111 protein-coding genes, 1 tRNA gene and 1 pseudogene (2 of these 113 cut by a window edge) are annotated in these 113,408 nt (G+C 62.6%); 47 read left to right on the top strand and 66 right to left on the bottom strand.

All coding sequences use genetic code 11. The features are described from left to right. From ACIPZF_RS07690 to ACIPZF_RS07705, 4 genes are all read right to left on the bottom strand, one after another. Positions 1 to 159: the 5' portion of a GIY-YIG nuclease family protein gene (locus ACIPZF_RS07690; RefSeq protein ID WP_400797275.1), read on the bottom strand. The gene continues 126 nt to the left of window position 1, outside the view; the window shows 159 of its 285 coding nt (coding positions 1–159); its start codon is at positions 157 to 159; the stop codon falls past the left edge of the window. A 5-nt stretch (positions 160 to 164) separates the two neighbouring features. Continuing rightward, positions 165 to 635 (bottom strand): nuclear transport factor 2 family protein, encoded by a 471-nt coding sequence (locus ACIPZF_RS07695; protein WP_400797278.1) that lies wholly within the window; start codon positions 633 to 635, stop codon positions 165 to 167. 163 nt (positions 636 to 798) lie between these two features. Further along, on the bottom strand, positions 799 to 2,079 hold the full coding sequence (locus tag ACIPZF_RS07700; RefSeq protein ID WP_400797281.1) for a CynX/NimT family MFS transporter: 1,281 nt from the start codon (positions 2,077 to 2,079) through the stop codon (positions 799 to 801). A 13-nt stretch (positions 2,080 to 2,092) separates the two neighbouring features. Further along, positions 2,093 to 2,743 carry a FadR/GntR family transcriptional regulator gene (locus ACIPZF_RS07705; protein ID WP_400797284.1) on the bottom strand — a complete coding sequence of 217 codons (651 nt, stop codon included), beginning with the start codon at positions 2,741 to 2,743 and terminating at the stop codon, positions 2,093 to 2,095. Positions 2,744 to 2,883: 140 nt separating this feature from the next. Here ACIPZF_RS07705 and ACIPZF_RS07710 point away from each other — a divergent pair. Then, positions 2,884 to 3,705, top strand: a pseudogene (locus tag ACIPZF_RS07710) (alkaline phosphatase family protein); the annotation flags it as partial. A gap of 45 nt (positions 3,706 to 3,750) precedes the next feature. Here ACIPZF_RS07710 and hisC read toward each other — a convergent pair. The 10 genes from hisC to ACIPZF_RS07760 all read right to left on the bottom strand — a co-directional run bounded on the left by hisC (position 3,751) and on the right by ACIPZF_RS07760 (position 11,738). Further along, positions 3,751 to 4,800, bottom strand: coding sequence for a histidinol-phosphate transaminase (hisC, locus tag ACIPZF_RS07715; protein ID WP_400797287.1), 1,050 nt, complete (start codon positions 4,798 to 4,800; stop codon positions 3,751 to 3,753). A 2-nt stretch (positions 4,801 to 4,802) separates the two neighbouring features. Beyond that, on the bottom strand, positions 4,803 to 6,128 hold the full coding sequence (hisD, locus tag ACIPZF_RS07720; RefSeq protein ID WP_400797290.1) for a histidinol dehydrogenase: 1,326 nt from the start codon (positions 6,126 to 6,128) through the stop codon (positions 4,803 to 4,805). Between the two features lie 126 nt (positions 6,129 to 6,254). Beyond that, complete coding sequence (gene hisG / locus ACIPZF_RS07725; RefSeq protein WP_400797293.1) at positions 6,255 to 6,890, bottom strand: ATP phosphoribosyltransferase; 636 nt, start codon at positions 6,888 to 6,890, stop codon at positions 6,255 to 6,257. A gap of 153 nt (positions 6,891 to 7,043) precedes the next feature. Continuing rightward, on the bottom strand, positions 7,044 to 8,309 hold the full coding sequence (gene murA / locus ACIPZF_RS07730) for a UDP-N-acetylglucosamine 1-carboxyvinyltransferase (RefSeq protein ID WP_400797296.1): 1,266 nt from the start codon (positions 8,307 to 8,309) through the stop codon (positions 7,044 to 7,046). 23 nt (positions 8,310 to 8,332) lie between these two features. Then, the gene (locus tag ACIPZF_RS07735) at positions 8,333 to 8,572 is read right to left on the bottom strand and encodes a BolA family protein (RefSeq protein ID WP_003255121.1); all 240 of its coding nucleotides are present in this window, start codon (positions 8,570 to 8,572) and stop codon (positions 8,333 to 8,335) included. Positions 8,573 to 8,690: 118 nt separating this feature from the next. Continuing rightward, complete coding sequence (locus ACIPZF_RS07740; RefSeq protein WP_400797298.1) at positions 8,691 to 8,993, bottom strand: lipid asymmetry maintenance protein MlaB; 303 nt, start codon at positions 8,991 to 8,993, stop codon at positions 8,691 to 8,693. Then, on the bottom strand, positions 8,990 to 9,637 hold the full coding sequence (locus ACIPZF_RS07745) for a phospholipid-binding protein MlaC (RefSeq protein ID WP_400797301.1): 648 nt from the start codon (positions 9,635 to 9,637) through the stop codon (positions 8,990 to 8,992). Before ACIPZF_RS07745 ends, ACIPZF_RS07740 begins: the two co-directional genes overlap by 4 nt. Positions 9,638 to 9,646: 9 nt before the next feature. Further along, a complete protein-coding gene (gene mlaD, locus ACIPZF_RS07750) occupies positions 9,647 to 10,132 on the bottom strand; it encodes an outer membrane lipid asymmetry maintenance protein MlaD (RefSeq protein ID WP_400797304.1) in 486 nt (161 codons plus the stop codon). Beyond that, positions 10,132 to 10,929 carry a lipid asymmetry maintenance ABC transporter permease subunit MlaE gene (gene mlaE, locus ACIPZF_RS07755; RefSeq protein WP_400797305.1) on the bottom strand — a complete coding sequence of 266 codons (798 nt, stop codon included), beginning with the start codon at positions 10,927 to 10,929 and terminating at the stop codon, positions 10,132 to 10,134. The genes mlaD and mlaE overlap by 1 nt, the downstream gene beginning before the upstream one ends. Next, on the bottom strand, positions 10,929 to 11,738 hold the full coding sequence (locus ACIPZF_RS07760; protein ID WP_043213285.1) for an ATP-binding cassette domain-containing protein: 810 nt from the start codon (positions 11,736 to 11,738) through the stop codon (positions 10,929 to 10,931). Before ACIPZF_RS07760 ends, mlaE begins: the two co-directional genes overlap by 1 nt. Positions 11,739 to 11,985: 247 nt before the next feature. Here ACIPZF_RS07760 and ACIPZF_RS07765 point away from each other — a divergent pair, with 247 nt between their 5' ends. The 10 genes from ACIPZF_RS07765 to ACIPZF_RS07810 all read left to right on the top strand — a co-directional run bounded on the left by ACIPZF_RS07765 (position 11,986) and on the right by ACIPZF_RS07810 (position 19,000). After that, on the top strand, positions 11,986 to 12,960 hold the full coding sequence (locus tag ACIPZF_RS07765; protein WP_400797308.1) for an SIS domain-containing protein: 975 nt from the start codon (positions 11,986 to 11,988) through the stop codon (positions 12,958 to 12,960). Between the two features lie 14 nt (positions 12,961 to 12,974). Then, positions 12,975 to 13,499, top strand: a complete 525-nt coding sequence (locus ACIPZF_RS07770; RefSeq protein WP_400797309.1) for a KdsC family phosphatase — start codon at positions 12,975 to 12,977, stop codon at positions 13,497 to 13,499. Positions 13,500 to 13,507: 8 nt separating this feature from the next. Beyond that, positions 13,508 to 14,080: an LPS export ABC transporter periplasmic protein LptC gene (lptC, locus tag ACIPZF_RS07775; RefSeq protein WP_400797311.1), complete on the top strand. Its 573-nt coding sequence runs from the start codon at positions 13,508 to 13,510 to the stop codon at positions 14,078 to 14,080. After that, a complete protein-coding gene (gene lptA / locus ACIPZF_RS07780) occupies positions 14,067 to 14,591 on the top strand; it encodes a lipopolysaccharide transport periplasmic protein LptA (protein WP_400797314.1) in 525 nt (174 codons plus the stop codon). The genes lptC and lptA overlap by 14 nt, the downstream gene beginning before the upstream one ends. Further along, positions 14,592 to 15,317, top strand: a complete 726-nt coding sequence (gene lptB, locus ACIPZF_RS07785) for an LPS export ABC transporter ATP-binding protein (RefSeq protein ID WP_400797316.1) — start codon at positions 14,592 to 14,594, stop codon at positions 15,315 to 15,317. 175 nt (positions 15,318 to 15,492) lie between these two features. Beyond that, positions 15,493 to 16,986: an RNA polymerase factor sigma-54 gene (locus tag ACIPZF_RS07790; protein ID WP_400797319.1), complete on the top strand. Its 1,494-nt coding sequence runs from the start codon at positions 15,493 to 15,495 to the stop codon at positions 16,984 to 16,986. Between the two features lie 79 nt (positions 16,987 to 17,065). Next, positions 17,066 to 17,374: a ribosome hibernation-promoting factor, HPF/YfiA family gene (gene hpf / locus ACIPZF_RS07795; RefSeq protein ID WP_003255135.1), complete on the top strand. Its 309-nt coding sequence runs from the start codon at positions 17,066 to 17,068 to the stop codon at positions 17,372 to 17,374. 12 nt (positions 17,375 to 17,386) lie between these two features. Continuing rightward, entirely contained in the window at positions 17,387 to 17,851 is a 465-nt protein-coding gene (gene ptsN / locus ACIPZF_RS07800) for a PTS IIA-like nitrogen regulatory protein PtsN (RefSeq protein WP_400797321.1), read from the top strand. Between the two features lie 2 nt (positions 17,852 to 17,853). Beyond that, complete coding sequence (gene rapZ, locus ACIPZF_RS07805; protein WP_400797324.1) at positions 17,854 to 18,708, top strand: RNase adapter RapZ; 855 nt, start codon at positions 17,854 to 17,856, stop codon at positions 18,706 to 18,708. Between the two features lie 19 nt (positions 18,709 to 18,727). After that, entirely contained in the window at positions 18,728 to 19,000 is a 273-nt protein-coding gene (locus ACIPZF_RS07810) for an HPr family phosphocarrier protein (RefSeq protein ID WP_400797327.1), read from the top strand. Positions 19,001 to 19,106: 106 nt separating this feature from the next. On the opposite strand, the gene ACIPZF_RS07815 is transcribed toward ACIPZF_RS07810, so the two are convergent. The 6 genes from ACIPZF_RS07815 to pmbA all read right to left on the bottom strand — a co-directional run bounded on the left by ACIPZF_RS07815 (position 19,107) and on the right by pmbA (position 24,361). Continuing rightward, positions 19,107 to 20,000, bottom strand: a complete 894-nt coding sequence (locus tag ACIPZF_RS07815; protein WP_400798066.1) for a ZIP family metal transporter — start codon at positions 19,998 to 20,000, stop codon at positions 19,107 to 19,109. An 11-nt stretch (positions 20,001 to 20,011) separates the two neighbouring features. Then, positions 20,012 to 20,623, bottom strand: a complete 612-nt coding sequence (locus ACIPZF_RS07820; protein WP_400797329.1) for a superoxide dismutase — start codon at positions 20,621 to 20,623, stop codon at positions 20,012 to 20,014. A gap of 1 nt (position 20,624) precedes the next feature. Beyond that, on the bottom strand, positions 20,625 to 21,086 hold the full coding sequence (locus ACIPZF_RS07825; protein WP_400797332.1) for a hypothetical protein: 462 nt from the start codon (positions 21,084 to 21,086) through the stop codon (positions 20,625 to 20,627). Positions 21,087 to 21,114: 28 nt separating this feature from the next. Next, positions 21,115 to 22,491, bottom strand: a complete 1,377-nt coding sequence (locus ACIPZF_RS07830) for a class II fumarate hydratase (protein ID WP_400797333.1) — start codon at positions 22,489 to 22,491, stop codon at positions 21,115 to 21,117. Then, entirely contained in the window at positions 22,484 to 22,885 is a 402-nt protein-coding gene (locus ACIPZF_RS07835; RefSeq protein ID WP_400797335.1) for a FagA protein, read from the bottom strand. Before ACIPZF_RS07835 ends, ACIPZF_RS07830 begins: the two co-directional genes overlap by 8 nt. Before the next feature lie 129 nt (positions 22,886 to 23,014). Continuing rightward, complete coding sequence (gene pmbA, locus ACIPZF_RS07840) at positions 23,015 to 24,361, bottom strand: metalloprotease PmbA (protein WP_400797337.1); 1,347 nt, start codon at positions 24,359 to 24,361, stop codon at positions 23,015 to 23,017. A 108-nt stretch (positions 24,362 to 24,469) separates the two neighbouring features. Between pmbA and yjgA the strand changes: the two genes are divergently transcribed. Next, positions 24,470 to 24,991: a ribosome biogenesis factor YjgA gene (gene yjgA / locus ACIPZF_RS07845; protein WP_400797340.1), complete on the top strand. Its 522-nt coding sequence runs from the start codon at positions 24,470 to 24,472 to the stop codon at positions 24,989 to 24,991. A gap of 125 nt (positions 24,992 to 25,116) precedes the next feature. Here the strand turns inward: yjgA and tldD are convergent, their stop codons facing one another. The 8 genes from tldD to mreB form a co-directional block, all read right to left on the bottom strand. Next, a complete protein-coding gene (tldD, locus tag ACIPZF_RS07850) occupies positions 25,117 to 26,556 on the bottom strand; it encodes a metalloprotease TldD (protein WP_400797343.1) in 1,440 nt (479 codons plus the stop codon). Between the two features lie 2 nt (positions 26,557 to 26,558). After that, on the bottom strand, positions 26,559 to 27,410 hold the full coding sequence (locus tag ACIPZF_RS07855; protein ID WP_400797346.1) for a carbon-nitrogen hydrolase family protein: 852 nt from the start codon (positions 27,408 to 27,410) through the stop codon (positions 26,559 to 26,561). A 12-nt stretch (positions 27,411 to 27,422) separates the two neighbouring features. After that, on the bottom strand, positions 27,423 to 31,238 hold the full coding sequence (locus ACIPZF_RS07860; protein WP_400797349.1) for a YhdP family protein: 3,816 nt from the start codon (positions 31,236 to 31,238) through the stop codon (positions 27,423 to 27,425). Between the two features lie 82 nt (positions 31,239 to 31,320). Further along, positions 31,321 to 32,778, bottom strand: a complete 1,458-nt coding sequence (gene rng, locus ACIPZF_RS07865) for a ribonuclease G (RefSeq protein WP_400797352.1) — start codon at positions 32,776 to 32,778, stop codon at positions 31,321 to 31,323. Between the two features lie 54 nt (positions 32,779 to 32,832). Continuing rightward, positions 32,833 to 33,444: a Maf family protein gene (locus tag ACIPZF_RS07870; protein ID WP_400797355.1), complete on the bottom strand. Its 612-nt coding sequence runs from the start codon at positions 33,442 to 33,444 to the stop codon at positions 32,833 to 32,835. Positions 33,445 to 33,477: 33 nt separating this feature from the next. Further along, on the bottom strand, positions 33,478 to 33,966 hold the full coding sequence (mreD, locus tag ACIPZF_RS07875) for a rod shape-determining protein MreD (protein WP_400797358.1): 489 nt from the start codon (positions 33,964 to 33,966) through the stop codon (positions 33,478 to 33,480). Further along, positions 33,966 to 34,925, bottom strand: coding sequence for a rod shape-determining protein MreC (mreC, locus tag ACIPZF_RS07880; RefSeq protein ID WP_400797360.1), 960 nt, complete (start codon positions 34,923 to 34,925; stop codon positions 33,966 to 33,968). The genes mreD and mreC overlap by 1 nt, the downstream gene beginning before the upstream one ends. Positions 34,926 to 35,147: 222 nt before the next feature. After that, on the bottom strand, positions 35,148 to 36,185 hold the full coding sequence (gene mreB / locus ACIPZF_RS07885) for a rod shape-determining protein MreB (RefSeq protein ID WP_400797363.1): 1,038 nt from the start codon (positions 36,183 to 36,185) through the stop codon (positions 35,148 to 35,150). Positions 36,186 to 36,389: 204 nt separating this feature from the next. On the opposite strand from mreB, the gene gatC reads away from it, so the two are divergent. The 5 genes from gatC (at position 36,390) to ACIPZF_RS07910 (ending at position 41,212) form a co-directional block, all read left to right on the top strand. Beyond that, positions 36,390 to 36,677 (top strand): Asp-tRNA(Asn)/Glu-tRNA(Gln) amidotransferase subunit GatC, encoded by a 288-nt coding sequence (gene gatC / locus ACIPZF_RS07890; RefSeq protein WP_054901051.1) that lies wholly within the window; start codon positions 36,390 to 36,392, stop codon positions 36,675 to 36,677. Between the two features lie 15 nt (positions 36,678 to 36,692). After that, complete coding sequence (gene gatA, locus ACIPZF_RS07895; RefSeq protein ID WP_400797365.1) at positions 36,693 to 38,144, top strand: Asp-tRNA(Asn)/Glu-tRNA(Gln) amidotransferase subunit GatA; 1,452 nt, start codon at positions 36,693 to 36,695, stop codon at positions 38,142 to 38,144. A gap of 11 nt (positions 38,145 to 38,155) precedes the next feature. Beyond that, entirely contained in the window at positions 38,156 to 39,601 is a 1,446-nt protein-coding gene (gene gatB, locus ACIPZF_RS07900) for an Asp-tRNA(Asn)/Glu-tRNA(Gln) amidotransferase subunit GatB (RefSeq protein WP_400797368.1), read from the top strand. A 131-nt stretch (positions 39,602 to 39,732) separates the two neighbouring features. Further along, positions 39,733 to 40,107: a septal ring lytic transglycosylase RlpA family protein gene (locus ACIPZF_RS07905; protein WP_400797370.1), complete on the top strand. Its 375-nt coding sequence runs from the start codon at positions 39,733 to 39,735 to the stop codon at positions 40,105 to 40,107. Positions 40,108 to 40,168: 61 nt separating this feature from the next. After that, a complete protein-coding gene (locus ACIPZF_RS07910) occupies positions 40,169 to 41,212 on the top strand; it encodes a calcium/sodium antiporter (protein WP_400798069.1) in 1,044 nt (347 codons plus the stop codon). Here the strand turns inward: ACIPZF_RS07910 and ACIPZF_RS07915 are convergent. From ACIPZF_RS07915 to ACIPZF_RS07930, 4 genes are all read right to left on the bottom strand, one after another. Next, the gene (locus ACIPZF_RS07915) at positions 41,209 to 42,573 is read right to left on the bottom strand and encodes an amino acid permease (protein ID WP_400797373.1); all 1,365 of its coding nucleotides are present in this window, start codon (positions 42,571 to 42,573) and stop codon (positions 41,209 to 41,211) included. The genes ACIPZF_RS07910 and ACIPZF_RS07915 overlap by 4 nt on opposite strands. A gap of 55 nt (positions 42,574 to 42,628) precedes the next feature. After that, a complete protein-coding gene (locus ACIPZF_RS07920) occupies positions 42,629 to 43,570 on the bottom strand; it encodes an AEC family transporter (RefSeq protein WP_400797375.1) in 942 nt (313 codons plus the stop codon). A 208-nt stretch (positions 43,571 to 43,778) separates the two neighbouring features. Further along, positions 43,779 to 44,339 (bottom strand): response regulator transcription factor, encoded by a 561-nt coding sequence (locus ACIPZF_RS07925; RefSeq protein ID WP_400797377.1) that lies wholly within the window; start codon positions 44,337 to 44,339, stop codon positions 43,779 to 43,781. Further along, complete coding sequence (locus ACIPZF_RS07930; protein ID WP_400797380.1) at positions 44,339 to 45,595, bottom strand: ATP-binding protein; 1,257 nt, start codon at positions 45,593 to 45,595, stop codon at positions 44,339 to 44,341. The genes ACIPZF_RS07925 and ACIPZF_RS07930 overlap by 1 nt, the downstream gene beginning before the upstream one ends. A 202-nt stretch (positions 45,596 to 45,797) precedes the next feature. On the opposite strand from ACIPZF_RS07930, the gene ACIPZF_RS07935 reads away from it, so the two are divergent. The 9 genes from ACIPZF_RS07935 (at position 45,798) to ACIPZF_RS07975 (ending at position 57,408) form a co-directional block, all read left to right on the top strand. Next, a complete protein-coding gene (locus ACIPZF_RS07935; RefSeq protein ID WP_400797382.1) occupies positions 45,798 to 46,514 on the top strand; it encodes an SIMPL domain-containing protein in 717 nt (238 codons plus the stop codon). A gap of 298 nt (positions 46,515 to 46,812) precedes the next feature. Then, positions 46,813 to 48,438: an ABC transporter substrate-binding protein gene (locus ACIPZF_RS07940; protein WP_400797385.1), complete on the top strand. Its 1,626-nt coding sequence runs from the start codon at positions 46,813 to 46,815 to the stop codon at positions 48,436 to 48,438. A 125-nt stretch (positions 48,439 to 48,563) separates the two neighbouring features. Then, a complete protein-coding gene (locus tag ACIPZF_RS07945; RefSeq protein WP_400797388.1) occupies positions 48,564 to 50,156 on the top strand; it encodes an ABC transporter substrate-binding protein in 1,593 nt (530 codons plus the stop codon). Positions 50,157 to 50,388: 232 nt separating this feature from the next. Next, positions 50,389 to 51,768 carry an OprD family porin gene (locus ACIPZF_RS07950; protein ID WP_400797391.1) on the top strand — a complete coding sequence of 460 codons (1,380 nt, stop codon included), beginning with the start codon at positions 50,389 to 50,391 and terminating at the stop codon, positions 51,766 to 51,768. 73 nt (positions 51,769 to 51,841) lie between these two features. Beyond that, entirely contained in the window at positions 51,842 to 53,437 is a 1,596-nt protein-coding gene (locus ACIPZF_RS07955; protein ID WP_400797394.1) for an ABC transporter substrate-binding protein, read from the top strand. Positions 53,438 to 53,513: 76 nt separating this feature from the next. Next, positions 53,514 to 54,524, top strand: a complete 1,011-nt coding sequence (locus ACIPZF_RS07960; protein WP_400797396.1) for an ABC transporter permease subunit — start codon at positions 53,514 to 53,516, stop codon at positions 54,522 to 54,524. A gap of 10 nt (positions 54,525 to 54,534) precedes the next feature. Further along, positions 54,535 to 55,461 (top strand): ABC transporter permease subunit, encoded by a 927-nt coding sequence (locus tag ACIPZF_RS07965; RefSeq protein WP_400797399.1) that lies wholly within the window; start codon positions 54,535 to 54,537, stop codon positions 55,459 to 55,461. Between the two features lie 10 nt (positions 55,462 to 55,471). Beyond that, positions 55,472 to 56,440, top strand: coding sequence for an ABC transporter ATP-binding protein (locus ACIPZF_RS07970; protein WP_400797402.1), 969 nt, complete (start codon positions 55,472 to 55,474; stop codon positions 56,438 to 56,440). Next, positions 56,440 to 57,408: a peptide ABC transporter ATP-binding protein gene (locus tag ACIPZF_RS07975; protein WP_400797405.1), complete on the top strand. Its 969-nt coding sequence runs from the start codon at positions 56,440 to 56,442 to the stop codon at positions 57,406 to 57,408. The genes ACIPZF_RS07970 and ACIPZF_RS07975 overlap by 1 nt, the downstream gene beginning before the upstream one ends. Before the next feature lie 197 nt (positions 57,409 to 57,605). Here the strand turns inward: ACIPZF_RS07975 and ACIPZF_RS07980 are convergent, their stop codons facing one another. Beyond that, a complete protein-coding gene (locus tag ACIPZF_RS07980; RefSeq protein ID WP_400797407.1) occupies positions 57,606 to 58,493 on the bottom strand; it encodes a hypothetical protein in 888 nt (295 codons plus the stop codon). Between the two features lie 324 nt (positions 58,494 to 58,817). On the opposite strand from ACIPZF_RS07980, the gene ACIPZF_RS07985 reads away from it, so the two are divergent. The 4 genes from ACIPZF_RS07985 (at position 58,818) to ACIPZF_RS08000 (ending at position 62,605) form a co-directional block, all read left to right on the top strand. Beyond that, the gene (locus ACIPZF_RS07985) at positions 58,818 to 59,627 is read left to right on the top strand and encodes a helix-turn-helix domain-containing protein (RefSeq protein WP_400797410.1); all 810 of its coding nucleotides are present in this window, start codon (positions 58,818 to 58,820) and stop codon (positions 59,625 to 59,627) included. Between the two features lie 65 nt (positions 59,628 to 59,692). Then, positions 59,693 to 61,099: an NAD(P)/FAD-dependent oxidoreductase gene (locus ACIPZF_RS07990; RefSeq protein ID WP_400797412.1), complete on the top strand. Its 1,407-nt coding sequence runs from the start codon at positions 59,693 to 59,695 to the stop codon at positions 61,097 to 61,099. Between the two features lie 32 nt (positions 61,100 to 61,131). Beyond that, positions 61,132 to 61,473 (top strand): cupin domain-containing protein, encoded by a 342-nt coding sequence (locus ACIPZF_RS07995; RefSeq protein WP_400797415.1) that lies wholly within the window; start codon positions 61,132 to 61,134, stop codon positions 61,471 to 61,473. A 52-nt stretch (positions 61,474 to 61,525) separates the two neighbouring features. After that, positions 61,526 to 62,605, top strand: coding sequence for a polyamine ABC transporter substrate-binding protein (locus ACIPZF_RS08000; RefSeq protein WP_400797418.1), 1,080 nt, complete (start codon positions 61,526 to 61,528; stop codon positions 62,603 to 62,605). Positions 62,606 to 62,735: 130 nt separating this feature from the next. Here the strand turns inward: ACIPZF_RS08000 and ACIPZF_RS08005 are convergent, their stop codons facing one another. Continuing rightward, positions 62,736 to 64,319 (bottom strand): peptide chain release factor 3, encoded by a 1,584-nt coding sequence (locus ACIPZF_RS08005; RefSeq protein ID WP_400797421.1) that lies wholly within the window; start codon positions 64,317 to 64,319, stop codon positions 62,736 to 62,738. Positions 64,320 to 64,863: 544 nt separating this feature from the next. Between ACIPZF_RS08005 and ACIPZF_RS08010 the strand changes: the two genes are divergently transcribed. Genes ACIPZF_RS08010 through ACIPZF_RS08025 form a run of 4 tightly spaced genes read left to right on the top strand, consistent with a single transcriptional unit; the run spans position 64,864 to position 68,306 of the window. Next, complete coding sequence (locus ACIPZF_RS08010) at positions 64,864 to 65,577, top strand: ABC transporter permease (RefSeq protein WP_400797424.1); 714 nt, start codon at positions 64,864 to 64,866, stop codon at positions 65,575 to 65,577. A gap of 13 nt (positions 65,578 to 65,590) precedes the next feature. After that, positions 65,591 to 66,502 (top strand): glycine betaine ABC transporter substrate-binding protein, encoded by a 912-nt coding sequence (locus ACIPZF_RS08015; RefSeq protein WP_400797427.1) that lies wholly within the window; start codon positions 65,591 to 65,593, stop codon positions 66,500 to 66,502. Next, positions 66,499 to 67,152: an ABC transporter permease gene (locus tag ACIPZF_RS08020; RefSeq protein ID WP_400797430.1), complete on the top strand. Its 654-nt coding sequence runs from the start codon at positions 66,499 to 66,501 to the stop codon at positions 67,150 to 67,152. Before ACIPZF_RS08015 ends, ACIPZF_RS08020 begins: the two co-directional genes overlap by 4 nt. Then, on the top strand, positions 67,149 to 68,306 hold the full coding sequence (locus ACIPZF_RS08025; protein WP_400797433.1) for a betaine/proline/choline family ABC transporter ATP-binding protein: 1,158 nt from the start codon (positions 67,149 to 67,151) through the stop codon (positions 68,304 to 68,306). Before ACIPZF_RS08020 ends, ACIPZF_RS08025 begins: the two co-directional genes overlap by 4 nt. A 72-nt stretch (positions 68,307 to 68,378) precedes the next feature. Here ACIPZF_RS08025 and ACIPZF_RS08030 read toward each other — a convergent pair whose 3' ends face one another. From ACIPZF_RS08030 to ACIPZF_RS08040, 3 genes are all read right to left on the bottom strand, one after another. Continuing rightward, positions 68,379 to 70,808 carry a TonB-dependent siderophore receptor gene (locus ACIPZF_RS08030; RefSeq protein ID WP_400797436.1) on the bottom strand — a complete coding sequence of 810 codons (2,430 nt, stop codon included), beginning with the start codon at positions 70,806 to 70,808 and terminating at the stop codon, positions 68,379 to 68,381. Positions 70,809 to 70,916: 108 nt separating this feature from the next. After that, positions 70,917 to 71,879, bottom strand: coding sequence for a FecR family protein (locus ACIPZF_RS08035; protein ID WP_400797438.1), 963 nt, complete (start codon positions 71,877 to 71,879; stop codon positions 70,917 to 70,919). A 17-nt stretch (positions 71,880 to 71,896) separates the two neighbouring features. Beyond that, positions 71,897 to 72,385, bottom strand: a complete 489-nt coding sequence (locus tag ACIPZF_RS08040) for an RNA polymerase sigma factor (protein WP_400797441.1) — start codon at positions 72,383 to 72,385, stop codon at positions 71,897 to 71,899. A gap of 506 nt (positions 72,386 to 72,891) precedes the next feature. Here ACIPZF_RS08040 and ACIPZF_RS08045 point away from each other — a divergent pair. After that, on the top strand, positions 72,892 to 74,055 hold the full coding sequence (locus tag ACIPZF_RS08045) for a type III PLP-dependent enzyme (RefSeq protein ID WP_400797444.1): 1,164 nt from the start codon (positions 72,892 to 72,894) through the stop codon (positions 74,053 to 74,055). A 157-nt stretch (positions 74,056 to 74,212) separates the two neighbouring features. On the opposite strand, the gene ACIPZF_RS08050 is transcribed toward ACIPZF_RS08045, so the two are convergent. Together ACIPZF_RS08050 and ACIPZF_RS08055 are read right to left on the bottom strand one after the other, a co-directional pair. Next, positions 74,213 to 74,962: a tetratricopeptide repeat protein gene (locus ACIPZF_RS08050; protein ID WP_400797447.1), complete on the bottom strand. Its 750-nt coding sequence runs from the start codon at positions 74,960 to 74,962 to the stop codon at positions 74,213 to 74,215. 3 nt (positions 74,963 to 74,965) lie between these two features. Further along, the gene (locus ACIPZF_RS08055) at positions 74,966 to 75,646 is read right to left on the bottom strand and encodes a Fe2+-dependent dioxygenase (RefSeq protein ID WP_400797450.1); all 681 of its coding nucleotides are present in this window, start codon (positions 75,644 to 75,646) and stop codon (positions 74,966 to 74,968) included. Positions 75,647 to 75,867: 221 nt separating this feature from the next. On the opposite strand from ACIPZF_RS08055, the gene ACIPZF_RS08060 reads away from it, so the two are divergent. Then, complete coding sequence (locus ACIPZF_RS08060; RefSeq protein WP_400797452.1) at positions 75,868 to 78,156, top strand: TonB-dependent receptor; 2,289 nt, start codon at positions 75,868 to 75,870, stop codon at positions 78,154 to 78,156. Positions 78,157 to 78,351: 195 nt separating this feature from the next. Next, complete coding sequence (locus ACIPZF_RS08065; RefSeq protein WP_400797455.1) at positions 78,352 to 80,907, top strand: PepSY domain-containing protein; 2,556 nt, start codon at positions 78,352 to 78,354, stop codon at positions 80,905 to 80,907. Between the two features lie 97 nt (positions 80,908 to 81,004). Here ACIPZF_RS08065 and ACIPZF_RS08070 read toward each other — a convergent pair whose 3' ends face one another. The 21 genes from ACIPZF_RS08070 to trmJ form a co-directional block, all read right to left on the bottom strand. Further along, positions 81,005 to 81,796, bottom strand: a complete 792-nt coding sequence (locus ACIPZF_RS08070; RefSeq protein ID WP_400797458.1) for an amidohydrolase — start codon at positions 81,794 to 81,796, stop codon at positions 81,005 to 81,007. Continuing rightward, the gene (locus tag ACIPZF_RS08075) at positions 81,784 to 82,932 is read right to left on the bottom strand and encodes a pyridoxal phosphate-dependent aminotransferase (protein WP_400797460.1); all 1,149 of its coding nucleotides are present in this window, start codon (positions 82,930 to 82,932) and stop codon (positions 81,784 to 81,786) included. The genes ACIPZF_RS08070 and ACIPZF_RS08075 overlap by 13 nt, the downstream gene beginning before the upstream one ends. Positions 82,933 to 83,122: 190 nt before the next feature. Next, entirely contained in the window at positions 83,123 to 84,586 is a 1,464-nt protein-coding gene (gene der, locus ACIPZF_RS08080; RefSeq protein ID WP_400797463.1) for a ribosome biogenesis GTPase Der, read from the bottom strand. A gap of 117 nt (positions 84,587 to 84,703) precedes the next feature. Continuing rightward, positions 84,704 to 85,846: an outer membrane protein assembly factor BamB gene (gene bamB / locus ACIPZF_RS08085; protein ID WP_400798072.1), complete on the bottom strand. Its 1,143-nt coding sequence runs from the start codon at positions 85,844 to 85,846 to the stop codon at positions 84,704 to 84,706. A gap of 1 nt (position 85,847) precedes the next feature. Beyond that, positions 85,848 to 86,489 (bottom strand): tetratricopeptide repeat protein, encoded by a 642-nt coding sequence (locus ACIPZF_RS08090; RefSeq protein ID WP_400797466.1) that lies wholly within the window; start codon positions 86,487 to 86,489, stop codon positions 85,848 to 85,850. Positions 86,490 to 86,527: 38 nt separating this feature from the next. Further along, complete coding sequence (gene hisS / locus ACIPZF_RS08095) at positions 86,528 to 87,817, bottom strand: histidine--tRNA ligase (RefSeq protein WP_400797469.1); 1,290 nt, start codon at positions 87,815 to 87,817, stop codon at positions 86,528 to 86,530. Between the two features lie 24 nt (positions 87,818 to 87,841). Beyond that, entirely contained in the window at positions 87,842 to 88,951 is a 1,110-nt protein-coding gene (gene ispG, locus ACIPZF_RS08100; RefSeq protein WP_400797472.1) for a flavodoxin-dependent (E)-4-hydroxy-3-methylbut-2-enyl-diphosphate synthase, read from the bottom strand. Between the two features lie 3 nt (positions 88,952 to 88,954). Next, positions 88,955 to 89,971, bottom strand: coding sequence for a RodZ domain-containing protein (locus ACIPZF_RS08105; protein ID WP_400797475.1), 1,017 nt, complete (start codon positions 89,969 to 89,971; stop codon positions 88,955 to 88,957). Next, positions 89,968 to 90,729: a type IV pilus biogenesis/stability protein PilW gene (pilW, locus tag ACIPZF_RS08110; protein ID WP_400797478.1), complete on the bottom strand. Its 762-nt coding sequence runs from the start codon at positions 90,727 to 90,729 to the stop codon at positions 89,968 to 89,970. Before pilW ends, ACIPZF_RS08105 begins: the two co-directional genes overlap by 4 nt. A gap of 12 nt (positions 90,730 to 90,741) precedes the next feature. Next, positions 90,742 to 91,887, bottom strand: coding sequence for a 23S rRNA (adenine(2503)-C(2))-methyltransferase RlmN (rlmN, locus tag ACIPZF_RS08115; RefSeq protein ID WP_400797481.1), 1,146 nt, complete (start codon positions 91,885 to 91,887; stop codon positions 90,742 to 90,744). Between the two features lie 28 nt (positions 91,888 to 91,915). Next, on the bottom strand, positions 91,916 to 92,341 hold the full coding sequence (ndk, locus tag ACIPZF_RS08120) for a nucleoside-diphosphate kinase (protein WP_012316140.1): 426 nt from the start codon (positions 92,339 to 92,341) through the stop codon (positions 91,916 to 91,918). 89 nt (positions 92,342 to 92,430) lie between these two features. After that, positions 92,431 to 92,631: a Fe-S cluster assembly protein IscX gene (gene iscX, locus ACIPZF_RS08125; RefSeq protein WP_024762959.1), complete on the bottom strand. Its 201-nt coding sequence runs from the start codon at positions 92,629 to 92,631 to the stop codon at positions 92,431 to 92,433. Between the two features lie 10 nt (positions 92,632 to 92,641). Next, complete coding sequence (fdx, locus tag ACIPZF_RS08130; RefSeq protein ID WP_400797484.1) at positions 92,642 to 92,983, bottom strand: ISC system 2Fe-2S type ferredoxin; 342 nt, start codon at positions 92,981 to 92,983, stop codon at positions 92,642 to 92,644. 3 nt (positions 92,984 to 92,986) lie between these two features. Beyond that, entirely contained in the window at positions 92,987 to 94,849 is a 1,863-nt protein-coding gene (gene hscA, locus ACIPZF_RS08135; protein WP_400797487.1) for a Fe-S protein assembly chaperone HscA, read from the bottom strand. A 42-nt stretch (positions 94,850 to 94,891) separates the two neighbouring features. Next, positions 94,892 to 95,413, bottom strand: a complete 522-nt coding sequence (hscB, locus tag ACIPZF_RS08140; RefSeq protein ID WP_016501398.1) for a co-chaperone HscB — start codon at positions 95,411 to 95,413, stop codon at positions 94,892 to 94,894. An 8-nt stretch (positions 95,414 to 95,421) separates the two neighbouring features. Then, entirely contained in the window at positions 95,422 to 95,745 is a 324-nt protein-coding gene (gene iscA / locus ACIPZF_RS08145; RefSeq protein ID WP_027595543.1) for an iron-sulfur cluster assembly protein IscA, read from the bottom strand. Positions 95,746 to 95,780: 35 nt separating this feature from the next. After that, a complete protein-coding gene (gene iscU, locus ACIPZF_RS08150) occupies positions 95,781 to 96,167 on the bottom strand; it encodes a Fe-S cluster assembly scaffold IscU (protein WP_003248539.1) in 387 nt (128 codons plus the stop codon). Between the two features lie 46 nt (positions 96,168 to 96,213). Beyond that, complete coding sequence (locus ACIPZF_RS08155) at positions 96,214 to 97,428, bottom strand: IscS subfamily cysteine desulfurase (RefSeq protein ID WP_400797491.1); 1,215 nt, start codon at positions 97,426 to 97,428, stop codon at positions 96,214 to 96,216. A gap of 48 nt (positions 97,429 to 97,476) precedes the next feature. Then, a complete protein-coding gene (gene iscR, locus ACIPZF_RS08160) occupies positions 97,477 to 97,968 on the bottom strand; it encodes a Fe-S cluster assembly transcriptional regulator IscR (protein ID WP_051099959.1) in 492 nt (163 codons plus the stop codon). 180 nt (positions 97,969 to 98,148) lie between these two features. Then, positions 98,149 to 98,934: a serine O-acetyltransferase gene (cysE, locus tag ACIPZF_RS08165; protein WP_400797494.1), complete on the bottom strand. Its 786-nt coding sequence runs from the start codon at positions 98,932 to 98,934 to the stop codon at positions 98,149 to 98,151. A 3-nt stretch (positions 98,935 to 98,937) separates the two neighbouring features. Then, on the bottom strand, positions 98,938 to 99,693 hold the full coding sequence (trmJ, locus tag ACIPZF_RS08170; protein ID WP_400797497.1) for a tRNA (cytosine(32)/uridine(32)-2'-O)-methyltransferase TrmJ: 756 nt from the start codon (positions 99,691 to 99,693) through the stop codon (positions 98,938 to 98,940). Between the two features lie 151 nt (positions 99,694 to 99,844). Between trmJ and suhB the strand changes: the two genes are divergently transcribed. Next, complete coding sequence (gene suhB / locus ACIPZF_RS08175) at positions 99,845 to 100,663, top strand: inositol-phosphate phosphatase (RefSeq protein ID WP_400797499.1); 819 nt, start codon at positions 99,845 to 99,847, stop codon at positions 100,661 to 100,663. A gap of 63 nt (positions 100,664 to 100,726) precedes the next feature. Here the strand turns inward: suhB and ACIPZF_RS08180 are convergent, their stop codons facing one another. The 6 genes from ACIPZF_RS08180 to queA all read right to left on the bottom strand — a co-directional run bounded on the left by ACIPZF_RS08180 (position 100,727) and on the right by queA (position 106,794). After that, positions 100,727 to 101,269 (bottom strand): glycine zipper 2TM domain-containing protein, encoded by a 543-nt coding sequence (locus tag ACIPZF_RS08180; RefSeq protein WP_010952063.1) that lies wholly within the window; start codon positions 101,267 to 101,269, stop codon positions 100,727 to 100,729. A gap of 121 nt (positions 101,270 to 101,390) precedes the next feature. Continuing rightward, entirely contained in the window at positions 101,391 to 102,299 is a 909-nt protein-coding gene (gene secF, locus ACIPZF_RS08185) for a protein translocase subunit SecF (protein WP_400797502.1), read from the bottom strand. Between the two features lie 10 nt (positions 102,300 to 102,309). Further along, positions 102,310 to 104,172 (bottom strand): protein translocase subunit SecD, encoded by a 1,863-nt coding sequence (gene secD / locus ACIPZF_RS08190; protein ID WP_400797505.1) that lies wholly within the window; start codon positions 104,170 to 104,172, stop codon positions 102,310 to 102,312. A 64-nt stretch (positions 104,173 to 104,236) separates the two neighbouring features. Continuing rightward, the gene (yajC, locus tag ACIPZF_RS08195) at positions 104,237 to 104,572 is read right to left on the bottom strand and encodes a preprotein translocase subunit YajC (protein ID WP_008092587.1); all 336 of its coding nucleotides are present in this window, start codon (positions 104,570 to 104,572) and stop codon (positions 104,237 to 104,239) included. 42 nt (positions 104,573 to 104,614) lie between these two features. Continuing rightward, on the bottom strand, positions 104,615 to 105,730 hold the full coding sequence (gene tgt, locus ACIPZF_RS08200; RefSeq protein ID WP_400798075.1) for a tRNA guanosine(34) transglycosylase Tgt: 1,116 nt from the start codon (positions 105,728 to 105,730) through the stop codon (positions 104,615 to 104,617). A 14-nt stretch (positions 105,731 to 105,744) separates the two neighbouring features. Continuing rightward, the gene (gene queA / locus ACIPZF_RS08205) at positions 105,745 to 106,794 is read right to left on the bottom strand and encodes a tRNA preQ1(34) S-adenosylmethionine ribosyltransferase-isomerase QueA (protein WP_400797508.1); all 1,050 of its coding nucleotides are present in this window, start codon (positions 106,792 to 106,794) and stop codon (positions 105,745 to 105,747) included. A 108-nt stretch (positions 106,795 to 106,902) separates the two neighbouring features. Here queA and ACIPZF_RS08210 point away from each other — a divergent pair. From ACIPZF_RS08210 to ACIPZF_RS08250, 9 genes are all read left to right on the top strand, one after another. Next, a tRNA-Leu gene (locus ACIPZF_RS08210) sits at positions 106,903 to 106,987 on the top strand. Between the two features lie 207 nt (positions 106,988 to 107,194). Beyond that, complete coding sequence (locus ACIPZF_RS08215) at positions 107,195 to 108,406, top strand: tyrosine-type recombinase/integrase (RefSeq protein WP_400797511.1); 1,212 nt, start codon at positions 107,195 to 107,197, stop codon at positions 108,404 to 108,406. Then, a complete protein-coding gene (locus tag ACIPZF_RS08220; RefSeq protein WP_400797513.1) occupies positions 108,403 to 109,053 on the top strand; it encodes a hypothetical protein in 651 nt (216 codons plus the stop codon). The genes ACIPZF_RS08215 and ACIPZF_RS08220 overlap by 4 nt, the downstream gene beginning before the upstream one ends. 110 nt (positions 109,054 to 109,163) lie before the next feature. Then, the gene (locus ACIPZF_RS08225; RefSeq protein ID WP_400797515.1) at positions 109,164 to 109,388 is read left to right on the top strand and encodes a helix-turn-helix transcriptional regulator; all 225 of its coding nucleotides are present in this window, start codon (positions 109,164 to 109,166) and stop codon (positions 109,386 to 109,388) included. A gap of 541 nt (positions 109,389 to 109,929) precedes the next feature. Next, positions 109,930 to 110,226, top strand: a complete 297-nt coding sequence (locus tag ACIPZF_RS08230) for a hypothetical protein (protein ID WP_400797517.1) — start codon at positions 109,930 to 109,932, stop codon at positions 110,224 to 110,226. Between the two features lie 2 nt (positions 110,227 to 110,228). Then, positions 110,229 to 110,636, top strand: coding sequence for a virulence-associated protein E (locus ACIPZF_RS08235; protein WP_400797519.1), 408 nt, complete (start codon positions 110,229 to 110,231; stop codon positions 110,634 to 110,636). Next, positions 110,633 to 111,904, top strand: a complete 1,272-nt coding sequence (locus ACIPZF_RS08240) for an AAA family ATPase (RefSeq protein ID WP_400797521.1) — start codon at positions 110,633 to 110,635, stop codon at positions 111,902 to 111,904. The genes ACIPZF_RS08235 and ACIPZF_RS08240 overlap by 4 nt, the downstream gene beginning before the upstream one ends. Next, positions 111,904 to 112,197, top strand: coding sequence for a hypothetical protein (locus ACIPZF_RS08245; protein WP_400797523.1), 294 nt, complete (start codon positions 111,904 to 111,906; stop codon positions 112,195 to 112,197). The genes ACIPZF_RS08240 and ACIPZF_RS08245 overlap by 1 nt, the downstream gene beginning before the upstream one ends. Before the next feature lie 250 nt (positions 112,198 to 112,447). Beyond that, positions 112,448 to 113,408: the 5' portion of a tyrosine-type recombinase/integrase gene (locus ACIPZF_RS08250; RefSeq protein ID WP_400797525.1), read on the top strand. Its footprint extends 329 nt past the window's final position; the window shows 961 of its 1,290 coding nt (coding positions 1–961); the start codon lies at positions 112,448 to 112,450; the stop codon falls past the right edge of the window.

The following is a 113,408-nucleotide window of genomic DNA, read 5'->3' on the forward strand; positions in this document are numbered from 1 at the left end:
CGGGCTGGTCTTGAAATAGCGCGCACCCTGCCCCTTCTGATGCGCCACGAAGCGCCGCTGAGGGTCGTCGCTGATACCACAGTACAAGGAACCATTGGCGGCCCGCACCAGATACAGGTACCACGGCTTGCACGTGGAGGTTTCGGCAACTTCGCTCACAGTGGTCAACGCGCCTGCTGGAACGTACGCAGGCCTTTGAACGCCTGCTGACGCACCTTGTTCTGCAACATCGGCGACCAGCCCAACAACACCCCCGGGGCACCCAGCGCCTGCCGCGACCAGCGCCACAGGTCGAAACTGTCGTCATGCTGGCAGATCAGCCCGTCGCGGATGACGAAGCGCGCCTGGATGTCGTTGACCACAGTGCGGCCGGTCTGGCTGAACAGGTAGGTCGCCACCCAATGGGCACTGGCGCTGCGCTCGTCTGCGCGGACCTGGTCGAACGTCAGCGAAAAGTCCTTGGCACGGCTGGTCAGCATGCGCCACATGTCACCCGCATCACGACCGCGCAAGGTACCGAATACCGGGTCGCTGAACACGATGTCCTCGCTGTAGCAGGCCACCATCGCCTCGGCGTCCAGGCGCTGGAAGGCTTGATAGAAGCGGGTGATCAGGTCGCGGTTGGCATCGCTCATGGGCTGGTCCGTCCTGGGATTGGGAAGCTGCACGATAATCTGCCTCAATCGCTTATGCCAGTGCCGGCCTCTTCGCGGGGCAAGCCCGCTCCCACAGAAGGCTGTAGTGAACCTGTGGGAGCGGGCTTGCCCCGCGAAAGGGCCGGCACTGGCGGAACAAGGTTCAGACTTTTTCGCTGCTCACCTGCACATGCAGCGCCCGCCCTGCCCCAAGACCGAACACGATGGCACCCACGCCCAACACCGCGAAAATCCACCCCACCGCCGCCCAGCCGCCAGTCAGATCATGCACCAGCCCCACCGCGAACGGCCCCATGGAGGCCAGGGTGTAACCCACGCCCTGGGCCATGCTCGACAGGTTGGCCGCCACATGGGCGTCCCTGGAGCGCAGCACGATCAGCGTCAGTGCCAGGGCAAAGGTCCCGCCCTGCCCCAACCCGAGTAGCACCGCCCAGCCCCACAGCCCGGTAAGGGGCGCGTACAGGCACCCGAACAGGCCGGCCAAGGTGATCAGCATGACTACCACGATCGCCAGCCGTTGGTCTTTGCCCCGGGTCGCCAACCAGGGTGCGCTGAGCGAGCTGACCAGTTGCACGATCACCGAACCGGAAAGCACCAGGCCCGCTTCGGTAGGGCTCAGGCCACGGCCAATCAAGATCGACGGCAACCAGCCGAAGACGATATACGCCAGCGACGACTGCAAACCCATGTACAAGGTCACCTGCCAGGCCAGCGGATCACGCCACAGGCCACGCACCCGGTAAGCCACCTTGTGCAAGCCATGCCCCTGGCGCGCCTGGGGGAGCCAGACCAGCATGGCCAGCAATGCCGGGATCATCCAGAAGCCCAGGCCAAGCGCCCAACTGCCCTCGAAGCGTTCAGTCAGCGGCACCGTCGCGCCAGCCGCCATGGCCGCGCCCAGGCACAGGGCCATGGTGTAGACCCCGGTCAGAGTGCCGGCATGCTTGGGGAAGTCGCGCTTGACGATGCCCGGCAACAACACGCCGATGATGCCGATGCTGGCACCGGCCAGCACACTGCCCAGAAACACCCCGGCCTCGCCAAATACGCTGCGTACCAGGATGCCCAGGGCCAGGGTCGAGAGAATGCCGAGGATTACCCGCTCACTGCCGAAACGGCGGGCAAGGACTGGCGCCAGCGGCGCGAACAGGCCCAGGCACAGTACCGGCAGGGTGGTCAGCAAACCTGCCTGTGAAGCACTCAGGCCCAGGCCCTCGCTCACCAGGCCAAGCACGGGGGCCATGCTCGAAAGGGCCGGCCGCAGGTTCAGCGCCACCAGCACCAGGCCCAGCAACAGCAACCAGGGCCGTTTCAGCAGTACCGGCTGGTGCTGCACTTGCGCATCATCGGCTTCGGCATCGATCAGCAGTTCTTCGATCTCCCGCTCGCGGGCGGGGGTGTCACGGATGATTGGTTCAGCCATGGCCTTCTCGTTATCAGGATTCGATAAGGGTCCGGCTCAGGCGCTTGGCCCGCTCCGGATCACGTTGTTCGATGGCGTCGAGGATCTGCCCATGCAGGTCGAAGGTCGCCTGGCAGCGTGGGGCGCTGGCCATGTTGTGCTGCAGCGCCGCGGCCACGACACCTGAGAAATAGCGGTACAGCTCGCTCAGTGCCGGATTGTGCGCAGCGTCGATCAGGCATTGGTGAAACACCATATCGCAGCTGATATAGGCATCGACGTCACCATGAAAGTGTTCGGCGCTGCCGGTGAGCGCCGCGCGCAGGCTCAGCAGGTCGGCATCGGTACGCCGCAGTGCGGCCAGGCCGATGGCCTCGGTTTCGAGGATGTGACGGGTCTCCCGGGCCTGCTCCAAGGTGCAGCGTGACATCGCCTGTACGGCCAGCAGCGGATCCTGGCTGGTGCGCAGGTAACTGCCGTCGCCTTGGCGGATTTCCACCAGGCCACTGAAGGCGAGCACGCGCATGGCTTCGCGCACTGTGTTGCGGCTGATACCAAATTCGAGGGCCAGTTCCGGTTCGGTTGGCAGGCGCTGCCCTACCCGCCAGTCGCCTTCGAGGATGCGTTCACGCATGCGATCGACGGCGAGTTCGACCAGAGATCGTCTGGACAGCTCAGTACTCATGCTCACTCAACCAATCATCCGATGAATTTATCTAGCTTAAGCCAGCACAGTGAATGAAGTAAATCACCTGGTATTTCTACCAGTTGAACACGCGATGGCTTGCTGCAACGCTTTGTGCTCATATCAAAGGACTTCGAGCAATGCCCCTATATAGATCGCTTCTGCTGTCCTGTTTGCTATTGGCAGGTTGCGACCCCACGCCACAGGTATTGCAGCCTAAAACGTTGATCGTCGGAATGGACGGCGTTCAGTATGAAGAATATCTAAAGCTCGGCGATTCGACTGCCCTGAAGCGTCTGAAGGTCAGGGAGGCATTCACCGGCGGCGTCATCGGCACTGAAAGCCAGCAAAAGACGGTGAGCGGCCCCGGATGGATATCAATGCTCACCGGCGTGTGGGCCAACAAGCATGGTGTCGTCTCCAATGAACTTCACCTGCGCGTCGATCCGGCCTATCCCAGCCTGTTCAAACGTCTGCGCGAGGCAGAGCCTAACGCCTACCTTTCCAGCGTGGTGAACTGGTCCCCCATCAATACGGCCTTCCTGCTGCAGGACGCCCATGACAACAACGTGCGCGAAAGCGGCTTGCCGGATGAACGCGTCACTGCCCGGGCACTGGAGATCCTCACAAACACATCTGCCGACTTCACCTTCATTCAACTGGATGACCCCGACATAGCAGGTCACAGCCACGGCTTCGGTCCCGAGTACCAGCAAGCGCTGCGTGAGGTCGACGCGCGGCTGGGGCAACTGCTGGACAAAGTCGCCGAACGCAGCGCAAAAAACCCGCTTGAAGACTGGCTGGTGATCGTCAGCACCGACCACGGGCGTGAGAAGGTATCAGGCAAGGGACATGGGGGCCAAACGAAAAGCGAACGGAAAATTTTCATTGCCAGCAACAAACTGCTGAGCGAAGCGACGCTGCCGCAAACAGCGGTCGCTGCGATCGTGCTTCGCCACATGGTCGTGGAACCATAGTGCGGGGGCCGTTGGACGCCCCTACGACGATCAGCCCAAAGCGTCGATCAACGCCTGGTTCATTTCCGGCGTACCGATGGTGATACGCAGGAACTGGGCGATGCGCTGCTGCTTGAAGTGGCGCACGATCACCCCTTGTTCACGCAGACGCGCCGCCAGCTGCGCCGCATCTTCCTGCGGGTGGCGTGCGAAGATGAAGTTGGCAGCCGAAGGCAGTACTTCGAAGCCTTTGGCGGTCAACTGCTCGATCAATGCTTCGCGGCTGTCGATCACCTTGCGGCAAGTTTCTTCGAAGTAGGCCTGGTCTTCGAAGGCGACTGCGGCGCCAACGATCGCCATGCGGTCCAACGGGTAGGAGTTGAAGCTGTTCTTGATCCGCTCCAACGCCTCGATCAGATCCGGGTGCCCCACCGCCAGGCCAACACGCAGGCCGGCCAACGAACGTGACTTGGACAGAGTCTGAGTCACCAGCAGGTTGTCGTAGCGGCCCACCAGGCTGATGGCCGTTTCGCCACCGAAGTCGATGTAGGCTTCATCCACCACCACCACCGAGTCGCGGTTGGCTTGCAACAGTTGCTCGACCGCCTGCAGCGGCATCAGGCAGCCGGTCGGCGCATTGGGGTTGGGGAAGATGATTCCAGCGTTGGGCTTGGCGTAGTCCTCCACGCGGATCTGGAACTGCTCATCCAGCGGTACCTGCTCGAACGGGATGCCGTACAGGCCGCAATACACCGGGTAGAAGCTGTAGCTGACATCCGGGAACAGCAGCGCGCCGCGATCGTGCTGGAACAGGCCGTGGAAGATGTGCGCCAGCACCTCGTCCGAACCGTTGCCGACGAATACCTGACTGGGCGTTACCCCGTAATACTCGGCTACCGCCTGCTTGAGCCGGTCACTGTTCGGGTCGGGGTACAACCGCAGGTTGTCGCTGAGCTCTGCGCGCATGGCTTCCAGCGCCTTGGGCGACGGGCCATAGGGGTTCTCGTTGGTGTTCAGCTTGACCAGCCGTGCCAGCTTGGGCTGCTCGCCCGGGACGTAAGGCACCAGGTCCTTGACGAAGGGGCTCCAGAATCGACTCATGCTCAGTTCCCCTTGTCTTGGGTGAGGATACGGTATTCGGCACTGCGGGCGTGGGCGGTCAGCGACTCGCCACGGGCCAGGACCGAGGCGGTGTGGCCCAGCTCGGAAGCGCCCTGCTCGGAGCAGAAGATGATCGACGAACGCTTCTGGAAGTCATACACCCCCAGCGGCGACGAGAACCGCGCGGTGCCGGAGGTCGGCAGCACGTGGTTGGGGCCGGCGCAGTAGTCGCCGAGCGCTTCGCTGGTGTGGCGGCCCATGAAGATCGCGCCGGCGTGGCGGATCTGCGGCAGCCAGGCCTGCGGGTCGGCGACCGACAGCTCAAGGTGCTCGGGCGCGATGCGGTTGGCCACCTCGATGGCTTGCTGCATGTCGCGCACCTGGATCAGCGCGCCACGGCCATTGATGGATTTTTCGATGATCTCGGCGCGCTCCATGGTCGGCATCAATTTGTCGATGCTGGCGGCGACGCGGTCGAGGAACTCGGCGTCCGGGCTGACCAGAATGGCCTGGGCATCTTCGTCGTGCTCGGCCTGGGAGAACAGGTCCATGGCGATCCAGTCCGGGTCGGTCTGGCCGTCGCAGACCACGAGGATTTCCGAAGGGCCGGCGATCATGTCGATACCGACCTGGCCGAACACGTGACGCTTGGCGGTTGCCACGTAGATGTTGCCCGGGCCGACGATCTTGTCGACTTGCGGCACGCTTTCGGTGCCATAGGCCAGGGCCGCTACCGCCTGTGCGCCGCCCACGGTGAATACGCGGTCGACTCCGGCGATGCAGGCCGCAGCCAGCACCAGTTCGTTGACTTCACCACGCGGCGTGGGCACGACCATGACCACTTCGGCGACACCGGCAACCTTGGCCGGGATGGCGTTCATCAACACCGACGATGGGTACGACGCCTTGCCGCCCGGCACATACAAGCCGGCGCGATCCAGTGGGGTGACCTTCTGGCCGAGCACGGTACCGTCGGCTTCGGTGTACTGCCAGGAGTCCTGCTTCTGCCGTTCGTGGTAGATGCGCACACGTTCGGCGGCTTTTTCCAGGGCCGCACGCTGGGTGTCGGTAATGCGGGTCAGGGCGAGCTCCAGGCGCTCACGGCCCAGAATCAGGTCATCGATGGACGTGGCATCGACGCCATCGAAACGCTGGGTGAATTCCACCAGCGCCGCATCGCCGCGTTCGCGCACGGCCTTGATGATGTCGAGCACGCGCTGGTTGACCGCGTCATCGGACACACTTTCCCAGCTCAGCAGATGATCCAGATGTCGGGCGAAATCCGGATCAGCGGCGTTGAGACGGGCAATTGCAGTGGACACGGTCATGGCGAGGGCCTCGATTATTAGCGAATGCTCAGGCGCCCTAGGCTACCAGTCCATCCGCGCGGGCACCCGAGAAAAGTGGCTATGACGCGGATAGACGGGCGCGGCAGCGAAGGCCGCGCACAGGGATCAGCCGCGGTGTCGCGATTCGACCGCTTGACGAAGCGTGTCGATCAGGCTCTGGATACGGGCATGCTGCATCTTCATGGAGGCCTTGTTGACCACCAGGCGCGAGCTGATCGTGGCGATCAGGTCCTGGGGCTCCAGGCCGTTGGCGCGCAGCGTATTGCCGGTGTCGACGACGTCGATGATCTTGTCGGCGAGGTTGATCAGCGGCGCCAGCTCCATCGAGCCGTACAGCTTGATGATGTCGACCTGGCGGCCCTGTTCGGCGTAATAGCGCTTGGCTACGTTGACGAACTTGGTGGCGACGCGCAGGCGGCCCTTGGGCTCTGGCGCACCGGTGACGCCCGCGGTCATCAGCTTGCACTGGGCGATCTGCAGGTCCAGCGGCTCGTACAGGCCCTGGCCGCCGTACTCCATCAGCACGTCCTTGCCCGCCACGCCGAGGTCGGCGGCGCCATGCTCGACATAGGTCGGCACGTCGGTGGCGCGCACGATCAGCAGGCGCACGTCGTCCTGGGTGGTGGGGATGATCAGCTTGCGGCTCTTGTCCGGATTCTCGGTCGGCACGATACCGGCCTCGGCCAGCAATGGCAGGGTATCGTCGAGGATGCGGCCTTTGGAAAGCGCGATGGTCAACATTGGAACGTCGGTCCTTAAGCGGCTACTGCCGGCCAGGTCATCGACCTGGCCGCATTCAATTGCTGTGTGGGAGCGGGCTAGCCCCGCGAACACCGGCAAAGCCGGTGCCATGCACTGCGGTGCCTCCTTCGCGGGACAAGCCCGCTCCCACAGTTAGCCCGGTACGCGGCGGATCTTCGCGCCGAGCATCTGCAGTTTCTCTTCGATGCACTCGTAACCACGGTCGATGTGGTAGATGCGGTCGATCAGGGTATCGCCTTCGGCGACCAGCGCCGACAGCACCAGGCTGGCCGAAGCACGCAGGTCGGTCGCCATCACTGGGGCGCCTTTGAGCGTTGGTACGCCAGTGACGATGGCAGTGTTGCCTTCGACCTGGATCTGCGCGCCCATGCGGTGCATTTCGTACACGTGCATGAAGCGGTTTTCGAAGATCGTCTCGATCACTGCGCCGGTGCCTTCGGCAATGGCGTTGAGCGAGATGAACTGTGCCTGCATGTCGGTAGGGAACGCCGGGTACGGGGCGGTGCGCAGGTTGACGGCTTTCGGCCGCTTGCCATGCATGTCCAGCTCGATCCAGTCTTCACCGGTGGTCAGGTCAGCGCCGGCTTCCTTGAGTTTCTCCAGCACGGCTTCAAGGATGGTCGGGTCGGTGTCCTTGACCTTGACGCGGCCGCCGGTCACAGCAGCGGCGACCAGGTAGGTGCCGGTTTCGATACGGTCAGGCATGACTCGGTAACTGGCCGAGTGCAGACGCTCGACGCCATCGATGGTGATGGTGTCGGTGCCGGCGCCTTGGACCTTGCCGCCCATGGCGTTGATGAAGTTGGCCAGGTCGACCACTTCAGGCTCGCGTGCGGCGTTCTGCAGCACGCTGCGGCCCTTGGCCAGGGCAGCGGCCATCATGATGTTCTCGGTACCGGTGACGCTCACGGTATCGAAGAAGAAGTGCGCGCCACGCAGGCCGCCTTCGGGGGCCTTGGCCTTGATGTAGCCACCTTCGACTTCGATTTTCGCGCCCATGGCTTCGAGGCCGCGGATGTGCAGGTCGACCGGACGCGAACCGATCGCGCAGCCGCCTGGCAGGGCCACTTCGGCCTCACCGAAACGGGCGACCATCGGGCCGAGCACGAGGATCGAGGCGCGCATGGTCTTGACCAGCTCGTAGGGCGCGACCAGGGTCTTGATGGTGCGCGGGTCGATCTCCACCGCCAGCTTCTCGTCGATCACAGGCTCGATGCCCATGCGCCCGAACAGCTCGATCATGGTGGTGATGTCGTGCAGGTGTGGCAGGTTGCCCACGGTGACCGGGCCATCAGCCAGCAGGGTCGCCGCCAGAATCGGCAGGGCCGCGTTCTTCGCGCCCGAAATGCGGATCTCGCCGTCAAGGCGAGCGCCGCCAGTAATAATCAGTTTGTCCATTGGAGTCTCGCCGCCAAGTTGGCTCAGGTGCGCTCAGCCCAGGCTGCGCTGCTGAAAAATTTCATGGTTACCGCATGGATGCTGCCATTGGCGATCCAGGGATTAAGGTGAGCATAGATCGCCTGCTGACGCTTGACCGGGCTCAGGCCAGCCAACTCGTCGCTGATCACGTTCAATTGGAAGTTGCAGCCTTCGCCTTCAACTTCGACCCGGGATCCCGGCAATTTTTCTTCAAGGAAGCTCTTAACTTCTACGGCCTGCATGCTCAACCTCAATCGGCGCCCGATGCGCACGGGTCGGCCATCATACAAAAAAGCCCCTCGCCTGCGAAGCCCACCGAGGGCGTGCGCTGACCGAGGGGCCTCAATCAACGGCGAGCCATCAGCTCGCCAGCACTTCATCGAGGTCATAAACCCCGGCAATTTCCTGCATGTCGCTGGGCATGCCACGCACCTCGAAGGCCTTGCCGCTGGCCTGGCCATCGCGGATGAACGCCAGCAACAGCGACAGGCCGACACTCGACGACTTCTCGACTGCCGAGCAATCGAGCACCAGGCGGGGTTCGCGCGAGGCATCGATCAGCGCCTTGCCCTGCTTGCGCAAGGCCGGGCCGCTGCGGTAATCCAGCACGCCGGCCAGGCGCAGCACGCCTGGCTCGGCCATGCTCACGGCGGCCTCACTCATTTGACGGTCTTCTCTGGCGACTGGTCGGCAGCCTGCTTGGCCTTGGCCACTTCGCCGGCCCAGCCGTCGATGGTCTTGTCCAGGTCGTTGCCATTGCGCTGCATGGCATCGGCGAACTGATCGCGGAACAGCTTGCCGATGTTGATGCCATTGACGATGACGTTACGTACCTTCCACTCGCCGCCGAGGTTTTCCAGGGTGTACTGCACCGGGTAGACGGCGCCATTGTTGCCGGTAACCTTCATGCCGACACTGGCGCGCTTGCCGTCATCGGCCTTGGCCGGGTCGACGACGATGCCCTGGTTGTTGTACTCGAGCAGCGCGTTACCGTAGAACTGGAACAGGCTGCGCTTGAAGTTTTCCTGGAAGCGCTGCATCTGCGCGGGCGTGGCCTTGCGCGAGTACTTCACGGTCATGATGCTCTTGGAGATACCATCGGCATCGACCACCGGGCCGAGGATGCGATTGAGCGTGTCGTAGAAGGCTTGCGGGTTGGCCCTGTACTGCTCCTTGTTGGCCTTGAGCTCACCCAGCAACTCGGTGGTGGTGCTCTGCACCACATCGTGGGGTGACTGGGCGGCCATGGTCAGCAGGGGAAAGGCCGCCAGCAGCACCAGCAGGCCACGTCGCAGGATCGAAATCATGGAAACTCCTTAATTAGCCGGTTGCGCTTCTTTTGGTTCCTTGCCCACGGTATTGAGCAGGAACTTGCCAATCAGATCTTCCAGCACCAGCGCCGACTGGGTGTCATGGATGGTCGCGCCGTCCTTGAGCACCTCTTCTTCGCCGCCCACGCTGATGCCGATGTACTTCTCGCCAAGCAAACCGGCGGTCAGGATCGACGCGGTGGAGTCGGTCGGCAGGTTGTCGACCTTGCCGTCCAGCTGCAACGTCACCCGACCGGTGTAGGAATCACGGTCCAGATCGATGGCGGTGACCTTGCCGATCGTCACACCGGCCATGGTCACTTTAGCTCTGACCGTCAAACCGGCAATATTGTCGAAGTACGCATAAACTTTATAGGTATCGCTGCTCGGGCTGGCCGACAGCCCGCTGACACGCAGGGCCAGCAGCAGCAACGCCAGGATCCCGGCCAGAAGGAACAGGCCGACACCGATTTCCAGGGTGCGGTTTTGCATCAGAAATCTCCAAACATCAAGGCGGTCAGAATAAAGTCCAGACCCAGTACTGCCAACGAGGCATAGACCACGGTCTTGGTGGTGGCACGGCTGATCCCCTCTGAGGTGGGCTCGCAGTCATACCCCTGGAACACGGCGATCCAGGTGGTGACGAAGGCGAACACCAAGCTCTTGACCAGGCCGTTGAGCACGTCGTCGGTAAAGGAAACACTGTTCTGCATGTTGGCCCAGAACGAGCCTTCGTAGACGCCCAGCCAGTCGACCGCGACCCACGAGCCACCCCAGATGCCGACCACGCTGAAGATCAGCGCCAGCAGCGGCAACGAAATGAAACCGGCCCACAGACGCGGCGCGACGATGTACTTGAGCGGGTCGACGCCGATCATCTCCAGGCTCGACAGCTGCTCGGTGGACTTCATGTTGCCGATCTCGGCGGTCAGCGCAGAACCGGCGCGGCCGGCGAACAGCAACGCGGTGACCACCGGGCCGAGCTCACGCAGCAAGGTCAGGGCGACCATCTGCCCGACCGCCTGCTCGGAGCCGTACTTGGTCAGGATGCTGTAGCCCTGCAGCGCCAGCACCATGCCGATGAACACACCAGACACGGTAACGATCGCCAGCGACAGCACGCCCACCGAATACAGCTGCTTGGTCAGCAGCTGAAAGCCGCCGCCGATGCCGCCACGGCCGATCAGCGCATGGAACAGGAACAGGCAGGAACGTCCGAGTACCGCCAGCACGTCGATCGCCGAGCGGCCGAACAGGCGGATGCGTTCAAGTAAGGATTTTCTGCGCATCAACGCGCCCCCAGCAGATCGGCGCGGTAGTCAGGCGCAGGAAAGTGGAAGGGCACCGGGCCGTCCGGGTCGCCTTTCATGAACTGGCGAATACGCGGATTGTCCGAGCCCATCAGCTCATCGGGGGTGCCCTGGCCGAGCACCTGGCCATCCCCAACGACATAAATGTAGTCGGCGATGCTGGCGGTTTCCGCCAGGTCGTGGGACACCACGATGCTGGTGATGCCCAGGGCATCGTTGAGCAAGCGGATCAGGCGCACCAATACACCCATGGCGATCGGGTCCTGGCCGACGAACGGCTCGTCGTACATGAGGATCTGCGGGTCCAGGGCAATCGCCCGGGCCAAGGCCACGCGGCGCTTCATGCCACCGGACAGCTCGTCGGGCATCAGGTCGATGGCGCCTCTCAGGCCCACGGCCTGCAGCTTCATCAACACGATGTCGCGGATCATCTCGTCCGACAGCTGCGTGTGCACGCGCAGCGGGAAGGCCACGTTCTCGAACACATCGAGGTCGGTAAACAGTGCGCCGCTCTGGAACAGCACGCCCATCTGCTTGCGCGCGTCGAACAGGTCGCTGCGCGACAGGCTTGGCAGGTTCTGCCCGGCCACCCAGACCTCGCCGCTGGACGGACGCAGTTGCGCGCCCATCAGGCGCAGCAGCGTCGTCTTGCCGCACCCCGAAGGCCCCATGATGCCAGTGACCTTGCCGCGGGGTATGCGTATGTCGACATTGCTGAAAATGCTGCGCGAACCGCGCTTGAAGGTGACGCCCTTCAACTCGACCGCGTAGGCGCTATCCACACTCATCTAGACTCCTTGCTAGTGCAGCCTCGTTCTAGTGGACGCCTGCCCTCTTCTTGAAGGCACACGCGCCCCTGGCGGGCCGAATTGCGGCGAACTATAGCACCGCAGAGCGGGCGCCCCCAAGGCCATGAAACGCGTCGTTCAGGCCAACGACAGGCTTTGATGACATTTGTTACAGCAATCGAAAGGGTGAGGCTTTCTTCCATTGCGGCTATAATCGCCGCCTTTTCATCAGGCATTGCTTTTCGACATGAGCCAATCCAGTGAGCTGATCCAGTCCGCCCAGCGCACCCTGCGCCTGGAAATCGAGGCCGTACAAGGCCTGGCGGCCAGTATCGATGCCAACTTCGTCAAGGCCTGCGAGCTGATCCTGGCGAGCAAGGGCCGAGTCGTGGTGGTCGGCATGGGCAAGTCGGGGCATATCGGCAACAAGATCGCCGCAACCCTGGCCAGTACCGGCACGCCGGCGTTTTTCGTGCATCCGGCCGAAGCCAGCCATGGCGACATGGGCATGATCACCCGTGACGATGTCATCCTGGCCTTGTCCAACTCTGGCAGCACCGCCGAGATCGTCACCTTGCTACCGCTGATCAAGCGCCTGGGCATCCAGCTGATCAGCCTGACCGGCAACCCCGACTCGCCGCTGGCCCAAGCCGCCGAAGCCAACCTTGACGCGCGCGTCGCTCAAGAAGCCTGCCCGCTCAACCTGGCGCCGACCTCCTCGACCACTGCGGCCCTGGTACTGGGCGACGCCCTGGCCATCGCCCTGCTCGAGGCCCGTGGTTTCACCGCTGAAGACTTTGCCTTCTCCCACCCAGGCGGTGCACTGGGCCGGCGCTTGCTGCTCAAGGTAGAGAATGTCATGCACGCCGGCGATGAACTGCCGCAAGTGCAACGTGGCACCCTGCTCAAGGACGCGTTGCTTGAAATGTCGCGCAAGGGCCTGGGCATGACCGTGGTGGTCGAAGCGGACGGCAAGCTGGCCGGGATCTTCACCGACGGCGACCTGCGCCGCGCTCTGGACCGCAGCATCGACGTGCATACCACCCTGATCGACCAGGTCATGACCGTGCACGGCAAGACCGCCCGCGCCGAAATGCTCGCCGCCGAGGCCCTGAAGATCATGGAAGACCACAAGATCAGCGCTTTGGTGGTGGTGGACAAGGAAGAGCGCCCGACCGGCGCCCTGAACATGCACGACCTGCTGCGCGCCGGCGTGATGTAGAGGAGACAGTGCAAATGACCCACGACCTGATGCAACGCGGCCAAGCCATCAAACTGGCCGTATTCGACGTCGACGGCGTACTTACCGACGGCCGCCTGTACTTTCTCGAGGACGGCAGCGAATTCAAGACCTTCAACACCCTCGACGGCCAGGGCATCAAGATGCTCATGGCCTCGGGCGTGACCACGGCGATCATCAGCGGGCGCAAGACCCCGGTGGTCGAGCGCCGGGCGAAGAACCTCGGCATCCCGCACCTGTTCCAGGGCCGCGAGGACAAATTGGTGGTACTCGACGGCCTGCTCGCCGAACTGGGCCTAAGCTATGAGCAAGTCGCTTATCTTGGCGACGACCTGCCCGACCTGCCGGTGATTCGCCGGGTCGGCCTGGGCATGGCCGTGGCCAGCGCCGCGCCGTTCGTACGCCAGCACGCCCATGGCGTGACCCAGGCACGTGGTGGCGAAGGTGCCGCGCGCGAGTTTTGTGAACTTATCATGCAGGCCCAGGGCACCCTGGACGCTGCCAACGCCAACTACCTGTAAGGCTACCCATGTTCAGCAAGAAAGCCCGCAATTTTGCGCTGCTCGCGGTAATCGCCGCCCTGCTGGTGGCCATCGGCTATTGGAATGTCAGCCCCGAGAGCTTCATGGACAAGCCGGTGGCGCAGGTCGACGAAAGCGCCATCGACTATTACGCGATCAACGCCCATAGCGTGCAGTTTCTGCCCGACGGCAAGCTGCAATACGAAATGACCGCCGACAAGGTCGAACACCTCAAGGCCACCGAGGTCACACTGGTGACCACGCCCGACCTGCACATGTACCGGGGCACCGAATATCCCTGGCACGTGCAGAGCGTACGCGCCGAGGTCAACCCCGATGGCACCGAGGTCGAACTGATCGACAAGGTTCGAGTCGCCCGTACCGACGAAAAGCAGCGTGAAACCATCATTACCAGTTCACGCATGACTGTGTTCCCGCAGAAGCAATATGCGCAGACCGAGCAAGCCGTTAGAATCGACGGCGCCGGTGGCACGACTACGGGCAAAGGAATGAAAGCGTATTTGAAAGAAGGCAGGATGGACCTGCTCTCTAACGTAAGAGGACAGTATGAGGCTCGTTAAAACCCTCCCCCTTTTGCTCAGCCTGAGCGCAGCACTGGGAAGCGCGAGCGCCTTCGCCCTGCCGACCGACCGTGACCAGCCGATACGCATCCAGGCCGACAACGCGCACCTGGACGACAAGCAAGGCGTGGCCACCTATACCGGTGACGTGATCATCACCCAAGGTTCGATGATGATCAAAGGTAACACCGTGACCATGACCCGTGCCGCCAACGGCGACATCGACGTGGTCACCTCGGTGGGCAACCTGGCCTATTTCGAGCAACAGCAGAGCACTGCCAAGCCTGACAAGATGAAAGGCTGGGCCGTGACCATCCAGTACCAGGCGCAAAAAGACACGGTGATCCTCACTGACCGCGCCAAGGTCGAGAACGAAGGCAACACCACCGAAGGCGAGAAAATCGTCTACAACACCAAGTCCCAGGTGGCGACCGCCGGTCGTGGCGGCAACGTCACCGCTCCGCGTCAGCGTATCGACATGGTGATCCAGCCGAAGAAGAAGGCCGAGTAAATGGCAACCCTCAAAGCCCAGCACCTGGCCAAGAGCTACAAAGGTCGGCAGGTCGTGCGCGACGTCAGCCTGTCGATCGACAGCGGCCAGATCGTCGGCCTGCTCGGCCCCAACGGCGCCGGCAAGACCACCTGCTTCTACATGATCGTCGGCCTGGTCCAGGCCGATCAGGGCCGTGTGCGCATCGACAACCTCGATGTCAGCCACCAGCCCATGCACGGCCGCGCACGCGCCGGCATCGGCTACCTGCCGCAGGAAGCCTCGATCTTCCGCAAGCTGTCGGTGGCCGACAACATCATGGCCATCCTCGAGACCCGCAAGGAGCTCGACCGCGAGGGCCGTCGCAAGGAGCTGGAAAGCCTGCTGCAGGAGTTCCACATCAGCCACATCCGCGACAACCTCGGCATGAGCCTGTCCGGTGGCGAGCGCCGCCGCGTCGAGATCGCACGCGCCCTGGCGACCGCACCGAAGTTCATCCTGCTGGACGAACCCTTTGCCGGTGTCGACCCGATTTCGGTCGGCGACATCAAGCAGATCATCCACCACCTCAAGGCCAAGGGCATCGGTGTATTGATCACCGACCACAACGTCCGCGAGACACTGGATATCTGCGAAACCGCCTACATCGTCAACGACGGCCAATTGATTGCCGAAGGCGATGCGCAGACCATCCTGGCCAATGAGCTGGTCAAGGAAGTTTACCTGGGCCACGAGTTCCGGCTCTGATCCCAGGACGTGCCTGGAGCACGGGCTTTGCCGCCTTGATGGGGCTTAAGTTGTTACAGTGCTCTAGGCAAACGCTACAATTTAAGGCATAAAACTTGCTTGAATTTGGCGCTCCGGCGCCCTCGTGTAGTGGATGGCGCATGCGCGCCGGCGAACAAGGTATTTAGCCCCAGCCATGAAACCATCGCTCGTCCTAAAAATGGGCCAGCAACTGACGATGACCCCGCAGTTGCAACAGGCCATCCGCCTACTTCAGCTCTCCACCCTGGACCTCCAGCAGGAAATCCAGGAAGCGCTGGAGTCCAATCCGATGCTCGAACGTCAGGAAGACGGCGACGACTTCGACAACAGTGACCCGATGGCGGACAACGCCGAGAACAAACCGGTCGCCGAAGTTCAGGACAACAGTTTCCAGGAAAGCACCGCCAGTGCCGAAAACCTGGAAGACGGTGAGTGGAGCGAGCGAATCCCCAACGAGCTTCCGGTCGACACGGCCTGGGAAGACATCTACCAGACCAGCGCCAGCAGCCTGCCGAGCAACGATGACGACGAGTGGGATTTCACCACCCGCACATCCGCCGGCGAGAGCCTGCAAAGCCACCTGTTGTGGCAGCTGAACCTGGCACCGATGTCCGACACCGACCGCCTGATCGCCGTCACCCTGATCGACAGCATCAACGGCCAGGGCTACCTGGAAGACACCCTCGAAGAGATTTGCGCCGGTTTCGACCCGGAGCTTGACATCGAGCTCGACGAGGTCGAAGCGGTACTGCACCGCATCCAGCAGTTCGAACCTGCCGGCATTGCTGCGCGCAACCTGGGCGAATGCCTGCTGCTGCAGTTGCGCCAGCTACCCGCCAGCACGCCGTGGATGGCCGAGGCCAAGCGCCTGGTCAGCGACTTCATCGACCTGCTCGGTGGGCGCGACTACAGCCAGCTGATGCGCCGCATGAAGCTCAAGGAAGACGAATTGCGTCAGGTCATCGAACTGGTGCAGAGCCTCAACCCGCGCCCGGGTTCGCAGATCGAATCCAGCGAGCCGGAATACGTGGTGCCTGATGTCATCGTGCGCAAGGACAGCGATCGCTGGCTGGTCGAGCTGAATCAGGAGGCAATCCCGCGCCTGCGCGTCAACCCGCAGTACGCAGGGTTCGTGCGTCGCGCCGATACCAGCGCCGACAACACCTTCATGCGCAACCAGTTGCAGGAGGCACGCTGGTTCATCAAGAGCCTGCAGAGCCGCAACGAAACGCTGATGAAGGTGGCCACGCAGATCGTCGAGCATCAACGCGGCTTCCTCGATCACGGTGACGAGGCGATGAAGCCCCTGGTGCTGCATGACATCGCCGAAGCAGTGGGCATGCACGAGTCGACCATTTCGCGGGTGACCACGCAGAAATTCATGCATACACCCCGCGGCATCTACGAACTGAAATACTTTTTCTCGAGCCACGTCAGCACTTCGGAAGGCGGCGAATGCTCGTCCACGGCGATCCGCGCAATCATCAAGAAACTGGTTGCGGCGGAAAATCAGAAAAAGCCATTGAGTGACAGCAAGATCGCTGGTTTACTGGAGGCACAAGGCATCCAGGTCGCCCGTCGCACCGTCGCCAAGTACCGCGAGTCCCTCGGCATCGCACCGTCGAGCGAGCGCAAGCGACTGATGTAGCCCCTGAGATGTGCCACAGCGTTTGTGGGGCAGGTGCAACACCTGCCTCTTTATGCACGGGCAACAAAGGAGAAGCTGTATGCAAGTCAATATCAGTGGACAGCATGTAGAAGTCACCCAACCGCTGCGCGATTATGTGCTTGAAAAGCTCGCCCGGGTGGAGAGTCACTTCGACAAGATCACCAACGTGCAGGTCATCATGAAAGTCGAGAAGCTGCAGCAGAAGGTCGAAGCGACCTTGCAGATTCCCGGTGGAGAAGTGGTTGCCAACGCCGAACACGAAGACATGTATGCAGCGATCGATGCCCTGGCCGACAAGCTCGACCGTCAACTGAAAAAACACAAGGAAAAACAGCAAAGCTTGCTGCAAGGTGCGGCTGCCCGCTGATCCCCCTCATCCATGATCCGACTTGAAACCATCCTGACCCCCGGCCGTTCCCTGGTGAACGTGCCGGGCGGCAGTAAGAAGCGCGCCCTGGAAAAGGTCGCCACCCTGATTGCCGAACAAGTGCCCGAATTGGAGATGCAAGACGTCTTCGAAAAGCTGATCGCTCGGGAAAAACTCGGCTCCACCGGTTTCGGCAATGGCATCGCCATTCCCCACTGCCGCATCAAAGATTGCACTGGCCCGGTTAGCGCCCTGCTGCACCTGGACGCTCCGATCGATTACGACGCCATAGATGGCGCACCAGTCGATTTGCTGTTCGTCCTGCTGGTGCCAGAAGCAGCCACTGACGCCCACCTCGAACTGCTTCGCCAGATCGCCAGCATGCTCGATCGCAAGGATGTGCGCGACCGTCTGCGCAGTGCCGCCAGCAGCGATGCCCTTTACCAGGTAGTCCTGGACGTTCAGAACGAGGCCTGAATATGCGCCTGATCATCGTTAGCGGCCGGTCCGGCTCCGGCAAAAGTACCGCCCTCGATGTGTTGGAAGACAACGGCTATTACTGCATCGACAACCTTCCTGCCGGCTTGCTCCCGCAGTTGGCAGAGAACGCGCTGATCAACACCGAGTTGCAGCAGCCGAAGGTGGCGGTGTCGATCGATGCGCGCAACCTGCCCAGCCATCTGTCGCGCTTCCCCGACCTGCTTGCGGAAGCCCGTAGTCGGCATATCCAGTGTGATGTGCTGTTTCTCGATGCCGACGAAGATACCCTGCTCAAGCGATTCTCGGAAACTCGACGACGCCACCCGCTGACCAACGCGGACCGCTCGCTGGCCGAAGCGATCCGGGTGGAAAGCGAACTGCTCGGGCCAATTGCGGACCTTGCCGACCTCAAGATCGACACAACCAACCTCAACCTGTACCAGCTGCGCGACTCGATCAAGCTGCGCCTGCTCAACCAACCTGAGCCCGGCACCGCATTTCTGGTCGAATCGTTCGGTTTCAAGCGCGGCATGCCAGTCGATGCCGACCTGGTATTCGATGTGCGTTGCCTGCCCAATCCCTATTGGAAGCCTGAGCTGCGTGAGCATTCTGGCCTGGAGCAGCCGGTTATCGAATATCTGGCCGCACAGCCGGATGTCGAAGAAATGTTTTCCGATATCTCCAGCTATCTGCTCAAATGGCTGCCACGCTTCGCCGCCAGCAACCGTGCCTATGTCACCATTGCCATCGGCTGCACCGGCGGTCACCACCGCTCGGTCTATATCACCGAACGCCTTGGCCAGTTGCTGCAGCAGTCATTGAAAAACGTCCAGGTCCGCCACCGCGACCTTTAGCCACAGGATCCGCACCACGATGCCCGCCCGTGAAATCACCATCATCAACAAGCTGGGCCTGCATGCCCGGGCGGCCGCCAAGTTCGTTGGCGTGGCCGGGCGCTTCCCCTGCCAGGTGCGGGTGGGGCGCGCGCCAGACAAGCTGGTGGATGGCAAGAGCATCATGGCGGTGATGATGCTGGCGGCGGGCAAAGGCACCCAGGTGCACCTGCACACCGAAGGTGAGCAGGATAGTGATGCCCTGGATGCGTTGGTGGCGTTGATCGACAACTATTTCGACGAAGGCGAATGAAAAGCCCTTGTAGGAGCGGCTTCAGCCGCGATGCGAGCGACGCGGTGGCTGGCACCGGCTTTGCCGGTGATCGCGGCTGAAGCCGCTCCTACGGGGGTTGCGGTGCTTACGACATCGCCGTATCCATCACCATCATCAAGCAGAAGCCAACACACAGCCCCAGGCTAGCCAAGCGGTGATGGCCATTGCTACGCGACTCGGGAATGATCTCCTGGGTCACCACCAGCAACATCGCCCCCGCCGCGCAGGCCAGACCCAGCGGTAGCAGCAGCTCGGCGACGTTCACCAACCATGCGCAGATCACTGCTGCCAGCGGCTCCACCAGCCCTGATGCCGCACCGATCAGGAATGCCTTGAAGCGCGGCATCCCCGCCCCTGCCAGCACCAATGCGATGACCAGGCCTTCGGGTACATCTTGCAGGGCGATGCCCATGGCAAGGCTGTCGGCATCGGCCATGCCACCACCGGCCGACACTCCGATGGCCATACCCTCGGGAATGTTGTGGGCGATGATGGCGATCACGAACAACCAGATCCGTGCCGCGATTACCGGCTGATTTTCGTTGCCGACCAACGCCTCGGGCGAGGTGCCAGACACCTTGAGGTCGACTACGAACAGGCACAACGCACCAAACAACAGCCCAAAACTGATCAGGCCGCCCGCTCCCCATGGGCTGAAGCCAATGGATTGCGCGGCATCCAGCCCCGGTATGATCAGCGAGAACGCGGTGGCTGCCAGCATCACTCCGGCGCCGAAGCCCAACAGGGTATCGGCCAGGGCTACCGGCATATTACGAATCACCAACACCGGTACCGCGCCCAGCGCTGTACCCAGTGCGCACAGTGCACCACCCTCGAGGGCGCGCAACATGCGCGGTTCCAGGTCCAGCCAGGCGATACCCTTCGCCACCAGCAGGGCCGTGCCGACCAAAAGCAGCAAAGTGCCTACCGCCAGCCGGAACAGGCGCACACTGCTGACAGACATCACCTCTGAGCGCATACCGGTTCGACTCACTTGCTGGCTTCTAGGTATCGACGTTCCACTTCCGCCCAGTCGATGACGTTGTAGAAGGCACCGATGTATTCCGGTCGACGGTTCTGGTACTTAAGGTAGTAGGCGTGCTCCCAGACATCCAGACCGAGGATCGGCGTGTTTCCGTGCATCAGCGGGCTGTCCTGGTTGCCGCTGCTCTCGACCACCAGTTTTTTCTCCGGGGTGACGCTGAGCCAAGCCCAACCGCTGCCGAAGCGGGTCAGCGCGGCTTTGGTGAAGGCTTCCTTGAAGGCCTCGAAACCACCCAGTTCGGTCTCGATCGCCTTGGCTACCTGGCCCTGCGGCTGACCACCGCCCTTCGGCGACATGACGGTCCAGAACAGCGAGTGGTTGGCATGCCCACCACCATGGTTGGTGACCGCACCGCGCAGGTTCTCAGGCAGCTGCTTGACCGCACCAACCAGCTTTTCAACCGGCCATTCGGCCCATTCGCTGCCCTCGATAGCCGCATTGAGGCCGTTGACGTAAGTCTGATGGTGCTTGGTGTGGTGAATCTCCATGGTCTGAGTATCGATGTGCGGTTCCAGTGCATCGTAGGCATAAGGCAGTGCAGGCAAGGTATGAGGCATGTCAGTGGATTCCGTAGGCTTGGGTTCTGGACATCAGGTCCGGCTGGGTTGCCAGTTCGCTGGGAGAGGATGCCTGCCGATTGAGCAGGCGCTCGGTGCGCGGGTACTGGCCGTACTCGGCAATGAAACTCAGCAACTCGGTGTAGGTACGCCCGCTGTGGCGCAGCGCCGCATCACGCAGCGTCTGGGGCAGGCGCGCGTCCTGGCTGGCCTGGAGCAGGCGCTGATGGACGGCGCATAGATAGTCGGCGCTCTCCTGCGGCTGGTTCAACCGCAGGTGCAGGTCGGCCAGGTTGTGGTGAGAGACGACGAACGCCGCCACCGCTTCGTCGACGTCATGCCAGCGCTCGAACAGCACCTGGGCCAGGGCCAGGGCTTGCAGGTAATGTTCCCGGGCATCGACCAGTTCGCCCTGTTCGAAGAGGCGATTGGCTGTTTCAGTGATGCGTTTCCAGTGCTGCATGACGTTTACTCCTGAGCGCTGACGCGAGTCAGATGCCGCCAGCGGTGAGTTTTTCCGGGTCCAGCAGCGCTTCGAGCTGGTCGCGCGACAGGTCGGTGTGCTCCAGCGCCACATCGATGATCGGCCGGCCTTCCTTGTAGGCGGTCTTGGCGATCTCGGCAGCCTTGAGGTAGCCGATGATCGGGTTCAGCGCGGTGACCAGGATCGGGTTGCGTGCCAGGGCTTCCTTGAGCTTGCCCTCGTTGACCTTGAAGCTGGCGATGGCCTTGTCGGCGAGCAGGCGGCTGGCATTGGCCATCAGCTCGATGCTTTCCAGCAGGTTGCGAGCGATCACCGGCAGCATCACGTTGAGCTCGAAATTGCCCGACTGGCCGGCTACGGCGATGGTCGCGTCGTTGCCGATCACCTGGGCGGCGACCATGGCGGTGGCTTCCGGGATCACCGGGTTGACCTTGCCCGGCATGATCGAGGAGCCCGGCTGCAGGCCTTGCAGTTCGATCTCGCCAAGGCCGGCGAGCGGGCCGGAGTTCATCCAGCGCAGGTCGTTGGCGATCTTCATCAACGCCACGGCAGTGGTCTTGAGCTGGCCAGACAGCGCAACGGCGGTGTCCTGCGAGCCGATCAGGGCGAACAGATTCTGCCCCGGGGTGAATTCGATCTGGGTCAGGGCGCTCAGCTGACGGGCGAAACCGGCGGCAAACTGTGGGTGAGCATTGATACCGGTGCCGACGGCTGTGCCGCCCTGGGCCAGCGCCTGCAGGCTCGGCAGTGTCGCTTCGATGTGCGCCTTGGCAGCCTTGATCTGGGCTGCCCAACCGTCGAGTACCTGGCTCATGCGCACCGGCATGGCATCCATCAGGTGGGTACGGCCAGTCTTCACGTACTGGTGTACCTGCCCCGACTTGGCTTCGATCACCTGCACCAGGTGATCCAGCGCGGGCAGCAGTTGCTCATGCAGTGCCAGGGCGGCACTGACGTGGATGGTGGTCGGGATGATGTCGTTGCTGCTCTGGCCGCAGTTGACGTGGTCGTTGGCATTGACCGGCTCGCTGTGCAGGCGGCTGGCCAAGGTGGCAATGACCTCGTTGGCGTTCATGTTCGAGCTGGTGCCGGAGCCGGTCTGGTACACGTCCACCGGGAAGTGCTGGATGAAGTCGTCGGCCAGCAGTTGCTCGACCGCCTTGACGATGGCCTCGCCCTGCCCTGCAGAAATCTGCTCGAGTTCGATGTTGGCCTTGGCGGCGGCGGCCTTGGCCAGCAGCAGGGCGCGAATGAACTGGGCCGGCATGCGTTGGCCGCTGATCGGGAAGTTGTCGACCGCGCGCTGGGTCTGGGCGCCGTACAGGGCCTGGGCCGGCACCTGCAGTTCACCCATGCTGTCACGCTCGATACGGGTATCACTCATCATCAAATCCTTGCATCAGTTCATCGGGAGAAATCGACGGCAGCAACCGGCAATTGGCCAGTTGCAGGGCGTAAGGCTGCCAGCGCTGGTTGTGTTCCTGGCGGTCGAGGTTGCGCAGGTCGAGCAATGGACGCCAGGCCTGGTCCAGGCACAGGCAGCGCCAATGCCACGGCAGCATGCGGTCGCAGGCGGTATCCAGCAGCAGGCGGAAGGAGGTCAGCGCCACCGTCCATGGCGAAGTTTCGGTGCAGCACACCAGGTAGCGGCCTTCGGCCAGGTAGTGCTCGATCAGGCGCGGCTCATCGGGCTCGAGAGCGCAACGGATGCGCCGGCTGAGCCAGCGCCAGTTTTCCAGGTAGGGCAGTTCGTGGAGGACGGTTTTCATGAACATCATCGACCGGAGTTACTGGATAATGATATTCATTATTAAGTGATAAACAGAATCACTTCAAGTGTGGCGTGATGAAAGAAAAAACCCGGCGCGATGGCCGGGTCTCTTGTATTTGCTGGAAACGCTAACTCATCAGCTTCCTGCAACCGTCATCTTCTCAATCAGCACAGAGCCGGTATGGATATTACTGCGGGTTTCAAGATCACTGCCGATCGCGACAATTTGTTGGAACATGTCTTTCATGTTCCCGGCGATGGTCACTTCCTGCACCGCATGCTGAATTTCGCCATTCTCGACCCAGAAGCCCGCCGCACCCCGTGAGTAATCGCCGGTCACCATGTTCAGACCGTGACCCATCAGCTCAGTGACCAGCAAGCCACGGCCCATGCGCCGGATCAGCGCCGCTTGATCCTCGACGCCATGGGTGACGTAAAGATTGTGCACGCCGCCCGAGTTGGCCGTGCTCGGCAGACCGAGTTTGCGACCGGAGTAGGTGCCCAGCAGGTAAGAAACCAGCTCGCCTTTGTCGACGAACGGCTTGGCGTAGGTGGCCAGGCCATCACCGTCGAACGCCGCACTGCCCAAGGCGCGCGGAATGTGCGGGCGCTCATCCAGGGTCAGCCAAGAAGGGAACAGGCGCTGGCCAATGGCACCGTCGAGGAACGACGACTTGCGGTACAGGTTGCCACCGGAAATCGCCGACAGGAAGCTGCCGAACAGGCCTCCGGCCAACTCTGCGGAGAACAGCACCGGCACTTCACAGGTTTTCACCGGACGCGCACCGAGGCGGCTGGCGGCACGCTGCGCAGCGCGCTGGCCAATGCTGCGTGGGTCGGCCAACAGGTTGCCTTGACGGTTCACGTCATACCAGTAATCACGCTGCATCTGCCCGTCGCCTTCGGCGATCATCACACAGCTGAGGCTGTGCCGGGTCGAGGCGTAGCCGCCGATGAAGCCATGGCTGTTGCCGTACACACGGCAGCCCTGGTGGGTATTGAGGGTGGTGCCATCGGCGTTGAGAATGCGCGGGTCAGCGTCGAAGGCGGCGGCCTCACAGGCCAACGCCATCTCGATGGCCTGCTCGGGCTCGATGTCCCAGTCATGGTAAAGGTCCAGGTCCGGGATATCGCGGGCCATCAGCGCCGCGTCAGCCAGCCCCGAGCACTCGTCTTCGGAGGTGTGCTTGGCAATCGCCAGGGCGGCGGCAACGGTTTCGCGGATGGCCTCCGGGCCACTGGCCGAGGTGCTGGCCGAGCCTTTTCGCTGGCCGACATAAAGGGTGATCCCGAAGCCCTGGTCGCGATTGAATTCGACTGTCTCGACTTCACGCTGACGCACGCTGGTGGACAGGCCCTGCTCCAGCGACACCGCCACTTCGCAGGCACTGGCGCCTTGCTTGCGAGCTTCGGCAATAATCGCTTCGACTTGCTCCTGCAAGGCTGGCAGGTCCTTGGGGCCTACGCTCTGGACTGCACTCATGGTTTTCTCCACTCAAATTCTTCGTTCGGCGGGGGGCATTCTACGACTGGGCCGGACAAGCGGCCCCCGACTGGTTATCATGGCGACGATTTCTAGCGGACTGCCACCATGGTTGATTCATACGACGACGCCTTCGACGGCGAAAAAAGCAAAACCCAGATCAAGCGCGAGCTGCATGCGCTGGTCGAACTCGGCGAGCGCCTGACCACGGTCAAGGCCGACACCCTGGCACGCCTGCCGTTGACCGACGAGCTGCGCAAGGCCCTGGCCGAAGCCTGCAAGCACACCGCCCACGGTGCCCGCAAACGGCACATGTCGTTCGTCGGCAAGCTGATGCGCGACCAGGACCTGGACGCCATCCACGCGGTGCTCGAACAGATCGACAGCTCCAGCCGCCAGTACAACGAGCGCTTCCACGCCCTGGAAAAGTGGCGCGACCGCCTGATCGACGGTAACGACGAAGACCTTGAACGCTTCGTCAACGAGTACCCCGACACCGACCGTCAGCAACTGCGTTCCCTGATCCGTCACGCCCAGCACGAAAAGGCGCGGAACAAACCGCCTGCCGCTGCGCGCAAGGTCTTCAAATACATTCGCGACCTCGACGAGCTTCAGCGCGGCCTGCGCTAATACGTCGATAACACAGACCTGTGGGAGCGGGCTTGCCCCGCGAACACCGGCGAAGCCGGTGCCAGCCACTACCGCGTGGCCTTCTTCGCGGGACAAGCCCGCTCCCACAGAGATCTCCACAGCCTTCAGGCCCCGGTACCACCGACGGTGATCGCATCCAGCTTCAATGTCGGCTGACCAACGCCTACCGGCACCGACTGCCCATCCTTGCCACAAGTGCCCACGCCACTGTCCAGCGCCAGGTCATTACCGACCATCGACACCCGGCTCATGGCTTCAGGCCCATTGCCGATCAGCGTCGCACCTTTGACCGGCGCAGTGATTTTGCCGTCTTCGATCAAATAGGCTTCGCTGGTCGAGAACACGAACTTGCCGCTGGTGATATCCACTTGCCCACCGCCGAGGTTGGCGCAGTAGATGCCCTTCTTCACCGAGGCGATGATTTCCTGTGGGTCGCTTTCACCGGCGCGCATGTAGGTGTTGGTCATGCGCGGCATCGGCAGGTGGGCGTACGATTCGCGGCGGCCGTTGCCGGTCACTGCCATGCCCATCAGGCGTGCATTGAGCTTGTCCTGCATGTAGCCCTTGAGCACACCGTTCTCGATCAGCGTGGTGCACTCGGTCGGCGTGCCTTCATCGTCGACGCTCAGCGAGCCACGGCGGCCTTCCAGGGTACCGTCATCGACGATGGTGCACAGGCTCGACGCAACCTTCTCGCCAATACGGCCGCTGAACGCCGAACTGCCCTTGCGGTTGAAGTCGCCTTCCAGGCCATGGCCAACCGCTTCGTGCAGCAGCACGCCCGACCAACCCGAGCCCAGCACCACCGGCAACGTACCGGCAGGCGCAGGAATCGCTTCAAGATTGACCAACGCCTGGCGCAGCGCTTCACGGGCATAGCCCATGACCCGATCCTCAGTGAAGAAGCGGTAGTCGGTACGCCCGCCACCACCCTGCCCGCCGCGTTCGCGACGGCCGTTCTGCTCGACGATGACGCTGACGTTGAACCGCACCAGCGGCCGCACATCGGCAGCCAGGCTACCATCCGCGGCAGCAATCAGAATGCGCTCCCAGACCCCAGCCATACTCACACTGACCTGCTGGATGCGCGGGTCCAGCGCCCGCGTGGCGACATCCACACGCTTGAGCAGCTCGACTTTTTCGGCGCGGCTGAGTACGTCCAGCGGGTTGTCGGGGGCGTACAGGGCCGTGACGTCCTGACTGCGAAACGCCTGAACCGTGCCATTTTGGCCAGCGCGGGAAATCGAACGGGCAGCACGCGCCGCCGAAGTCAGCGCTTCGAGGTTGATCGCGTTGCTGTAGGCAAAACCGGTTTTCTCTCCCGACTGGGCACGCACGCCCACGCCTTGATCAAGGTTGAAGCTGCCTTCTTTGACGATACCGTCCTCCAACGCCCAGGTTTCCGAGATCTGGCCCTGGAAGTACAGGTCGGCGGCGTCGATGCCCGGCCCCGCCAACTCGCCCAGCACAGCCTGCAGGCTGTCCAGGGTCAGCCCGCCTGGGGCCAGGAGCTGCTCGCTGACGGTGGATAACATCTGGCTCATAGTCACTCCGAGGTGTGCGCAGGCCGCAAGACGTCCTGCGAGAAAAAGCGCCGGTGCGAAGCAACCGGCATGCGCGCCCGAATGGACGCCTGTTCATCGATGTCGCGCTCGGCGAGCAATACCGCTTCACCTTGCGCCTGTTGCGCGACGATCCGCCCCCAGGGGTCGACGATCGCCGCGTGCCCGTGGGTTTCCCGCGGGCCTGGATGGGTGCCGCCCTGGGCTGCGGCGAGTACATAGCACTGGGTTTCGATGGCCCGGGCGCGAATCAGCACGTCCCAATGCGCTGCCCCTGTGACCGCGGTAAATGCGGCAGGTGCCGTGATCAATTCCGCGCCGGCAGCGCGCAGGGCGCTGTAAAGTTCGGGGAAGCGCAGGTCGTAGCAAACACTAAGGCCCAAGCGGCCCACCGGGGTATCGGCCACCACCACCTGGGCGCCATGGGCATAATCGTCGGACTCGCGGTAGCGACCACGGTTGTCGGCTACGTCCACGTCGAACAGGTGCAGCTTGTCATAGCGCGCCACCACCTCGCCGTGCTCGTCGATCAACAGCGAACAGGCATGGGCTTTGGCATTGGGCTGCCCAACCGGCGGCAGCGGCAAGGTGCCGGCGACAATCCATAACCTGAGGTCGCGAGCGGTGCGTTTCAACCAGGGCAGGATCGGACCGTCTCCCAGCGCTTCGGCCCGACCGATCGCAGCGGCGTCCTTGCGTCCCATAGCCGCGAAGTTCTCCGGCAGTACCGCCAGCCGCGCGCCGCCAAGCGCCGCCTGTTCAAGCAGAGCGCCCGCACGCTGCAGGTTGGCCAGTACATCGTTCTGGCTGACCATCTGGATGACCGCTACCTTCATGGGCACTCCTGACTACTTGTTGAAGGGTTTCACAAAGGTGATTCTAGGCTCTTTCCACGGCCCTTCGACGCGATAGTGCACGCTGGCGAAGCGCGACACCCGGTCACCGATCAGCCGATCGACCAGGAACAGCGCGCCACCGACCGCTGGCGCACCGACGATCAGCGCCGCCAGCGGCAGGTTGTTGGTCACTGGCAGCGACACCTGAAGGTTGGCATCGACCCGGTCACGGACCAGGTCGAGGGTGCCATCGAGTTCGAAATTGCTCGAAGGTCCCGTGACGCTGATAGGCTCGCGGGTCACGTAGACGCCGTCGCTGGCCACCAGCAGCCCCTTGACCCTGTCATAAGCCAGGCCTTTGTCGAACAGGTCGGAGAAGTCCAGGCGCAGGCGCCGACCAATGGAATTGAAGTTGAGCAGGCCGAATACCCGCAAGGCCTGGGCGCCGCCCTCCACCTCGACGAATTGACCGGTGCGCAAGGCGGCGTCCATGCTCCCGGAGAAGCGCTTGAGGCCGACCCAGGCCGGCGAACCTGGCCAGCGCCCGTCCACGTCCAGGCGGAAGTCACGGCTGGTCACGGTGGGCGCGAAGCCCCAGGCCTTGAGCACGTCGGCGAGGTTCTTGCCGTCCAGGCGGCCCTTGTACCAACTGCTGGTGGCCCCGGTTTCGCCCTCCCAGCCGCCACTGCCGTCGATGTGCAGGCCTTTGAAATCGAGGTCGATATCCTGCGCCGCCACACCGCGGGTGGTCGGGCGCAGTTTCAGCGCGACGTTGCCATACAGGTCGTCGCCGCGGTACAGCTTGTCGATGGTCAGGTCCAGCGCCGGCACCTTGCGCGGGTCGAACGAGGCCAAGGGGTCAGGCCCCTCTTCGGTCTGTGCTTCAGCCGGGTCGGCCGCAGGCAGGCGCAGGGTTTGCAGACGCACGGTCATTGCTGCGCCCTTGGCGTCGGGCAAGCGTGCGTTGCCGATCACTTCCTTGCTGTCCAGACGCAAGTCCCAGGCCGGGCCACCACGGGCCAGCCGTACGACGGCCTGATTGAGGTCCATGCCGAAGGCCTTCAGTTGGCCGATGCTCAGGTCGACACTCTGCAGGCTCTGCCGGGCATTCCCGCCGGGGTCGTCACCGGCGAAGCGGTCCATCTGCGCTTGCCACGGCGCCAGGTCCAGGCTCTCAAGTCGCCCACGCACACGCAGGCCCTGGCCAGCAGGCACTTGCGCCTCACCGGTACCCAGCAGCAACTCACCACGCCCCTCGCCCAGCTTGTCGTTAGGTGCGGCATAGGCGAAGCGCGCGAGATCAGCATAAGCCACGTCGAAACGCCGCTCCGCGCCCTGCAGATTCATGCTGAAACGGGTGTCACGGGTGTCGGCCGCCGCCTTGCCGAACGGTGCGGGCAGGTCGATGGCCAGGCCCTTGAGCGACGAATTGACGCTCAGACTGTTGTCGCGGCTGCCGAGATTGACCTGCAGTTGATAGGGCAGATCACCTGAGGCGGGCAAGGTTTGCTTGAACTGCAGCCAGTCGGTCAGCGCTTTGAGCGATACCTGGCCATTGGCGTTGATGCGCGTCTGCATCTGCCCAGGCTGCCCTTCGGCCGTGATCTGCGCGGTCACCGGCTTGCCGAACGCTTGCAGGGCAATATTCTTGCCGCTCAAGCCTTTGTCGAAATCGAAGCTGAAATCGCCTTTCAGCCGGCTCAGTTCAAGGCTCGGCGGCGCCACCTTCAGGCGCGCATCGGTGGTGGCAAAGTCGACCAGTACCTTCGGCCGCTCCCCCTTGGCCAGCGGAATGTCGAGTTTGAGCTTGCCCTTGAGCGGCCCCTCGCCTTCCCAGCCGGCAAAGATCTCGCCGGTGCCGATCGGCGCCTCCTTGAGAATCTTCAAGCCATCGCCAAGGCTGCCGTCAAAGCCTCCATCAAGGTACAGGTGGCTGTGTTGGTCACCTTCCACATGAGGAATATTCACGCTCACATCGTTGACCTTGGTATCCAGCAACACACCTTTACTGGCGTTGATGCGCACGCCGCTATCTTCGATGAACACATCACCATCGACGTGTTGCACCTGTGGCCAGCCGGGTTGGAAGTCCAGTGCGGCGTCGTGCACCTTGAAGAACAGGCTGATGCTGCGTGATTCGGGGCTGGCACCGTGGTTCAGCGAGCCCTGGTACTGGAAATAGCCCTGATCGACATTGCCTTTGACGATGGCACTGCGCAGCCACTCGTCCAATGCTGGGCTGAGCACCTCTGGCAGATACTTGGCGGTGTAGCGGCCGTCCCCCTCGGTGAGGCCGACGCGCAAGTCCATGTAGCTTTCACTGCCTTCCTTGAACAGCAGGCGGATCAGGAAATCACCGGCGATCTTGCCCTCCTCGCCCAGCACCTTGAGGTAGGGTGCGGTGAGGGTGAAACCGTCCTGGTCGAGGGCGTAGGTCAAGCGCGCATTGGCTTTCAGGTAATGCCAAGGTTTGGCGAAGATCGGGTACAAATGCAACATGAACGCATCGGTATCAAGGCGTAACTCACCATGCCCGAGGTCACCACTGATGCTGCCGCTGACATTCCCGGCCGCGGGTGCGCCGTGATAGGCGTCGAAACCGACCTTCTCCAGATTGGCGGCGAACTGCAGGCGGTCATTGCCCTCGGCCTTGGGTCGAATATCCAGGCGGACGTTGCGCAAGGCACCGGTCACGTTCAGGGCATCGACCACGTCCATGAGCTTGTCCGGCAACGGCGCCAGGGCATTGATCAGAGGCGTCAGCGGGGTGAGGTCGAGGCGATCCGCCTGCACCTGCCAGCTTTCCCCGGCCGAATCCTCGCCCGGGCGCTGACGCAATTGCAGGTGCGACTCCCATCGGGTCTTGCCAATACTGGCAGCCAGCGAGTCGACGACCACATCGAAGCCTTGCTCGCGGCGCTGGAACCAGGCTTCCAGCGCAAGGTTGTCCAGGGTGACAGCCTTGCGCTCGGCATAGGCACCGCGCAGTTGCGGGCCATTGAGGCGGACCACTGCCTGCTCCAGCCGCCCTTTGCGCCAGTCGACCCAGAATTCGCCACCGGCCCGCAACGTCTCGGCCTTCCACTGGCCAAGCAGCCGTGGAGGCAGCCAGCTTGACCAGTCGCTCTGCGGCAGGCTCAGATAGGCCTCGACCTGGCCATCGCGCCAGGCCTTGGCCGTTGCACGGCTGCGAAGGTCGAGTGCCAGTGGCTGGCCGTCCGGCAAGGTCGCGCGCAGGTCCAGCGACTGACGCGAGGCACCGGCCTGCAGGCCAAGGCTGACATAGGTGAGGGTCAATGGATCACGCTGCCAGGGCTGCAGGGTTACCTGGCTGTCGAACACATCGATGCGCCCCAGCTGACGCAGGCGCTGCAGCAACTCAGCAGGGTCCAGCGGCGCGTCGTCTTTTTTCGGCAAGCCTTCGAGCGCCCAGGCGCCCTGCTCGTCTTCACGCAGGATCAGTTGCAGGCCACCCAATTGAACATGAGCCAGGCGCACTTCACGGGAGGTCAGGCTGCCCCACAGGTCGGGCACCACCTTGACGTCATCCAGGCGCAAGGCCGAAGTGCCCTCGCCCAGCTGCAGGTCTCGAACCCGCAGCACCGGCGCCAGGCCACTCCAGCGCCCTTCGAGCGCGCCCACATGCACCGGCAGCCCCAATGCCTGCTCGGCCTTGGCTTCAAGGTCGGCGCGGTACTCAGCCACCAGTGGCACCAACTCGCGACCGAGGCTCACATACAGCGCCACCAATACCGCCAGCAAGGCGCAGATGCCCAGCCCCCAACGGGTCAAGGCGACAAGAACGCGGGTCAGACGTCCCATGGCCATTGCCCTCCAGGTCGTTTATCCATGATGGCTGGTAGTGCTGGTTTTGCCAGCCCGAGCAACCTATGGCGCGAGTAAGAATGCCTCAGAGCAACACCACATCGTACTGTTCCTGCGAATACATCGACTCGACCTGGAAGCGAATGGTTCGGCCAATGAACGCCTCAAGCTCGGCGACATTGCCGGATTCCTCATCGAGCAATCGGTCGACCACCTTCTGGTTGGCCAACACTCGGTAGCCTTCTGCCTGATAAGCACGGGCTTCGCGGAGGATCTCGCGGAAAATTTCATAACAGATGGTTTCCGGGGTTTTTAGCTTCCCCCGGCCCTGGCAGGCCAGGCACGGCTCGCACAGCACTTGTTCGAGGCTCTCACGCGTGCGCTTGCGGGTCATCTGCACCAGGCCCAGTTCGGTGATGCCGATGATGTTGGTCTTGGCGTGATCACGCTCCAGCTGCTTCTCCAGGGTGCGTAGCACCTGGCGCTGATGCTCCTCGTCTTCCATGTCGATGAAGTCGATGATGATGATCCCGCCGATGTTGCGCAGGCGCAGCTGCCGGGCAATCGCCGTGGCCGCTTCGAGGTTGGTCTTGAAGATGGTCTCTTCAAGGTTGCGGTGGCCGACGAAGGCCCCGGTATTGACGTCGATGGTGGTCATCGCTTCGGCTGGGTCGACCACCAGGTAGCCGCCGGACTTGAGCGGAACCTTGCGCTCCAGCGCCCGCTGGATTTCATCTTCGACGCCATACAAGTCGAAGATCGGCCGCTCGCCCGGGTAGTGTTCCAGGCGGTCGGCGATCTCCGGCATCAGTTCGGCGACGAACTGCGTGGTCTTCTGGAAGGTTTCCCGCGAGTCGATGCGGATCTTCTCGATCTTCGGGTTGACCAGGTCACGCAGGGTACGCAGGGCCAGGCCGAGGTCTTCGTAGATGACCGTCGGCGCGCCGCACGTCTGGATCTGGCTGCCGATCTGCTCCCACAAGCGGCGCAGGTAGCGGATGTCCTGGAGGATCTCTTCGGCTCGTGCGCCTTCGGCGGCGGTGCGCAGGATGAAGCCACCGGCATTCTTGATGTCTTCGCTGTCCACGCAGTCGTTGACCACCTGCTTGAGGCGCTCACGCTCGGCTTCGTCTTCGATCTTCAGGGAAATACCGACATGGCTGCTGCGCGGCATGTATACCAGGTAGCGCGACGGAATCGACAGCTGAGTGGTCAGGCGCGCGCCCTTGGTGCCGATCGGGTCCTTGGTCACCTGCACCACCAGGGCCTGGCCCTCGTGCACCAGTGCGGTGATGGTCTCCACGGCCGAGCCTTCGCGCTGGGAAATTTCCGAAGCATGGATGAACGCGGCGCGCTCCAGGCCAATATCGACGAACGCCGCCTGCATGCCCGGCAGCACCCGCACCACCTTGCCCTTGTAGATATTGCCGACGATGCCACGGCGCAGGGTGCGCTCGACGTGCACTTCCTGCAGCACCCCGTTTTCCACCACCGCCACGCGTGACTCCATCGGGGTGATGTTGATCAGGATCTCTTCACTCATGGCAGGCTCTCGTCAAATGTCTTCGGTAATGATGGATCGCGGGCGCCGGGCTGGCTACTGCTGCTTTGTTACCTCTGGCGAAAGCGCCGGTATCTGCCAGCAGGCGATACCGAATTGACTGAGCAGTTCGGCCGTTTCGCTCAGGGGCAGGCCCACTACTGCCGAATAACTGCCTTGAAGGCCGGTCACGAACACCGCGCCCAGGCCCTGGATGGCATAGCCGCCAGCTTTGTCCGCCGGTTCGCCACTGGCCCAGTAGCGCTGGGCTTCCTCGGTGCTGATGGGGCGAAAACGCACGTTGCTGCAGACGCTGACACTCAAACAGCACTGACCATCGCTCAGCGCTACTGCGGTGAGCACCTGGTGCTCACGGCCTGCCAGGTCGGCCAACATGGCCAGGGCATCTTCGCGGTTTTCCGGCTTGCCAAGAATACGACCATCGAGCACCACCGCCGTGTCTGCGCCAAGCACCACGGCCGGGCCGCTCAAGCTTGCAAGGCCCGCTTCGGCCTTGGCTTTGGCCAGGCGCTCGACATACGCCGCGGCGCTTTCATCGGGCAACGGGGTTTCATCGATGGGGGCGCTGGTGACGGTGAACGGCACGCCGATCTGAGTCAGCAGTTCACGCCGACGGGGCGAGCCGGAGGCCAGGTAAAGTGGTTTCATGCAGACATCTCCCTGTCAGTGATGGCAGCGCCGTCAGTTGATGTGCAAGCGCCGACGCACGTCGCGCAAGGCAAAGCTGATCCAGGGCCAGAGCAAGGCGCTGATGACTGCCGACCAGACCAGAGCCAGGGTCGGCAGGCGGTTGCCGGTAAGCGCGCTCAGCCACAACTGGATCAGCTGGGCGATGCCGAAAATCACCAGGATCACCAGGCTCTGCTGCCACATGGGGAACATGCGCAGGCGCTGCTGCAGGGTCAGCACCAGGAAGGTGATCAGGGTGAGGATCAATGCGTTCTGCCCCAGCAGCGTGCCGTACAGCACGTCTTCGGCAAGGCCCAGCACGAACGCGGTGGTCATGCCCACCTTGCCTGGCACCGCCAGCGTCCAGAACGACACCAGCATCGCCAGCCACATGGGCCGGAACACTTCAAGGAACTGCGGCATGGGCGAAACGCTGAGCAGCAGGCCGATGGCGAATGTCAGCCAGATGACCCAACCGTGGTTACGGCGCGCTTTGGGCATCATTGCCTCCGAGGTTGCGCGGGGGCCGCAGGTGCTGCGGCGGGGCTGGCGGGCGCTGGCGCTGCAGCGGCTGGCGCCGGTGTGGCGGCCGGGGCGGCGTGCTCGGCGTTGACGGCAGGCTGCGCAGTATCGCCTGTGCCCTTGCGGTCGGCCTCTTCCTGGGCGAGCGCCGCGTCGGTGGCACGCTGTTCCGGAGTACGCCGGTCGCTGAACACCAGCAGCATGTAGCGGCTGCGGTTGAGCGCGGCGGTCGGGATGGCGCGAACGATGGCGAACGGCTGGCCGGAGTCGTGGATCACTTCGTTGACCGTGGCCACCGGGTACCCGGCCGGGAAACGCTGGCCCATGCCGGAACTCACCAGCAAGTCGCCTTCCTTGATGTCAGCGGTGTCGGCCACATGGCGCAGCTCGAGGCGCTCCGGGTTACCGGTGCCGCTGGCGATCGCGCGCAGGCCGTTGCGGTTGACCTGCACCGGGATGCTGTGGGTGGTGTCGGTCAGCAGCAGCACGCGCGCGGTGTAGGGCATCAGCTCGACCACCTGGCCCATCAGGCCGCGGGCATCGAGCACTGGCTGGCCGAGGAACACGCCGTCGCGCTCGCCCTTGTTGATCAGAATGCGGTGGGTGAACGGGTTGGGGTCGACACCGATCAGCTCGGCCACCTCGACCTTCTCGTTGACCAGCGCCGAGGAGTTGAGCAACTCGCGCAGGCGCACGTTCTGCTCGGTCAGGGCCGCCAGCTTTTGCAGGCGCCCCTGCAACAGCAGGGCTTCGGTCTTGAGTTTCTCGTTTTCGGCGATGAGCTCGGTACGGCTGCCGAACTGGCCAGCCACGCCTTGCCACATGCGCTGCGGCAGATCGGTGATCCAGTAGGATTCCATCAGCACCAGGCCCATCTGGCTGCGCACAGGCTTGAGCAGGTCGAAGCGTGCGTCGACCACCATCAGCGCGACCGACATCACCACCAGTACCAGCAGGCGAACGCCCAGCGAAGGGCCCTTGGAGAAAAGCGGTTTAATGGGCCGTTCCTCGTGGACGACTCAGGAGGTCATTGGACATGCGACAACGCACCAGCCTGGTTGCGGGTTGACGGAAACGACGCCCCAACGGACGCCAGCCCAGCGCATACAGGTAGCACTGCACGTGCTACCTGTAAACCGGACGCTCGAACGCTCTGGATATCACTCGCTGGAGAGCAGATCCATCGCGTGCTTGTCCATCATCTCCAGAGCGCGACCGCCGCCACGGGCGACGCAGGTCAGCGGGTCTTCGGCGACGATCACTGGCAGGCCGGTTTCCTGGGCCAGCAGCTTGTCGAGGTCACGCAGCAGCGCGCCACCACCGGTCAGTACCAAGCCACGCTCGGCGATGTCGGAGGCCAGCTCCGGCGGCGATTGCTCCAGGGCGCTCTTGACCGCCTGAACGATGGTCGCCAGGGATTCCTGCAGGGCTTCCAGGACTTCATTGGAGTTCAGCGAGAAGGCACGTGGCACGCCTTCGGCCAGGTTACGGCCGCGTACGTCGACTTCGCGCACTTCGCCGCCCGGGTAGGCGGTGCCGATTTCCTGCTTGATGCGCTCGGCGGTGGATTCGCCGATCAGGCTGCCGTAGTTGCGGCGCACGTAAGTGACGATGGCTTCGTCGAAACGGTCGCCGCCCACGCGCACGGATTCGGCATAGACCACACCGTTCAACGAGATCAGGGCGATTTCAGTGGTACCACCACCGATGTCGACGACCATCGAGCCACGGGCTTCTTCGACCGGCAGGCCGGCACCAATGGCGGCGGCCATCGGCTCTTCGATCAGAAACACTTCACGGGCACCGGCACCCAGGGCCGACTCGCGAATGGCGCGGCGCTCTACCTGGGTCGACTTGCACGGTACGCAGATCAGCACGCGTGGGCTGGGCTGCAGGAAGCTGTTTTCGTGAACCTTGTTGATGAAATACTGCAACATTTTTTCACAAACGCTGAAGTCGGCGATGACGCCGTCTTTCATCGGACGAATGGCAGCAATGTTGCCGGGCGTACGGCCCAGCATGCGTTTGGCTTCGGTACCGACGGCGACGACGCTTTTCTGGTTGCCGTGGGTACGGATGGCAACAACCGAGGGCTCATTCAGGACGATACCGCGCTCACGCACGTAAATAAGGGTGTTGGCAGTACCCAGGTCGATGGAGAGATCGCTGGAAAACATGCCACGCAGTTTCTTGAACATGGGAAAGTGACCCTGGGGAAAGCGTGGGTAAAAAAGTGCGGCAAACTCTAACAATGGCAGGGATTTTGGGCAAGGAGCCAATATGTTAAATTGGTCGTTTTTCCGAGCAAGCCAGCAGATGATCGCGGCCGTATGACCGCCAAAATGCCGACATGTTCCTCATCACGGACCCTATTCCGTTCTTTGTATCCTCTGGAGATCCCCATGGCGCTTGAACGCTGCGACGTGGAAAAGATCGCCCATCTGGCCCGCCTGGGCCTGAATGAAGGCGAACTGCCACGCATTACCGATGCACTGAACAGCATTCTCGGGCTGGTCGACCAGATGCAAGCGGTCGACACCACTGGCATCGAGCCCCTGGCCCACCCCCTGGAGGCCAGCCAGCGCCTGCGTCCCGACCAGGTCACCGAAAGCAACCAGCGCGATGCCTACCAGGCCATCGCACCCTCGACCGAAAGCGGTCTGTACCTGGTTCCCAAAGTCATCGAGTAAGGGATAGAGCCTGCCATGCATCAATTGACCCTGGCCGAGATCGCCCGCGGACTCGCCGACAAGTCGTTTTCCTCCGAAGAGCTGACCGGCGCCCTGTTGGCGCGCATCCAGCAGCTCGACCCGCAACTCAACAGCTTCATCAGCGTCACCGAGGAGCTGGCCCTGGGCCAGGCCCGTGCCGCCGACGCCCGTCGCGCCGCTGGCGAGACCGGTGCGCTGCTGGGCGCGCCGATCGCCCACAAGGACCTGTTCTGCACCAACGGCGTACGCACCAGCTGCGGCTCGAAGATGCTCGACAACTTCAAGGCGCCGTATGACGCCACCGTGGTCGCCAAGCTGGCCGAAGCCGGCATGGTCACCCTGGGCAAGACCAACATGGACGAATTCGCCATGGGTTCGGCCAACGAATCCAGCCACTACGGCCCGGTGAAGAACCCGTGGAACCTCGAGCACGTGCCGGGTGGTTCGTCCGGTGGTTCGGCGGCTGCCGTGGCCGCGCGCCTGCTGCCGGTGACCACCGGCACCGACACCGGCGGCTCGATCCGACAGCCGGCAGCACTGACCAACCTCACCGGCCTGAAACCGACGTACGGTCGTGTTTCGCGCTGGGGCATGATTGCCTACGCCTCCAGCCTCGATCAGGGCGGCCCGCTGGCACGCACTGCCGAGGACTGCGCGCTGCTGCTGCAAGGCATGGCCGGTTTCGACGCCAAGGACTCCACCAGCATCGATGAGCCGGTGCCGGACTACAGCGCCAACCTCAACGCCTCGCTGCAAGGCCTGCGCATCGGCCTGCCGAAGGAATACTTCGGCGCCGGCCTCGACCCGCGCATCGCCGAGCTGGTTCAGGCCAGCGTCAAGGAGCTGGAAAAACTCGGCGCGGTGGTCAAGGAAATCAGCCTGCCGAACATGCAGCACGCCATCCCGGCGTACTACGTGATCGCGCCGGCCGAAGCCTCCTCCAACCTGTCGCGCTTCGATGGCGTACGCTTCGGCTACCGTTGCGAAGAGCCCAAGGACCTGACCGACCTGTACAAGCGCTCCCGCGGCGAAGGCTTCGGTGCCGAAGTGCAGCGGCGCATCATGGTCGGCACCTACGCCCTGTCGGCCGGCTACTACGACGCCTACTACGTCAAGGCGCAGCAGATCCGCCGCCTGATCAAGAACGACTTCATGGCCGCCTTCGAGGGTGTCGACCTGATCCTTGGCCCAACCACGCCGAACCCGGCCTGGAAGCTGGGCGCCAAGAGCAGCGACCCGGTCGCCGCGTACCTTGAAGACGTCTACACCATCACCGCCAACCTGGCGGGCCTGCCGGGCCTGTCGATGCCAGCCGGCTTCGTCGATGGCCTGCCGGTCGGCGTGCAGCTGCTGGCCCCGTACTTCCAGGAAGGCCGCCTGCTCAACGTCGCGCACCGTTACCAGCAAGTCACCGACTGGCACACCCGCGCCCCCAACGGCTTCTGAGGAATTCACACATGCAATGGGAAGTTGTGATCGGGCTGGAGATTCATACCCAGCTGGCCACCCAGTCGAAGATCTTCTCCGGCAGCGCCACCACCTTCGGTTCCGAGCCGAACACCCAGGCCAGCCTGGTTGACCTGGGGATGCCCGGCGTACTGCCGGTGCTCAACCAGGAAGCCGTGCGCATGGCCTGCATGTTCGGCCTGGCGATCGATGCCGAGATCGGCAAGCGCAACGTGTTCGCGCGCAAGAACTACTTCTACCCGGACCTGCCCAAGGGTTACCAGATCAGCCAGATGGACCTGCCGATCGTCGGCAAGGGCCACCTGGACATCGCCCTGGAAGACGGCACCATCAAGCGCATCGGCGTGACCCGCGCGCACCTCGAAGAAGACGCCGGCAAGAGCCTGCACGAAGACTTCAGCGGCTCCACTGGCATCGACCTGAACCGTGCCGGCACCCCGCTGCTGGAAATCGTCTCCGAACCGGACATGCGCAGCGCCAAGGAAGCCGTGGCCTACGTCAAGGCGATCCACGCGCTGGTGCGTTACCTGGGCATCTGCGACGGCAACATGGCCGAAGGCTCGCTGCGCTGCGACTGCAACGTCTCGATCCGCCCGAAAGGCCAAACCGAGTTCGGCACCCGCTGCGAGATCAAGAACGTCAACTCGTTCCGCTTCATCGAGCGCGCGATCAACAGCGAAATCCAGCGCCAGATCGACCTGATCGAGGACGGCGGCAAGGTCATCCAGGAAACCCGCCTGTATGACCCGAACAAGGACGAGACCCGCTCCATGCGCAGCAAGGAGGAAGCCAACGACTACCGTTACTTCCCCGACCCGGACCTGCTGCCGGTGGTCATCGAGGACAGCTACCTCGAAACCATTCGCGCCGGCTTGCCGGAACTGCCGCCGCAGAAGGTCGAGCGCTTCCAGAGCCAGTACGGCCTGTCGGCTTACGACGCCAACGTGCTGGCCTCCAGCCGCGAACAGGCGGACTACTTCGAGCAGGTGGTGAAGATTGGCGGCGACGCCAAGCTGGCGGCCAACTGGGTCATGGTCGAGCTGGGCAGCCTGCTGAACAAGCTGGGCATCGAGATCGACCAGGCGCCGGTCAGCGCCGAACAACTTGGTGGCATGCTGCTGCGTATCCGCGACAACACCATCAGCGGCAAGATCGCCAAGACCGTGTTCGAGGCCATGGCCGCCGGTGAAGGCGATGCCGACAGCATCATCGAAAGCAAAGGCCTGAAACAGGTCACCGACACTGGTGCGATCGACAAGATGCTCGACGAGATGCTCGCCGCCAATGCCGAACAGGTCGAACAGTACCGCGCCGCCGACGAGGCCAAGCGCGGCAAGATGTTCGGCTTCTTCGTCGGTCAGGCGATGAAGGCGTCGAAGGGCAAGGCCAACCCTGGGCAAGTGAACCAAATGCTCAAGGCCAAGCTCGAAGGGTGAGCTGAAAAAAGCGGCGAGGGCTTTGCCCTCGATCGCGGATGAATCCGCTCCTACATACACCGCGCAGCCCCTGTAGGAGCGGATTCATCCGCGATGGGCCGCACAGCGGCCCCAATCCCGGAGCTCCCAACTTGCTAAAAAGATCCCTCGCCACCCTCACCCTCTTCTCCCTGCTGGCCGGCTGCGCCAGCCACGACGTCGACCCCCGCGGCTACAACCAGACCGGCACCGCCTCCTATTACGGCTCACGCCACCACGGCAAACGCACCGCCAGCGGCGAACCCTTCAACAAGAACGGCCTCACCGCCGCCCACCGCAGCCTGCCTTTGGGCAGCAAAGTGCTGGTCACCAACCTCGCCAACGACCGCAGCGTAATCGTGCGCATCAACGACCGCGGCCCGCACACCCGCGGCCGGCTGATCGACCTGTCACGTGCTGCAGCAGAAAAAATCGGCATGATCCGTAGCGGAACGGCGCGCGTCCGGGTACAAGGTCTGAGCGATTGACCCAACTGGAGCTTCGACCATTTTCGACCTGGCCACCCTCCCCACTTTCAGCCTCCTGCAACTGGGCCTAGCCCTGCTGCTGCTGGTAGCTGGCGCCGAACTGATGGTGCGCGCCGCCCTGCGCCTGGCCCAGCGCCTGCACGTGCGGCCGCTGATCATCGGCTTGAGCCTGGTAGCGTTCGGCAGCACTGCGCCGCAGCTCACCGTCAGCCTGCAGGCCGCCTACCAGGGCGCGCCCGACGTGGCCGTGGGCAGCGTGATCGGCAGTAACATCTTCAACGTGCTGGTGAGCCTGGGCCTGGCGGCGCTGATCATCCCGCTGCGGGTATCCCGCCAACTGGTGCGCATGGACATTCCGTTGATGATCCTCGCCAGCGGCCTGGTCTATGCGCTGGCAGCCAATGGCCACCTCGGCCGAGTCGAAGGGCTGCTGCTGCTGATGGCCTTGGCAGGTTACCTGGTGATGCTATGGCACCAGTCCCGCCACTATGCCCGCACCTACCCTGCTCCAGGCGCCCTCACCAGCAGCGCCGGGCGCTTCTGGACCGGCACGCTGTTGCAGGTTGCCTTTGGCCTCGGCCTGTTGAGCCTGGCCGGCCATCTGCTGCTGGAGGCGGCGGTCGAGGTGGCGACCGACCTGGGGCTGTCCGAACGCATCATCGGCCTGACCGTCGTCGCCATCTGCACATCTCTGCCAGAACTGGCCGCGGCATTGATCGCCGCCCTGCGTGGCGAGCGCGAGATCGCCGTGGGCACGGTGATCGGCAGCAACCTGTTCAACCTGCTGGCGGTGCTTGGCCTGACCGCGCTGATCACGCCAGAACCGCTGACCATCTCGCCCAACGCCCTGGGCTTCGACCTGCCGGTGATGCTGGGCGTCGCCGTGCTGAGCCTGCCCGTGTTCTATTCCGGGTACCGGATCACCCGCGCTGAAGGGCTGGTATTCCTGTGCCTGTACCTGGCTTACGGGCTGCATGTGGCCGCCTTCACCATGGGCCTGCCACTGGCCGGCCGGCTGGAGCGGCTGATGCTGTTCTATGTGCTGCCGGTACTCGGGCTAGTACTGCTTTACACCACTGCCCGAGCTTGGCGCCGCCAGCATTAAGCGAACGAGCCCTGGCGAGCTTTCTTCAGGCGGAAGGCCCCGTACAACAGCGCAATCCAGCCAGGAATCAGCATCACTGAAATGCGAATCGGCGGGGTCAGGTACATCACCACCAGAATCAGCACGATGAAGGCCAGGCACAGGTAGTTGGTGAACGGGTGCCCCCAGCTCTGATAGAACGGTTTGATACCCGCCGCCAGCTTGGCCTTGCGGAATTTCAGGTGGGTGATGCTGATGCTCGCCCAGTTGATCACCAGCGCCGACACCGCCAGCGCCATCAACAAACCGAAAGCCTCACCCGGCATCAGGTAGTTGATCAGCACGCACATGCCGGTAGCGAACGCCGACACGCCCAGCGCCGTCAGCGGTACGCCGCTGCGGCTGACCTTGAGCAGCTGGCGCGGCGCGTCGCCCTGGCTGGCCAGGCCGAACAGCATGCGGCTGTTGGCGTAGACGCAGCTGTTATAGACCGACAGCGCAGCGGTCAGCACGACGATGTTGAGGATGGTCGCGACCAGATCGCTGTCCAGCTCGTGGAAGATCATCACGAACGGGCTGCCGCCCTGCACCACCTTCTGCCAAGGGTACAGCGACAGCAGCACCGCCAGCGCACCGATGTAGAAGATCAGAATGCGGTACACCACCTGGTTGGTCGCCTTGGGGATACTGTGGCGCGGGTTATCCGCCTCGGCGGCAGTGATGCCGACCAGCTCCAGGCCACCGAAGGAGAACATGATCACCGCCAGCGCCATCACCAGCCCGGTAATGCCATTGGGGAAGAAGCCGCCGTATTGCCACAGGTTGGCGACGCTGGCATCCGGGCCGCCATGGCCGCTGGTCAGCAGCCAGGCACCGAAGCCGATCATGCTGACGATGGCCACCACCTTGACCAGGGCGAACCAGAACTCCATCTCGCCGTAGACCTTCACCTGGGTCAGGTTGATGAGGTTGATCACCACGAAGAAGATCGCCGCCGTGGCCCAGGTTGGAAATTCCGGCCACCAGTACTGCACGTAGATGCCCACGGCGGTGAGCTCGGCCATGCCCACCAGCACGTACACCACCCAGTAGTTCCAGCCGGAGACGAAGCCTGCGAACTCGCTCCAGTATTGGTGAGCGAAGTGACTGAAACTGCCCGCAACTGGCTCTTCGACCACCATTTCGCCCAGCTGGCGCATGATGAAGAAGGCCATCAGGCCGGCGATGGCGTAGCCCAGCAGCACGGACGGGCCGGCCAGCTGGATGGTCTGGGCGATACCCAGGAACAAGCCGGTCCCGATGGCACCACCCAGCGCAATCAACTGGATATGACGATTCTTCAGCCCGCGCTGTAACCGCTCGGGCGTGCTCTGGTCTTGCATGAAGTGTCCTTTTGCTCAGTGAGGCCGTGTTTTTATGTTGTTTGCAGTCAAGGATCTAGATCCATCCGCCCCACTGCAAGATGAAAATACCAATGTTGGTGGTGATCGCCGCCATTAGCGTGGTAATCACGATGATCGAGGCTGCCAGCTCATGGTTGCCATTGGCCGCCCGGGCCATGACGTAGCTGGCTGCCGCCGTCGGGCTGCCGATGTACAGAAACAGGATGCCCAGCTCGGCCCCGCGAAAACCGCAGAGCCAGGCCCCGAGGGTACCGATCAGCGGCAGCCAGACCATCTTCACCAGGCTGGCATCGATGGCCAGCTTGCCACTGTCGCGCAACGCGGCCAGCGACAGGGTGCCACCGATGCAGATCAGCGCCAGTGGCAGGGTCATCTGCGCCAGGTAGTCACCCGAGGTGAGCAGCCAGTTGGGTAGCGGCACCTGGCCGTAGGCCATGGGTGTGGCCACCAGCACACTGATGATCAGCGGGTTGCTGAAGATGCTTTTGCAGATGCTCCACGGGTCGGACTTGAGGTCCGGGCTGTACACCGCCAGCACCACCGCCGACAGTGAGTTGTACAGGAGGATAACCAGGCCGGCGAGCACCGCGCCGAGGGAGATGCCGTAGTCGCCGTAGAGGCTGGCGGCCAGGGCCAAACCAATGACGCCGTTGTTGCCGCGGAAGGCGCCTTGGGTGTAGATGCCGCGGTCGGCCGGCGGGCTGCGCCAGATGGCCATGCCCCAGGACACCGCGAAACCGACCAGGGTGGCGGCGACGAAGTAGAGCAAGACCTTGGGCTGGACTGCCGTGGCCAAGTCGGCATGGTAGATACCGAGGAACAGCAACGCCGGCATGCAGACGTTGAACACCAGCTGCGAGGCGACGCGGTTGAAGTTGTCGTCGATCAGGTGAATGCGCTTGAGCAGCACGCCCATGAACAGCATGGCGAAGACCGGTGCTGTGATGTTCAGGGTCTGGATAAGAAGGGCGAGCATGCGCAAGCGATCCTGGTGGGGTTGCCGTTAGGGGGCTAATGATACGTCAACGGCTGCGACTTGCGGGGATCTGGATGCTTCGAAGAGGTGTTTTGGCTGTTCTGGCCTCTTCGCGGGACAAGCCCGCTCCCACAGGCTCGCCACTGCACTCAAGGCCTGCGCTGTACCTGTGGGAGCGGGCTTGCCCCGCGAAAGGGTCACCGCAAATTCAGCGACGAACCGGCCGCTTCTGCAGCTTGCGCTGCAAGGTCCGCCGGTGCATGCCCAGGGCACGCGCGGTAGCGGAAATATTGCCTTCATGCTCGCCCAGCACGCGCTGGATGTGTTCCCACTGCAGGCGGTCCACCGACATCGGGTTCTCCGGCACCAGGGTGTCCAGGTCGGTGTGCTCCGACAGCAGCGCCGCCAGCACGTCATCGGCATCGGCCGGTTTGCACAGGTAGTTGCAGGCCCCGCGCTTGACCGCCTCGACCGCGGTGGCAATGCTCGAGTAACCGGTGAGGATGACCACGCGCATTTCCGGGTCCAGCTCCAACAGCTTTGGCAGCAGCACCAGGCCGGAGTCGCCTTCCATCTTCAGGTCCAGCGTGGCGTAGTCAGGCAAGTCCAGCTGGGCCAGGATCAGGCCTTCCTCGGCAGAACTGGCGGTGCTCACGCGGAAACCGCGACGGCTCATGGCGCGGGCCATGACCCGGGTGAAGGTGGCATCGTCATCCACCAGCAGCAGGTGCGGCAGCTCTTCGCCTTCGACCTGGTTTTCTTCGCTCATCATTGATCTCCTCGCGTGCCATGGGGCAGGCGCAGTTCGGTGAGGGTGCCACCCTGCTCATGACTATAGAGTTTCACCGAGCCGCCCGCACGGGTCACGCTGGCTTTGCTCAGGAACAGGCCCAGGCCGAAGCCTTTGCCCTTGGTGGTAATGAAGGGTTTGCCGATGGCTTCGGCAATGGCCGGCGGCACGCCGGGGCCATGGTCGCGGATGCTGATGACGATGTCCTGGGCGTCCCAGTCCAGGTGTACTTCCAGGTCATCGGGGCAGGCATCGGCGGCATTGTTCAACAGATTCAGCAGCGCCTGGGTCAGGTCAGGTGGCGGCGTCAGGCGTGGCACCTGGCCGTCGCGCAGGCGCTGGAAGCGGTAGCTGGCTTCCGGACGCATCAGGTGCCAACGGTTGAGCGCTTCATCCAGCCACTCGGTGACGTCCTGCTCGACGATCGCCAGGCGCCGATTGGCTTCGGCAGCGCGCACCAGTTGCTGCAACGTCTCTTTGCAGAGTTTGACCTGGTCCTGAAGAATCTGCAGATCTTCCTGCAAAAGCGGGTCCTTGTGGTCCTGACGCATTTCGTTCAGCAACACGCTCATGGTCGCCAGCGGCGTGCCCAGTTCGTGGGCGGCGCCAGCGGCCTGGGTGGCGACGGCCAACAGCTGTTCATCGCGCAGGCTCTCTTCGCGGCGCTCGGAGCGCAATTGCTCCTGGCGGCGCAGCTCCTCGGCCATGCGTGCGGCGAAGAAGGTGATCACCGCCGCTGCCAGCGCAATGCTCAGCCACATGCCATACACCTGCATCTTGTCCCGCGCCATCGGCAGCCCTTCGAGCGGGTAGAACTGCACCAGCAGCAGGCTGTAGGCGGTCAGGGCAATGCCGGAAAGGATCAGCGAATAGAGCCAGGGCAAGGTGACTGCGGCAATCGCCAGCGGCACCAGATAATAGGAAACGAACGGGTTGGTCGAACCACCCGAGTAATAAAGCAGGGCGCTGTGGATCAGCAGGTCACAGGCCAGCTGCAATGCGTATTCAAGCTCGGTGACCGGCAGCGACAGGCGCAGGCGCAAGGCGGTGAAGGCGCACAGCAAGGACGACAGGGCCAGGGTCGCAGCCAGCGAGAGCCACGGCAGCGGCAGCAGTTCGGTCCAGTAGGCAACGCCCACGGAACCCGCCTGAGCGGCCAGGACCAGAACGCGAATGACAGTCAGGCGCCAGAGGTTCTGGCGAGTAGCGGACAAAGGTTGTGCGGCGGCGAGCATGCGCTCTCCTGATGAGTGCTCCAGGAAAATCGGCTGGAGTATACCGAAGCCGGGCGGCCTGCTGCAGCGATGCGGCAAAGCGCCACACTTTGTCACAGATTCATGATGGCACCTTTGAACCCACTACACTGTTCCCGGTCTGATGGGCCATGCGTGGGATGGATGGCCAGAACCCACGCCATTCATTGCCAAGGAGTTCCACATGCATATCCCTCGTCGCGGCGCTGCCCTGATCCTGTCCTGCGGCCTGCTCGCCAGCCTGCCGGCATTGGCGGCGGATGAGCCGCGCTACAATCAGGTTTCACTGCGCGCCGAAGTCAGCAAGGAAGTGGCGCGCGACCTGATGGTCGTGACCCTGTATAGCGAAGCGCAGAACACCGACCCAGGCAAGCTTGCCAAAGAGATCACCGAAACCATGAACAAGGCCGTGCAGCAGGCACGCCAGGTCAAGGACGTGAAGATCAGCCAGGGCAGCCACAACAGCTATCCGGTCTACGACAGCAAGGGCCAGAAGATCACCGGCTGGCGCGAACGTGCCGAACTGCGCCTGGAAAGCGCCGACTTCCCGGCCCTGTCCCAACTCAGCGCCGATCTGCTGCAAGACCTGAAGATGGGCGGCATGGACTTCTCCATCGCCCCGGCCACCCGCAAGGCCAGCGAGGACGCACTGCTCAAGGATGCAGTCGATGCCTTCAAGGCCCGTGCGCAACTGGCCACCGAAGCGCTGGGTGGCAAGGGCTACAAAGTGGTCAGCCTGAACCTCAACAGCAGCGGCTACCCGCGCCCTTACCTGCGCAGCGCGCCGATGGCGATGAAGGCCATGGGCGCTGATGAAGCGGCTCCAGCGCCGGACATCGAGGCGGGTACCAGTGAAGTCAGCATGAATGCCGACGGGCTGATCGAAGTTCAGATGCCCTGATTCACCGAGGGGCGCTTAGCGCCCCTTGTGCTTCATTACAGACGTTTCCTACGCATCAAGACAGTGCTTCCTACAGCCTTTCTCCCGCCGAAACATTCCGCATAAAGCCATCATTTCGCCTGCGCAAACGTTCAACTTCGCCGAAAGTTATACGAATGCGACATCCATGTACGCGCGTACTACTTTTCTGGCGCCAACTATCCTTCTGAGTGTTGCATTGGGAACACCCCCTGCATAAGTATCCGCAGGTCGGCTCACGAGGCCACCTCAATCCAAAAATGACAACAATGAGGCCACCATGCTCAAACACGCAGTCATTCCGTTCCTGCTAGGCGCGGGCTTGTTCACCGGCGCCCCGATTGCCCACGCCGCGTCCAACCTGGTGTTCTGCTCCGAAGGCAGTCCGGCCGGTTTCGACCCGGGGCAATACACCACCGGAACCGACTTCGATGCCTCGGCAGAGACCGTATTCAACCGCCTGACTCAGTTCGAACGGGGCGGCACCGCCGTCATCCCAGGGCTGGCGACCAAATGGGAAGTGTCCGACGACGGCAAGACCTACACCTTCCACCTGCGTGACGGTGTGAAGTTCCACACCACCGACTACTTCAAACCCACCCGCACCTTCAACGCCGACGACGTGCTGTTCACCTTCAACCGCATGCTCGACAAGAACCACCCGTTCCGTAACGCCTACCCCACCGAATTCCCCTACTTCACCGACATGGGCATGGACAAGAACATCGCCAAGGTGGAGAAACTCGACGACCACACCGTCAAGTTCACCCTCAATGAAGTGGACGCCGCGTTCATCCAGAACCTGGCGATGAGCTTCGCGTCCATTCAGTCAGCCGAGTACGCCGACCAGTTGCTCAAGGACGGCAAGGCCGCCGACATCAACCAGAAGCCGATCGGCACCGGCCCGTTCGTGTTCAGCAAGTACCAGAAAGACGCGCAGATCCGCTTCAAGGGCAACAAGGACTACTGGAAGCCCGAGGATGTGAAGATCGACAACCTGATCTTCGCCATCACCACCGACGCCTCGGTGCGCATGCAGAAGCTGAAGAAGAACGAGTGCCAGGTCACCCTGTTCCCGCGCCCGGCCGATATCGCGCCGCTCAAGGCCGACAAGAACCTGCAGATGCCGCAACAGGCCGGTTTCAACCTCGGCTACATCGCCTACAACGTGATGGACAAGGTCAAGGGCAGCAACGAACCCAACCCGATGGCCAAGCTCGAAGTGCGCCAGGCACTGGACATGGCGGTGGACAAGAAGAAGATCATCGAATCGGTCTACCAGGGCGCCGGCCAGTTGGCGGTCAACGCCATGCCGCCGACCCAGTGGTCCTATGACGACAGCATCAAGGATGCCGCCTACGACCCGGAAAAAGCCAAGCAGCTGCTCAAGCAAGCCGGCATCAAGGAAGGCACCGAAATCACCCTGTGGGCCATGCCGGTGCAACGCCCGTATAACCCCAACGCCAAGCTGATGGCCGAGATGCTGCAATCCGACTGGGCCAAGATCGGCATCAAGGCGAAGATCGTCAGTTACGAATGGGGCGAGTACATCAAGCGCTCCAAGGGCGGCGAACAGGGCGCCATGCTGATTGGCTGGAGCGGTGACAACGGTGACCCGGACAACTGGCTGGGCACCCTGTACGGCTGCGATGCCATTGACGGCAACAACTTCTCCAAGTGGTGCTACAAGCCTTACGACGACCTGATCAAACAGGCCAAGGCCACCTCGGACCAGGCCAAGCGCACCGAGCTGTACAAGCAGGCGCAGCACATCCTCAAGGAGCAAGTACCGATCACCCCGATCGCCCACTCCACGGTCTACCAGCCGATGAGTGCCAAGGTGAAGGACTTCAAGATCAGTCCGTTCGCACTGAACGCCTTCTACGGCGTCAGCGTGGAAAAGTAATACCGGGCGACACCTCGCCACTCCCGTAAATGAAACCCACCCCGACGCTATCCGCGCCGGGGTTGGGGCCACTGTTGCCGCAATTCGAAATCCGACGCGGCAAAACAGACGGAAAAGGATTTGCCATGCGCCATACTCAATTGCTTTCGACCCTGCTCGCCGTCGGCCTGCTGAGCCAGGCCAATACCGTCCATGCCAAGAACCTGGTGTTCTGCTCCGAAGGCAGCCCAGCCGGCCTCGACACCGCCCAGTACACCAGTGCCACCGACAACGATGCGGCAGAACCGCTCTACAACCGCCTGGTTGAATTCGAACGCGGCGGCACGGCGGTGCACCCGGCGCTGGCGACCAAATGGGAAGTATCCGACGACGGCTTGCGTTACACCTTCCACTTGCGCGAGGGCGTGAAGTTCCACGCCAACAAGGCCTTTACGCCAAGTCGCGACTTCAACGCCGACGATGTGCTGTTCACCTTCAACCGCATGCTCGACAAGGGCCACCCGTTCCGTAAGGCCTACCCCACCGAGTTTCCGTACTTCGTCAGCATGGGCCTGGACAAGAACATCGCCCGCGTGGAAAAAACCGGCCCGTTGACCGTGGTGTTCTCCCTCAACAAGGTCGATGCCGCGTTCATCCAGAACATCGCCATGAGCTTCGCGTCCATCCTCAGCGCCGAGTACGCCGAGCAACTGATGGCGGGCGGGCGCCCCAGCGATATCAACCAGCAGCCGATCGGCACCGGCCCGTTCGTGTTCCAGCGTTACCAGAAAGACTCGCAGATCCGCTTCAAGGGCAACAAAGACTACTGGGCGCCCGATGAAGTGAAGATCGACAACCTGGTGTTCTCGATCAACACCGACCCCTCGGTGCGCATCCAGAAGCTGCGCCGCAACGAATGCCAGGTCACCTTGCACCCGCGCCCGGCCGACCTGTCGGCGCTGCGGGCAGACAATAAGCTGCAGGTGCTGCAGCAACCGGGCTTCAACCTCGGCTACATCGCCTACAACACCCAGCTCCCGCCGTTCGACCGCCTGGAGGTGCGCCAGGCCATGGACATGGCGGTGAACAAGCAGGCGATCCTGCAGGCGGTGTACCAGGACTCCGGCCAACTGGCAGTCAACGCCATGCCGCCGACCCAATGGTCCTACGACAAAACCCTCAAGGACGCACCTTACGACCCGGAAAAAGCCAAGCAGTTGCTCGAACAGGCCGGGGTCAAGCCGGGCACCGAAGTCACCCTGTGGGCCATGCCCGTTCAGCGCCCATACAACCCCAACGCCAAGCTCATGGCCGAGATGCTGCAGGCCGACTGGAGCAAGCTCGGTTTCAAGGTGCGCATCGTCAGTTATGAGTGGGGCGAGTACCTCAAACGCATGAAAAGTGGCGAGCACGACATCGCCCTGATCGGCTGGACCGGCGACAACGGTGACCCGGACAACTGGCTCGGCACCCTCTACAACTGCGATGCCATCGGCAGCAACAACTACTCGCTGTGGTGCGATCCGCAGTACGACAGCCTGATCAAGCAGGCCAAGCAAGTCACCGACCGCGAGCAGCGCACCGCGCTGTACCAGCAGGCCCAGCAGCGCCTCAAACAGCAGGTGCCGATTACCCCGGTGGCACATTCCACGGTCAATCAGCCGCTGAGCATCAAGGTTGCCGACTTCAAGGTCAGCCCCTTTGGCCGCAATGATTTTTCCGGTGTGAGTGTTGATTAATTTTTAGCCTTCACTGGCCTCTTCGCGGGCAAGCCCGCTCCCACAGAAGTACTCAGGATCGGAAATCACACCGAACCTGTGGGAGCGGGCTTGCCCGCGAAGAGGCCGGCACTGGCAAAACATTTTCCCCTGATTAGCCCGGCAACCCCGAGCAACCCTGGCAACACCGCAGCAATCAACCCGGCCCACAAGGCCAGGCAATAACTAAAAGAACAGAAAGGGAGCTTTCATCTTGAGACCATTCACTCTCACCGCACTGGCGTTATCCATCGGCACCTTCTGCGCCATGGCCCAGGCCGAAACCCAGAGCCAGGACTACGTCCCGATCAGCCTCAAAGGCAGCAGCGAACAAAGCGAAGCCAGCGGTTTCATCGACGGCCAGAGCCTGTCCGGCAGCACCCGCAACTGGTACGCCCGCGAACGCGCCACCCGTGCCCCGCTGTGGAAGTACTATAAAAGCGATGGCAGCCGCCATGACACCCACAGCCGCGACAACTGGCTGCAAGGCACCATCCTCAACTACAGCTCGGGCTTCACCCAAGGCACCGTTGGCTTCGCCGTTGAAGCCGCCGGCTATAACGCCATCGCCCTCGAGCAAGGCCGCGCGGCAGTCGCCGGCCCCAACAACCGCACCCTGACCCATAGCGATGGCGACCCCATCGGCCAGTGGAGCAAGATGGGCCTGGCCAACGTCAAGGCGCGGGTGTCCAACACCACGCTGACCGTCGGCCGCCAGTCGGTGGACACGCCAATGATCGCCTTCATCGGCAACCGCGCCCTGCCTTCGAGCTTTCAGGGTGCGTTCCTGCACAGCGCTGAATTCGACAATCTGTCGTTCGACCTGGGCACTTTCGATCGCGTCTCCCCACGTACCGAACAAAGCCTCAGCAAGTTCCGCTCGGAGTACGGCGCCGCAGGTGTGGAAACCGACCGCGCCAGCACCGCCGGCGTCAACTACCAACCCTTCAAGAGCCTGACCACCAGCCTGTACGCGACCAAGGTCGACGACTTCTGGAACCAGTACTACTTCGGCGCCAACCACGTGCTGGGTGACAGCGCGGTGCTGAGCCTGACCACCGGCCTGAACTACTACAAGACGGTGGACGAAGGCAGCAAGAAGATGGGCGAGATCGACAACGATACCTACAGCCTGTCGTTCGGCCTGACCCACCAGGCCCACACCCTCAGTGCCTCGTGGCAGCAGGTCAACGGCAACGAATACTTCGACTACCTGCACGAAACCAACGGCATCTACCTGGCCAACTCGCTGCTCTCGGACTTCAACGGCCCGAACGAGAAATCCCTGCAGATTTCCTACGTGCTGAACATGGCGCCCTACGGCGTGCCGGGCCTGAAGTTCAACGTTTACAACGCACGTGGCTGGGGCATCGACGGTACTCATTACAAGGGCACCGCCTACGACGTCGCCGGCATGGACGGCGAAACCCACTACGAGTGGGGCATCGGCACCAGCTACGCGGTGCAGAGTGGTCCGCTCAAGGACACCAGCATCCGCGCCACCTACACCGCGCACCGCGCCAGCAAAGCCCAGGCCGACGGTAGCCTGGACGAGCTGCGCATCGTCACCACCATCCCGTTCAACATTCTCTGACCGCTGGCGCCTGGGCCCGACTCATCGCCGGCCCAGGCGGCTACGCTGGAATCAATGCAAGCAGGGAGTACCCATGAAATCGCTACCGCTCCGCGCTGCCCTGGCAGCGGTCATCCTCGGCGCCGCCGGCAACCTGGCGGCCAAGCCGCTGGTGGTATGCACCGAAGCCAGCCCGGAAGGCTTCGACATCGTCCAGTACACCACGGCAGTCACCGCCGATGCCTCGGCCGAAACGGTGTTCAACCGCCTGGTCGACTTCAAGCCCGGCACCACCGATATCGAGCCGGCCCTGGCCGAACGCTGGGAGATCTCCGCCGATGGCCTGACCTACACCTTCCATTTGCGCCAGGGTGTGAAGTTCCACACCACTGATTACTTCACGCCGACCCGCGACTTCAACGCCGACGACGTGCTGTGGAGCCTGCGTCGCCAACTCGACCCGCAACACCCGTGGCACGACAAGACCAGCGTCGGCTACCCCTACTTCGAGAGCATGGCCTTCAAGGACCTGCTCAAGTCGGTGGACAAGACCGACGACCACACCGTGGTAATCACCCTCACCCGCCCGGAAGCGCCGTTCCTGCGTGACATGGCCATGGCCTTCACCTCGATCTACTCCGCCGAGTACGGCGACCAGTTGCTCAAGGCCGGCAAGACCGGCGACCTCAACAGCAAGCCGATCGGCACCGGCGCGTTCATCTTCCAGCGCTACAACAAGGACGCCCAGGTACGCTTCAAGGCCAACCCGGAGTATTTCCGCGGCAAGCCACCGGCCGACACGCTGGTATTCGCCATCGCCACCGACAGCAACGTGCGCCTGCAGAAACTGCGTGCCAACGAATGCCAGATCGCGCTGTACCCCAAACCTGATGACGTACCGTCGATCAAGACCGACGCCCGGTTGAAAGTCGCCGAGATCGAAGCCCTGGTCACCGGCTACATCGCCATGAACACTGAACACAAGTACCTCAGCGACGTGCGCGTGCGCAAAGCCATCAACATGGCCTTCGACCGCCAGACCCATGTCGACCAGCTGTTCGGCAAGGGCAACGCCCTGGTCGGGGTCAACCCCTACCCGCCGACCATGATCGGTTACAACAACGACAACCAGAACCCGCCCCACGACCTGGCCAAGGCCCGTGACCTGCTCAAGCAGGCCGGCGTGCCGGAAGGCACGGTGATCACCCTGTTCACCCGCAATGGCGGCGGCCCGACCAACCCCAACCCGCGCCTGTCTGCCGAGATGCTCCAGGCGGACCTGGCCAAGATCGGCCTCAAGCTGGATATCCGCGTGATGGAGTGGGCCGAGATGCTGCGCCGCGCGAAAAAGGGCGAGGCGGATCTGGTGTCCACCGGCTGGGCCGGCGACAACGGCGACCCGGACAACTTCCTCAGCCCCCTGCTCAGCTGCGACGCCGCAAAAAGTGGCGAGAACTACGCACGCTGGTGCAACTCGAAATTCCAGGAGCTGATCAGCCGCGCCCGCGAGGTGATCGACAACGACGAGCGCGCCAGGCTCTATGCCCAGGCTTTGAAGGTGTACGATGACGATCAGCCCTGGATCAGCATGGCGCATCCGAAGATGTTCACTGCCATGCGTGACAACGTGGAGGGTTACGTGATCAACCCTCTGACCAACAACAACTTCGCCACCACCAAGGTGAAGTAGAACAACAACGACCCCCGGCAACCCACACGGGCACCGGCGGCACCGCCGTACAACGGCTGATGAGGTAACCCCGACAATGTTGAGTTTTATTGCCCGGCGCCTGGGCCTGCTGATTCCGACTTTCTTCGGTATCACCTTGCTGACCTTCGCGCTCATACGCCTGATCCCCGGCGACCCGGTGGAAGTGATGATGGGCGAGCGCAGGGTCGACCCCGAGATGCACGCCCAGGCCATGGAGCGCCTGGGCCTGAACAAGCCGCTGCCGGTCCAGTACCTGGACTACGTCGGCAAGCTCGCCCAGGGTGACCTGGGCGAATCGCTGCGTACCCGCGAAAGCGTGTGGAGCGAGTTCCTTACCCTGTTCCCCGCCACCCTGGAACTGGCCTTCGCCGCGCTGCTGTTCGCTGGCATCGTCGGCCTGCTGGCCGGGGTGATCGCTGCCCTCAAGCGTGGCTCGCTGTTCGACCACGGGGTCATGGGTATCTCACTGGCCGGTTATTCGATGCCGATTTTCTGGTGGGGCCTGATCCTGATCATGTTCTTCTCGGTCAGCCTGGGCTGGACTCCGGTGTCCGGGCGCATCGACCTGCTCTATGACATCGAGCCGAAAACCGGCTTCATGCTCATCGACACCTTGCTCAGCGATGAAGAAGGCGCCTTCAAGGACGCGGTGATGCACCTGATCCTGCCGGCCATCGTGCTCGGCACCATCCCGCTGGCGGTGATCGCCCGCATGACCCGCTCGTCGATGCTCGAAGTGCTGCGCGAGGACTACATCCGCACCGCCCGCGCCAAGGGCCTGTCGCCGAACCGCGTGGTGTTCGTGCACGGTTTGCGCAATGCGCTGATCCCGGTGCTGACGGTGTTCGGCCTGCAGGTCGGCACGCTGCTGGCCGGCGCCGTGCTCACCGAAACCATCTTCTCCTGGCCGGGCATCGGCAAATGGCTGATCGAAGCCATCGGTGCCCGTGACTACCCCGTGGTCCAGAACGGCATCCTGTTGATCGCCTGCCTGGTGATCCTGGTCAACTTCGTCGTGGACATCCTCTACGGCCTGGCCAACCCACGCATCCGTCATCAGCGCTGAGGCCTTCGCCATGACTAGCCCGATTCCGAAATCCGTCACCCCGGTCAGCCCGGTGGACCAAAGCCTGCTCTACCCCTCGCCGTACAAAGAATTCTGGCACGCCTTCGCGCAAAACAAAGGCGCAGTGATGGGCCTGGCGTTCATGTGCGTGGTGGTGTTCTGCGCACTGTTCGCGCCCTGGGTCGCACCGCACAACCCCAGCGAGCAATACCGCGACTTCCTGCTGACGCCCCCGGTGTGGCTCGAAGGCGGCACCTGGCAATTCGTTCTCGGCACCGACGAACTGGGTCGCGACCTGCTCTCGCGGCTGATCCAGGGCGCGCGGCTGTCGCTGCTGATCGGCCTGTCGTCGGTGGTGATGTCGCTGATCCCGGGGATCTTCCTGGGCCTGCTGGCCGGGTTCTTCCCGAATTTCATCGGCCCGTCGATCATGCGTTTGATGGACGTCATGCTGGCCCTTCCCTCGCTGCTGCTGGCCGTGGCGATCGTCGCCATCCTCGGCCCTGGCCTGATCAACACGGTGATCGCCATCGCCATCGTCTCCTTGCCGTCCTACGTGCGCCTGACCCGCGCTGCGGTGATGGGCGAGCTGAACCGCGACTATGTCACTGCCGCACGCCTGGCCGGTGCCGGGTTGCCTCGGCTGATGTTCGTCACCGTGTTGCCCAACTGCATGGCGCCGCTGATCGTGCAGGCGACCTTGAGCTTCTCCTCGGCCATCCTCGACGCCGCTGCTTTGGGCTTCCTGGGCCTGGGCGTGCAACCGCCAACGCCGGAATGGGGCACCATGCTGGCCTCCGCGCGTGACTACATCGAGCGCGCCTGGTGGGTGGTGAGCCTGCCTGGCCTGACCATTCTGCTCAGCGTGCTGGCAATCAACCTGATGGGCGACGGCCTGCGCGATGCGCTGGACCCGAAACTCAAGAACGCCGCCTGAGGAGAACGCCATGTCACTGTTGCAGATAGACAACCTGAACGTGCGCTTCGGCGACGCCAATGCCGTACCGGTGGTGGACGGCCTCAACCTGGCGGTAGACGCCGGGGAAATCCTGGCCATCGTCGGCGAATCAGGCTCAGGCAAATCCGTCACCATGATGGCCCTGATGGGCCTGATCGACGCCCCCGGGCGCATCACTGCCGATTCGCTCACCTTCGACGGCACCGACATGCTCAAGCTCAGCGGCCGTCAGCGGCGCAAGGTGGTGGGCAAGGACATCGCCATGGTCTTCCAGGACCCGATGACCGCGCTCAACCCGAGCTACACCGTGGGTTTCCAGATTGAAGAAGTGCTGCGCCAGCACCTGGGCCTGAAAGGCAAGGCCGCGCGCCAGCGGGCGCTGGAATTGCTGAAAAAGGTCGAGATCCCGGCTGCTGAAAGCCGCCTGGACGCCTACCCGCACCAACTGTCCGGCGGCATGAGCCAGCGCGTGGCAATCGCCATGGCAATCGCCGGGGAGCCCAAGTTGCTGATCGCCGATGAACCGACCACGGCCCTCGACGTGACCATCCAGGCGCAGATCATGGAGCTGCTGGTCAACCTGCAGAAGGAGCGCAACATGGCGCTCATCCTGATCACCCACGACCTCGCCGTGGTCGCTGAAACAGCCAAGCGCGTTTGCGTGATGTACGCAGGCCAGGCGGTGGAAGTGGGCCAGGTGCCGGAGCTGTTCGACGTGCCGGCGCACCCGTACAGCGAAGCATTGCTGGCGGCGATCCCCGAGCACAGCATCGGCGCCGAACGCCTGGCCACCCTGCCCGGCATTGTCCCTGGCCGTTACGACCGCCCCGCAGGATGTTTGCTCTCGCCGCGCTGCCCCTACGTGCAGGACAACTGCCGGCGCCAGCGCCCACCGCTTGACCCTCAGGCCCACAGCCTGGTGCGTTGCTTCTACCCGCTGAACCAGGAGGTGGCGTGATGGCCGTCGTACTTACCGCGCGGGAGCTGACCCGGCATTACCAAGTCTCTCGCGGGCTGTTCAAGGGCCACGCCCTGGTGCGCGCGCTCAATGGCGTGTCGTTCGAACTGGAGGCCGGCAAGACCCTGGCCGTGGTCGGTGAATCCGGCTGCGGCAAGTCGACCCTGGCGCGTGCGCTGACGCTGATCGAAGAGCCGTCCTCCGGCTCGCTGCAAATCGACGGCACCGAGGTCAAAGGCGCTAGCAAAAGCGCGCGCAAGCAGTTGCGTCGCGACGTGCAGATGGTGTTTCAGAGCCCCTACGCCTCGCTCAACCCACGGCAGAAGATCGGCGACCAACTGGCCGAACCGCTGCTGATCAACACCTCGCTGAGCAAGGCCGAGCGGCGCGACAAGGTGCAGAAGATGATGGAGCAGGTCGGCCTGCGTCCCGAGCATTATCAGCGTTATCCGCATATGTTCTCGGGTGGTCAGCGCCAGCGTATCGCCCTGGCACGGGCGATGATGCTGCAGCCGAAAGTGCTGGTGGCGGATGAGCCGACTTCGGCATTGGACGTGTCGATCCAGGCGCAGGTGCTGAACCTGTTCATGGACCTGCAGAAGGAGTTCAACACCGCCTATGTGTTCATCTCGCACAACCTGGCGGTGGTGCGGCATGTGGCGGACCAGGTGCTGGTGATGTACCTGGGGCGGCCGGCGGAGATGGGGCCGAAAGAGGATATCTACGAGAAGCCACTGCACCCGTATACCCAAGCGCTGCTGTCGGCGACGCCGGCGATTCATCCGGACCCGTTGAAACCGAAGATTCGTATTGCGGGGGAGTTGCCCAACCCGCTTAATCCGCCGGATGGGTGTGCATTTCACAAGCGCTGCCCGTATGCGACGGAGCGGTGTGGGGTTGAAGTGCCGGCGTTTCGGCAGGTCGGGACGCGGCAGGTTGCCTGCCATTATGCGGAGCAGTTTCTCTAGTTCGGTGTGATCCTCTTCGCGGGACAAGCCCGCTCCCACAGGTTAGATGCAAGACCCGTGGGAGCGGGCTTGTCCCGCGAAAGGGGCGCAAAGCGCCCCCAACAATCTCAATGCATGAATATCGCGATCAGGATGATCACCGGAATCGGTACCCCAAGCATCCACAGCAGTAATGAGCGCATGTTATTTCTCCTGACTCAACGTTGAACGGTACGACGCGCGGTGTAACCCACTTCATGCCCTTCCAGCCATTGCACGCGGTCACGCTGACGGCCACCGTACAACGCGGCGAGGCTAGCGAAGAACGCCCCACACAACAGCGCAACGAAGGTCCACAGCGCGGTCCATGCCGCCACCTTGGCTGCCGTATCGGCGGCTTGCTGCGCCTGAACTTTGGCTTGTTGAACCTGAGCGAACACCTGGTCCACCCGAGCTTCGGCCTCGGGCTGGCTCAGACGAGTGCGCTGCGCAACCAGTTGCGCCAGATAGGCGCGGTCGCCTTCGGCAAGCGTTCCCTGGGTGATGGACCTGGCGATGATCCTCGCCGCTACTCCATTGGCCGCGTCATCACTGACTGCGGCTGGGCCATCGCTGCGGAACAGGCTGTCAACGAAGTAGCCATTAGGGTCAGGCTTGGGCGCCATGCTGGCGGCCGCCCCTACAGCGCTCGCCCCGGCCTGCATCCCGGCACTGGCAATGCCCCCGGCCGTACTGACGATCAACATGGCCGCCACCAGCGTGGCCACCGCCCAGGACAGGAAACCGTGGGCCGTGTCGCGGAAATACACTTCATCACCGTGCAGGTTGGCCCATTTCACCCGCAAGCGGCCGGCGATGTAGCCGCCGAGGCCAGACGCGAGAATCTGGGTCAATAACAGCCAGATGATCGTCGAGATGCCTAACGCCTTGGCGCTGGCGCCTTCATTGGCCCAAGGCGAGGTGGCGGCGAAGCCTAGGCCTGCACCGAGCACCACGAGGATCAGTGAAAGGGAAGCCGCAGCAGCGGCACCGGCAAAGATCGCCGCCCAGGACACGCCTGAGCGTGACTGAGTATCGGCATAGGGGTAATCGGCAGAAGGGATCATGATGGGTTCGCCTATGTAGTGAGCAACAGGTCCTGGTTGCATGATCATCGGTGCAGGCGCTGTGCCAGTTGTGTCAAAAAATGACATGTAGAAAAATCAATGGGTTAGCCAATGACAACGTCCTAGGATCGTGCAAAACACCCGGATTGATGGTTGAGGCTCATGGTTTATGCACTATTTGCCATCCTCTTCGCGGGGCAAGCCCGCTCCCACAGGTTCGTTGGCAAACTTAAAAAATTGCGTGAATCTGTGGGAGCGGGCTTGCCCCGCGAAGAGGCCCGGCACTGACTTGCCTGTAACGCTGCCCCTCGGCACTATCTGCAGATGACCTCAATTACAATCGCCGACGGCCCCGAGCAGACGCCCATCACCGCCCACATCGTGCTGCGCTACCACTTGTGCTGGAAGCACCGCGACCTCGACGGCGTGATCGCGCTCTATCACCCCGAAGTGCAGTACCACGACTTCTTCCAGAACCGCGTGCTCGGCTTCAACGAGCGGCATGACTACGTACGCGCCTGCCTGCCCCACGAAGCCGGCGAGGACATCGTTCACAGCGACCGCATCCGCGTCGATGGCTGCACGGCGTTCATCCAGTACCAGGTCACGGTGCAAGGCGGCGAAGGCTTGGTAGCGTTCCAGTCCAGCGAGGCAATCACGGTCAAGGACGGGCTGATCTGGCGGGTCAACGAATACGCCACCTTGGTCCGCCAGAACAGCCAAGGGTTGGCCAGCAACGGCCCACGCCCAGCCGCCAGCCGCCTGGGCCTGTCGCCCCGGCAACTGTCGACCATGGCCCAGGACCTGGAGCACTACTTCCAGCGCCAGCGCCCCTACCTCGACCCGGAACTGGACTTGCAGCAGGTCGCCGACGCCAGTGGCTACAGCCGTAACCAGATCTCCTACCTGCTCAACCAGGTGCTCGGGCAAAGCTTCTACCGCTACGTCAACCAGGCCCGCCTGCAGCACCTGATGGCCAGCCTTGACGATGACAGCGTCGAAGCACCGATCGACGACCTGGCGTTCAACGCCGGCTTCAATTCGCTGTCGGCGTTCTACAAGTGCTTCCGCGAGCACACCGGGGTCACGCCCAAGGCCTATCTCAAGCAAATTTCCCTGCGTGCACGCACGTAAGACAGCCCTCCCCCAACGCCACTAGCATCGCCCACAGACCTTGTTGGATTGTGGAGCCAAACTCGATGCAACCCCTGCGCACCCTCAGCCTGTGGATGGACCAGCTCGACGAGCCGCTGTGTGCCCGCCCGGCCCTGCGCGAAGACCACGATGTCGACGTGTGCATCATCGGCGCCGGCTACACCGGGCTCTGGACCGCGTACTACCTCAAGCGCCAGGCGCCGCACCTGAGCATCGTGGTGATCGAGGCCAGCATCGCCGGCTTCGGCGCCTCCGGGCGCAATGGCGGCTGGCTGATGGGCAATCTGCTCGGCGAGGATCGCCTGCTCGCCACCCTGTCGCCGCAACAGCGCCGCGCCAGCATCGACCTGCTGCACGGCATCCCCGATGAAGTGCACACCGTGCTGCAACGCGAAGCCATCGACTGCGACTACCGCAAAGGCGGCGTGCTGTACTGCGCCGCCCGCTACCCGGAACAGGAGCGCAGCCTGCGCGCCTACCTCGACGACCTGTACCGCCAGGGCATGACCGAGGATGACTACCGCTGGCTGCGCCCCGAACAGCTGGATGCGCAACTGCGGGTCAGCAACGCCTACGGCGCAATCTACAGCCCGCACACCGCGACCCTCCAGCCCGCCAAGCTGGCGCGTAGCCTGGCCCGCGCGGTGGAGGCGCTGGGCGTGCCGATCTACGAAAACACTCCCGCCGTCGACTGGCAGCCCGGTGTAGTGCGTGCGCCGCTGGCGCGCATCCGCTGCCAGTGGATGGTGCCCGCCGTCGAGGGCTACGCCGCCAGCCTACCGCCGCTGGGCAAACATCAACTGCCCGTTCAGAGCCTGCTGGTGGCCACCGAGCCGCTGCCCGAATCGACCTGGGAGCAGATCGGCCTGAGCCAGGGCCAGGCCTTCAGCGAGAGCAGCCGCCAGGTCACCTACGGCCAGCGCACGGCTGATAACCGCCTGGTGTTCGGTGCGCGTGGCGGCTATCGCTTCGGCGGCAGGCTGCGCGACAACTTCACCCTGAACGAAGCGGAAATCGAACTGCGCCGCTACCTGTTCAGCGAACTGTTCCCGCAGCTCAAGCACGCGCGCATCACCCATTCCTGGGGTGGCAACCTGGGCATGGCGCGGCGCTTTCGCCCACACATGCTGTGTGACCGTCAGCGTGGCATCGCCCTGGCCGGCGGCTATGGCGGCGAAGGGGTCGGCGCCACCAACCTCGGCGGGCGCACCCTGGCTGCGCTGATTCTCAACCAACACAACGAACTGACCGCGCAACCCTGGGTACTCGACAACCGCCCGCTGTCGAGCCTGGCCAGCTGGCCGCCCGAACCCTGCCGCTGGCTGGGCTACAACGCGATCATCCAGAGCTTCGTGCACGAGGACCGCACCCTCGCCAACCCCGCCAGCGCACCCTGGAGGCGGCGCCTGGCCAGCTCGCTCGCCGACTTCATGGAAGGCTTCATGCACTGACTTCCCGTTCACCTACCGAGGACCTACTGCTCATGAGCATCACCCAGTTCAAACACACCGACAGCGCCGAGCTGGAAAGCGCCAGCCCGGTCGCCGTACCGCTCGGCGACCCCATTGCAGTGGCTTCGGTCACCTGCGTGGAGCGCAGCGATGGCGTCGAAACCGGCATCTGGGAATGCACGCCTGGGCGCTGGCGGCGACAGATCGTGCAACAGGAGTTCTGCCATTTCATCAAGGGGCGTTGCACCTTCACCCCGGACGGTGGCGAGACCCTCTTCATAGAAGCCGGAGACGCACTGATGCTACCGGCCAACAGCACCGGCATCTGGGATATCCAGGAGACCGTGCGCAAGACCTACGTACTGATTTTCTGATCCGCTGATCGCCTGCCTTCGATAACAACAGACAAAGCAAGGTAAACCCGACATGCGCACTCTCCTTCTCGCACCCCTGATGCTGGCCGCCAGCGTGGCCAGCGCCGCCGACACGGTGAAGATCTACAACTGGTCCAGCTACGTCGCTCCCGACACCCTCAAGAACTTCCAGCAGGCCACCGGCGTCGTGCCGACCTACGACGTGTACGACAGCAACGAAACCCTCGACGGCAAGCTGATGACCGGCAACTCCGGCTACGACGTGGTGTTCCCCTCCAACCACTTCATGGCCCGGCAGATACAGGGCAAGGCGCTGAAACGCCTGGACAAGTCGCAGCTGCCCAACTGGCACAACCTCAACCCGGTGCTGCTCAAGGCGCTGGAAGTGAACGACCCGGGCAACCAGTACGGTTTCCCGTACCTGTGGGGCAGCACGGGCATCGGCTACAACATCGACAAGGTCAAGGCGGTGCTTGGCGAGAGCGCACCCGTGGATTCCTGGGACCTGATCTTCAAGCCCGAGTACATGAGCAAGCTGAAAAGCTGCGGGGTTGCGGTGCTCGACAACGGCCCAGAGCTGCTGCCCATCGCCCTGCACTACCTGGGCTTGCCGCATCACAGCCAGAACCCCGCGGACTATGAGAAGGCCAAGGCTTTGCTGATGAAGGTGCGGCCGTACATCAGTTACTTCCATTCATCCAAGTACACCGGCGACCTGGCCAATGGCGATATCTGTGTGGTGGTCGGATTCTCGGGTGACGTGCTGCAGGCGAAGAACCGTGCCGATGAAGCGAAGAATGGGGTGAAGGTGGGGTATTCGATCCCCAAGGAAGGCGCGCCGATGTGGTTCGACATGGTCGCCATGCCGGCCGATGCGCCGGATGAGAAGGCGGGCTATGCGTACATGAACTATCTGCTGCAGCCAGACGTGATGGCCAACATCAGCAACCATGTGCAGTACGCCAACGGCAACCTCAAGGCTGACGCCCTGGTGGACCCGGCGATGAAGGGCAATACGATGATCTACCCCAGTGACGAGGTGATGGGCAAGCTGTATGCGCTGGAGGCGATGCCGGCCAAGATCGACCGCATCAGGACGCGGATCTGGACCAGTATCAAGGCAGGAAATTGAGTGGGGCCGCTGCGCGGCCCTTCGCGGGCAAGCCCGCTCCCACAGGTGAAGCGCAATATTCAAGGGCTGCGCTGTACCTGTGGGAGCGGGCTTGCCCGCGAAGGGCTGCACAGCAGCCCCATTTCAGGTATCAGTGATGCTCGCGAGTAGCGCGGAACTTGATGTCCGGCCAGCGCTCTTCCATCAGCGACAGGTTGACCCGGGTCGGGGCCAGGTAGGTCAGGTGACCGCCACCGTCGATGGCCAAGTTTTCCATGGCCTTGACCTGGAAGTCTTCCAGCTTCTTCTTGTCGTCGCAGCTGATCCAGCGCGCCGACCAGACGGTGATCGGCTCGTAGGCGCACTCGACCTTGTACTCTTCCTTCAGGCGGCTGGCGACCACGTCGAACTGCAGCACACCGACCGCACCGAGGATGATGTCGTTGCTGCGCTCGGGGAAGAACACCTGGGTCGCCCCCTCTTCGGCCAGCTGCTGCAAGCCCTGACGCAGCTGTTTGGACTTGAGCGGGTCTTTCAGGCGCACGCGACGGAACAGCTCAGGGGCGAAGTGCGGAATACCGGTGAAGCCCAGCGCTTCGCCTTCGGTGAAGGTGTCGCCGATCTGGATGGTGCCGTGGTTGTGCAGGCCGATGATGTCTCCGGCATAGGCTTCTTCCAGCTGCTCGCGCTCGGACGAGAAGAAGGTCAGCGCGTCACCGATGCGCAGGTCCTTGCCGGTGCGCACGTGGCGCATCTTCATGCCCTTCTCGTACTTGCCCGAGCAGATGCGCATGAAGGCGATACGGTCGCGGTGTTTCGGGTCCATGTTCGCCTGGATCTTGAACACGAAGCCCGAAAACTTCTCTTCCACCGGCTCGACGGTACGTTCGTGAGCGACACGGGCCAGCGGGCGCGGCGCCCAGTCGACGACCGCGTCGAGCACATGGTCGACACCGAAGTTGCCCAGTGCGGTACCGAAGAACACCGGCGTCAGTTGGCCATTGATGAACTCGTCCTGATCGAACTCATGGCAGGCACCCTGTACCAGTTCGAGTTGTTCGAGGAAGCGATCGTATTCGTCACCCAGGTGCGCGCGGGCTTCATCGGAATCGAGCTTCTCGATGATCTTGGCCTCGGTACGCTCATGGCCGTGGCCAGGGGTGTAGACGATGATGTAGTCGCCGGCCAAGTGGTACACGCCCTTGAAGTCGCGGTAGCAACCGATCGGCCAGGTGATCGGCGCGGCCTTGATCTTCAGTACCGCCTCGATCTCGTCGAGCAGTTCGATCGGGTCGCGGATGTCACGGTCGAGTTTGTTGATGAAGCTGACGATGGGCGTGTCGCGCAGGCGGCAAACGTCCATCAGGGCGATAGTCCGCGGCTCAACACCTTTACCGCCGTCGAGCACCATCAGCGCCGAGTCCACCGCGGTCAGGGTGCGGTAGGTATCTTCCGAGAAGTCTTCGTGGCCGGGGGTGTCGAGCAGGTTGATCATGTGCTCGCGGTACGGGAACTGCATCACCGAGGTGGTGATGGAGATGCCGCGCTGCTTCTCCATTTCCATCCAGTCGGAGGTGGCGTGGCGGTCGGACTTGCGCGACTTCACGGTACCGGCGACGGCAATGGCCTTGCCCATCAGCAGGAGCTTCTCGGTGATGGTGGTCTTACCGGCGTCGGGGTGGGAAATGATTGCGAAAGTGCGGCGCTTCGCGACTTCGGCGGCCTGGTTGGTCATGGGAAATCGCCTGACTGGGGATCGAAAAAGGGGCAGTATCATACCTGAATTGAGGCATTCGACCAAAGCCCCGTGGGAGCGGCTTTAGCCGCGAAGCAAGCGACGCGATGTATGGCACCGGCTTAGCCGGTGTTCGCGGCTGAAGCCGCTCCCACAGCAGATCCACTAAATCAATGAGTTAGCATAGTTTCTAAACCCGCGAAGAGGCCAATACTGACAAAAGGCCGCAGGCCAGTTATTTCAGCGCCTTCAGCGCATTAAATCGCTGTTTTCTCTCGTCAAGATTGACACTCCCCAGTGATTAACACTGGCCAAATGCCGCCTCAGATGGGAACCTTTACGCCCACGGAGACGTCCACTCCCCTGCAACCCGCTTCGGTTGGGGATTGGTTTCATCAGCTTTTTCGGGCCCGACGGGGTTCGGCTCATGGCCTGATCGCAGCCTCCGGTTGCTTCACGCTGCTACTCGCGAACACACCCACCGCCGCCAACCTTGGCCGGCATAAAAAGAAGTGTGCTCGCCGACAACACAAGGAGTCCGCCTGTGGCTACACGCTACGGTAAAGGGCTGTTGGGATGCGCCACCGTGCTCGTCATCCTGGCCCTGCTGATCCACTGGATCGGCATCGACACGATCGCGCGTTACCGCGACGATCTTTGGTTCTACCTGCAAGCGCACCTGGTACTGGTGCTGGCTTCGATGGCGGCGGCGTTGGCCGTGGGCATCCCCGCTGGCATTGCCTTGAGTCGACCGCACCGGGTCGACAAAGCCGAGCGCTTCATGCAGTTCTTCAACGTTGGCAACACCATCCCCCCTCTGGCCGTTCTGGCCATCGCCCTGAGTATCCTGGGCATCGGCGCCGGGCCCGCGATCTTCGCGTTGTTCCTCGCCTCCCTCCTGCCCATCGTGCGCAATACCTACGAAGGCCTGAAAAACGTCCCCGCCTCGCTCAAGGAAGCCGCCACCGGCATCGGCATGACCCCGCGCCAGCAGCTCTGGCAGGTGGAGCTACCCAATGCCGTGCCGATCATCGTCGGCGGTGTGCGCGTGGCTTTGGCGCTGAACGTTGGTACCGCGCCGCTGGCGTTTCTGATTGGTGCCAACAGCCTGGGCAGCCTCATCTTCCCCGGCATCGCCTTGAACAACCAGCCACAGCTGCTGCTCGGCGCGGCCTGTACCGCCTTGCTGGCACTGGTCCTGGATGCGGTGGTGAGTTTCTCCAGCAAGCGCTGGCTGGAACGTGGCCTGGCCCAATAAACAGAGGGAACGTATGAAGAAGAGAATCGCCTTGCTGCTGGGCGCGGCCCTGCTGTTCGCAGGTTTTGCCCAGGCGGCGGAAAAACCGCTGGTACGCATCGGCGCGCGGGTGTTCACCGAACAGACCGTGCTCGCCGAAATCACTGCTCAATACCTGCGCGCCAACGGCTTCGATGTGCGCGTCACCACCGGCCTTGGCAGCAGCATCGCCCGCCAGGCCCAGGAAACCGGCCAGCTCGACCTGATGTGGGAATACACCGGCGTGTCGCTGGTTTCCTACAACCATATCGACGAGCGCATGCCCAGCGCCGACGCCACCTACGCCAAGGTCAAGGAACTGGACGCGAAGAAGGACCTGATCTGGCTGACCCCGTCGAAGTTCAGCAACACCTACGCCCTGGGCCTGCCCAAGCAGGTGGCCGAAGCCTACCCGCAGATCAACACGATCAGCGACCTCAACCAGGTGCTGCGTGACGAGCGCAAACGCAATCACCTGGTGGCCCTGGACACCGAATTCGCCAACCGCCCGGACGGCCTGGTCGGCCTCAAAGAGATGTATGACCTGCAAGTCGGCCGCGCCAATATCCGCCAGATGGACGCCGGCCTGGTCTACACCGCGATGCACAACAACCAGGTGTTCGCTGGCCTGGTGTACACCACCGATGGCCGCTTGAGCGCGTTCAACCTCAAGCTGCTGGAAGACGACAACCACTACTTCCCCGACTACACCGCCGCCCCGGTGGTGCGCAAACAAGTACTCGACGCCAACCCGCAACTGGTCGGCCTGCTCAAGCCGCTGGCCGAGCAGCTCGATGACGAGACCATGCGCCAGCTCAACGCCAAGGTCGATGTCGAACACCAGAACCCGACGGCGGTGGCCGCCGCGTTCCTGCGCGAGCACCCCCTCAAGGAGGTACAGCCATGAGCCTGCTCGATACGTTCGCCCACCTCGACTGGGCCCAGGTGCTGCAGCTGACCTGGCAGCACATCATGCTGGTCGGCATCGCCGTCAGCCTGGCGATTCTCGTCGGCGTGCCGTTGGGCATCCTGATGACCCGCTTTCCCGCCGTCGCCGGCCCAGTGCAGGCCAGCGCCACGGTGCTGCTGACCATCCCGTCGATCGCCCTGTTCGGCCTGCTGCTGCCGTTCTACTCCAAGTTCGGCCAGGGGCTGGGGCCGCTGCCGGCCATTACCGCCGTGTTCCTGTATTCGCTGCTGCCAATTCTGCGCAACACCTACCTGGCCCTGACCAACGTCGAGCCCGGTATCCGTGAAGCCGCACGCGGCATCGGCATGACCTTCGGCCAGCGCCTGCGCATGGTCGAGCTGCCCATCGCGGTACCGGTGATCCTCGCTGGCGTGCGCACCGCCGTGGTGATGAACATCGGCGTGATGACCATCGCCGCGACCATCGGTGCCGGTGGCCTTGGCGTGCTCATCCTCACTTCCATCAGCCGCAGCGACATGTCGATGCTGCTGGTCGGCGCCGTATTGGTCAGCCTGCTGGCGATCATCGCCGACCTGCTCCTGCAAACCCTGCAACGTGCCCTGACTCCAGAAGGACTGCGCTCATGATCGAACTCAAGAACCTCAGCAAGACCTTCAACGTCAACGGCAAGGACGTCAAAGCCGTCGACTCGGTCAGCCTGACCGTCAACGAAGGCGAAATCTGCGTCTTCCTCGGCCCCTCGGGCTGCGGCAAAAGCACCACGCTGAAAATGATCAACCGCCTGATCACGCCAACCTCCGGCCAGGTGTTCATCAATGGCGAAGACACCAGCGGCCTGGACGAAGTGACCCTGCGCCGCCAGATCGGCTATGTGATCCAGCAGATCGGCCTGTTCCCCAACATGACCATCGAGGAGAACATCACCGTGGTCCCGCGCCTGCTCGGCTGGGACAAGCAGCGCTGCCACGAGCGTGCCCGCGAGTTGATGAGCATGATCAAGCTGGAACCCAAACAGTACCTGCAGCGCTACCCGCGCGAGCTGTCCGGTGGCCAGCAGCAGCGCATCGGTGTGATCCGCGCGCTGGCGGCGGAGGCTCCGGTATTGTTGATGGACGAGCCGTTCGGCGCGGTCGACCCGATCAACCGCGAGATGATCCAGAACGAATTCTTCGAGATGCAGCGGGCGCTGAACAAGACCGTGATCATGGTCAGCCACGACATCGACGAAGCCATCAAGCTGGGCGACAAGATCGCCATCTTCCGTGCCGGCAAGCTGCTGCAGCTGGACCACCCGGACACCCTGCTTGCGCACCCGGTGGACGATTTCGTCAGTAACTTCGTCGGCCAGGACAGCACGCTCAAACGCCTGCTGCTGGTGCGCGCCGAAGATGCGGCGGACAACGCGCCATCGGTAAGCCCGGAAACGCCGGTGAGCGATGCGCTGGAGCTGCTGGATGAACATGACCGCCGCTATGTGGTGGTGACCGATGGGCAAAACAAGGCACTGGGTTATGTGCGCCGGCGTGACATGCACCGCCAGCAAGGGACGTGCGGTGACTTCCTGCGCCAGTTCAATGCCACCGCCTCGCACGATGAGCATTTGCGCATCCTGTTGTCGCGGATGTACGAGTTCAACCGGGCGTGGTTGCCGGTGCTGGATGCCGAGCAGGTGTTTTTGGGCGAGGTGACCCAGGAGTCGATTGCCGCTTACCTGAGCTCGGGGCGTTCGCGGGGGGCGAAGACCAGCATCGTGTCGCCGGCCGAGGCTGTGGTTTCCTGAGCTGGCCTCATCGCGGATGAATCCGCTCCTACCTGTAGGAGCGGATTCATCCGCGATAAAGGCGACGCGGTATCAGAACCCTACACTGGCCTGCACATAGAAGGTCCGCGGCTCCCCCACATACAACCCGGCATTGTTATCGCTCGACCGAGTGAAATACTGCTTGTCGAACAGGTTCTTCACCCCCGCCGCCAGCTTCAGGTTGGACACCTGCGGCCCAAAGTCATAGCCCCCACGGGCATGCCAGGTCACGTAGCCCGGAATGTCGCCATACTGCCCATCGGCACTCGGCTCGGTGATGTAGTCGCCATTGAAGCTGCCATTGGCGTTGATCCCGGTACCCGGCGCGCGTTGTTTGGATTGGGCGAAAGCGTCCAGGTTCCAGGTCCAGCGGTTGACCGCGTAACGCAGGCCAGCCGTGGCCACCTGGCGTGAGTAGAACGGCAAGTCACGGCCTTTGAAGCCAGGAATTTCCCCTTCATAAGTGGCACGGGTGTAGGTGTAGCCACCATTGACCGATAGGCCCTCCAGCCGCGGGTCCAGCCCGGCCAGGTCATAGCGCACCGATGCTTCGATACCCTGGTGCTTGGTGGCGCCCAGGTTGGTCCAGCCGACATCGTTGCTGATGTACTGCAGTTCGTCATCGAAGTCGATGTAGAACGCAGTGAGCTCTCCGGCGAAGCCGCCGTTGTCATAACGCGTACCGACCTCGTAAGTCTTGGCCTTTTCCGGCTCCAGGCCATTGGCCGTGCTGTTGCCAGTGCCGCCCTGGCCCAGCTGGAAGTACTGCAGGCTGCCGAACGAGGTTTCGTAGTTGGCGAACACCTTCCAGGCATCGGAGATGTGATACATCACGCTCAGCGCCGGCAGTGGCTCGTTGCTGGTGATGCTGCGCTTCTTCTCCGCCACCGGGCGGTTGTTGGCGTCCAGCACCGGGCGGTCGCGCCAGTCGGTGTTGATGTGCTCGAAACGGATGCCCGGGGTGATGGTCCAGTTGCCGACATCGATCTTGTCGTCGATGTAGTAAGCGCTGGCCTCGGTGCCGCCGCTGCGGTCCTGGAATACGTGGCCATCGGAGGTCGGGGTTACGGTCGGCACGTTGTCGATCAGCGCCAGGCGGGTCGATTGTTCACGCATGGCTTCTTTCAGGTAGCGGTAGCCGACGCTGACTTCCTGGGTGGTGGGGCCGGCGAAGAAGATTCGCGATACGCGCGGCTCGATGGCGAAAGTGTGGTAGTTGCGCGGGTACGACGACAGGGTCTTCATGTCCCGTGCGGCGATGGCACTGCCACGGAAGCTGTCGGTGTAGTAGGTCAGCACTTCGAACTGGGTGGCGTCGTCGAGTTGGCGCTGCCATTTGAACGACACATCTTTGCGTCGGCCGGCGAAGTAGTCGTAGTCGCGCAGCGACTGATACGGGTTGCTGTCGTACTGCGCCTGGGTCAGGCCGCCGGGCATGTCGGCGCGGCCATCGTAGTAGTGGAAGTTGAGCCAGAACTCGTCGCCATCGGTGGGCGCCCAGTGGGTCTTGAGGATGACGTCGTCGATGTCGTTGCCATTGTTGCTTTCACGGTAACCGTTGCCGTTCACCCCGGTGTACAGCAGGGCCACGCCCATGCCGTTGTCGGCAGTGCCGCCGACGAAGGCCGACTCGGTGTGTTTCCAGCCGCCATGCTGCGAAGTTTCCAGGGTGGTGGACAGCTCCGCCGAGGCTTTTTCCGGGATTGCCCGGGTCACGAAATTGATCACCCCGCCGACGTTCTGCGGGCCATAGCGCACGGACCCGGCACCGCGGACCACGTCGATGCTGTCGAGGTTACCCGAGGAGATCGGCGCCATCGAAAGCTGCGGCTGACCATACGGAGCGAAGGCCGCCGGGATGCCATCGATCAGCACGGTCGAGCGCGGCGACAGGCGCGAAGTCAGGCCGCGCACCCCGACGTTGAGCGACAGGTCGCTGCCACCGGTGCCGTTGGAGTCCTGTACCTGCACCCCGGGGATGCCACGCAGCACATCACGCACGTTCATCGCGCCCTCTTCGATCATGGCCTCACGACGCACTACGGTGCGCGCGCCAGGGTGGTTCTGCACCACCGCCTGGTTGGCATCGCCCAGCCAGTCACCGACCACCTTGATGTCGGTGGGCGCCAGCTCCAGGCTACCGCTGCCCAGATCCAGGGTGGTCGGCAATGGCTTTACCACCACGGTGTCCTGGGACATCTCGAACGTCAGGCCGCTGCCTTGCAGCAACTGCTGCAGCGCCTGCACCGGCGCCAGCTTGCCGGACACCGCCGGGGCCTGCTTGCCGGCCACCAGCTCCGGGCTGTAGAACAGCTGCAGGTTGGTCTGCTGGCCCAGCTGGCTGAGCGCCGAGGCCAAGGGTTGCGCCTGGATCTGGATTGCGGCGCCCGCCTGTTCGGCGTGGCTGTTGACGGCCGCGGCACTGACCGCAATGGCGAGCGCAAGGGCGCAGAAGCGTGGCAGAGGTTTTTTGTTGTTCACGTCGTCAAGACATCCTGAAGTTCGGGATAAACGCCAACCGCATGCAAATGGAAATGCTTGGCAGTTGCAGCTGGCGAGGAAGACGAACGAGCTGAAAAAAACCTGAATCTATTTCGCGATTATTTCGCGAGAGCCGTCTTCGTGGGTTTTGATGGCCACCGGCAGGATGCTCGGCAAGGCACGCAGCAGGGCGTCAGTGTCGTCGGTGCTGAAGGTGCTGGACAGGCGCATCTGCGCCACCTTGCCGGGAGCAACGCGCAGTGGCTGGGCACGATAACGCGAGGCTTCAGCCACCACCTCGGCCAGGGTGGCGTTGTCGAACACCAGCTTGCCCTGGCGCCAGGCGGTCAGCGCCGCGGCATTCACCGCATAGGGCGGCGCCACTTTGCCTTGTGCATCTATAGAGGCGCCCAGGCCGGCCGTCAGTTGCGCCAGCGAAGCGTCCTTGCCCTGCACGCGGACCGACCCCTGCTCCACCGCCACACGGGTGGCAGTCGGGTCCAATCGCACATCGAAGCGCGTGCCGGTGACGGTCACGCTGCCCTGGGCGGTGTCGACCACGAACGGTCGGCTGCTGTCGTGGGCGACGATGAACATCGCTTCGCCGGCGCTTAGCTGAATGTGCCGACGCCCTGCGCTGAAATCGACCTGCAGTTGCGTACCGCTGTTGAGTTCCAGCTGCGAGCCGTCCGGCAATTCGACCTGGCGACGCTCGCCAAAGGCAGTCTGCAAATGATCCTGATGATTCAACCGCTGATGCTGCCAGCCACTCCAGCCCAGCCCCAGGGCGACCACGGCGATGCCCGCCGCCAATGCCTGGCGCACGAAGCGTCGGCGTGGCAACTGCTGCACGGGATCTGGCTGGCACAGCGCTTCGAGGCGCTGGCGGGGGATGAAATCGGCTGCGCGCCACAGCCTTTCGAAGTGCTCGTACTCATCGCGGTGCCGCGGGTCGGCCTCCTGCCAGGCGCGCAACTGCGCCCGAAGCGCGGCATCACGCGGCGCATCCTGCACGCGGGCGAACCATTCGGCCGCCTGCTCGCGGACGCTATCGCTGCCGTGCTGTTTCATGGGGAGGGTCTCCTGACTCATCGTGCCGACACATCCAGGTGCTCACGCAGATGTCGGAGCGTGCGGATCATATACTTTTCGACCGTGTTCTTGGTCAAACCCATGCGCTCGGCGATCTCGGCCTGGGTCAGGCCCTCAAGCTTCTGCCAGATGAATACCCGCCTGCAGTTGAGAGGCAACTCGGCCAGCGCCCGCTCGACGCTGTCGGCCAGCTCCAGAGCGTGCACGTAGGCTTCCGGGTCGCCGCTGCTGCTGGTGTTTTCATCGAAAGCCTCCAGCTCCAGTGCCTGGCGCCGGTCTTCGCGGCGAAAACCGTCCACGGCAATATTGCGCGCGGTCTGGTGCAGGTAGGCGCGTGGCTGCTCGACCCGCTCGCGCGGGTTTTCCAGCACCCGCACAAACGCATCGTGAGTGAGGTCCTCGGCCTGCTGACGACTGCGCAGCTTGCGCGTCCAGGTGCCGATCAGCTCATGGTAGTGGTCGAGAAAGCCTTTGGGTCCGGACACGGTCGGGGTCGTCAGGGAGGCAAGGAAGGGTGCGAATAGTAATGTTTCTCATCAAAATCGGCAATTCCGCCAGTCGGTAACAAAAAATTTATGGGTCATTTTCTGCACGTGGGTACCAGAAAAATGTGGCCATAAATATGAACACCTGCGGCCCTTTCGCGGACAAGCCAAATCTCACCTGAACGGTGTGATCCCTGTAGGAGCGGGCTTGCTCGCCAAGGGGCCAAAGCGGTCTATTCCACAATATTTAACGCTTCAAACATCCCAGGGAACATCTTCCGGTCACACGAGTCGGTTATTCAAATGGCTGGTCGTCGATCCACGCCGATCACGCCCGGATTGCCTGTTGATTCTGCATTCTTCACGCCCTAAAGTGCGCGCCGAACGTCCATGCTGGAAACGATCCATCCGGCTCAAGTACTGAGTAGGCGAACCAAAGTGGGGATACGGAGGACGTTCAGTTTGCAGCCACTTATCTTTTCAGTTTGCCCATGGAGTCCCTGAGCATGTCGATCCAGGTCGAAGATTATTTCGCGCGTGACACCTTCCAGAAAATGAAGGCGTTCGCCGACAAGCAGGAAACCCCGTTCGTACTCATCGATACCCAGATGATCAGCCAGGCCTACGACGACCTGCGCGCCGGTTTCGAATTCGCCAAGGTCTACTACGCGGTCAAGGCCAACCCGGCGGTCGAGATCATCGACCTGCTGAAAGAGAAAGGTTCGAGCTTCGACATCGCCTCGATCTACGAACTGGACAAGGTGATGGACCGTGGCGTCAGCGCCGACCGCATCAGCTACGGCAACACCATCAAGAAGTCCAAGGACATCCGCTACTTCTATGAGAAGGGCGTGCGCCTGTATGCCACCGACTCCGAAGCCGACCTGCGCAACATCGCCAAGGCAGCGCCGGGCTCGAAGGTTTACGTGCGTATTCTCACCGAAGGCTCCACCACGGCCGACTGGCCGCTGTCGCGCAAATTCGGCTGCCAGACCGACATGGCCATGGACCTGCTGATCCTCGCCCGCGACCTGGGCCTGGTGCCATACGGTATCTCCTTCCACGTGGGTTCGCAGCAGCGCGACATCAGCGTGTGGGACGCCGCCATCGCCAAGGTCAAGGTGATCTTCGAGCGCTTGAAGGAAGAGGACGGCATCGAGCTGAAGCTGATCAACATGGGCGGCGGCTTCCCGGCCAACTACATCACCCGTACCAACAGCCTGGAAACCTACGCCGAAGAGATCATCCGCTTCCTCAAGGAAGATTTCGGTGACAACCTGCCGGAAATCATCCTGGAGCCTGGCCGTTCGCTGATCGCCAACGCCGGTATCCTGGTCAGCGAAGTGGTGCTGGTCGCCCGCAAGTCGCGCACCGCCGTCGAGCGCTGGATCTACACCGACGTGGGCAAGTTCTCCGGCCTGATCGAAACCATGGACGAAGCCATCAAGTTCCCGATCTGGACCGAGAAGAAAGGCGAAGCCGAAGAAGTGGTGATCGCCGGCCCGACCTGCGACAGCGCCGACATCATGTACGAAAACTACAAGTACGGCCTGCCACTGAACCTGGCCATCGGTGACCGCCTGTACTGGCTGTCGACCGGTGCCTACACCACCAGCTACAGCGCGGTGGAATTCAATGGTTTCCCGCCGTTGAAGGCTTACTACCTGTAATGCACAACGGGGCCGAAAGGCCCCGTTTTCATAGGTGTGCTGTCAGCTCTGGCCTCTTCGCGGGCAAGCCCGCTCCCACAGGTACCTCACTGAATTTGATAACCGTGGGGAACCTGTGGGAGCGGGCTCGCCCGCGAAGAGGCCAGTACAGGCAACCTCAAATCTCCCGCCTTCCGATCTCTTCGGCATACCGCTCAGCAAACGCCATCAACACCGGCCCCGCCCCCTGCAACGTCACCAACGCACTGCGCAGGAAATTCATATTCCCTTCGACCCGTGCCTGCTCCAGCCAGCGCCCGGCCTCAGCCAGCTCGCCCCGCTCGACCAGCACCAGCGCCAGGCTGAACATCCCGCGAAAATCCCCTGCTTCGGCTGAACGCCGATACCAGCGCACCGCCCGTACCGGGCTCGGCGCGCCAGCTAAGCCCTGCTCCAGGTAACGCCCGTACAGGTTCATCGATTTTGCATGGCCCATCTGCGCGGCCTTCTCGTAGCACGTCAATGCCTGGGCCTGATTGGCCGGCACCCCACGCCCGGTAGCCAGCAGATTGCCCAGATTGTAAAGGCCCCAGTCGAGGCCAGCGTCCGCTGCCCGCGCATAGTGGATGGCGGCCTGGCTCAGGCTCACCTCGCCACCCCAGCCATGTTCCAGGCAACGTCCGAGCATGTTGTGGGCCATGGCGCTACCGCCTTGGGCGGCGATACCGAACCAGCTCCGCGCAACGCAGGCGTCCTGTTCGATGCCACGCCCGTCCAGCAAGATCTGCCCGAGCAACAACTGCGCCTCGATCACACCCTGCCCGGCTGCCGCCAGAATCGCCTGGGCCGCCTTGCCGGGGCTGTCCTCAAGCATGGCCTGCAGGCCTGCAACATCCACGACTTCCTCACGACGCAATTGATAGGACACGGATCAGACCTCAGCCCAACGGCGCAAGAGGTTGTGGTAGGTGCCGGTCAGTTGCAGCAACGAGGGGTGCTCGGGCACATCGGCGGTGAGTTGCTGGATGGCGTTGTCCATCTCGAACAGCAACGCCCGCTGGCTGTCTTCGCGCACCAGGCTCTGGGTCCAGAAGAACGCCGCATAGCGCACACCCCGGGTCACCGGGTTGACCTTGTGCAAGCTGGTACCGGGGTACAGCACCAGATCGCCTGCGGCCAGTTTGATCTGCTGCACGCCGTAAGTGTCCTGGATCACCAGCTCGCCGCCGTCGTAGCTGTCGGGGTCGCTGAGGAACAGGGTCGAGGAAAGATCGGTGCGCACCCGCTCCGGGCTGCCTTGGGGCTGGCGCAAGGCATTGTCGATGTGGAAGCCGAAGTTTCCGCCTTCGCGGTAGCAGTTGATCAGCGGCGGGAACACCTTGTGCGGCAGCGCCGCCGACATGAAACGCGGGGTTTTCCACAAGCGATCGATCAGCGCAGCGCCGATCTCCTTGGCCAGCGCATGACCTTCCGGGAGTTGCAGGTTGTGCTTGGCCTTGGCCGACTGGTAACCGGCCGTGACCTTACCGTCGGCCCAGTCGGCCTGCTCCAGAGCTTCGCGAATGCGGGCGAGCTCGTCGGCGTCGAACAAGCCGGGAATGTGAAGCAGCATGGCGGCGGCACCGTCAAGAAATGTAAAGGCGTCAATGATATTGATTCCCTTTTGCACGGCACAAGCCCTTTCGGCGCCTTAGACGTTTCAGCCTGCCGTAACCGTAAAGAGAATTTGTAAAGATTGTAAATTCTTCGCGAATGGTAACGAGTCTCAATTGTTAGTTACAATCGCTTACATTATGCTCCGCCGCCTTCACACCTTGGGGAAGGCCAACAGACATGCGTCACGTACCATCTGCAGTGAGTTCACCACGCCTGATCGTCACCGCCATCGGCGTCGCTCTCAGCGCTTCGAGCGCTTATGCCGCCGATCCAGCCGCCAACAATGCCGTCACCCTCGACGCCACCAGTGTCAATGGCAAGGCTGAACAGGCCAGCACCGATTACAAGGTCGAAAAGGCCTCCTCGCAGAAGTACACCGCACCGTTGGTGGACACCCCGCGCTCGGTCACCGTGATCCCGCAACAGGTGATCAAGGACACCAACGCCCTGAGCCTGCAGGACGCCCTGCGCACCGTGCCGGGCATCACCTTCGGCGCTGGCGAAGGCGGCAACCCGCAAGGCGACCGCCCGTTCATCCGTGGCTTCGACGCCCAAGGTGACACCTACCTGGACGGCGTGCGCGACACCGGCGCGCAGACTCGCGAAATCTTCGCCATCGAGTCGGTCGAAGTCGCCAAGGGCCCGAACTCGGCCATCGGTGGCCGCGGCGCCGCGGGCGGCACCATCAACCTGGTGAGCAAGCGCGCCCACCTGGGCAACTCGCTGGACGGAGCCTGGACCTGGGGCAGCGACCAGACCCAGCGCTACACCTTCGATGGCAACTACCAGTTCAGCGACAGCGTCGCCGGCCGCCTGAACCTGATGACCCACGAAAGCAATGTCGCCGGCCGTGACAAGGTCAATTACGACCGTTGGGGTATCGCCCCGTCCCTGGCCTTCGGCCTGGGCACACCGACCCGCGTCAACCTCGACTATTACCACCTTGAAAGTGACGACCTGCCGGACTCGGGCATCCCGTACACCATCCCGACCGGTGGCAGCGGCGCGCGCACCTCGGCGCACCCGAGCAAGCCCAACGACGGCGGCGACAGCGACAACTTCTATGGCTTGACCGGCCGCGACTTCCGCAAGAGCCGCGTCGACATCGCCACCTTCGCCATCGAGCACGATCTGACCGACTCGCTGACCATCAAGAACACCCTGCGTCATGGCAACAGCATGCAGGACTACATCCTCACCCAGCCTGACGACAGCAAGGGCAACGTCAACAACGGCAGCGTATGGCGCCGCGCCAACACCCGCGTTGGCAACACCGCCACCACTACCAACCAGACCGACCTGTTTGGTGAGTTCTATGTGGGTGGCATGAAGAACAGCTTCTCCACCGGTATCGAGCTGAGCCGTGAAGAGAGCGAGCGTTCGTCCTACACCGTCAACACCGATACCGTGCCTGGCGGCGCCGCGAACACCAACTGCACCCCGAGCATGATCGGCGCCAGCAGCGGCTACAACTGCACCTCGCTGAGCAACCCGAACCCGGACGATCCGTGGAACGGCAGCATCGCCCGCAACTACGCCGGCACCACCACCAACAGCAAGACCCGCGCCCTCTACGTGTTCGACACCCTGGAGCTGACGCCGGACTGGCTGCTCAACATGGGCCTGCGCTACGACCACTTCGACACGGACTACAAGACCTACAACGCAGCGGGTACCACCACTGCCAAGGGCAAGGACGTCAGCGAATTCGTCACTGGTCAGTTGGGCCTGGTATGGAAGCCGGCTGAGAACGGCAGCATCTATGTGTCCTACGCCACCTCGGCCACACCACCTGGCGCGATGCTCGGCGAAGGCATGGAAGGCAACCCGCTGGGCGGCTCGACCGACCGTGCCGGCAACCTGCTGAGCAGCGACATGGAGCCGGAAGAAACCACCAACTACGAAATCGGCACCAAGTGGGACCTGCTCGACCAGCGCCTGTCCCTGGCCGCCGCGCTGTTCCGCACCGAGAAAGAAAACGCCCGCGTACAGGTGGACACCACCACCTACGAAAACGTCGGCGAAACCCGCGTGCAGGGCATCGAACTGTCGGCCAGCGGCAAGCTCACCGACAAGTGGCAGGTGTTCGCCGGCTACACCTACATGCAGGCACGCCAGATCGACGGCGGCCCGCTGGGCAAGGCCAACGACGGCAATCAGCTGCCGAACACGCCGAACAACAGCGCAAGCCTGTGGACCACTTATGCGATCACGCCGAAGCTGACCATCGGTGGCGGCGCGTTCTACGTGGATGACGTCTACGGCAGCGTGGCCAACACCACCATGGTCGACAGCTACGTCCGCTACGACGCCATGGCTGCCTACAAGCTGACCAGAAACGTCGACTTGCAGTTGAACGTGCAGAACCTTACCAATGAGGTCTACTACGACAAAGCGTTCTCCACCCACTTCGCCAACCAGGCGGCGGGTAGGACCGCCCTGCTGACTACCAGCGTCCACTTCTGATAAGGGGACTGGGTTGATCTGCTGGCCTCATCGCGGCTGAAGCCGCTCCCACGGTCTGTAGGAGCGGCTTCAGCCGCGATGAGGCCAGCACAGGTTGCAGACGGGTTGCCCCGTTCATTCCAGTGAGCGGGGCTTTTGCGTATCAAGGCATAATGCACGCCGCCCAGGCTGCGACAGCTAGACAAGGTGATCGATGTGGTGAAGAAGACGCTGTTTCAATTGCACTGGTTCTTTGGCATCACCGCTGGCCTGGTGCTGGCCTTGATGGGCATCACCGGGGCGCTGTACTCGTTCCAGGAAGAACTGCTGCGCGCGTTCAACGCCGATGTGCTCAAGGTTGAAGTACGCGCTGAAGGCGTGCTGCCGCCGGCCGAACTGGTGCGCAAGGTCGAGGCCGAGCAAGGCGACAAGGTGTCGATGCTGTGGGTCGATGTGCGCGAAGGCAATGCCGCGCGGGTCTTCTTCACCCCAGCGCCGGGCGAGCGCCGTGGCGAACTGCGTTACGCCGACCCCTATACCGGCGAGCTCAAGGGTGAAGTCGCCGGGCAAGGCTTCTTCCAATTGATGCTCACCCTGCACCGCTTCCTGGCGATGGGCGACACCGGCCGCCAGATCACCGGCGCCTGCACCCTGATGCTGGTGTTCTTCTGCCTTTCCGGCCTGTACCTGCGCTGGCCGCGCAAGGCACTGAACTGGCGCACCTGGCTGACCTTCGATTGGGCCAAGAAAGGCCGCGCCTTCAATTGGGACCTGCATGCGGTGGCCGGTACCTGGTGCCTGCTGTTCTACCTCTTGTTCGCGCTGACCGGGCTGTTCTGGTCCTACGAGTGGTACCGTGAAGGCCTGAACAAACTGCTGGCCGACGCGCCCGCCGCTGGCCAGCAGCAAAAACGTGGCGAAGGCCGTGGCCGCCACGGGCCGCAGAAAGTCGACAAGAATGCCCCGCCGCTGGTGGTCGACTACGACGCCATCTGGGCCAACCTCAAGGACGCCGCAGGCCCGGGCCTGGCCATGTACAACCTGCGCCTGCCACCTGCGGGCGGCCAGTCGGCCAACCTGTTCTATCTGCTCGACGATGCGGCGCACCCGCGCGCCTTCAACACCCTGGTGCTGGACCCGGCCACCGGCCAGGTAAAAAGCCACGATCGCTATACCGACAAGTCCTTCAAGGCTCAACTGCTGCAGAGCGTCTACGCCCTGCACGTGGGTGAGTACTTCGGCCTGCCGGGGCGCATCATCGTCACCATCGCCAGCCTGACCATGCCGCTGTTCTTCGTCACAGGATGGCTGCTGTACCTCGACCGCCGCCGCAAAAAACGCCAGGTCCGCGCCGCCCGTGGCAGCGTTTCCAGCGCCAATGCCAGCGGCGACAACTGGCTGATCGGCTTCGCCAGCCAAAGCGGCTTCGCCGAGCAACTGGCCTGGCAGAGCGCCGGCCAACTGCAGGCCGCCGGCCTGCCGGTGCAGGTACGTGCTCTGGGCGAGCTGGGCGAAGACGACCTGCGCCAGGCTCGCCGCGCATTGTTCGTGGTCAGCACCTTCGGCGACGGCGAAGCACCGGACAGCGCCCGTGCTTTCGAACGCAAGGTACTGGGCCAGCCCTGGGCCTTGAACGGTTTGAGCTACGCCGTACTGGCCCTCGGTGACCGCCAGTACCCGCACTTCTGCGGCTTTGCCCGACGCCTGCAGGCATGGCTCGGCGAGCGCGGTGCCAGCAGCGCGTTCAGCCCGGTGGAAGTGGATAACGCCGACCAGGCCGCTTTGCAGCAATGGCAGCAGGAACTTGCGCAGCTGACCGGCGCCCAGCCTGTCGCGGCCTGGCAACCGCCGAGTTTCGGCAACTGGAGCCTGGTCGGCCGTACGTTGCTCAACCCGGACAGTCAGGGCCAACCGGTCTACCTGCTCGGCCTTCGTCCGGAGCAACCCGCCAGCTGGGAAGCTGGCGATCTGGTAGAGATACTCCCGCTCAATGGCCAACCGCGTGTGGACGCATTTCTAAGCGGCATGGGACTGGATGCCAACGCGAAGGTGCAGCTCGATGGCCTGAGCGAAACCCTAGGCCAGGCTCTGGCAGGCCGCCAGCTACCCACGCGCCGCGACCACTTGATCGGTTTGCAGCCACAGGCGCTGGTCGATGCACTGATGCCGATCGGCAGCCGCGAATACTCCATCGCCTCGATTGCCAGCGACGGCGTGCTGGAGCTGATCGTACGCCAGGAGCGCCATGCCGATGGCAACCTTGGCCTGGGCTCTGGTTGGCTGACTGAGTTCCTGCCGGTGGGTGGCACGTTGAGCCTGCGCCTGCGGCGTAACAGTGGCTTCCATCTGCCGGAAAGCGCCGCGCCGATGATTCTGATCGGCAACGGGACTGGCATCGCGGGCCTACGCAGCCTGCTGCGGGCGCGGATCAATGCTGGCGAACAGCGCAACTGGCTGCTGTTCGGTGAGCGTAACCGGGCGCATGACTTGCTTTGCGGTGATGAGCTGCAAAGGTGGCTGGACAACGGCGATCTGGCGCGGATGGACCTGGCGTTTTCACGTGATCAGGCCGAGAAGGTTTATGTGCAGGATGTGTTGCTGCAGCAGGCCGATGAGTTCAAGCGCTGGGTGGCCGAGGGGGCTTGTGTGTATGTCTGCGGCAGCCTGCAAGGCATGGCTGCCGGCGTTGATGCGGCGCTCAAAGGCATGCTGGGTGAAGCAGTGGTCGAGCAACTGATTGAAGATGGGCGATATCGGCGGGATGTTTACTAATCAGTCCCGGCCCCTTCGCGGGGCAAGCCCGCTCCCACAGAGGATCTCCACACACCCTGTGGGAGCGGGCTTGCCCCGCGAAGGGGCCGGTACTGATTCAATGCAGCTCGAAGCTATCGGCATCCATGTTGGCCGGGAACCGGGCCCGGTAATCCGCCAGCTCTTTCGCCCTGAGCACCACCGTGAACACCCCATCCGCCTCCCCGGCGCTGAGCACGCTCTCGCCCTGGAAGTCCAGCACCTGGCTGTCGCCTGAATAAGCGAAGCCCTTGCCATCGGTACCTACCCGGTTCACCGCCGCTACGAAGCACAGGTTCTCGATACCCCTCGCTGGCAACAAGCGGTTCCAGTGCTGGCGCCGCGCCGCTGGCCAGTTGGCGGTGTAGAGCAGCAGATCGGTGTCCTGGGCATCGCGGCTCCACACCGGGAAGCGCAGGTCGTAGCAGATCAGCGGGCGCACCCGCCAACCCTTGATTTCGAACTGCACCTGGCGCTCGCCGGGGGTGTAGTGCTTATGCTCGCCGGCCATGCGGAACAGGTGGCGCTTGTCGTAGTGCAGGATCTCACCGTCCGGGCGCGCCCACAGCAGGCGGTTGCGATGGCTGCCATCGGCGGCCTGGATGATCACGCTGCCGGTGATCACTGCGTTGATGCGCTTGGCCTGGGCCTTGAGCCATTTGTAGGTCGGGCCGTTCTCAGGCTCGGCCAGGCGCTCCGACTCCATCGAAAAACCAGTGGTGAACATCTCGGGCAAGATCACCAGGTCAGCATCACCGGCCTGGTCGAGCAGCACTTCAAAGTGCGCGTAGTTGGCCTCGCGGTCGTGCCAGGCCAGGGTGGTCTGCACCAAGGCGATTTTCAGGTTGGGCAGTGCACTCAGATCGCGCATAGTTTTTCCGCTGCCAGACGCAGCGTCTCCTCACGTTTGGCAAAGCACAGGCGCACCAGGCGTTGCTCGGGGATGGGTTGCTGGTAGAACACCGACACCGGGATGGTCGCCACGCCGTGCTCGCGGGTCAGCCACAAGGCCATGTCGACGTCGTTCAGGTCCGGGCGAATCTGCGAATAATCCACCAGTTGGAAGTAGGTGCCGGCCGTGCGCTGGAAACTGAAGCGCGAGCTTTGCAGCAGGTCGCAGAACAGGTCGCGCTTGGCCTGGTAGAAGCCAGGCAGCTCGTCGAGGTGCTGCGGGTGTTCGGCCATGAAGTCGGCGAGCGCGCACTGCAGCGGCGTGACGCCGCAGAAGTTGACGTATTGATGCACCTTGCGCAACTCGGCGCTCAGGGCTGGAGGGGCAATGACATAGCCGGTCTTCCAACCGGTGACATGGTAGGTCTTGCCGAACGAACTGACCACGAAGGCCTTTGCGTAGAGTTCTGGATGTGCGAGCACGCTGGCGTGGCGTACGCCGTCGTATACCAGATGCTCGTAGACCTCGTCGCTGACCAGGTAGATATCTTTATCCGCGATCAGCCGCGCCAGTTGGTCCAGGTCTTCAGCGGTGATCAGCGCGCCGCTGGGGTTGTGCGGCGAGTTGAGGATGACCATGCGCGTACGAGGACTCAAGGCATCGCTGAACCGCTGCCAGTCGATACGAAAATCGCCGTCGCTCAGTTGCACATGCACGCAGCGGCCTCCGGCCAGTTCCACGGAGGGCTCGTAGCTGTCGTAGCACGGGTCGAAGACGATCACTTCGTCACCAGGGTGGATCACTGCCTGGATGGCACAGAAGATCGCCTCGGTGGCGCCGGGGGTGATGGTCACTTCCTGATCGGCATCCACCTTGGCCCTGTACAAGCGCTCGACCTTGGCCGCGACCTGCTGGCGCAGCGCCGGCAAGCCGGTCATGGGTGCGTACTGGTTATGCCCGGCGGACACATGGCGGCCGACCGCATCGAGCAGCGCCTGCGGGCCGTTGAAGTCGGGGAAACCCTGGGAAAGGTTGAGCGCACCGGTTTGCACGGCGAGCTGGGACATGGTGGTGAAAATGGTCGTGCCGACGTTCGGCAGTTTGCTGCGGATCATGGAGCCCTCTTTCCTGGGGTTTATCCGGCACGGGGTGGAGTCCGAGCATAGCGGATCGAGCAGTCAGGAAAAAGGTTGAAACATCAGAGGGCCTCTTCGCGGGCAAGCCCGCTCCCACAGGCACTGCACAGGTATCGAAATCTGTGGAGGACCTGTGGGAGCGGGCTTGCCCGCGAAGAATACGACGCGATCAGCGCTTGTCGCGGCGCTTCTTCTCGGCCTTCTTGTGGTGCGACATCAAGCGGCGCTTCTTGTTGACCTGGCGGTCGGTGAGGGTGTTTTTCTTGCCCTCGTACGGGTTCTCACCGCCCTTGTACTCGATGCGAATCGGCGTACCGACCAGCTTGAGCACACGGCGGTAGGTGTTCTCCAGGTAACGCGAGTAGGACTTCGGAATCTTCTCGGTCTGGTTACCGTGAATCACGATCAGCGGCGGGTTGGCGCCACCCAGGTGGGCATAGCGCAGCTTGATGCGGCGGCCGTTGACCAGCGGCGGCTGGTGCTCGCTGACCGCATCTTCGAGGATCTGCGTCAGGCGGCTGGTTGGCCAGCGGGTGACCGCCGACTTGAAGGCGGCCTGTACCGACTTGTACAGGTTGCCCACGCCGGTGCCGTGCAATGCCGAAATGAAGTGGATGTCAGCGAAATCGACGAAGAACAGCCGACGCTCCAACTCGGTCTTCACGTAGTCGCGCTCACCCGGCTCCATGCCATCCCACTTGTTCAGGGCGATGACGATGGCGCGGCCCGCTTCGAGGGCGAAGCCCAGCAGGTTGAGGTCGTGGTCGACCACACCTTCGCGGGCGTCCATGACGAAGATCACCACGTTGGCGTCCTTGATCGCCTGCAGGGTCTTCACCACCGAGAACTTTTCGACTTCCTCGTGGATCTTGCCGCGCTTGCGCACCCCGGCGGTGTCGATGAAGGTGTACTTCTCGTCATCGCGCTCGAACGGGATGTAGATACTGTCGCGGGTGGTACCCGGCTGGTCGTAGACCACCACGCGCTCTTCGCCGAGCATGCGGTTGACCAGGGTCGACTTGCCCACGTTCGGGCGGCCGATGATGGCGATCTTGATGCCATCCTTTTCGCTCGGGCCAGGGATGCGTACCGCTTCCTCGCCTTCGGCGACTTCCTGGTCCAGGGCTTCTTCCTCGGCATCACGAGGAATATGACCCAGCACCGACTCCATCAACTGGTTGATGCCACGGCCCTGGGAACCGGCCACCGGGATGGCGTTGCCCATGCCCAGCGGCGAGAACTCGGCGCGGGCGACATCGGCGTCGATGTTGTCGATCTTGTTGGCGACCAGGATCGCCGACTTGTTGCGCTTGCGCAGGTGCTCGGCAATCATCTGATCGGCGGCGGTCATGCCAGCGCGGGCATCGACCAGGAACAGCACATAGTCGGCTTCTTCGATGGCCATCAGCGACTGCTCGGCCATCTTCTCGTCCATGCCCACTTCGTCACCGGTGATACCACCGGTGTCGATCAGGATGTACGAACGACCCTGCCAGCTGGCATCACCATACTGGCGGTCACGGGTCAGGCCCGACAGGTCACCGACGATGGCATCGCGGGTTTTGGTCAGGCGGTTGAACATGGTGGATTTGCCTACGTTCGGCCGTCCCACCAGGGCGATTACGGGAACCATGCGGCTCTCCATTCTTGAATTCTTGAAAATGCAAAGGCCGCTGCAGTGCAGCGGCCGGAGTTCGGGCGGCGTGTCCTACGCCGCAGCTTGAAGCCCGCCAAGGCTTCAAGCATAGCTTCAGCGGATGGTCAGTGCCTCGAGCTTGCCGCTGTTGCCAAAGACGTAGATGGTGTCGCCGACCACAAGTGGGCGGGCGCGCAGGCCATCGCTGTCGATACGTTCACGGCCGACGAAACGGCCGTCGACCTGGCTGAGCAGGTGCAGGTAACCTTCGAAGTCACCGACAGCCACGTAGCTGGAGAACACCTCAGGAGCCGACAACTGACGGCGTGCCATCGAGTCGTTGGTCCACAGGGCGCTGGAAGAGCGCTCGTCGACGCTCTCGACGGTACCGGAGGCTTCGCTGACATAGACGTTGCCGTAACCCTGGGCGACACCCACGTAGCTGGACGCATCACGCTGCCAGACCACACGGCCGCTTTCCAGATCCAGACCCGCAACGCGGCCCTGGTAGGTGCTGACGTACAGGGTACCACCAGACAGCAGCAGGCCGCCGTCGATATCGACCACGCGGTCCAACTCGGAACGGCCTTGCGGGATGGCCACACGGCTCTCCCACACCGGCACGCCGTTGTTGATATCCACCGCCACCACCTTGCCGGTGGACAGGCCGGCGACGGCCAGGCGGTTGGTGGCGATCGGCGCACCGGTGCCACGCAGGGTCAGTACGGCCGGGGTGTTCTCGTAGATCCAGCGGCGGTCGCCAGTCGCGGCATCGAGGCCGATCAGGCGGTCGTCCTGGGTCTGTACCACCACAACGTCACCGTTGTTGGCAGGCGGCGCCAGGACTTCGCTGGTAACGCGCGAACGCCAGCGTTCCTCACCGGTGCTGGAATCCAGGGCAATCACTTCACCCTTGAGGGTGCCGAGCATGACCAGGCCGTAGCCTACGCCGACGGCGCCGGAAACCGGCAGTTCCAGGTCCTTCTTCCACACCACGTCGCCGGTGATGCGGTCGAGGGCGAAGACTTCGCCGTTGACGTCGGAGGCGTAGATGCGGTCGTTTTCGATGGCCGGTACCAGGGTGTTGTAGGTCTCGCCCTGGCCGTCACCGATCGAACGGCTCCACTGCTTTTTCAGTACCACTTCTTCGGTGAACTTGGTCAGCTCGGCCGGAGGCAGTTCCTTCTTGCTGTTGCTGCTGCAACCTGCGGCCAGTACGGCCAGGGTCAGCACTGCTGCTTGTTTCCAACCGATCACGTCACGCGTCCCCTTTGGCCAGGTCATCCAGCTTCAGTTGCAGGCCACCGACCGCCGCTTCATCAGAAAGCGCGGCCTTGGCTTTTTCATAAGCACTGTGGGCATCGTCGGCGCGGCCCAGCTGCACCAGCAGGTCACCCTTCAATTCTTCACGGCTGGCGAGGAAGGCCTTGTCGGCGTCGCCGTCGAGCAGCTTGAGCGCATCCTCGGCCTTGTTCTGGGCCGCGAGCACGCGGGCCAGGCGCTGGCGCGAGATCTCACCCAGGGTGACGTCAGCCGGCTTGTCCAGCACCGCCTTGAGCTCGGCAGCAGCATCGTCGAGCTTGCCGCTCTCGACCGCGACCTTGGCCACGAACAGGCTGCCGTACTGGGCGTAGGCGGTACCGCCGAATTCGCTCTTGAGCTTGCCGGACAGTTCCGCAACCTTGGTCGCGTCTGGCTGGCCGCTTGGCGTCAGGCTGGTTTCAAGCAGTGCCTGATACAGCTGCGAGGCGCCTTGCGACTGGTTGCTCTGGTACTTGTGCCAGGTATTCCAGCCCAGCACCACCACACCGGCCAACAGCGCGCCAGTCAGCAGCGGCTTGCCGTTGCGGTTCCACCAGTCCTTGACCCCTGCCAGGTCATCATCATCGGTACTCGACACCCCAATACTCCTTTTCGCCTATTCGTTATTGAACCGCGTTACGCCTGAGCGATCGCGGTTTCCAGGTGCTCAGCCAGAGCATCCCAGGCAATGTTCTGTTGTTCGCCCTGACCACGCAGGGGCTTGAGGCCGATCTCTTGCTTGGCCAGCTCGTCGTCGCCCAGGATCAGGGCAAACAGCGCGCCGCTCTTGTCGGCTTTCTTGAACTGGCTCTTGAAGCTGCCGCCACCGGCGTTGACCGCCAGGCGCAGGCCCGGCAAGCGATCACGCAAGGCTTCGGACAGGCGCAGGCCCGCCAGCTCGGCCTGCTCGCCGAAGGCGCACAGGTAGACGTCGATCTGACGGTTGATGGACTCCGGCACCTGGCCGAGGGTTTCCAGCAGCAGGATCAGGCGCTCGATACCCATGGCGAAGCCGACGCCAGTGGTCGGCTTGCCGCCCATCTGCTCGACCAGGCCGTCGTAACGGCCACCGGCACAGACGGTGCCCTGGGCGCCGAGCTTGTCTGTGACCCACTCGAACACGGTCTTGCTGTAGTAGTCCAGGCCACGCACCAGCTTGGTGTTGATCACGAACGGAATACCGGCGGCGTCCAGGCGGGCCTTGAGGCCCTCGAAGTGCACGCGGGAATCTTCGTCGAGGTAATCTTCCAACTTCGGCGCGCCGACCAGCACCGCCTGGGTGCCCTGGTCCTTGCTGTCGAGGATGCGCAGCGGGTTGCTCTTGAGGCGGCGCTGGCTGTCTTCGTCGAGCTGCTCCAGGCGCGCCGAGAGGAACTCGACCAGCGCGTCACGGTAGCGGGCACGGGCTTCGCTGGTGCCCAGGCTGTTCAATTCGAGCTTGACCGCGTCCTGGATGCCGAGCAGGCCCCACAGGCGCCAGGTCAGCATGATCAGTTCGGCGTCGATGTCCGGACCGTCCAGGTTGAACACTTCCACGCCGATCTGGTGGAACTGGCGGTAACGGCCTTTCTGCGGGCGCTCGTGGCGGAACATCTGGCCGATGTACCACAGCTTCTGCACCTGGCCGTTGCCGGTGATGCCGTGCTCGAGCACCGCGCGCACGCAGGCGGCAGTGCCTTCGGGGCGCAGGGTCAACGAGTCGCCGTTGCGGTCCTCGAAGGTGTACATCTCTTTTTCGACGATGTCGGTGACTTCACCGATGGAGCGCTTGAACAGCTCGGTGAACTCGACGATCGGCGTGCGGATCTGGCTGTACCCGTAGGTATCCAGCAGACCGGCCACGGTGCCTTCGAAGTAGCGCCACAGCGGCGACTGCTCTGGCAGGATGTCGTTCATGCCACGGATGGCTTGCAGCGATTTGCTCACGAAAAGTCCTTACGAATCTGTGTGTCAGCCGCGGGCGATCAGCGCCGCTTCGGCCTCGACCTTTTCGGCCGCTTTCTGGCGGATGAGCTTTTCCAGCTCATCGACCAGGTTGTCATTGGTCAGCTTCTGCGCCGGCTTGCCGTCGATGTAGATCAGGTTCGGCGTGCCCCCGGTCAGCCCGACGTGGGCTTCCTTGGCTTCGCCAGGGCCGTTGACCACGCAACCGATCACCGCCACGTCCAGCGGTACCAGCAGGTCTTCCAGGCGCCCTTCCAGCTCGTTCATGGTCTTGACCACGTCGAAGTTCTGCCGCGAGCAGCTCGGGCAGGCGATGAAGTTGATGCCACGCGAACGCAGGTGCAAGGACTTGAGGATGTCGTAGCCGACCTTCACTTCCTCGACCGGATCGGCCGCCAGGGAAATACGAATGGTATCGCCGATGCCTTCGGCCAGCAGCATACCGAGGCCGACGGCGGATTTCACCGTGCCCGAGCGCAGGCCACCGGCTTCGGTGATCCCCAGGTGCAGCGGCTGGATGATCTGCTTGGCCAGCAGGCGGTAGGCTTCGACGGCCATGAACACGTCGGAGGCCTTAACGCTGACCTTGAAGTCCTGGAAATTCAGACGGTCGAGGTGCTCGACGTGGCGCAGGGCGGACTCGACCAGCGCGGCTGGCGTTGGCTCGCCGTATTTTTTCTGCAGGTCCTTTTCCAGGGAGCCGGCATTGACGCCGATGCGGATCGGGATGCCGCGATCGCGAGCAGCATCGACCACGGCCTTCACACGGTCTTCACGTCCAATGTTGCCCGGGTTGATGCGCAGGCAGTCGACGCCCAGTTCGGCCACGCGCAGAGCGATCTTGTAGTCGAAGTGGATATCGGCGACCAGCGGCACGCTGACCAGCTTCTTGATCTTGCCGAACGCCTCCGCGGCGTCCATGTCCGGCACCGAAACGCGGACGATGTCGACACCGGCATCGACCAGGCGCTGAATCTGCCCCACGGTGGCGGCGACATCGTTGGTGTCGGTGTTGGTCATGCTCTGCACCGCGATGGGGGCATCACCACCCACCGGCACATTGCCGACCCAGATTTTGCGGGATTCGCGACGTTTGATCGGGGATTCGCCGTGCATGACTTACTGTCCCAACTTCAGGCGAGCGGTCTCGCCACTGGTGAACGGGGCAACATCGACGGCCTGGCCGTTGTAACTGACCTGGGCGCCTCGGGCAAAGCCCAGGCGGACCGCGAACGGCGGCTTGCCGGTCAGTTCCAGGTTGTCGCCCTTGCGCTTGATGGCGCTGAACAGCACCTTGCCGTTGCCATCGGTGACCTGAGTCCAGCAATCGGCAGTGAACTGGATCGCGACCTTGGCGCTGCCGGCCGGTACAGCGGCAGGCTCGGCGGCGGCGGCAACGGCCGGCACGCTGGCTGCGGGTACTGGGGCGGCCTGGGCTGCAGGGGCGGGAGGTGCAACGGGGGTCGCAGTCGATGCTGCGGTTTGTGCTGGGGCCTGCGGCACCGGAGCGGGCGCTGCAGCGGCTGGCGCGGCTTCGCTGGTGGCTTCGGCAACCGGCTCGGCAGGAGCCTGCTCCAGCGGCAGCGGTGCGCTCTCGCCCTGCTGGCCCACGCTTACGGCCTGGTCTTCAGGCTCGTCCAGCGGGTGAATCTGGGTAGTGCCGTCGGCGCTTTCGACTTCGACGTGCTCCAACGCGATCTTGGCCAGGTCCTTGCCAGGCAGGCTGCCCTGGTCCTGCCACCAGATGAAGCTGCCACCGACCACCGCGAGCAGCAGCAACAGGCTGACTCCGCGCAGAATATTGTGCGACAGGCGCACCGGCTCCTCGATGCGGCCCAGCGAATGCACTTCGCTGCCCTTGGCATGGGTACCGGTGTACTGGTCGAAGGCCTCGACCAGCGGCGCTTGGTCCAGGTCCATGAGTTTGGCGTAGGCACGTATGTAGCCACGGGCGAAGGTATGCCCTGGCAGCTTGTCGAAAGCACCGGTTTCCACGTGGTTCAGCGAATTTACGGTGAGGTTGAGCTTGCGGGCCACCTCGGCTTGCGACCACTCCCGTTTCTCGCGGGCCTGGCGCAACAGCTCACCGGGGTTCTGGCCAGTCGCTGCTGCTACTTCGGGATGCGCGGCTTTCATCGTTGCTCCGACAGGTATTGCTGATATTCCGGCGTACCGGGATAAAGTCGTTGTAATTGCTGGCCCAGTTCGGCCAGTGTGCCCTGCTCGTCGAACACCCGGGCAAGACGGCTGCCCAGCAGGAGGCTGCGGGCACTGTGATCGCTCAGCTGGCTGAAACGATCGTAGTAATCGCGGGCCGGCACATAATGCCTGTTTTCGTAGGACAACTCAGCCATTTCAAGCAACGCCCTGGGTTGCCGCTGGTTGAGCTGCAAGGCCTTGGTCAGATACGCCTGGGCCTGGTCACGGTCGTCGAGCTGCAAGGCCGTCAGGCCAAGGTTCTCGTACACCCGCGAACGTTCAGGATACAGGGTATCGGCGCTGGCCTGGCGAAACATCTGCTCGGCTTCGGCGAAACGCTGCTGAGCATATAGGAAACTGCCGTAATTGTTGCGAATTCGCGTGTCGCCGGAGCGCGCCGACAGCGCTTTCTTGAAATGTTCCTCTGCCAACGAGGGTTCGCCTTCGGCCTGAAACACCAGAGCCAGGGCGGCATGGGCATCTGGATCCTTGGCGTCCAGGGCCAGCGCCTTGCCCAGCGGGGCCTTGGCCTCTTCCGTCAAACCTTGTTGCAAATAGCCAAGCCCCAACTGCACGTACGCCCGCCCCGCCTCCGCGCGCCCCTGCCGATTGGCCAGGGGATCACTCGCGCCAACCGATACACAGCCGGCCAGCAGCAATAGCGCAAGGATCGACAGCGCGGCGCGCAGGGTCATGGTGGGCCGGCCTCAGTGGCGCACGGCGCTGTCTGCAAGCTCAGCGTCGGCAGAGAGCTGGCGTACGGCGATGTAGCGCTCGCTGCGGCGCGTGCGGTCATTGACCTGACCGACCAGCTGGCCACAGGCGGCGTCGATGTCGTCGCCACGGGTGGTACGGGTGGTGACGTTGAAACCACCGTGGTGGAGCATGTCCTGGAAGCGGCGGATAGCGTTGTTGCTAGGGCGCTCGTAACCGGAATGGGGGAACGGGTTGAACGGGATCAGGTTGATCTTGCACGGCACGTCACGCAGCAGCTCGATCATCTGCGCAGCATGCTCAGGCTGGTCGTTGACGTCCTTGAGCAGGGTGTACTCGACCGTCAGCACGCGCTTGCCACCCAGGGTGGCCATATAGCCCATGCACGATTCCAGCAGCACCTTCAGCGGGTACTTCTTGTTGATCGGCACCAGCTGGTTGCGCAGCTCGTCGTTCGGCGCGTGCAGCGACAGGGCCAGCGACACGTCGATGTGCTTGGCCAGTTCGTCGATCATCGGCACCACGCCCGAGGTGGACAGGGTGACGCGACGCTTGGAAATGCCATAGCCCAGATCATCCATCATGATCTTCATGGCGGCGATGACATTGTCGAAATTCAGCAGAGGCTCGCCCATGCCCATCATCACCACGTTGGTAATCGCGCGGTCGACTTTGGCCGGGACGGTCCCGAAAGATTTGTTGGCAAGCCACACCTGGCCGATCACTTCGGCGGCGGTGAGGTTGCTGTTGAAGCCTTGCTTGCCGGTGGAGCAGAAACTGCAGTCCAGGGCGCAGCCGGCTTGCGACGATACGCACAAGGTGCCGCGGTCGTCGGTGGGAATGTAGACGGTCTCGACGCAGCTGCCGGAGGCAACGCGGATCACCCATTTACGGGTGCCGTCAGCGGAAATGTCTTCACTGACCACTTCCGGAGGACGAATTTCGGCAACAGCCTCGAGCTTTTCGCGCAAGGCCTTGCCGACGTTCGTCATGGCGGCGAAATCATCGACGCCAAAATGGTGAATCCATTTCATCACCTGGCCGGCACGGAAGCGCTTCTCCCCGATTGAGTCGAAGAATTGTTCCATTTCCGGCTGGGTCAGACCCAACAGGTTGATTTTGCCAGTAGATGTCGTCATGGATTCACCCTCACCCGTAAGCTTTCGCTTAGCGAGTGGTTACCTCGGTAGCAGCGAAGAAGTAAGCGATTTCGCGAGCAGCGGCAGCTTCGGAGTCCGAACCGTGAACGGCGTTGGCGTCGATCGACTCGGCGAAGTCAGCGCGGATGGTGCCGGCAGCAGCTTCTTTAGGGTTGGTGGCGCCCATCAGCTCACGGTTCAGAGCGATGGCGTTTTCGCCTTCCAGAACCTGAACGACGACTGGGCCGGAAGTCATGAAGGCAACCAGGTCACCGAAGAAGCCGCGCTCGCTGTGCTCGGCGTAGAAGCCTTCAGCTTCGGCCTTGGACAGTTGCTTGATTTTCGAAGCAACGATTTTCAGACCGGCTTCTTCGAAGCGAGTGGTGATCTTGCCGATAACGTTCTTGGCAACGGCGTCCGGCTTGATGATCGAGAAAGTACGTTGAACAGCCATGGAAAACTCCAGAATATGAGTGTTGCGAAAAATTAAACCCGCGAATTATACGCGGGTTCCAGGGGATTGCCTAACCTGCAGTGTCGCGCTTAGTCGGCTTCGTCGATCCAGGCCGCCTGGATGGCCTCCAGCACTTTCTCACCGCCACGTGACGGATCGTCGCTGAACTCTGGCAAGGCCAGGACCCAGCGGTGCAGGTCTACGAAATTCACATAACGAGGATCGACGTCCGGCTTGCTTTCTGCAAGCTGGATGGCGATCTCAAGTACATCAACCCATTTCAGGCTCATGCCAAACTCCTCAGTGCGGCGCTTCGGCAGCGTGGTTGAGCGAATATTTGGGGATCTCGATGGTCAGGTCCTGATCAGCCACGACCACCTGGCAGCCGAGGCGCGACTGGGCCTCCAGGCCCCAGGCCTTGTCCAGCATGTCTTCTTCCAGCTCGTCGGCTTCTTCGAGCGAGTCGAAACCTTTGCGAACAATACAGTGGCACGTGGTGCAGGCCTTGACGCCACCGCAGGCGCTTTCCATCTCGATGTGATGGTCGTGGGCCAGTTCCAGGATGTTGGTCCCGACCGGCACCTCCACGGTCAGCCCCTCGGGGCAGAATTTCTCGTGCGGCAGGAATGTCACCAGCGGCATCGGTTACTCCTCGATCTCATTCAGGTTGCGCCCGGCCAGTGCGGCTTTGACCGTCGAATCAAGGCGACGGGCGGCAAATGCATCGGTCACCTGCGACAGACGCTTGGTCTGTTGCTCGATGGCTGGGCCATCGGTGCCGGTCAGCAAATCACGTAGTTCTTGCATCTGGAATTCGATGGCTTCGCGCTCTTCACTGCTGAGCAGGCGCTCGCCATCGGCGTCCAGCGCGCCCTGTACCGCTTCGAGCAGACGCTCGCCATCGACCTGGTGCTCACGCAACTGGCGGGCCTGTTTGTCGGAGCCGGCGTGCTCGAAGGAGTCCTTGAGCATGCGTGCGATCTCGCCGTCGGTCAGGCCGTATGACGGCTTGACCTGGATACTGGCTTCAACGCCCGAGCCCAGTTCGCGGGCAGCGACGCTGAGCAGGCCGTCGGCATCGACCTGGAAGGTGACGCGAATTTTCGCCGCACCGGCAACCATCGCCGGGATGCCACGCAGCTCGAAGCGCGCCAGCGAGCGGCAATCGCTGATCAGCTCGCGTTCGCCTTGCAGCACGTGAATCATCATGGCCGACTGGCCATCTTTATAGGTGGTGAATTCCTGGGCGCGCGCTACCGGAATGGTGGTGTTGCGCGGGATCACCTTCTCCATCAGCCCGCCCATGGTCTCAAGGCCCAGGGACAGCGGGATGACGTCGAGCAGCAGCAGTTCGCCACCTTCGCGGCGGTTGCCGGCCAGGGTATCGGCCTGGATGGCGGCGCCGATGGCGACCACCTGGTCGGGGTCGATCGAGGTCAGCGGAGTGCGGCCAAACAGCGTACCGACCGCCTCGCGCACGCGTGGCACGCGGGTCGAACCACCGACCATGACCACCGCGCCCACTTCCTCAAGCTCGACACCGCTGTCGCGCACGGCGCGGCGGCAGGCCTTGAGGCTGCGGGCGATCAGCGGCTCGATCATGGCCTCGAAAGCGGCGCGGCTCAGTTCGCCTTGCCAGGCACCATGGCTGACACTGACCACGTCGGCATCGGTCAGGGCTTCCTTGGCGGCGCAGGCAGCTTGCAGCAGCTGGCGCTGGGTGGACGGGTCAAGGTCGGAGGACAGCCCGGCCTGCTCGATGATCCAGCCGGCAATGGCGTGGTCGAAATCGTCGCCACCCAAGGCGGTGTCACCACCGGTAGCCAGTACTTCGAAGACGCCAGCGGTCAGGCGCAGGATGGAAATGTCGAAGGTACCGCCACCCAGGTCATAGATGGCCACCAGGCCTTCGGCATTCTGGTCCAGGCCGTAGGCCACGGCAGCGGCAGTCGGCTCGTTGAGCAGGCGCAGCACGTTCAGGCCGGCCAACTTGGCCGCATCCTTGGTCGCCTGGCGCTGGGCATCGTCGAAATAAGCCGGCACGGTGATCACCGCACCGACCAGATCACCACCCAGGGTCGCTTCGGCGCGCTCGCGCAGTACCTTGAGGATGTCGGCAGACACTTGCACCGGGCTTTTCGGGCCCTGGACCGTGTCGATGAACGGCATGTGCGATTCGCCGCCAATGAAGCGGTACGGCAACTGCTCGCCCAACTGCTTCACATCGGCCAGGCCGCGCCCCATCAGGCGCTTGACCGAAAGCACGGTATTCAGCGGATCGCTGGCAGCCGCCTCGCGCGCAGCCAGGCCGACCTCGTTGTGGTCAGCCAGGTAACGAACTGCGGAGGGCAGAATGACGTTGCCCTGCACATCGGGCAGGGGCTCGCTGCGACCGCTGCGCACGGCAGCGACCAGAGAATTGGTGGTACCCAGGTCGATCCCCACCGCCAGACGGCGCTGGTGCGGCTGGGGGCTTTGACCGGGTTCGGCGATCTGCAGTAGGGCCATGCTTATCTGAATACCTTAGGCGTCGTCACGGGCAACACCGGGTTAATCGTCGAGGCGCTCTTCCAGTTGGCGCACTTCTTGGGCGAGCTTGTCGAGGAACTGCATGCGGCGCATCAGGCGCTCGGCCTTGTCGCGCTCGGCAGGCACATCCCAGCAGGCGGCGAAATCCTCGTTCAGCGTGTCCTGAGCACCTTTGAGGCGCTTCTTGAACACGGCCACGCCGTCGAGGTCGGCTTCGTCCTGCAGCTCTTCGAGCTCTTCACGCCACTGCATCTGCTGGAGCAGGAAGTCAGGGTCGTGGACCGTGACCTCCTGGGGCACTTCGTGACCGCCAATGGCCAGCAGATAGCGGGCACGGCGCGGCGCACTGCGCAGGGTCTGGTAGGCGTCGTTGAGGGCCGCGGACTTTTCCAGCGCTACCCGTTGCTCACGCTCGGAAGCGTCGGCAAAACGGTCGGGATGGACCTCACGGGCCAGCTCGCGATAGCGAGTGGCCAATTTATCGAGGTCCAGCCGGAAGCACGGCTGGAGATCAAACAGAGCGTAATGACAAGGAGTACCCACAGCCAGCCTCAGACGTTGAAGCTTTCGCCGCAGCCACACTCACCGCGCACGTTGGGGTTGTTGAACTTGAAGCCTTCGTTCAACCCTTCCTTGACGAAGTCGAGCTCGGTGCCATCGAGGTACACCAGGCTCTTGGGGTCGATGATGACCTTCACGCCGTGGTTCTCGAACACCTGGTCTTCGCCCGCCACTTCGTCGACGAACTCCAGCACGTAGGCCAGGCCCGAGCAGCCGGTGGTGCGCACGGCCAGGCGGATACCCTCGCCCTTGCCGCGCCCTTCCAGGGAACGCCGCACGTGGTTGGCGGCGGCTTCTGTCATGCTGATAGCCATCGGAACTCCTTACCTCTTACCTTGCAACGGGCGGCTTAGATCAAGCCTTTCTTCTGCTTGTAATCGCGAACGGCTGCCTTGATGGCATCTTCGGCGAGTACCGAGCAGTGGATCTTGACTGGCGGCAATGCCAGTTCTTCCGCCAGCTGGGTGTTCTTGATGGTTTCGGCTTCGTCCAGGGTCTTGCCCTTCATCCACTCGGTGGCGAGGGAGCTGGAAGCGATGGCCGAACCGCAGCCGTAAGTCTTGAACTTGGCGTCTTCGATGACGCCCTGCTCGTTGACCTTGATCTGCAGACGCATCACGTCACCGCACGCTGGGGCGCCGACCATGCCGGTACCGACATCCGGGTCCTCGGCATTCATCTTGCCGACGTTGCGTGGGTTTTCGTAGTGGTCGATGACCTTTTCACTGTATGCCATGGTGCAATTCCTTCCTCATCAGGGAGCCGCTCTTGCCGGCGACTGCTTAGTGGGCGGCCCACTCGATCTTGGAGATGTCGACGCCGTCTTTATACATGTCCCACAGCGGCGACAATTCACGCAGCTTGTTGACCGCCTCGCAGACTTTCTGCGCGGCGTAGTCGACTTCTTCTTCGCTGGTGAAACGGCCGAAGGAGAAGCGGATCGAGCTGTGCGCCAGCTCGTCGTTACGGCCCAGAGCGCGCAGTACGTACGACGGCTCGAGCGAAGCGGAGGTGCAGGCCGAACCGGACGATACGGCGATGTCTTTGAGCGACATCAGCAGCGACTCGCCTTCGACGTAGTTGAAGCTCAGGTTCAGGTTGTGCGGCACGCGCTGGGTCTGGCTGCCGTTGACGTACAGCTCTTCGAGGTCCGAGACCTGCTTGAAGAAGCGGTCGCTCAGAGCCTTGATGCGGACGTTTTCCGCGGCCATTTCCTGCTTGGCAATGGCGAAGGCTTCGCCCATGCCGACGATCTGGTGGGTCGGCAGGGTGCCCGAACGCATGCCGCGCTCATGGCCACCGCCGTGAATGATCGCTTCCAGACGCACACGCGGCTTGCGGCTGACATACAGCGCGCCGATACCTTTCGGGCCGTAGACCTTGTGCGCCGAGAACGACATCAGGTCGACCTTGAGCTTTTGCAGGTCGATTTCGACCTTGCCGGCCGACTGGGCGGCATCGACGTGGAACAACACGCCGCGCGAACGGGTCAGTTCACCGATGGCGGCGATGTCGTTGATCGAGCCCACTTCGTTGTTGACGTGCATCAGCGACACCAAAATGGTGTCGTCACGCAGCACGGCTTCCACTTGGGCCGGGGTGACGATGCCGTCTTCGCCTGGCTCGAGGTAGGTGACTTCGAAACCTTCACGCTCGAGCTGGCGAGCGGTATCCAGGACCGCCTTGTGCTCGATCTTGGAGGTAATGATGTGCTTGCCCTTGGTCTGATAGAAGTGCGCCACGCCTTTCAGGGCGAGGTTGTCGGACTCGGTGGCACCGCTGGTCCAGACGATCTCGCGTGGGTCAGCGTTGATCAGCTCGGCTACCTGGCGACGGCCGTTCTCGACCGCTTCCTCGGCCTTCCAGCCGAACACGTGGGAACGCGAGGCCGGGTTACCGAAGTTACCGTCGACCAGCAGGCAGTCGGCCATCTTCTGGGCGACACGGGGATCGACCGGCGTGGTCGCGGAGTAATCGAGGTAGATCGGCAACTTCATTGAGTATCTCCTATCAGGCGGTGGCGTCGCTCGTCACTATTTAAAAGGTCAGTCGACGGCGGACGTCTCAATCTTGTCCAGCTGGGCAGCACGGCCTGCGACACGACGCAGGTCCTGGCGCTGGGCGACTTCCTGCACCTCACGGCGCATCACGAGGTCGGCCAGGCTGATGCCGCTGAGAAATTCGTGGATCTGCTGGCTGAGGTCGCACCACAAGTGGTGGGTCAGGCAGGTATCACCGGCGTGGCAGTCCCCAAGGCCCTGGCAACGGGTGGCATCGACCGATTCGTTGACCGCGTCGATGACCTGGGCCACCTGGATGGTTTCCATGCCGCGCGACAGCTGGTAACCACCGCCCGGGCCGCGCACGCTGGAAACCAGGCTGCTGCGGCGCAGCTTGGCGAACAGCTGCTCCAGATAAGAAAGGGATATGCCCTGGCGCTCGGAAATGTCGGCCAAAGACACCGGCCCATGCTGCGCGTGCAATGCCAGGTCGAGCATGGCGGTCACGGCGTATCGGCCTTTGGTAGTCAATCGCATGGCTAATGGGTACCACGGGAGTTACAAGATGTGAGCGAGTATGCGATTCCCGAGCATTTAAGTCAACTATTAGACCTACTGCTTTAGTCGGGTTTGGCATCTCGGAGGCGGGCGCGAGTGTAGCAGCAAAGGGGCGTGAGCACACGCCCCATATGTCAGTATGCCTTCAAGGCGGCGCGATCAATGCGACTGAGTGTCGCGCTGGGGCGCGTGCGCGGCCTCACTGAAATCGTCCTCCGGCAGGGCCGGCAGCTCCTTCGCACAATAGTCGCTCCCCATCTTGGTCAGCGCGCCGCACATGCCCTCCAGGCGCTCGTCGACGGCTTGCAGGTGGTCGAGCATCTGGCCGATGGCGCGCGCCACCGGGTCTGGCATGTCACCACTGACACCGTAGGCGTCGAAGCCGATCTTCTCGGCCATGGCCTTGCGCTTGGCTTCGAGCTCGCTGTCTTCGCTCTTGACGATGATCCGCCCTGGTATGCCAACTGCGGTGGCGCCCGCTGGCACCGCTTTGGTGACCACCGCATTGGAGCCGATCTTGGCTCCGGCGCCGACGGTGAACGGCCCGAGCACCTTGGCGCCCGCCCCTACCACCACGCCGTTTTCCAGGGTCGGATGGCGCTTGCCTTTATTCCAGCTGGTGCCGCCCAGGGTCACGCCCTGGTACAGGGTGACGTCGTCGCCAATCTCGGCGGTTTCGCCAATGACGATGCCCATGCCATGGTCGATGAAGAAGCGCCGGCCAATGGTCGCACCCGGGTGAATTTCGATCCCGGTCATCCAGCGGCCGAAGTTCGACACCAGGCGTGCCAGCCATTTGAAGTCACGCTTCCACAAGGCATTGCCCAGGCGATGCAGCCAGATGGCGTGCATGCCGGGGTAGCAGGTCAGTACCTCGAAGGCGTTGCGCGCTGCCGGGTCACGGTGGAAAACGCTCTGGATATCTTCACGCAGACGTTCGAACATCTGTCAGTCCTTCCTTTTATGCGGCTCGCCCCGTGCGACCTTCTGGGTCTCGGTGAGGATGCCGCGCAAAATGCTCATTTCCGGACGCTCGACCGAGCTTCGCCCATACAGCCGGCGCAGGCGCGCCATCAGGTGCTTGGGTTTCTCGGGATCGAGGAAGCCGATGTCCACCAGGGTTTTCTCCAGGTGTTCATAGAACAGCTCCATTTCGTCCATGGTCGCCAGCTCGCTGACGTCGACCTTCTCGACCTGCGGCGCAGTACCTGCAACGGCCAGCCAGGCCATGCGCACCTCATAAGAGAGCACCTGGACGGCGGCGGCGAGGTTCAGCGAGCTGAAGCCGGGATTCGAGGGAATGTGCACGTGGAAGTGACATCGCTGCAGTTCTTCGTTGGTCAGGCCGGCGTGTTCACGCCCGAACACCAGGGCGATCTCTTCGCCGCCGACAGCATGCTCCACGGCCTTGGCCCCGCACTCACGGGGGTCGATCAGCGGCCAGGGGATGCTGCGCTCGCGGGCGCTGGTGCCCATCACCAGGCTGCAGCCGACCAGCGCCTGTTCAAGGCTGTCGACCACCTGGGCAGCGCCCAGCACATCGTCGGCGCCTGAAGCGCGGGCGCTGGCGTCCGCCGCCGGGAATTCCTTGGGTTGCACCAGCACCAGGCGCGACAGGCCCATGTTTTTCATGGCACGCGCAGCGCCGCCGATGTTGCCGGGGTGGCTGGTATTGACCAGAACAACACGAATATTTTGCAGCAAGGTGTTGTGCTCACAGATGCGGGTTTTGAGGGTTTCGATCTTACAGAACCGACCAGCGTAACGCTATGAAAGCAAATGTGACACTTCTGCCGCCAAACTTTTCTGCTAGAATGTTCGGCTTTCTTCTTTAACATCTCCAGGTGACCCGCCCATGCAGCCTATGCTGAATATCGCCCTGCGCGCCGCTCGCAGCGCCAGTGAACTGATTTTCCGCTCCATCGAACGCCTGGATACCATCAAGGTGGACGAGAAAGAGGCTAAGGACTACGTTTCCGAGGTTGATCGCGCCGCCGAGCAGAAAATCGTCGACGCACTGCGCAAGGCCTACCCGAACCACTCGATCCAAGGTGAAGAAACCGGCTTGCACGCGGGCACCGGCGAAGAAGGCAAGGACTACCTGTGGATCATCGATCCGCTGGACGGCACCACCAACTTCCTGCGTGGCATCCCCCACTTCGCTGTCAGCATCGCCTGCAAATACCGCGGTCGCCTTGAGCACGCCGTGGTTCTCGACCCAGTGCGCCAGGAAGAATTCACCGCCAGCCGCGGCCGTGGCGCCCAGCTCAATGGCCGTCGCCTGCGCGTCAGCTCGCGCACCAGCCTGGACGGCGCGCTGCTGGGCACCGGCTTCCCGTTCCGTGACAACCAGATGGCTGACATGGACAACTACCTGGGCATGTTCCGCGCCCTGACTGGCCAGACCGCCGGCATCCGCCGCGCTGGTTCCGCCAGCCTGGACCTGGCCTATGTAGCCGCCGGCCGTTTCGACGCCTTCTGGGAGTCGGGCCTGTCCGAGTGGGACATGGCAGCCGGCGTGCTGCTGATTCAGGAAGCAGGCGGCTTGGTGAGCGACTTCAACGGTGGCCACGACTTCCTCGACAAGGGGCACATCGTTGCCGGCAACATCAAGTGCTTCAAGGCTGTGCTGACTGCCATCCAGCCGCACCTGCCAGAAAGCATGAAGCGCTAAGCGCCGATTGCAGCCACAAAAAAAGCACCCTCGGGTGCTTTTTTTGTGGCTGCCAGATTCAGATCACTGGCCCGCTTCGCTGAGGATCAGCTTGCCATTCTTGTCCAGAGGAATGGTCGAGCCCGGCTCGCGATCCATCTTGACCTTGCCCACCTGGTCACCAATGGAATAGGTGACGTTGTAGCCGACGACCTTCTCGCTGATGTCATTGACCGTGTTGCAACGGGTTTGCGTGGTGGTGTAGGTGTCACGCTCCTGCATGCCTTCCTGCACCTTGTTGCCGGCATAGCCACCACCGACCGCACCGGCCACCGTGGCGATCTTCTTGCCAGTGCCGCCACCAATCTGGTTACCCAGAAGGCCGCCAGCCAATGCACCGACCACGGTACCGGCGATCTGGTGCTGGTCCTTGACCGGCGCCTGACGCGTCACGGTCACGTCCTTGCACACCTCACGCGGGGTTTTCACCTGCTGCTTGATCGGCTGTACATCAGTCACCTGGGCGACTTCGGGGCCTTTGTTCACCAAGCTGTAGGTCGCCACAGCACCTCCGGCAGTCACACCGACAGCACCCAGTACCGCACCCACCAGCATTGATTTATTCACGTGAACCTCCTGATCGTACCAGCGGGTATTCAACCCGCGCTTCTCCCAGCCTTGGAGCAAAAAAAAAGGCGCGAGTTCAACACTCGCGCCTTTTGCTCGCCGAACGGCGCAGGACCAAGCCTTACGGACGATCGTCGACACCTTCGGCCTTGACCGGCGGAATCAGGTCTTCGCTATTCAGGTTCAGCCAGATCAACACCACGTTGGCGATGTAGATCGACGAGTAGGTACCCGCCATGACGCCGATGAACAGGGCCAGGGAGAAGCCGAACAGGTTGTCGCCACCGAAGAACAGCAGCGCGGCGATGGCCAGCAAGGTCGAAACCGAGGTGGCGATGGTACGCAGCAGGGTCTGGGTGGTCGAAACGTTGATGTTCTCGATCAGCGACGCCTTGCGCATCACGCGGAAGTTCTCACGCACCCGGTCGAACACGACGATGGTGTCGTTGAGCGAGTAACCGATGATCGCCAGCACCGCCGCCAGCACCGTCAGGTCGAAGGTGATCTGGAAGAACGACAGGATACCCACGGTCACGACCACGTCGTGGACCAGCGAGACAATCGCCCCCACGGCGAATTTCCACTGGAAGCGGAAGGCCAGGTAGAGCAACACACCGCCCAGTGCCAGGAGCATGCCGAGGCCGCCCTGATCGCGCAGCTCCTCACCCACCTGCGGGCCGACGAACTCGACGCGCTTGATCGTTGCCGGGTTGTCACCACCGGCCTTCTGCAGGGCAGCGGCAACCTTGTTACCCAGTTGCGGATCGTCGCCGGGCATGCGCACCAGCAGGTCGGTGGTGGCACCGAAGCTCTGCACGACGGCTTCGTGGAAGCCCGATTCGACCAGCTCGGCGCGCACCGACTTGAGGTCCGCCGGACGCTCGTAGGTCAGCTCGATGAGCGTACCGCCGGTGAAGTCCAGGCCAAAGTTCAGGCCCTTCTGCCACCAGCTGAACAACGCCAGAACGGTCAGCAGGACAGTAACGGCGAACGCAACGTTGCGCACGCCCATGAAGTTGATGGTTTTCATGGCTATTCCCTCAAACCCACAGCTTCTTGATGTCACGCCCGCCGCAGGTCAGGTTGACCATTGCGCGGGTCACCATGACGGCGGTGAACATCGAGGTGAAAATCCCGAGGGACATGGTAACCGCGAAGCCTTTGACCGGGCCGGTACCCATGGCGAACAGGATGCCGCCGACCAGCAGGCTGGTCAGGTTGGCGTCGATGATCGCGGTGTAGGCACGGCTGAAACCTTCGTGGATGGCGCGCTGTACCGACATGCCGTTTTTCAGCTCTTCGCGAATTCGCGAGAAGATCAGCACGTTGGCGTCGACCGCCATACCCATGGTCAGCACGATACCGGCGATGCCTGGCAGCGTCAGAGTGGCGCCGAGCAGCGACATCAAGGCCAGCAGCAGGATCATGTTGCCGGTCAGCGCGACGGTGGCGATCACGCCGAAGCCGCGGTAGATGGCGATGATGAACAGCGAGACGAACAGCATGCCCCACAGCGATGCATCGATACCCTTGGTGATGTTGTCGGCACCCAGGCTTGGGCCAATGGTACGTTCTTCAGCGAAGTACATCGGCGCAGCCAGACCACCGGCACGCAGCAGCAGGGCCAGTTCGGACGACTCACCCTGGCCATTGAGGCCGGTGATGCGGAACTGGCTGCCCAGCGGCGACTGGATGGTCGCCAGGCTGATGATCTTCTTCTCTTCCGCGAAACTCTGCACGGCAACGTCTTTCTCGACGCCGTCCACTGTCTGCTTGACGTAGCGGGTGACCGGCTTCTGCTCGATGAAGATCACCGCCATGCTGCGGCCGACATTGCTGCGGGTAGCGCGGCTCATCAGCTCGCCGCCATGGCCGTCGAGGCGAATGTTCACCTGCGGGCGACCGTGCTCGTCGAAGCTGGCCTGGGCGTCGGTAACCTGGTCACCGGTGATGATCAGGCCGCGCTCGACCGGGGCGGAACGGCCGCCTTCACGGAACTCGAAGACCTCGGTGGTAGCCTTGGACGCGCCCGGCTCGGCACCGAAGCGGAACTCAAGGTTGGCGGTCTTGCCGAGAATACGCTTGGCTTCGGCGGTGTCCTGCACACCTGGCAGCTCGACCACGATGCGGTTGGCGCCCTGGCGCTGCACCAGCGGCTCGGCCACGCCCAGCTCGTTGACGCGGTTGCGCACGGTGGTCAGGTTCTGCTTGATCGAGTATTCGCGGATCTCGGCGACTTTCGCCTGAGTCAGCGCCAGACGCAGCACGGCGAGGTCGTTGCGCTCGGTGGTGGTCAGGTCGAAATCATTGAAATTCTTGCGGATCAGGGCATGTGCCTGTTCGCGGGTGGCATCGTCGGCGAAGCCCAGCATGATGCCGCCATCCTGCTGAGGCAGGCTGCGGTAGCGGACGCGCTCTTTGCGCAGCAAGGTCTTGACCTCGCCTTCGTAGACTTTCATGCGGGCAGTCATGGCCTTGTCCATGTCCACTTCCAGCAGGAAGTGCACACCACCGGACAGGTCCAGGCCCAGCTTCATCGGGCTTGCGCCCAGGTTACGCAGCCATTGCGGAGTGGTTTGGGCCAGGTTCAGGGCCACGACGTAATCATCGCCCAGTGCCTTGCGCACTACATCCTTGGCTGGCAGTTGGTCTTCCTGGTTGGTCAGACGCACCAACCCGCTGCCCTTCTCACCCAGGCTCGCGCCCTTGACGGTGATCTTGGCATCGGCCAGCGCCTTGCTGACGCGATCGAGGTCGGCCTGATTCACGTTCAGCGCCGAGCTGGCACCGCTGATCTGTACCGCCGGATCATCCGGGTAGAGGTTGGGAGCGGAATAAATAAAGCCGACCGCCAGTACCAGCACGATCAGTGCGTATTTCCACAGAGGGTATTTGTTCAGCATCACGCCGCCCGTTCAAGACGCGGGGCGCTTTGCGCGCCCCGACTGGAAAAATGAAACCGGTAACTCAGATAGCCTTGAGCGTACCTTTTGGCAGGGTCGCGGCGATGGCGCCCTTCTGGAATTTCAGCTCGACGGTGTCGGACACTTCCAGTACCACGAAATCATCGGAAACCTTTACGATCTTGCCGGCGATGCCGCCGTTGGTGACAACTTCGTCACCTTTTTGCAAGTTGCTCAGCAGGTTTTTCTGCTCTTTGGCGCGTTTGGCCTGTGGGCGCCAGATCATCAGGTAGAAGATGACCAGGAAACCGACCAGGAAAATCCACTCGAAGCCGGTACCGGCTGGGCCGGCGGCAGGTGCTGCAGCGTCCGCGTAAGCGGCGGGGATCAAGAAGCTCATTGGGCACTCCTAATGTAATTTTCTAATAATGGATGCAGACAGTTAGTCCAAAGGCGGCACAGGCAGCCCGCGTTTGGCGTAGAAGGCGTCGACAAAGGCGGCCAATTTACCCTGTTGAATAGCCTCGCGTAAACCGGCCATCAAGCGCTGGTAATGGCGCAAGTTGTGGATGGTATTCAGCATGCTGCTCAGCATTTCGCCGCACTTGTCCAGGTGATGGAGGTAAGCGCGGGAGAAGTTGGTGCAGGTGTAGCAGTCACAGGTCGGATCCAGCGGCGAATCATCGTGGCGATGGAACGCGTTGCGGATCTTGATCACCCCTGTATCGACGAACAGATGGCCGTTGCGCGCGTTACGCGTCGGCATCACGCAGTCGAACATGTCGACGCCGCGGCGCACACCCTCAACGAGATCTTCCGGTTTGCCTACCCCCATAAGGTAACGAGGTTTGTCAGCAGGCATCAGCGCCGGCAGGTAATCGAGCACCTTGATCATTTCATGCTTGGGCTCACCCACCGACAGGCCGCCAATGGCCAGGCCATCGAAGTCGATATCGACCAGCGCGTCCAGCGAGCGCTTGCGCAGGTCTTCGTACATGCCGCCCTGAACGATGCCGAACAGTGCCGCGGTGTTGTCGCCGTGGGCGTTTTTCGAGCGCTGAGCCCAGCGCAGCGACAGCTCCATGGAGGTTCGCGCGACGTCGTGCTCGGCCGGATACGGGGTGCACTCGTCGAAGATCATCACGATGTCCGAACCCAGGTCGCGTTGCACCTGCATGGACTCCTCAGGGCCCATGAACACCTTGGAGCCGTCCACCGGCGAGGCGAAGGTCACGCCCTCCTCCTTGATCTTGCGCATGGCGCCCAGGCTGAACACCTGGAAACCACCGGAGTCGGTGAGAATAGGGCCTTTCCATTGCATGAAATCGTGCAGGCCGTTGTGCTTCTTGACCACCTCGGTGCCTGGGCGCAGCCACAGGTGGAAGGTGTTACCGAGGATGATCTCGGCGCCGGTGGCCTCGATATCACGTGGCAGCATGCCCTTGACCGTGCCATAGGTGCCCACCGGCATGAATGCCGGGGTTTCGACCGTGCCACGGGGGAAGGTCAGCCGACCACGACGGGCTTTGCCGTCGGTGGCCAGCAGTTCGAAGGACATTCGACAGGTGCGACTCATGCTTGATCCTCTGGGCCGCGTGGCGCCGGATTGCGGGTGATGAACATGGCATCACCGTAACTGAAGAAGCGGTAACCGTTGTCGACTGCTGCCGCGTAGGCAGCCATGGTCTCGGGGTAACCGGCGAAGGCCGAGACCAGCATCAGCAGCGTGGACTCCGGCAGGTGGAAGTTGGTGACCAGGGCGTCGACCACGTGGAACGGGCGGCCCGGGTAGATGAAGATATCGGTGTCGCCACTGAAGGCCTTGAGCACGCCATCGCGCGCTGCGCTTTCCAGCGAACGCACGCTGGTGGTGCCGACCGCGATAACGCGGCCACCACGGGCCCGGCAGGCCTCGATGGCATCGACCACATCCTGGCCTACTTCGAGCCACTCTTTATGCATGTGGTGGTCTTCGATCTTGTCGACCCGCACCGGCTGGAAGGTGCCCGCGCCCACGTGCAGAGTGACGAAGGCGCGCTCGACGCCCTTGGCGGCGATCTGCTCCAGCAGCGCTTCATCGAAATGCAGGCCCGCAGTCGGCGCGGCCACGGCACCGGCGCGTTCGGCATAAACAGTCTGATAACGCTCACGGTCGGCGCCCTCGTCGGGGCGGTCGATGTAGGGTGGCAGCGGCATGTGGCCGACGCGGTCGAGCAGCGGCAGCACCTCTTCGGTGAAGCGCAGCTCGAACAGCGTGTCATGGCGCGCGACCATTTCGGCCTCGCCACCGCCGTCGATAAGGATCACCGCGCCTTCCTTGGGCGCCTTGCTGGCACGCACGTGAGCAAGCACGCGATGGCTGTCGAGCACGCGCTCGACCAGCACTTCCAGCTTGCCGCCGGAGGCTTTCTGGCCAAACAGCCGCGCCGGGATCACCCGGGTGTTGTTGAACACCATCAGGTCGCCGGGGCGCAGGTAGTCGAGCAGATCCGGGAATTGATTGTGCACCAGCGCCCCGCTCGGCCCATCGAGGACCAGCAGTCGGCTGCCATGGCGCTCGGCCAGTGGGTGGCGGGCGATCAGGGAATCGGGGAGTTCGAAGGAAAAGTCGGCGACGCGCATGATGATGTTCGGGTTCGGCAGGGCCGGGAAGTTTAGCCCAATGCGTGAAAATTGACCATGAAAGCCGATTGACCGCTTCGAGGGAGCTCTCTATACTGCGCGCCACACGCCCTGATGGCGGAATTGGTAGACGCGGCGGATTCAAAATCCGTTTTCGAAAGGAGTGGGAGTTCGAGTCTCCCTCGGGGCACCATCACATAGTTCCAAGCGGTCCCTACCAGACCCGGAACACCAGAGAAACCGGCCACTGAGCCGGTTTTTTTGTGCCCATCGTTCCCCGTGATTCCCTTGTAAGCCCCGAAGTATGTGAGTAGATTTGTGAGTAGGACGAGTTCGGTCCAGAATCCTACTCACACACCGACCGCAATCCAGCGCGGTTCGGCACTGCAAGGGAATAGCCGTGGCGCTCACAGATACCGCCATCCGCACCGCCAAACCACGCGACAAGCTCTATCGCCTCGCTGACGCCCAAGGCCTTTGCCTTGAGGTGACGACAGCTGGTGGCAAGCTCTGGCGCCTTCGCTACCGATTCGAGGGCAAGGCCAAGATGCTGGGCCTGGGCGCCTACCCCGCCGTCACACTTGCCCAGGCACGCGAGCGCCGGGATGCCGCGCGGAAGTTGCTGGCACAGGACATAGACCCAAGCGCATATAAACAGCAGGAAAAGGCCGCTGCCGCCGCGCAGGTTCTGACGCTCGAAGTGCTAGCGCGGGAATGGTACGACTACAACCAGCCACGATGGGCTCCAGCCACAGCATCGAAAGCGCTGCAGTATCTGGAGTCGGACATATTCCCGGTGATTGGCAGACGGCCCGCTGCCGAGGTGCAACGCCCTGAGCTGGTCGACCTGGTGCGCAAGATCGAGCGGCGCGAGGCATTTAACGTCGCCCGCAAGGTTCGCCAGTGGCTGAGCCAGATATTCCGTTTCGGTTTGGCCAAGGGCGTGGTACCCGGCAACCCCGCCACCGATCTGGACGTGGTAGCCGCGCACGCCCCGCGCACGCGCCACCATCCACACGTATCAGAAGGCGAACTGCCCGATCTGCTGGAGAAGCTGGACGCGGCCCAGTGCGATATCACCAGCAAGATCGCCATTCGCCTGCTAATGCTGACAGCAGTGCGACCCGGTGAGCTGCGGCTGGCGCCCTGGGACGAGTTCGACCTGGAGTCAGCTACCTGGACGATCCCTGCAGCGCGGATGAAGGCAAGGCGCCCTCACATCGTCCCGCTCCCACGTCAGGCCGTGGTGCTGCTGCGTACCCTGCATGAACTGACCGGCTCCTATCCCCTCGCCTTTCCTGGGCGCAACAACCGGGCCAGGCCAATGAGCGAGAACACGGTGAACAAGGCGCTATCAACGATGGGTTACGAGGGGCGGCAAACTGGTCACGGATTCCGCCATCTGCTGAGCACCAGCCTGAACACCCGAGGCTACAACCGGGACTGGATCGAGCGGCAACTGGCCCACGGCGATCAGGATTCGATACGCGACACGTATAACCATGCGCACTACCTAGAGCAACGACGGGAAATGATGCAGAACTGGGCAGATGAAATTGACGCCCTCTGCGCTGGCGCGAATGTGGTTTCTATTCGGAGCAGCCGAGCATGAGCAAAACATTAGTAGACGAACCAAGAATTCTTTCGGAGTTGATCGAACTGGCTGCTGCTGAAATGTCGAAAAGCAATTTGGTTGCAGCACTTGAACTTCATAAAATGTTCAGCCACTTAGCAGAAAGTGGTCAAGATAAGTTTTTCCCGGCTAGCGTGTGCTGGGTTCGCGGCCCCAAAGGCGCAAACGAGGTAAATGAACGCTATCGGGTACCGCGCCATGAAATTTCTGAGTACATGAACAACTGTATGTTTCAGAGAACCTTGGACTGTGTGTTACCAGATGGAAAACGGGAAGCCGTTAAGGATGAATTCATAGCATTCGACCCTGCATCACTTATAAATGAGTTGGAAAATTCCGGATATAGCTGGATACCAAGACGCGGCGTTTATCACCACTCTGAAATACCAGAAGAGCCATCCGAAACGGCAGTCGAAGGCTTAATGATGCCTTACGAGACACCAGACATAATGGCCATGCATTTAGCGGCCAATAAATTCTGGATTGACTTCGATAAAACTCGCCCTCCACTCCAGAAGACTGTTTCTTCTTTTATTGCGGAGCAGCTGAAACTCGAAGCCCCAAACCGCAAGACTGACGCTCTAGCTGCCGCGATCCGCCCCCTAGACGCTCCCAACGAACGTTGACAGCACGTACTGACATACTGACAGGTCAGCATGTCAGCGTTGTACGTCACTATCGTACTGACCATTAAATCAAGCCATCGTAACCAGCAACGCCCAAGGAGGCGCAGACGATGGCTAACCCTACCAACATCACCCCACCCGCTCGCCGCTTCATCAAGCGCCAGGACGTTGAGTCGATCACCGGCCTGTCCTGCACTGAGATTTACCGCCGTATCGCCAATGGAGTGTTCCCCAAGCAGGTCACCCTCGGCCCGAAGTGCGTCGTATGGATCGAGACCGAGATTCATGCCTGGTGTGATGAGCAGATCGCAGCATGCCGTGGGGAGGTAGCGTGATGACATGCCCCAGCTCCACTCATATCCTTCCTCCTTACTCGTGCCCATATTTCTCACTCGTGCCCACGCTCAGGGATGGGCACGAGTGGAAAAAATGGGCACGAGTAGGACTTGCACCCATTCAGCGCTCGCTGTATCGTCCACGTGTCGCTGCAAATTCAGCGACCGGGTTTGGCGACCCGATTACTGTTAGGCGCACAAGCGCCCCCTTGATGAATGCAGGCGCTTTTTTTGTGCCCGCACATCCTGTTTATGGCGGCTGTGCGCGGGAGACCTTCGGGTCTGCCGGGTGCCTAACGTCCCGGTTCGCCAACCTGCGCACAGCTGCCACCCTAAATCGTTTGGCGACGATCCGTGGCAGTTCCTCAACGTTAGGAGCTGAACCGATGACCACCCTCATTCCGTCCAAAATCCGCGCTCTTGCCCACCGAAAGATGGCTATCAGCGCCCTTCGCGCCAACTCGTCCCTGTCTGTCCGCTTGAAGCGCTATAACCAACACATGGACCAAGCCCGTGCCCTAGAAGCCCAAGGGGGTGCGCAATGAGCTACTGGAACGATCTTCTGCCCCGCCATGAAGCCTTGAAGGATATGAATGCCGATCAGCTAAAAGCGGCCGAACAGGCGACTGAAAGCTGTGTGGCCGTCCTGGCACACGGGATATCAGGCATTGGCCACCTACTGGCTTGCACAGCTTCAAATGGCGATACCGGTCTTAGCCCTGCTGCAGTTACTGATATTGGCTGGCTACTAGAAAGCCTGGGAAGTCTCGTCGGCAATCTCTCTGATACTGGCGCTGCGGCCACCTATCACCTGTCCGAAATAAAGCCCGGAGCATAACCATGAACCATCAAAACGGCGCATTGGCGTCGATGGGATCGGCTTGCCTGGATAAAGTGCTTAATCGGTTAGACAAAGTTAAGTCTGCTGGTGCCGAAAAGTGGAAAGCCTGCTGCCCTGCACACAACGACAAACACCCGAGCTTGGCAATTAGCGAAACTTCAGAAGGCATCATTTTGCTCAAGTGCTGGGCCGGCTGTACAACAAAAGAGATTGTTTCGGCAATTGGTCTTGAGTTGCGGGATTTGTTTCCCGGCGACAAACAACCTCGGCGCGGCCCAAGTAAGGCTGCAATTGAGCATGAGCGCATGATTTATCGGATCGGCCACCCTCTCCAGAAAGATGGGAAGTTGGAGGGTGAAGATCTGGCGCGCTTCAACCTCGCCAAGCAGCGCCTGGGGGTCAAATGACGACTGATCGCTTTGCCCAAGAATGGACTGAGCCTCTTAGCCCCATCAATCGTGAAAACGTCACGCCCCTGTGGCGCGTCAATGCCGTGAAGGCATCGACAATCAAGGCTGTTCCCATCCGCTGGCTGTGGCCTGGCTGGCTGGCAAAAGGAAAGCTGCACATCCTCGCCGGTGCTGGCGGTACCGGGAAAACAACGCTGCTGATCGGACTGATTGCCACTATCACCACTGGTGGGCGCTGGCCTGATGGTAGTCATTGCAGCGAACCGGGCAATGCCCTGATCTGGTCGAGCGAGGATGATCCAGCCGATACGCTGATCCCCCGCTTGACCGCTGCTGGCGCTGACATGAGCCGGGTCTACATCATCCAGGGGCTCACCAACGCCAGAGGCGACGCCGATCCATTCGACCCAGCCAACGACATTGTCCGTTTGCGTGAAACGGCCAGCGAGATTGGCGGCGTGTCGCTTCTGATGCTCGATCCCATCGTCAGCGCAGTGAAGGGGGACATGCATAAGGCCAATGACGTGCGTCGGGCGCTGCAAGGCGTGGTGGACTTCGCCGAGCAGAACCTTTGCGCCGTGGTGGGAATTTCCCACTTCGCCAAGGGTGGCGCTGGCTCGTCGCCTGCTGATCGAGTTATTGGCTCGCAAGCGTTCTCGGCGCTGGCGCGCACGGTACTGGTGGCTGCCAAGCAGGAGGACTCCGACCAACGCGTGCTGGCGCGAGCGAAGTCGAACATCGGCGCTGACGAGGGAGGCGTCTCCTACACCATTGAGCCATGCGACATCGGAGATGGGATCGAAGCCACTCGCGTGGTGTGGGGCGCAGCCATCGAAGGTAGTGCCCGGGAGATCCTTGGAGAAGCGGAGGCATCCTGTGATGAAGAGGCACAAGACCTAGATGATCCCAGCGACTGCCTATATCGGATCTTAAAGGACAACCCGCTCGAAAGTAATGAAGCAAAAGCCCTGATGAGGCGCAATGGCTATACCGAGAAGCAGATTCGCCGAGCGAGGGAAAAGCTGTCTGTTGTCACCGCCAGAACCGGCAACAAAAAGGATGTGAAGTCGTTCTGGTCATTGCCTCAAGCGGGTGGCTCATTCGCGCCCTTTCAACCACTCGTGCCCTCAGAATCCTACTCGTGCCCATCCTCTGGTGTGGGCACGAGTAAGGAAAACGGGCACGAGTGGGAGAATCAGCAGGAAGATCCGCTGCCGGGTGTGGTGTCGCCTCCATCGCTGGATGATGACGCGGAGGACCTGTAATGGCCGCGCTCGACTACCTGCTGGAACGTGGATTTTCCGCCAAGAAGCAAGGTATGCGGGTGCGGATCTCCCCCGCCTCGAAGCTGACCGACGATGTGCGGAAATACGTCAAAGCTAACCGGTTGGCACTGCTGGCCGAGCTGGCGGCGAACGATGGCTTGGAGCGACGCTGCAACTGGACGGTACTGGTGCCGGGGTGCCTGGCATTCACCATGATCAGCGAGCCGATCACCCGCGACGAAGCCTTGGCCGATGTTCGTGTGCGCTGGCCAGGTGCGGAGGTGGGACCGTGACGAGGCTCAGTGAACACCTAGACGACCAATCGGCGAGCGCTCGCAGAGGTGGGCGTGAATTCCCGCTTTGGAAAAACACTGGATTTTCCCACCATATCGGACGACCCGACCACGTTCGCCACTGTGTAGAAAACGCCACGGTGTGTTGCTTTCTACACAGTGGCGCCCTGATCCGAGTCGGCTCAATTGGTCCGACTCGGATCATCTGGCCTCTTTCCGAGAAACGACACCCTCACATCGAGGAGCATGCATGACGACCAAACACGTCACCCTCAGTGACACGGAGATTCGCAAGCAGGCGGGCCAGTCGGTGCGCCAGTTGCGTGACCCGCGTTATCCCGAACTGCGCTTCCGCTATTCAACCGTCGACCGTACCCGGGGCGCATGGCACGTCGTTGTCAGGGGGAAGTGGGGCAAGGCCGGCGACTTCCCCAGCCTGACCACCAAAGCCATGCTGACCGCGCTGCCGGCCATTCTCGGGCGCCGTGCCGCCGACGCCGAGGCCACCTCGCTGACCAGCACCTGGAGCGGTACCGGTGAGTTGTTGGACTGGTACCTGGATCGCATGCTGCGCGACCGCAACCTGTCCGCCAAGCGCAAGGCAGGGGCAAAGTCGGCCATCACCTGCCACCTGACGCCGCGGCTGCATGACCTACTGCTGGCCGAGGTGAGCAAGGCCACGCTCGACCAACGCCTGATGTGGCCACTGCAGGAGCGCTATGCGTTGTCGTTCGTGCGCCTGGTGTTCAACGTGCTGGCGGTGGCCATGCGAAAGGCGCACCGGCTCGGGATGATCGAGCAGAATCCCATGGGCTCGCTGCGCTTTGGGGATTTCGTCGGGGTGCGGATCAAGCCGAAGTCGTCACGGCTGCGGGAGCGAGACTTACCCGAGCTGCTGGCCAAGCTGGCTGGTTGGAACGAGACCCGGTCCGGTGACGCCCTGCTGGCGCTGATGATGCTGTGCCACGGTACCCGCCTGGGCGAGACGCGCAGCGCGCTGTGGCGCAATGTCGATTTGCAGGCCGGCCAGTGGTTCATCCCCGCCGACGACACCAAGACCAAACAGAACCACACCCTGCCGCTGACCCGCCAAGCCTGTGCACTGTTGACCCGCTATCAAGCCCAGCAAACCGCCCAGGGCTATCACGGCGCCTACCTGTTCCCAGCCAGCCGGCGCGGTCCACTGGGCGCCACGGCAGCCAGCCAAGTGT

It is taken from the genome of Pseudomonas sp. NPDC089752, from assembly GCF_044748725.1.
GTDB lineage: Bacteria > Pseudomonadota > Gammaproteobacteria > Pseudomonadales > Pseudomonadaceae > Aquipseudomonas.

Bases quoted from the DNA above. Each gene is read 5' to 3' on its own strand.
- ispG (WP_400797472.1), bottom strand. From the start codon at position 88,951: ATGCACGGCGAATCCCCGATCAAACGTCGCGAATCCCGCAAAATCTGG.
- hpf (WP_003255135.1), top strand. From the start codon at position 17,066: ATGCAAGTCAATATCAGTGGACAGCATGTAGAAGTCACCCAACCGCTG.
- ACIPZF_RS07955 (WP_400797394.1), top strand. From the start codon at position 51,842: ATGAAATCGCTACCGCTCCGCGCTGCCCTGGCAGCGGTCATCCTCGGC.
- gatB (WP_400797368.1), top strand. From the start codon at position 38,156: ATGCAATGGGAAGTTGTGATCGGGCTGGAGATTCATACCCAGCTGGCC.
- gatA (WP_400797365.1), top strand. From the start codon at position 36,693: ATGCATCAATTGACCCTGGCCGAGATCGCCCGCGGACTCGCCGACAAG.
- ACIPZF_RS07810 (WP_400797327.1), top strand. From the start codon at position 18,728: ATGCCCGCCCGTGAAATCACCATCATCAACAAGCTGGGCCTGCATGCC.
- tldD (WP_400797343.1), bottom strand. From the start codon at position 26,556: ATGAGCCAGATGTTATCCACCGTCAGCGAGCAGCTCCTGGCCCCAGGC.
- ACIPZF_RS08235 (WP_400797519.1), top strand. From the start codon at position 110,229: ATGAACCATCAAAACGGCGCATTGGCGTCGATGGGATCGGCTTGCCTG.
- ACIPZF_RS07820 (WP_400797329.1), bottom strand. From the start codon at position 20,623: ATGCCTCATACCTTGCCTGCACTGCCTTATGCCTACGATGCACTGGAA.
- ACIPZF_RS07995 (WP_400797415.1), top strand. From the start codon at position 61,132: ATGAGCATCACCCAGTTCAAACACACCGACAGCGCCGAGCTGGAAAGC.
- lptA (WP_400797314.1), top strand. From the start codon at position 14,067: ATGAGGCTCGTTAAAACCCTCCCCCTTTTGCTCAGCCTGAGCGCAGCA.
- mlaE (WP_400797305.1), bottom strand. From the start codon at position 10,929: ATGCGCAGAAAATCCTTACTTGAACGCATCCGCCTGTTCGGCCGCTCG.
- ACIPZF_RS07920 (WP_400797375.1), bottom strand. From the start codon at position 43,570: ATGCTCGCCCTTCTTATCCAGACCCTGAACATCACAGCACCGGTCTTC.
- ACIPZF_RS07970 (WP_400797402.1), top strand. From the start codon at position 55,472: ATGTCACTGTTGCAGATAGACAACCTGAACGTGCGCTTCGGCGACGCC.
- lptC (WP_400797311.1), top strand. From the start codon at position 13,508: ATGTTCAGCAAGAAAGCCCGCAATTTTGCGCTGCTCGCGGTAATCGCC.
- ACIPZF_RS07935 (WP_400797382.1), top strand. From the start codon at position 45,798: ATGCATATCCCTCGTCGCGGCGCTGCCCTGATCCTGTCCTGCGGCCTG.
- ACIPZF_RS07700 (WP_400797281.1), bottom strand. From the start codon at position 2,079: ATGGCTGAACCAATCATCCGTGACACCCCCGCCCGCGAGCGGGAGATC.
- yajC (WP_008092587.1), bottom strand. From the start codon at position 104,572: ATGAGCTTCTTGATCCCCGCCGCTTACGCGGACGCTGCAGCACCTGCC.
- cysE (WP_400797494.1), bottom strand. From the start codon at position 98,934: ATGTTCGAACGTCTGCGTGAAGATATCCAGAGCGTTTTCCACCGTGAC.
- ACIPZF_RS08005 (WP_400797421.1), bottom strand. From the start codon at position 64,319: ATGACCAACCAGGCCGCCGAAGTCGCGAAGCGCCGCACTTTCGCAATC.
- ACIPZF_RS07965 (WP_400797399.1), top strand. From the start codon at position 54,535: ATGACTAGCCCGATTCCGAAATCCGTCACCCCGGTCAGCCCGGTGGAC.
- suhB (WP_400797499.1), top strand. From the start codon at position 99,845: ATGCAGCCTATGCTGAATATCGCCCTGCGCGCCGCTCGCAGCGCCAGT.
- mreD (WP_400797358.1), bottom strand. From the start codon at position 33,966: ATGCCCAAAGCGCGCCGTAACCACGGTTGGGTCATCTGGCTGACATTC.
- tgt (WP_400798075.1), bottom strand. From the start codon at position 105,730: ATGTCCTTCGAACTGCTGGCCACCGACGGCAAAGCCCGTCGTGGTCGG.
- fdx (WP_400797484.1), bottom strand. From the start codon at position 92,983: ATGCCGCTGGTGACATTCCTGCCGCACGAGAAATTCTGCCCCGAGGGG.
- ACIPZF_RS07695 (WP_400797278.1), bottom strand. From the start codon at position 635: ATGAGCGATGCCAACCGCGACCTGATCACCCGCTTCTATCAAGCCTTC.
- secD (WP_400797505.1), bottom strand. From the start codon at position 104,172: ATGCTGAACAAATACCCTCTGTGGAAATACGCACTGATCGTGCTGGTA.
- yjgA (WP_400797340.1), top strand. From the start codon at position 24,470: ATGGTTGATTCATACGACGACGCCTTCGACGGCGAAAAAAGCAAAACC.
- mlaD (WP_400797304.1), bottom strand. From the start codon at position 10,132: ATGCAAAACCGCACCCTGGAAATCGGTGTCGGCCTGTTCCTTCTGGCC.
- ACIPZF_RS08055 (WP_400797450.1), bottom strand. From the start codon at position 75,646: ATGCTGCTTCACATTCCCGGCTTGTTCGACGCCGACGAGCTCGCCCGC.
- gatC (WP_054901051.1), top strand. From the start codon at position 36,390: ATGGCGCTTGAACGCTGCGACGTGGAAAAGATCGCCCATCTGGCCCGC.
- ACIPZF_RS08240 (WP_400797521.1), top strand. From the start codon at position 110,633: ATGACGACTGATCGCTTTGCCCAAGAATGGACTGAGCCTCTTAGCCCC.
- iscX (WP_024762959.1), bottom strand. From the start codon at position 92,631: ATGAGCCTGAAATGGGTTGATGTACTTGAGATCGCCATCCAGCTTGCA.
- hscA (WP_400797487.1), bottom strand. From the start codon at position 94,849: ATGGCCCTACTGCAGATCGCCGAACCCGGTCAAAGCCCCCAGCCGCAC.
- ACIPZF_RS08025 (WP_400797433.1), top strand. From the start codon at position 67,149: ATGATCGAACTCAAGAACCTCAGCAAGACCTTCAACGTCAACGGCAAG.
- lptB (WP_400797316.1), top strand. From the start codon at position 14,592: ATGGCAACCCTCAAAGCCCAGCACCTGGCCAAGAGCTACAAAGGTCGG.
- ACIPZF_RS08000 (WP_400797418.1), top strand. From the start codon at position 61,526: ATGCGCACTCTCCTTCTCGCACCCCTGATGCTGGCCGCCAGCGTGGCC.
- ptsN (WP_400797321.1), top strand. From the start codon at position 17,387: ATGATCCGACTTGAAACCATCCTGACCCCCGGCCGTTCCCTGGTGAAC.
- ACIPZF_RS07760 (WP_043213285.1), bottom strand. From the start codon at position 11,738: ATGAGTGTGGATAGCGCCTACGCGGTCGAGTTGAAGGGCGTCACCTTC.
- ACIPZF_RS08045 (WP_400797444.1), top strand. From the start codon at position 72,892: ATGTCGATCCAGGTCGAAGATTATTTCGCGCGTGACACCTTCCAGAAA.
- mreC (WP_400797360.1), bottom strand. From the start codon at position 34,925: ATGTCGGTCGCGCTGATGGTGGTCGACGCACGCTTCGACCTGCTCAAG.
- ACIPZF_RS08075 (WP_400797460.1), bottom strand. From the start codon at position 82,932: ATGATCCGCAGCAAACTGCCGAACGTCGGCACGACCATTTTCACCACC.
- ACIPZF_RS07705 (WP_400797284.1), bottom strand. From the start codon at position 2,743: ATGAGTACTGAGCTGTCCAGACGATCTCTGGTCGAACTCGCCGTCGAT.
- iscA (WP_027595543.1), bottom strand. From the start codon at position 95,745: ATGGCTATCAGCATGACAGAAGCCGCCGCCAACCACGTGCGGCGTTCC.
- ACIPZF_RS07930 (WP_400797380.1), bottom strand. From the start codon at position 45,595: ATGCTCGCCGCCGCACAACCTTTGTCCGCTACTCGCCAGAACCTCTGG.
- der (WP_400797463.1), bottom strand. From the start codon at position 84,586: ATGGTTCCCGTAATCGCCCTGGTGGGACGGCCGAACGTAGGCAAATCC.
- iscU (WP_003248539.1), bottom strand. From the start codon at position 96,167: ATGGCATACAGTGAAAAGGTCATCGACCACTACGAAAACCCACGCAAC.
- ACIPZF_RS07870 (WP_400797355.1), bottom strand. From the start codon at position 33,444: ATGAAACCACTTTACCTGGCCTCCGGCTCGCCCCGTCGGCGTGAACTG.
- ACIPZF_RS07855 (WP_400797346.1), bottom strand. From the start codon at position 27,410: ATGAAGGTAGCGGTCATCCAGATGGTCAGCCAGAACGATGTACTGGCC.
- ACIPZF_RS07745 (WP_400797301.1), bottom strand. From the start codon at position 9,637: ATGATTTCGATCCTGCGACGTGGCCTGCTGGTGCTGCTGGCGGCCTTT.
- rng (WP_400797352.1), bottom strand. From the start codon at position 32,778: ATGAGTGAAGAGATCCTGATCAACATCACCCCGATGGAGTCACGCGTG.
- pmbA (WP_400797337.1), bottom strand. From the start codon at position 24,361: ATGAGTGCAGTCCAGAGCGTAGGCCCCAAGGACCTGCCAGCCTTGCAG.
- ACIPZF_RS07835 (WP_400797335.1), bottom strand. From the start codon at position 22,885: ATGATGTTCATGAAAACCGTCCTCCACGAACTGCCCTACCTGGAAAAC.
- ACIPZF_RS07975 (WP_400797405.1), top strand. From the start codon at position 56,440: ATGGCCGTCGTACTTACCGCGCGGGAGCTGACCCGGCATTACCAAGTC.
- ACIPZF_RS08225 (WP_400797515.1), top strand. From the start codon at position 109,164: ATGGCTAACCCTACCAACATCACCCCACCCGCTCGCCGCTTCATCAAG.
- rlmN (WP_400797481.1), bottom strand. From the start codon at position 91,887: ATGACGACATCTACTGGCAAAATCAACCTGTTGGGTCTGACCCAGCCG.
- ACIPZF_RS08060 (WP_400797452.1), top strand. From the start codon at position 75,868: ATGCGTCACGTACCATCTGCAGTGAGTTCACCACGCCTGATCGTCACC.
- iscR (WP_051099959.1), bottom strand. From the start codon at position 97,968: ATGCGATTGACTACCAAAGGCCGATACGCCGTGACCGCCATGCTCGAC.
- ACIPZF_RS08015 (WP_400797427.1), top strand. From the start codon at position 65,591: ATGAAGAAGAGAATCGCCTTGCTGCTGGGCGCGGCCCTGCTGTTCGCA.
- hisG (WP_400797293.1), bottom strand. From the start codon at position 6,890: ATGTTGACCATCGCGCTTTCCAAAGGCCGCATCCTCGACGATACCCTG.
- ACIPZF_RS07960 (WP_400797396.1), top strand. From the start codon at position 53,514: ATGTTGAGTTTTATTGCCCGGCGCCTGGGCCTGCTGATTCCGACTTTC.
- ACIPZF_RS08220 (WP_400797513.1), top strand. From the start codon at position 108,403: ATGAGCAAAACATTAGTAGACGAACCAAGAATTCTTTCGGAGTTGATC.
- pilW (WP_400797478.1), bottom strand. From the start codon at position 90,729: ATGACCCTGCGCGCCGCGCTGTCGATCCTTGCGCTATTGCTGCTGGCC.
- ACIPZF_RS07925 (WP_400797377.1), bottom strand. From the start codon at position 44,339: ATGAGCGAAGAAAACCAGGTCGAAGGCGAAGAGCTGCCGCACCTGCTG.
- ACIPZF_RS07790 (WP_400797319.1), top strand. From the start codon at position 15,493: ATGAAACCATCGCTCGTCCTAAAAATGGGCCAGCAACTGACGATGACC.
- ACIPZF_RS08230 (WP_400797517.1), top strand. From the start codon at position 109,930: ATGAGCTACTGGAACGATCTTCTGCCCCGCCATGAAGCCTTGAAGGAT.
- secF (WP_400797502.1), bottom strand. From the start codon at position 102,299: ATGAAAACCATCAACTTCATGGGCGTGCGCAACGTTGCGTTCGCCGTT.
- ACIPZF_RS07735 (WP_003255121.1), bottom strand. From the start codon at position 8,572: ATGCAGGCCGTAGAAGTTAAGAGCTTCCTTGAAGAAAAATTGCCGGGA.
- ndk (WP_012316140.1), bottom strand. From the start codon at position 92,341: ATGGCTGTTCAACGTACTTTCTCGATCATCAAGCCGGACGCCGTTGCC.
- ACIPZF_RS07740 (WP_400797298.1), bottom strand. From the start codon at position 8,993: ATGAGTGAGGCCGCCGTGAGCATGGCCGAGCCAGGCGTGCTGCGCCTG.
- ACIPZF_RS07990 (WP_400797412.1), top strand. From the start codon at position 59,693: ATGCAACCCCTGCGCACCCTCAGCCTGTGGATGGACCAGCTCGACGAG.
- ACIPZF_RS07980 (WP_400797407.1), bottom strand. From the start codon at position 58,493: ATGATCCCTTCTGCCGATTACCCCTATGCCGATACTCAGTCACGCTCA.
- rapZ (WP_400797324.1), top strand. From the start codon at position 17,854: ATGCGCCTGATCATCGTTAGCGGCCGGTCCGGCTCCGGCAAAAGTACC.
- ACIPZF_RS08035 (WP_400797438.1), bottom strand. From the start codon at position 71,879: ATGAAACAGCACGGCAGCGATAGCGTCCGCGAGCAGGCGGCCGAATGG.
- mreB (WP_400797363.1), bottom strand. From the start codon at position 36,185: ATGTTCAAGAAACTGCGTGGCATGTTTTCCAGCGATCTCTCCATCGAC.
- ACIPZF_RS07860 (WP_400797349.1), bottom strand. From the start codon at position 31,238: ATGGCCATGGGACGTCTGACCCGCGTTCTTGTCGCCTTGACCCGTTGG.
- ACIPZF_RS07940 (WP_400797385.1), top strand. From the start codon at position 46,813: ATGCTCAAACACGCAGTCATTCCGTTCCTGCTAGGCGCGGGCTTGTTC.
- ACIPZF_RS08105 (WP_400797475.1), bottom strand. From the start codon at position 89,971: ATGAAAGCCGCGCATCCCGAAGTAGCAGCAGCGACTGGCCAGAACCCC.
- ACIPZF_RS08070 (WP_400797458.1), bottom strand. From the start codon at position 81,796: ATGCGCGATCTGAGTGCACTGCCCAACCTGAAAATCGCCTTGGTGCAG.
- ACIPZF_RS07825 (WP_400797332.1), bottom strand. From the start codon at position 21,086: ATGCAGCACTGGAAACGCATCACTGAAACAGCCAATCGCCTCTTCGAA.
- hisD (WP_400797290.1), bottom strand. From the start codon at position 6,128: ATGACCGTGTCCACTGCAATTGCCCGTCTCAACGCCGCTGATCCGGAT.
- ACIPZF_RS08155 (WP_400797491.1), bottom strand. From the start codon at position 97,428: ATGAAGTTGCCGATCTACCTCGATTACTCCGCGACCACGCCGGTCGAT.
- murA (WP_400797296.1), bottom strand. From the start codon at position 8,309: ATGGACAAACTGATTATTACTGGCGGCGCTCGCCTTGACGGCGAGATC.
- ACIPZF_RS07945 (WP_400797388.1), top strand. From the start codon at position 48,564: ATGCGCCATACTCAATTGCTTTCGACCCTGCTCGCCGTCGGCCTGCTG.
- ACIPZF_RS07770 (WP_400797309.1), top strand. From the start codon at position 12,975: ATGACCCACGACCTGATGCAACGCGGCCAAGCCATCAAACTGGCCGTA.
- ACIPZF_RS07985 (WP_400797410.1), top strand. From the start codon at position 58,818: ATGACCTCAATTACAATCGCCGACGGCCCCGAGCAGACGCCCATCACC.
- ACIPZF_RS07915 (WP_400797373.1), bottom strand. From the start codon at position 42,573: ATGCAAGACCAGAGCACGCCCGAGCGGTTACAGCGCGGGCTGAAGAAT.
- hisC (WP_400797287.1), bottom strand. From the start codon at position 4,800: ATGAGTCGATTCTGGAGCCCCTTCGTCAAGGACCTGGTGCCTTACGTC.
- queA (WP_400797508.1), bottom strand. From the start codon at position 106,794: ATGCGCGTCGCCGACTTTTCCTTCGAACTCCCCGATTCCCTGATCGCC.
- ACIPZF_RS07815 (WP_400798066.1), bottom strand. From the start codon at position 20,000: ATGCGCTCAGAGGTGATGTCTGTCAGCAGTGTGCGCCTGTTCCGGCTG.
- ACIPZF_RS08245 (WP_400797523.1), top strand. From the start codon at position 111,904: ATGGCCGCGCTCGACTACCTGCTGGAACGTGGATTTTCCGCCAAGAAG.
- ACIPZF_RS07830 (WP_400797333.1), bottom strand. From the start codon at position 22,491: ATGAGTGATACCCGTATCGAGCGTGACAGCATGGGTGAACTGCAGGTG.
- ACIPZF_RS08020 (WP_400797430.1), top strand. From the start codon at position 66,499: ATGAGCCTGCTCGATACGTTCGCCCACCTCGACTGGGCCCAGGTGCTG.
- ACIPZF_RS07765 (WP_400797308.1), top strand. From the start codon at position 11,986: ATGAGCCAATCCAGTGAGCTGATCCAGTCCGCCCAGCGCACCCTGCGC.